This window comes from Taibaiella koreensis, from assembly GCF_003545715.1.
GTDB lineage: Bacteria > Bacteroidota > Bacteroidia > Chitinophagales > Chitinophagaceae > Taibaiella > Taibaiella koreensis.
Genome location: NZ_QVNU01000002.1, coordinates 519043 through 634385, shown reverse-complemented (window position 1 = coordinate 634385; position 115343 = coordinate 519043). Strand labels below are relative to the sequence as shown.

Below are 115343 nucleotides of genomic sequence, written 5' to 3'. Positions count from 1 at the left end.
GGAAAAATATTCCGGTAACGGATCTTGCGATCGCCCCGGGCCGGCCCCGGCGGTCTACAAAGGCTTTTGTCTGCAGCAAAGGCCACAAGCATGCCTATTGTTTCAACCTTAAATTACATTTATGCTTTTGACAAAAAAATACCGCAAATACGGCAGCGTTGCGACAGTGGTGATACTCTTAGGGATCGGCGCCATCCTGAGCCAGACGACCGGAGCGCAATCCAGGCAAAGTACGCCGGCAGACAAGATCTTCGCTTCGGTAGAAGTAATGCCACAGCCTTCAGTAGACATTATGGACTATCTTTCGAAAAACCTGCATTACCCCGATGCTGCGAGGAAGGCCGGCATTGAAGGACGTGTGATCGTGCAATTTGTAGTAAGCGCTACCGGCAAGATAAAAGACCCGGTCATCCAACGGGGTATCGATCCCGGATGTGATGCGGAAGTACTGCGTGTGGTGAATGCCATGCCCGACTTTACACCCGGAAGGCAGGGAGGAGTGGCGATGAATGTATACTATACCTTGCCCGTCAGCTTCAAACTGGCAAAAGACGGAGTTAAAGCCCCGGGCCTGGCAGCCGATGCATCTGTGGCGCCATCCGGCGACAAAATATTTACTTCGGTGGAAGAGATGCCACGACCTTCCGTAGACATTATGGATTATCTCTTAAAAAACCTGAAATACCCGGCAAGGGCAAAAGACGCCGGCATACAAGGACGGGTGATCGCGCAATTTGTGGTGACGAAAACCGGCAAGATCGAAAACATCGTGATCCAGCGGGGCATTGATCCCGACTGCGATGCAGAAGTGCTGCGCGTACTTAATGCCATGCCGGCATTTGAGCCCGGCCGGCAGGCGGGAAAGGCGGTGAACGTATATTACACGCTTCCGGTAAGCTTCCGGTTGGAAGAAGATGCGCCCGCATCCAATCCTGCGACTCCCGGAAAAACCCAGGAAGCCATGTCATCCAATGCAGACCATGAACTGAAGCTGTATCCCAATCCTGTGAGCGATGAATTGAAATTCTATGTACATCCCAATACAGCCGGAGCAGTATTGGTTTTTATCAGGGATATGAATGGCAGGGAGCTTATTCGTAAGGGCTTTGATCTGAAAGTCCCTGCAGCCGAAACGTTGTTGCGCATCAACGTGAAACAATTACCGGCAGGCACTTACATATTGGAGCAGCGTTTCGGAGGCCGGAAGAGTAGCGCGAAATTTGTGATCAGCCGGTAAATACTGGCTGACGGCTTTTGCCAAAAGTGTAATTGGTAAAGAAATATTAATTGTGCGATCGCTGTATACAAATATTTCTAGCTTCATATCCGATTGCTTCACCCCAAAAAACCAACCGATATGAAAAAGCAAAAGCCAACGCTGCACAGGCTCGCGATCAGGAAGACTACTATTGTTCCGCTCAATGATGCGGCACAGCAACAAATCAACGGAGGACAGACCGCTGTGATTTGCGTGATTACTCATCAGATCTCCCGTTGTACCAACAAGTGCATTCCCGCAACGGAGGTAGTGTCTTGCCGGTGTGAATAGTATTGTAAGCGAAAAAGGAGTACAGGCTATCCGGTCAGGGGTAGCCTGTACTCTTTTTGGAGCATCCCGGAGTACCGCCCATATGCAAATAGCCATTAAAGCAGGCTGGCTTAAAAAAGCGTATCTTTGGGTATATGAGAAAAAGGCATCAAAAGGCTGCTGTTAACAGGGAAATACAAGCTTTACCAAGGGAGGCCCGGATCGTGAGAAGATCAAGGACCAGCTATTTAAGCTACATAGAGGAGACGCCTAAGCAGTATGTCCAACTGGAGAAAGTAGCCAGACAGGCTACGAGGAGGGCTGTTGCCGCTGCCCGGAGACAGAAAATAGCCGTCAGCTATCTTGAGGATGGATGGGTTGTAAGAGAAAAACCTGATGGCATGAAGCAAAAACTATTTAAAGTCCAGGTAAATGCACTCATCCCAAAACTGAAGGCCGGTGCAACATTCAAACTTTCTTAAAGGCCGTCGGATGCGTGTCTTTGCCGGGCCTAATGGCTCCGGGAAGAGTACCATTTTCAGGATGATAGAAGAGCATTACGATGTAGGTCATTATATTAATCCCGATGAAATAGAAAAGGAGCTAAGTGCCACTCAGCGATACAATATCGGTCCGTTTGGGTTGACCGATTGCTCCGAAAAAGAGTTTTCTTCCTTCAGTCAAAACCATTCTATCAGGAATAAAGCCAGTAAAGATGGCTATACAATAGATCTTAGGTTTGATCCCCACACCAATTACATTTACAACCTGAACACCGGTGCTAATTCCTATGAAGCATCCCTGCTTTCCGACTTTCTACGCCAGAAGCTGGTAAGAGAAGGCAAGAAGTTATCGTTTGAAACCGTGATGTCCCACTCTTCCAAATTGGAAATACTGGATTTTGCAAAGCGTAATGGCTATAAAGTATACCTCTATTTCATCTGTACCGAATCGCATGAGCTTAACATTGATCGTGTGAAGCAAAGGGTAGAGCAAGGTGGACACGATGTTTCTGAATCCAAAATCAAAGAGCGGTATTACAAAACGCTACAACAGCTAAGGGCTGCAGTTTCCAGGACTTACAGGGCATTCCTATGGGACAATTCCACTACGGAAGCCAAGCTGATCCTTAGCATCGAGCAGGGAACAGAGGTAACCGTGGAACACGACTGGATACCTAACTGGATTGCCGACTATTTGCTATAGCCTATGCTGCCCATAACAATAGCGGCGCCAGGAACCGGCGCCGCTATTGTTATGATTAAATTTGATATCAGCGCAATTCCAACAATGCTACATTTTCGATATGATGGGTATGCGGAAACATGTCCACAGGCTGCAGTCGTACGACTTTGTAAGCTTCGTCGAGCAGTTGCAGGTCGCGGGCCTGGGTAGCCGGGTTGCAGCTTACGTATACCACCCTGGGTGCACGCATCCGCAGTAATTGCCTGATCAGCTTTTCGTGCATCCCTGCGCGGGGCGGGTCGGTGATCACGACATCGGGTCGTCCGTGGGCTTCAAAAAAGGCGTCGGTCGCAATATCCGATACATCGCCGGCATAAAATTGACAATGTTCCAGGCCGTTCCACTCGGCGTTTAGCTTAGCATCTTCGATCGCATCGGGCACGGCTTCGATACCAATGATCTTCCTGGCGCCTTTCGACAGGAAGATGCCGATGCTGCCGGTGCCGCAATACAGGTCATACACCACTTCGTTGCCCGTAAGACCGGCAAATTCGCGGGTAATCTGGTACAGTCGCTCCGCCTGCCGTGTATTGGTCTGGAAAAAAGATTTGGGTGAGATCTTGAAGCGGAAATCTTCAAGGAATTCTTCGATATAGCCTTTGCCTTTATAAGTATGTACCGTAAGATCGTAGATCGTGTCGTTCATTTTAGGATTGATCGTGTAATGCAGCGACGTGATCTCCGGTACTTCCTGTAGCAGGGTATCGAGGATCATCTTCAGCTCTTCACGATCGTATTTCACGATCAGGTTGACCATGACTTCTCCTGTAGTGGCCACACGGATCACCACATTGCGCAGCCAGCCTTCCTGCTGCCGGTGATCATAGAAGGGCAGGTCATGCTGCCGGGCGATCTGCCGCAGCAGATTCTTGATCTTATTGGTCGGCTCGGCTTGCAGATGGCAGGTGTTGATGTCGACGACCTTGTCAAACATACCCGGAGCGTGAAAACCCAATGCGGGCCGCCGTGCGATCGCGTCGTCTCCTGCCGCCGCTATCTCTTCGCGGGTAAGATAACTCAGCTCGCTGAAGGTAAATTCCAGCTTGTTGCGATAATACCTTTGCGCACCGCTACCGGCTATGGGCTCAATAGGCGGAAGGGCGACATGCCCGATACGGCTCAGCTGGTCGGCAACTTGTATCTGCTTGTATTCAAGCTGCTTTTCATAGGGTAGCATCTGCCATTTACAGCCGCCGCAAACGCCGAAGTGCTCACAAAAGGGCGTGACCCTGTCGGCCGAAGGCGTTTCGATGCGCAGGGTTTTGCCTTCGGCATAGCTTTTCTTGTTTTTGAGCACCAGCACTTCGACGATATCGCCGGGTACGGCTCCTTCTACAAACAATGTTTTCCCATCTTCAAGATGGGCTATAGATTTGCCTTCTGCGGCATAACGCTCCAACCTTATCCCGTTTAGAACCGTCTTTTTGTTTTTTCTGGCCAATGTAAATCTTGCATGTTAATCCTTTGCAAAGGTAGCTTGATTTTTCTTGTTACGTTTAATCGTTATTTAGCTTTGAACAAGCCTGCAATGCGCTACGCAGGATAGAAAGACCAGATCCTTTGCCTGAAAAAACCGATGCTATGAAAAAGCTTGCCCCATTTGCTTTATTGTTGTTCAGTTGCTTTGCCGCCGGGGCAAAGGATGGATACAGGATCGAAGTGACCTTCAAACAAGAGCTACCGGACTCGGTGGTCTACCTGGCGCATTATTTCGGGAAGCACCTTCCTACGATATACAGGCAGGACTCTGCAAGGGTTACGGGTAAACATAAAGTAGTATTTGAAAGTCCGAAAGAGCAGCTGGGCGGTATTTTCATGGTACTTTACAGTAACAATAGCAAGGTGGCCGAATTTCTGCTGGACAATGGCGACCGGTTCGGTATTACCATCGACAACAGCGATAAAAAGGAAGGCGCATTACCTGGCCTCTCCTTCTCCGGAAGCCCGGAGAACGACCGCTACCAGGAGTATAACAAAAAGATGGAAGGGCTGGCCCTGCGGCATAAAGCGATTGCCGAAAAAGGGAGCAAGGCCCAAACCCTGGCCGATACCCTGGCCCTGGATAAAGAATATAAGGCCCTTGCAGAAGAGCAGGCCGGCTATCGCAAGGCTTATGTGAAAAAGTATCCCAATACCTTGCTCAGCAATGTCTTCCTGGCATTGAAAACACCAGAGCCGCCTGCACAGCAGCATTATCTTGAAGATGGAAAAACGGTCGACAGCCTTTACGCCTACGAATACATGAAGGCGCATTACTGGGACCAATTCAACTTCCGCGACGATCGCCTGATCCAGACACCGGTTTACGATACGAAGCTGAACGACTACTTCAACAAATGGGTCTACCAGGTACCGGATAGCATCAATGCGGAAGCCGATAAGATACTCACAGCCACCAAAGGAACCAAGGAACTGTTCCACTACACCTTACGCACGCTGTCGAATAATGCGCTGCAGAGCAAGGTAATGGGCATGGACGAAGTTTTTGTTCACCTGGTGGAGCAGTACTATATGAAAGGCGCGGCCTACTGGCTGTCGGATAAAGACCTGGAGTGGTATACCGACCGGGCCCGGAAAATCGCCCCCAACGTGCTGGGCAATACGGCGCCGGACCTCAACATGCAGGATGTATTTACCCTGAAAGACATGCCGCTTCATGAGGTGAAAGCCAAGTATACCGTGCTTATCGTGTGGTCGTACGATTGCGGTCATTGCAAAAAGGAAGTGCCCCTGCTGGATTCTGTATACCGGGCCAGCTTAAAAGGAAAAGGCGTGAAGATTTATTCTGTTGCCAGCGGCGGCGAGCTGTCGGAGATCCAGCAGTTCATCAACAGCAACAAGATCGGCGACTGGATCAATGTAGCCGACATCAACAACAATACGGGCTTCAGGGAAAAATACGATGCTTATACAACCCCCAAAGTATACTTGTTTGATGAGCATATGAAGATTATAGGGAAAGGCCTGGACCACAGGAATATTAATGATGTGATCGAAATGACGTCCAGGAAGGCTAAAGGCTAGGTATGATCCTTTATCTTTGACCCGGCCAGACAAAAACAAAATCTGTAACTATACAACAAGGAATGAAAAAAGTATTATTCAGCGCGGTCTGCGCAGCAATGGGATTGGCTTCCTTTGCTAAGGGCGGATACAAGATCGAAGTAAAATTTAAACAGGATGTGCCGGACTCCTTTGTGTACCTGGCGCATTATTATGCCAAGGCGCTGCCCACCATCTACAAAACAGATTCGGGTCGTGTGATCAACAAGCGTACTGCCGTGATCGAATCGAAGGACAGCGTATTGGGTGGCATCTACCTGCTGCTGTTCGACAACCGCGCCAAGTTTACAGAATTCATCCTTAACAACGGCGATGCGATGACGATCAATGTCGATACCACCGATATGCCGGCCAACATTACGTTTAAAGGCAGCGAAGAGAACACTCGTTACGTTGCCTACGAGAAATTCCTGATGGGGTACGGCAAAAAGCAGCAGGCGCTGATGGATGAGCTGAAGACGGCGAGAGTAGCCGCCGACACGCAGAAGATCCGGGACAAGTCGGGTGTGCTCTCCAAGGAATTGAATGCCTACCGTAAAGAGTATGCCGGCAAATATCCGGGCACCTATATGAGCTCGGTCTTCAGGGCGCTCGCCGTTCCCGAAGTTCCCGAAGGCACGCATTATCTGCCTGGCACAAAGACCGTGGACACCGAGTTTGCCTATCATTACTATAAGCAGCATTACTGGGACCAGTTCGATTTCAAAGATGATCGTCTCATCTACTCGCCGATATATGACGCCAAGCTGGATGAGTATTTTAACCGTATGGTGGTGCCGATACCCGATTCGATGAATGCTGAGGCCGATGCACAGCTCAAGCGTACCCGCCAATCGAAGGAGCTGTTCAAATACACCCTGCACTGGCTGGCCGGCAATGCCGAACGCAGCAAAGTGATGGGTATGGATGAAGCCTTTGTACACCTGGTCGAAAATTACTACATGAAAGGCGATGCCTACTGGCTGGATTCCACCAACCTGTCCAAGTACGAAGACAGAGCCAAGAAGATAGCCCCCAATGTACTGGGCAACACTGCCCCCGATCTGCTGATGCAGGATATATGGAGCCTGCAGGACAAGGCACTGAACCAGCAGGAAGGCAAATATACCTTGCTGGTATTCTGGTCGAGGGAATGTGGGCATTGCATGAAGGAAATACCCCAGCTGGACTCGGTGTACCGCAAGGTGCTCAAAGGAAAAGGTGTAAAGATATATGCCGTATCCACCGAGGGCGACCTGACCGATATCCAGAAAACCGTGGAGCAGATGAAACTGCAGGAATGGACCAATGTTGTGGATGCACGCAACAAGACCGACTACCGCTCCAAATACGATGTGTACAGTACGCCCAAAATGTACCTGCTCGACGATAAGAAGAAGATACTGGGCAAGGGGCTGGACCACAGCAATGTGCTGGAAGTGATTGAGTTTACTGAAAAGAAAAAAGCAAAGAAAGCCTGATCTTCGGGCAATGTCTGTAGAAAACGCTGAAGCTCCCGGCTTCAGCGTTTTTGTTTCTTTTACTACTTTTATGCCAAACCTACAGCAAATATGACCTGCAGATCGATCCTCATAGCACTCATGATCCCGGTGCTGCTTCCCTCCGCATCAAAAGCGCAGCAGGCGCCTGCGCTCACCGAAGCCGTGGCAGCACAGCTGGCCGCATTGCCCTTGCGTTGCATTGATCAGCAATTTCCCAATAAGACTTCGCATACGGCCGACAGTGCGACAGACGCCCGCCTGTTACCCGCCGAACTGCATCCGGCTTTTTACGGCTGTTTCGACTGGCACAGCAGTGTGCATGGTCACTGGATGCTGGTACGGCTGCTGAAGACCTTTCCGGGTCTTGCCAACAGGGCCGAGATCATCAGGGTCCTGGATGGTACTTTTCAAAAAGACAAGATGGCCGCCGAAGCCGCTTATTTTACCCGCTATAAGGTAGCCAATACTTTTGAGCGCACTTACGGATGGGCCTGGCTGCTGAAGCTCGACGAAGAGCTGGCCACCTGGGACGATCCCAATGCCCGGCGCTGGCACGAGACCCTGCAGCCGCTTACCGGCGAAATACTACGCCTGTGGAAAGCCTACCTGCCCAAACAAACCTATCCCAACCGGACAGGTGTGCACCCCAATACGGCTTTTGCTATGGTATTTGCCCTTGATTGGGCCCGCGCCCTCAAGGATACCGCCTTCGAACGCCAGGTGATCGAAAGATCGTTGTCATTTTACAAAGACAGCAAAGCCACTCCTGCTTACCTGGAACCCGACGGCAGCGATTTCTTTTCACCCAGCCTTGAGATCGCCGATCTCATGCGCCGGATATTACCAGCCAAGGCCTTTGTTACCTGGCTCAACGGCTTTTACGAAGAACGCAGCATCGCCCGCATCTGCAGCCTGCCTACCGTGAGCGACCGCAGCGACTACCAGATCGTCCACCTCGACGGACTTTCCTTTAGCCGCGCCTGGTGCATGAAAGGTATTGCCAGGCAGCTGCCGGCAGGTCATAAATGGAAAAAGCGCTTTATGGCAGCCGCCGACACGTTCCTGGCCCGAACCCTGCCGCAGGTTACCGGTGGCTATGGCGGTGAGCACTGGCTGGCCAGCTTTGCCGTTTATGCCCTGGAATAAGCGGTGCAGCCGGTGCATTGGCGCTGGCGCACCCACTGTATATGCAGCCATTGAAGCAAGGCTAAGCAATCATTTCTTTTTTACAAATCCTTTTTCATTGTTTGCTCAAGCTTATACCACCAGTAATCTTCGCTGATCTGTCCCCTGCGTGCTTCGAAATATTTACGGTAATAGGCAAACCATTCTTCGGGCCGGCTTTGGCTACGGTAACAAATGAGCGGCTGGTATAGATCTGTTGCCATACCCGGGCTGGCGTCGGACAATACGATAAAAGAGGGCGCGTCTATATTTTCCAGTGCTTTTATGGAGTAACCATTGGCCATGTAAATACGATGCGCGTCTCTGTAATAATATTGACCAATCTGTTCGAAAGTCCCGGCATCCGCATCTTTTATCTTCATACCTCTGTTGTAGACAAAATCCTGCCCGAGGGCGATATCTGAACTCCAGGTATGGGTGGCTTTTAAATGAGGAAAATTTTCGTCCTGGTAGCTATTGGTATAGTGGATCAATGGCCGAACGTGGTTTTCTTTGATCGTTTTACCGCCTTCGGCAAAATAGCAGCCATTTTTATCTTTACCATAGAGCATACTTATGGGTTCGAATGTGTCCAGGTCAGCGTGCTTAAGCGGTGTGAAAAAATACTTTTCAGTATTCTTCGTCATGGTATAGGTCAGGCCGTAAATGGTATATTTATCTTTAAAAAAACCATAGCCGATGCAGCCAAAAGTATCCACATCTATCGGAAGGGTCCTTTTTTGGCGGTCCAACAGGGGCTCACCATCGATACAAAAATGATCTCCTGTCCTTGATATTTTTTCAATAAGCAAGCGGCGGGCATATATCCCGAACATACCCCTCATTATATTTTCGGGCACATACTTTTCAGGAATTTCCATTGAATTAAAAGATTGATTATGGCATTCATTTTCTCCGGCGCCATGCTTTGCCCATCTTACAAACGATAGTTCATTGGCAACATTAACGGCCCGGATGTTCAAAGTTACGGCGCGCAGAGGGCCTTATCCGGGAAAGCAGCGAAATTTAACCACTGCCGGCAAGGCAACTCTACCGTAAGGCTGCAACAATACCTAAGTAGGTTTCCTCCAGGCAATAAACGGCATTCAATACCCGTCAGGCCGCTTTTTCGTATCTTTGCTTTATGATCAAGCAACAACCGCAGCATCCCGAAGTGTTGAAAGAAGCCGACCGTCTGCAGCATTTTTTTGAAACAACGCCGATACTGATTCCGGAATGGCGGGAAGGCTGCATGCTGGTTAAAAATATCCCTGAATTTATCAGCATGGAGCTGCATGCGGCGCGTACCTTCAATCCCTCACATTACTTTAATCCACCGCTGAGGCGTCTGCAGCAGTTGGAAAAGGCCGTTGCCGGCCAAACCGGAACACCTGCGGCAGGAACGCTATAGCTCCTTCCCCGCTGGCTTACCTGGTTGTTACAGGCAGGGAACGCATATTACTTTTCAATGGCGCCATCGAAGGCTTGATCAACAATCTTGCAGCATATGGGTTACTTTTGAACAATGCGACTACGAACCCTGATCCCTTTATTGCTTTCCGTCCTGCTCTTTTTTGGCCTGCTGTCCTGTGACAAGCCGGCCAGGGAAGGCGAACAATACCAGACCAAAACCGAATGTCTTTCCGCAACAGACGAACGCGGCTACGCCGAGATGACCGAATATTCCGTATTAAAGGATGAAAAAAAGCTGGAAGCGCTCAGGGCTGCAGGGAAGATCATCCGCCTTCCGGCAAGCAAGAGAGTAACGGTATTGAAACGGAAGATCGATATGGCGTTGGTGGAGTACCGTACCCGCCACGGCAAACGCCAGGTATGGGTAGCCGTGAAATATTTGCAATAAATTAATCCCGTAACTTGCATTTTTATTTGCCGATCATGACTGTAAAACAACAACTGACCGATTTGCTGGAGCAACGTATCGTCATTATCGATGGCGCTATGGGCACCATGATACAGCGCTATAAGCTGGAAGAAGCCGACTACCGTGGCGAACGGTTCAACGCCTGGCACTGCGACCTTAAAGGGAACAACGACCTCCTCTCGATCACACAGCCGCAAATCATCAAGGCTATCCACAGGGAGTACCTGGAAGCGGGCGCCGATGTTATAGAAACGAACACCTTCAGCGCGCAGGTGATCTCGATGGCTGACTATGATATGCAGGAGCTGTCCTATGAAATGAATGTAGCGTCGGCAAGGGTGGCCAGGGAGGCGATCACAGAGTACCTGGAAGCTCATCCCGGCGCCGGTCCCCGTTTTGTGGCAGGCGCCATAGGCCCCATGAACAAGACCCTGTCCCTTTCTCCCGATGTGAACAATCCGGGCTATCGCGCGGTGACTTTCGATGAGGTGTCCCAGGCCTATTTCGACCAGGTAAAAGGCCTGGTGGAAGGCGGCGCCGACATCCTGCTGGTAGAGACCATATTTGACACACTGAATGCCAAGGCCGCTTTGTTCGCGATACAGCGGTTCTTTGACGAGACGGGTACCACGCTGCCGGTAATGATCTCTGGTACCATTACCGATGCATCGGGGCGTACACTAAGCGGGCAAACCCTGGAAGCCTTTTATGTATCGGTAGCCCATGCGGCGCCGGTAAGTATCGGCCTCAACTGTGCGCTGGGTGGCGCCCAGATGAAACCGCATGTTGAAGAGCTGGCCCAGATCGCCGCCTGCTATGTAAGTTGTTATCCCAATGCCGGCCTTCCCAATGCGATGGGTGAGTACGACGAAACGCCTGCCGATACGGCTGCGATCATCGCCGGCTTTGCCCGTAATCACTGGATCAATATCGTAGGCGGCTGCTGCGGCACTACCCCCGACCATATAAGGGCTATAGCCGAAGCAGTAAGGGACATTGCACCACGGCTGCTGCCGGTACTGGAGACCGCTCTGTAGCAGATTTTTTTTAAACGAATAAGAATAGAATAGGCTGACCATTTGGTCAGCCTATTCTATTCTTATGGCATACGGTCAACCGCTTAGATATTCGGCCTGCCGCCCTTATTGCGATTCTTATTGTTATTGTTCCGGTTGTTGTTGTTGTTGCTATTATTGCGGTTATTATTATTGTTGTTGCGGTTATTGTTATTTTGATTCCGGTTCTTATTGGCGCTAAGGTTTTTCTTATGGCCGCCATTACCATTGTTGTTGTTCCGGTTGTCAAATTTCACCTTGATCCCGGTAGCCGTATAGTTCAGCTCTCCGTTGGTGATCTCCGAAAGCTCCTCCTTGATCATGTCGTCGTGCACCGGCTCTTTATGCCAGTTGGCGTAGGCCAGTTTCATGTAATAGGCGATCGACTGTGTAAAGCCGCGGCGCTTCTCTTCGTCGGTCTCATGGAGCGCTTTGTCGATTACTGCCGCCAGGTTTTTACCCAGGTGGCGCTGCTTCTTCTGCTGCGACCTTGGATAAGGCAGCGGGTCGGGCTTGCGGAACAGTTTTTCTTTTGTTGGTGTAGGATATGGCGATTCGACATCAAGATCGAAGTCGGCGATGAGATAAAGGTGATCCCAGAGCTTATGACGGAAGTCCTCCACATTTTTCAGGTGAGGATTCAGGATGCCCATCAGTTCGATGATTGCGCGGGCATTTTTCTGGCGTTTTACGGGATCTTCGATGGTACGCATATACTCTACCATCTGCTGTATGTTCCTGCCGTACTCGGGCATGGTCAGCTTATCGCGCGTTGTATTGTATTTCATTTAGAGAAGAAAGTAAACATTATCCTGCAACATAACGGCAGGTGAAAAAGTGAAGTAACCGCGCGGATGCCCCTATCCACGGGGTGATACCTTGCAAATATAGGAGAAAATTGGTAAAATAGACCGCAATGTCCTTATACGTAAAAAAATACACCTTGACAGGAGAGTGGTTCCGCTCCTTTGCTCCGGCCCCGGCTGGTAAATGTTAAGTTTTGGTCTTGCTGCCCCGGCGATAACAGAGCTGGACCGAATTTCTTAATTTGGGGAGCAAAAATTTCTTTTCCCTATTTATGGCTTACCCTTATCAGATACAATCAAAAGAGCAATACGACACTATATACCAGAAGAGTATCGAGGACCCGGAGGGATTCTGGGCCGGAGTGGCGACGCATTTTCAATGGCGCCGGCCCTGGGAGCGGATATTGGACTGGAATTTTGAGGAGCCCCGTATAGAATGGTTCAAAGGCGCCCAGCTCAACATTACGGAAAACTGCCTGGACCGCCACCTGGAGCAACTGGGCGACCAGCCGGCAATCATCTGGGAACCCAACGACCCGGAAGCGCCGGGGCATGCCCTCAGCTACCGCCAGCTGCTGGATAAGGTAATGCAGTTGTGCCATGTGCTACAGCGAAATGGCGTGCGCAAAGGCGACCGCGTCTGCATCTATATGGGCATGGTACCCGAGCTGGCCATCGCTACGCTGGCCTGCGCCCGTATCGGAGCCATTCATTCCATTGTTTTCGGAGGCTTCAGCGCCCATAGTATTATCGACCGTCTCCAGGATGCACAGGCCACCTTTGTGATCACGGCCGACGGCGCTTACCGTGGCAACAAGGATATTCCATTGAAAAGCGTGATGGACGAAGCGCTGGAGCAATGTGATTTTGTGCGGAAGGTGCTGGTGCTGCGCCGTACCGGCATTACAACAACGATGACAGCCGGCCGCGACCTGTACTGGGAGGATGAAATAGAAAAAGTCGCAGCGGATGGGAACCCTTTTTTCCCGGCCGAGCTCATGGATGCCGAAGATCCTTTGTTTATCCTGTATACATCCGGCTCGACCGGGAAGCCCAAAGGCGTGGTGCATACCTGCGGTGGGTATATGGTATACGCCGCTTATTCCTTTGTCAATGTATTCCAATACCAACCCGGCGAGGTGTATTTCTGCACGGCCGATATCGGCTGGATCACCGGGCACAGCTATATCGTTTACGGTCCCTTGCTGGCCGGCGCCACCACGCTCATCTTCGAAGGTATTCCCACCTGGCCCGACGCCGGCCGTTTCTGGGATATCGTCGACAAGCACAAGGTCAATATACTGTATACCGCGCCCACCGCTATCCGTAGCCTGATGAGCTTCGGTACCGAGCCCGTGGAGGGCCATGACCTCAGTTCCCTCAGGGTGCTGGGCTCCGTAGGCGAACCGATCAACGAGGAGGCCTGGCAATGGTTTCATGAGCATATAGGCAAAGGCCGTTGCCCCCTGGTCGACACCTGGTGGCAAACGGAAAACGGGGGCATCCTCATCTCCAACCTGGCCGGCGTTACACCCGGAATACCCACCTTCGCCACAAAGCCCTTGCCGGGCATACAGCCCCTGCTCGTCGACGAAAAGGGCGAGCCGGCATTGCCGGTACTGCAGGAAGATGGCAAGACTATTGTTTCCGGAAACCTGTGCATCCGTTTCCCCTGGCCGGGTATGTTCCGCACGACCTATGGCGACCATGAACGGTTCAAACAAAATTACTTTGCTACCTACCCGGGACTTTATTTCAGTGGCGATGGCTGCTACCGCGACGAGGAGGGCAATTACCGCATCACCGGCCGCGTGGACGACGTGCTCAATGTGAGCGGACACCGGATCGGTACGGCAGAAGTGGAGAACGCCATCAACAGCGATCCCGCCGTGATCGAGAGCGCTATCGTAGGCTATCCGCACGATATCAAGGGCCAGGGCATCTATGCTTTCGTGGTCTGCGACCCCGATCACCAACCGGGCGATGATGCGCGCAAGGCGATCCTGCACACGGTTACCCACCTTATAGGGGCTATTGCCAAGCCCGACAAGATCCAGTTTGTAAGCGGGCTACCCAAGACCCGTAGTGGCAAGATCATGCGCCGTATCCTGCGCAAGATCGCCGAGGGCGCGCTCGACAGCCTGGGCGATACCAGCACCTTGCTCGATCCGGGTGTGGTGGAGGAGATCAAAAAGGGAAAATTGTAGGGACCGTAATGGCCATTCTAAAATAATTGACTACCCGGATAAAGGGAACAAATTTTTGCACGTCTATAAATACCAGCTTGCACGCGTTGCTTTACCCGTCTTTTTGTTGGTATCAATATCTTCCTCTTTTTTATTCGCATCTATGTTTATTGTTTGTTATGGTGCTCATGAGAAAAGTTGCTCCGCCAAAAAAGAGGCAAAAAAGGCGGCAAAAAAACAATGCTCCGCTGTTTTTTTGTGGCCAGCGCACCCGGGCTTAAAAATAGATATGAGCTTTAATGCAACATTGCCAGGCATAGGGTCATGGATCAACGGTTTAATCATTGACCCAAAGGATCATTTCTTTATTGCTCCTATTTTCAGCTGGTTTCCTATATCCGGATAGTCAAACTAAAATAGTATCGATTATCTGCATGGCGGGAATCCACAAGAAATTAGGGCATAAAGCCTGATCCAATAGTGCCGGAGATATCATATTGGCACGAAGTCATTTGGTGTTCCATTGTCCCCTAACGAGACAAGCCACCCTTTAGGGTGGCTTGTCTCGTTAGGGGACTGAACAAAAGCAAGCTACAGCTTCTCGATAGTCACATTGCTGATCTTATAGCTATAATCGTTACCGTCGCCTTCCTCTTTCCTGGGTTTGGGCACCGTGATCATCACATGATCATTGGATTTTTTCTTAGGTCCTTTAGCTGTATACGTTACCGTTCCGGTTATACGTACCTTATCGCTTGTCGTGATTTTTTCACCGTTCTTGTCGTAGATCAATACGTCTTTGGCTTCGAAATGTCGGGCTGTGTCGGGTACATCGATCTTTACACTGTTTTTGCCGGTACCATAGGGCAATACGATATCGGTGATCCGCTCCCGTTTGCTGTTGTCCAGGGCAGCCTGCATTTCCAGGTTCATATCGAGTGTCTGGCCGGTGCCCCAGATCATAAGATCGGTAGCCAGTCTGCCCTCGGCAGTGATGGTCTTACCATCGTGCGTATAGCTGGAGGAAAGTTCCCGGGCCAGATCCATGGATTTGTTGCCGCAAGAGGACAGGAACAAGAGCAGCAGGACCGGAATAAGGCCGGAGCAGTGCAGGATAGAACGGTTCATAAGTAAGATTTTAGCGGAGGAAGAATATGTTTTACAGAACAAATCTAAATGCCGCAGCAACAGGTTTGCCGGTAATTAAATATACGTAGCCCGGGCGTCGGAATCCGTCCTTTGTGCCGCTAAATATGCCACAGGAATTCCTAATTAACATCCTGAAAATATTCCCTTGGGGGAATTAAACATTATGCCGCGTACCTTTGTCTAAGCATCGACTAATCAGCCTTTTGACATGAACAGATATTTCAACCTGATATTAGCCGCGGGAATACTCCTTCCCGCGATGGCAGTGGCACAGAACGAATTGGATGCCCTTCGCTATGGGCAGGTAACCGGCGCCGGTACCGCCCGGGCACTTAGTCTTGGCGGCGCGGGAGGGTCCTATGGCGCCGACTTTTCGTCCCTTAGCATCAACCCTGCAGGTATTGGCCAATACCGTAGCTCCGAAATCATGATTACCCCGGTGCTGCGGCTCAACAACATTAAGGGTACCTACCTGGGCAGCGCCAACAACGACGACCGCACCCGGCTTAACCTCAGCAATTTCGGTGTAGTATTCACCAAGGCGGCAAAAGGCCGCGAATACGAAAGCAGTGGCTGGAAGTCGTTTTCGGTGGGTCTCGGCTTCAACCGTATCGCTGACTTTACCGCCAACGGCTACTATGCCGGCAACAACAGCCTGAGCTCGATTACCGAAGAATTTGCGGCAGATGCCAAATACAACGGCGTATCCGATCAGCTGGCGCCGCCCTTTGGCTTCCTGGGCTACGAAGGCTATGTGCTCGACGCCAATCACGAATCCATTCCGTATAACAATATCATCAGCAAGGGCGGTTCGGTAAACCAATCCAAATCCTGGAACTCGAAAGGCGGCATCAACGAATGGAACCTGAGCCTTGGCGGCAACTATATGGAAAAGCTGCTGCTCGGCGCTTCGGTGGCACTCACTTCCTATAAATATGACCGCAATACCAATTACACCGAAAAGGATGCCACCGGTAATCCCAACAATGATTTCGACTTCCTGAGCTATAACGAACTGCTGACCACTACAGGCATCGGCTTCAATGCCAAGCTGGGCGCTATTTATGTGATCAACGATGTTATACGTGTGGGCGCCGCATTTCACACGCCCACCTGGATCGCCTTTACCGATCTGAGCGATTACGATATCACCACCAATACAGAAGGCTATAAGGCCTCGCTCGGCGGAAGCGATACCGATCCGGTGAGCCGTAAGCAGCCGGCTTCGCAATACCAGTTCGATTATTCGCTGCGCACACCCTGGCGTGCGGTGCTGAGCGCCACCGCGCTTATGGGCAAGTATGGGTTTATTACGGCCGATTATGAATACGCCGCCTACAATGCCATGCGTTACAACTTCAGGGAAAACAGCTTCAACGATTATGAAAATGCCCTGAACCAAACCATCAAAGACACTTATAGGGGTACCCACAATTTCCGCGTGGGTGTTGAGGGCAAGCTGAGCAACTTTATGGGTCGCCTGGGCTTTGCCTATTACAGCAGTCCCTTCCGGCAGTCGGATATTTTCGATGGTCAGCGGATGGACTTTTCTGCCGGCGTAGGCGCCCGCTTTGGTGGCTTTTTTGTCGACCTGGCCTATGTCCGCATTATGCAAAAGCAATCGGAATACGGCTATCCCCTGCTGATGCAGGATAATGCGGATCTGAATATACGGAAGATACCGGTGCCCCTTGCCGATCTTAAGTATGGCAATAACCTGATAGCGCTTACCCTGGGCTTCAAATTCGGATCATAAGCTTATTTTTCTACCCTGACCTCGCCGGCCTCTGGTCGGCGAGGTTTTATTTTTTACCTTTGCAGCATGCAACTATTAGACGGGAAAAAAGTATCGGAGGCGATACTTGCCGGTATTGCCGAAACAGTGAGCCAACGTAAGCAAGAGGGCAAAAAAACACCGCATCTGGCCGCCATCCTTGTCGGTGGCGACCCGGCCAGTCAAACCTATGTCGCATCCAAAGTAAAGACCTGCGAGCAGATCGGCTTTGGATCCACCCTGTTGCGCCTGGGTGAAGAAACCAGCGAACCTGAGCTACTGGCACATATTGCCGCTTTCAATGCCGATCCGGAGATCGACGGCATCCTGGTGCAGCTGCCCCTGCCCCGCCATATCGCGGAAGAGAAGGTGATCAATGCCATCAGCCCGGAAAAAGATGTTGACGGGTTTCATCCCATCAGTCTGGGCCGTATGGTGCTGGGGTTGCCTACTTTTATCTCGGCCACTCCCAACGGCATCATGATGATGCTGGAACACTACAACATAGATACAACAGGCAAGCATTGCGTGGTGATCGGCCGCAGCAATATCGTCGGTACGCCCATGAGCGTGCTGCTGAGCCGGAACAGCAACCCGGGCAATTGTACCGTTACCCTGTGCCATTCAAAGACCCGGGACCTGAAGGCGCTGTGCCTGCAGGCCGATATCATAGTAGCGGCCATAGGCCGCCCCAATTATGTTACCGCCGATATGGTAAAGGAAGGCGCGATCGTGATCGACGTGGGCATTAACCGTATAGAAGACAGCAGTAAAAAAAGCGGCTTCCGCCTGGTGGGCGATGTCGACTTTGACCAGGTGGCCGAAAAATGCAGCTATATCACACCCGTTCCCGGCGGCGTAGGTAAAATGACTATTTGCGCACTGATGAACAATACCCTGCTGGCGGTAAAAGATAAGTGACCACCGGCATAGAGGAAACCGATTGATCCCGGTCCTCGGGCCTGTCGAAAGGGCAACGATATCACGATGCTTCGACGGGCTCAGCAACCGCAAGGAAAGGCAGCATCATTCAATGTTTCCGATATGCGGATGGGTAGTAAAGAAAAATAGAGATTATGATGAAGACAGTAACAGAACCAGTGGTCAGCTATCCCGTAATGGAGCACTTCTATACCCTACAGGGCGAAGGCTGCTATTCGGGCCAGGCAGCCTACTTCATTCGCCTGGGTGGCTGCGACGTAGGCTGTGTATGGTGCGATGTAAAGGAAAGCTGGGACGCTTCGGCACACCCGCTTATGAGCACGGAGACCATGGTGGAGCTGGCCGGGGCACACCCGGGAAAGATCGTGGTGGTCACCGGTGGCGAGCCTTCGATGTACGACCTGGTCCCTATTACCACAATATTGAAGTCGGCGGGTTTACGTAGCCATATCGAAACATCGGGCTCCAGTCCGCTTACCGGTGACTGGGATTGGGTAACACTATCGCCCAAGAAATTCAAGGCCCCGCTACCGGGCAACCTGCCGCTGGCCGATGAGCTGAAAGTAATCGTCTTCAACAAATCGGACTTTAAATGGGGCGAAGAGTTTGCTGCACAGGTAAAGCCCGGCTGCAAGCTGTACCTGCAGCCCGAATGGGATAAACGCGAGGCGATGACGCCGCTGATCATAGAATACATCCAGCGGCATCCGCAATGGCAGCTCTCGCTGCAGACGCATAAATACCTGAATATCCCCTAATCTTTTTATTTTTACGCCCGGTCAGAAATCCCCCGGCCGCTTTTCCTCATGACTTTAATACAAGCCATTATTCTCGCCGTGATCGAAGGCATCACCGAATTTCTTCCCATTTCTTCTACCGGACACATGATCATCGGCAGCTCGGTGATGGGTATACAGAAAGATGAATTTGTAAAGCTCTTTACGGTTGCGATACAGTTCGGCGCTATCCTTTCGGTGCTGGTCCTCTATTTCAAGCGGTTCTTCCGCAGCGTAGGCTTCTATCTTAAGCTGGTAACGGCTTTTATCCCTGCGGCGGTATTCGGCGTGCTGTTCAGCGACAAGATCGACGAGCTGCTGGAAAGCCCGATGACCGTGGGCATTTCGCTGGTCCTGGGTGGTATCGTGCTGCTTTTTGTAGACCGCCTGTTCAACAAGCCCAAGGAAGATAACGCCGACCGGATCGGCTACCCCACAGCCTTTATTATAGGTCTGTTCCAGTGCATCGCCATGATACCCGGCGTATCGCGCTCGGCGGCAACCATCATAGGTGGTATGTCGCAAAAGCTGACGCGTAAAGCCGCAGCTGAGTTCTCCTTTTTCCTGGCCGTGCCCACCATGTTTGCCGCAACCGCCAAGAAGATGTATGATTTTTATAAAACAGAAGGCGCCACCTTTACCGGGGAGCAGATCAAGCTGCTTGCTGTCGGCAACATCATCGCGTTTATTGTGGCCATGATCGCGATCCGGACCTTCATCTCTTTCCTTAGTAAGAACGGGTTCAAGCTATTTGGCATTTACCGCATCATTGTGGGTGGTATCATTATTGCCCTGCTGGCGAGCGGCCATTCCCTATCGGTTATTTAAGCGCTTCAATTTATGCAAAAGGGCCTGCAATATATACTGCAGGCCCTTTTGCATGTTATTTAGGTTGTGTTACGCTTATTGATATTAAAGTCTTTCCGGGAGCATATTTCTGCGACCTTACTCCTGGCCGGTTCATGCCGGCTCATGCTTGACCCCCGTTAATGCTGTCGTTATTGTACCGTAGCGGGCAGAAAAGAAAAAGATAAGATCGGGGAATGAAAAAAGGAGCATTGTAACAATGCTCCTTCGTTTCGGCGTTTGGTTTTGCTTATAATTTGTATCCAGAACAAATGTAGAACAAGCAAAACACATAAACTACAGGTAAAAACCTGTAATTTATTCAGGCCCTTTTTGCGAAATCAGAGAATTGAATAAGGTGCAAATATTTGATTTTAAATGTTTTAAAAACAAAAAAGCTACCTGGAAAGGTAGCTTATAAACCAAACACCAAAACTATGGCACCTATTTGATGGGAACTTTTTGCGGCTTAGAAACCGTTTTCGTTCCTCTTGTATTCTGAATGCAAAGCTAAGGCACGTTTTCAAAATGATCAATAGACATAATGTGTACTTTAGCAACTGAACGTGTAGCTTATCGCAGAAAAAAGTATTCCGGGAAAAAAGGAATGATATGCGGTTAAATTTTAATGCGAAATCGACTGCGTAAAGATAAAGAAAAGGTTTTTACCTGGTGTTTTTTCAGGTAAAAAACTTTAAAATTAACTTTTCAGCATGAACCGGTCATTTCCCTGAGTAGTGCCTTCCCGTTATTCCTGGCTATTTGCGTTGTAGCCCAAACAAAGCCGGAACCTGTTTTTATAAGCTGCCGCAACCAGACAGAGGGACGGGGGATCAGTGAATACGGCGTTTTCCTGGATAAAGGCCGCTCCCGCTTATCGCTGGCGGCCCTGGTGAGCAGCATGTATCTTTTTCATGATCTCCGCTTTCTTTTTTTAGACGATCGGCGGGAAGAAAGGTTACCTGCATTTTGCAGCCACATTCCCCAATAGATCCCTGGACCTGTTTGCAGCATTTTCGCTCCCCAGAACGTTTCCGGTGCAGCGCATTTGCCCCCTGAGCAGCAGTGGCTAACCTCCCGATTTCTTACAGGTTTTTGTCTGTAAAAAGTTAGCCGGAAACAGTCTATTTTTACATTCTCAACCAAGCTAACATATTTTCCAGATGATACAGAAAGAAAACGCCGATGACAGGAAGATCCTGGTGGCCTTCGCCGACGACCATACTACCGTTCGCAAAACCGTGGCAGCATTCCTGACGGGTCTTGGCGGTATAGAAGTAGTGGTTCAGGCAGCTAACGGAAAAGAGCTGATCGATGCGATCGAGACCCTGGAAACCAAGCCCGATGTGGCTGTGCTCGATATCAATATGCCGGTGATGAATGGTTTTGAAACCGTTCAGATGCTTAAAGAGCGCTGGGAGAATATAAAGATACTGGTGCTCACTACCTTTATGGATGAGCTTTACGTGTGCAAAATGATCCGTTACGGCGCCAATGGCTACCTTTCCAAGGATTGCGATCCGGAAGAGATCAAGCGGGCGCTGGTGGCCATAAAGGAACAGGGCATGTACTACAGCGACTTTTTCGTGGAAAAGATGGCCGTAGTAGTCAAAGACAAAAAGAAAGAGCCGCGCATCACCGAACGCGAGTTGCAGTTCATGAAGCATTGCATCAGCGACCTTACCTATTTCCAGATCGCTTCCCTGATGAAAACGACCCAGAAAAGTGTGGAGGGCTATCGCGACAGCCTTTTCCGTAAGCTGGGTGTAAACAGCAGGGTGGGTCTGGCTGTTTTTGCGATCAAATCGGGGCTGGTTACCATCGATACCATGGCGCTGCCGATACGCCATTAGCAGGAATGAACCTATTTTTTAACCGTTTACAATAATAGTCCAATGAAACATTTATCCCTTAAAAGCTTCCTGTTCCTTTTATGTTGTTGTGCTTTTTCCCTCAGGGGACAGGCCCAGGGAGTATCTGCCAATCCTTCTTCTGCTGCCGCTGCCAATGCTGCTGGCGCCGGCGCGCCCGGCGGTGGTGGCTCTAACCCCAACTTCATCTCTATCGACTCTGCCAATAAAATGCTGGGGAGCTACCTGTTCAGCATCAATGCCGATGCCGATAACAATAGCAATGTGCAGTCGTTCATTATGGACGCCGATGCCATCAGGGAATACCTGTCGGACCCGGCGATCAAGAAAGTAAAGATCATGCTGGCGCACAATCTTAAATACATTAATGAAGGCAATTCCGGCGTCAATTGCGGCTACAAATCGGGAGGACTAACCGTTATTATGGCAGGCTACGATGCCCAGAGCAATTATATTTTTGCTCCTGGTAACAAGGTTATGGACAATTCGGTTCCCTGCCCTTCGATATGTCCGTCTAATGGTACCGCTTCCGATATGCTTCTTCATTAAACGGCGAAATGAGTTCTGTCAACGTCCTGTTCAAGATCCTCTTACCGCTATACTTTGGCCTGATATTTTGTCTTGCCGTTTTACTGCCTTTCCGTTTTAAAAGAGTGGATAAGGCATCCCGCTTTATCTGTATCCTGGTATGGACGGGCTTTTTGGCCGAACTGGTGGCGCGATATGCCTCAGTCAGATATCATAACAATATGCCGGTTTATGCCATAAACCGGCTTGTAGAGTTTGGGCTTATCAGCTTGTATTTCAACTACAGTGTCGATGTATTCACCAAGCATCGTGTAGGCTATATTATTGGGGCGATCGTTATTCTTATCGGGGTTGCCAATTCCATTTGGTACCAACCCTTGAATACCCTCAATACGCTGTATATTTTCCTGGAATGCATAGGCGTTGTGTGTATGTCGCTGTATTCCTTTTATCGCTTATTGCTGACCAATACCAGTATAAGACTGCACGAACGGGTACATTTCTGGATCCCCTGCATTTTTGTCTTCAACTGGTGCGGAACGCTTTCCTGCTGGGGCCTGTACGATTATTTCAGGAAAGGAATTACGGAAAAGCTACCGATACTGAATATCAGTCTTGTCCTGATCAATACGCTCACTTATCTCGCCTTCGGTCTCATATTTCTTTTATATCCCAAAATGAAAAGTATCGATGAATGATGACAGCCTGGTGCCCTTTTTCGTCACTGTCACCTTGCTGATGGTGGTGTTTGCGTTCTTCCTGATCATTACGCTCATCGTGCAGAAGAACAAGCAGAACCGGCAGGCCAACGAACTGCTGCAGGCCCAGGTAAAAGAACGGGACCGTACGATGAGCCTTATTTCCGTAGAGATCCACGACAATATCAGCCAGATGCTCAGTCTTACCCGCATGACCCTGAGAATGATAGGCAAACAAGCCGTACCCGAGCAAATGCCGCTGCTGGAGCAGGCCGGCAGCATGCTCGACAACCTTATCGTCGATACCCGCAATATCAGCCATTCGCTCAATACCGATTACCTCAAAAATAAAGGTCTGCTGGAATTTATGAACCGGGAGGTGAAATGGATCAATGCCTCCAAGGGTATCGTTTGCAACCTGGAAGCAACAGGCTATCACGACCAGCTATCGGGCGAGAAGGAGCTGATGGTGATCCGTATAGCGCAGGAAGCCATCCAGAATACCATTAAGCACTCTGAGGCCACGCACCTGCATATCGGCATTACCTGCAGCGAAAAACTGTTCAAGATCATTATTACCGATAACGGCAAAGGTTTTTCCCACACGCCCGGGACCGATGCCTCGAGCGGTTTGGGTCTGCAGAGTATGTATCAGCGTGCCGAGCTCATCAAAGCCAAGCTGAATATCCAGTCGGGCAGCAACGGTACCACGCTTACCCTGGCCGTACCGCAGGAACAAAAGGAAAAGGTGCTGACGGAGCAAAAAAATTCCCCGCTTTTGTAAAAATGCCACTATATTTGCACTCCGAAATTGAACCAGCCTTTAGAACAATAGTGTAACGGTAGCACATCAGACTCTGACTCTGCTAGTCTTGGTTCGAATCCAGGTTGTTCTACAAGTAAGTGAAAACCCGCTCTGAGAGCGGGTTTTGTTGTTTTAGAGCATTTTGATGATTTTTAGATATTGTTGATTTACAGAGTGGTTTGGTTCGAATCCAGTTAGGATTTCTAAAAAGAAAGAGGCAATACACTAAATTATGTTACTCTTTAAAAGAAATTCAAGAGTCTTTGCACTTGTCCACGCGGCATAGGGTTTAGCGTTATCATTTTTATTTGTAGTATTATCCATAACAGATTTTATTATTATTGGTGTGGTTTTACCTTCGTTCAAAAGCTCACAGGCACGTACAACAGCAAAGCTTTCCATTTCTAGTGCCACCGCCTTGCGATCAATTGAAGTAACTTTTTCGCTGAAAAAATCCTGCAAATCGATTACTTGATTTACACAAGCTATAGGACCGAAATGAAGCCGAACTTCAGAAACTCTTGTTTGATCAATACTATTCAAATGAGATTCAATTTGCTTTTTTGCTCTACTAATTTTTTTAATCTCTTTGTTCGTTATATTGGCAACTGATGTCTCTTTCTTAAAGCCAGTATCTGATATTTTGCCTCTATCAATCTCAAATACTTTTGTAGCGACAATTACGTCTCCGACATTAGTATCTTCTGGCTTCCCCCCCAAAACCCCAACCATAATTAAATATCTTGGCTTAAAAGTCAAAATTAATTCTGATGCTAAAATAGAAGCATCAACCATTCCTGTATTATGCTGAGAAGCGTAAACTACCTTTTTCTTGGGATCATCACCCAGCGTTCCTATTTCTATCAAATTTCTAGCTCCCTCAATTTCGGTAATCTTATTTATAAAAGGAAGTATCTTTTCCATCTCCTCTTCTTCAAGGGCAGTTATAATCGCATAGTCAATTTGCTCCATTTCAGAACTACCTTTTTTCTCTTTCATCATAGCTTTTGTGCCAGTAATTAGCCTCTCCTGTTCAGTCCTTTTATCATTCTCTACATCTGTAAGCTTCTTCTTGATTCTCGTCACATCTCTCTTTTCTATCATCGTGATCCGATCTAGGCATTTTATTATTGGCGTGAGATCTACAGATTGTCTTTTAGAAGAAAAATAACCTGCAATAATTGTCTCAAGTAGAAAAACAAAGTGTTTATAGAGCGTCTTGCTCTCTCCGCTTTCTGGGATAGCATTAATCCAACGCTGCAGAAGATTGTTTAGTATCATTAAAAAAGCGTCGATGTGCCGCTCAGGAGAAAAACTGCCAAACTGACTCAATGCTTTATTGAAGAGATTATCAAAATCTATTTCGAGAGTTAATAGTCTAAACTCTTTAGAACTTAGGTATTCTTCGAAATTTAATCTAATAAGTTCTGCCTTTAAAAATTTTAACTCTGCATGTAATTGCATTTTCTATTGTGTTAGTTATGTTTATAAGTTACATAAGTTGAGAGGCTAATGTACTCATAATCCTAATTAATCCTTAACCATTAAATAATTTTTTTGATCATTTTCCTCCATAATACACATGATTTCAATCAAATCGAGAGCAAACTGGTTCGAACATTCATACATTGGTTCTACAAGAAAATGAAAACCCGCTCTAGGAGCGGGTTTTCATTTGTTTAGGGCTATTTGATGATTTTTAGATATTGTTGATTTACAGAGTGGTTTGGTTCGAATCCAAGTTATAGAACAACTTTTTTGACATTACCTCTTTTCAGTAATGCCGGATCAAATTCTAACTCTTCAATACTTTCTTCATGGTCCAAAAACAAGACGCAGGCTTTTTCCCCTTTATTCCTTGCTGAGGGATAAATGATACCATCAATTTTGTTCTCACCATTCTTATATTCAGAAAAGGTATAGCGAAAATATTCCGTAATAATCTGAGTAGGTACATACTCGATATGAACTCTACCGTCACGTTCAATAGGAGCACTTAAATCTCTTACAAAATCGCTTAAAAATATAAGTGGGTAATAATCTTTACGTTTACGTTGTTCAAAAGGACTTGGTATTTTCGGCAACAAAGAAAGATCAATCACTTTTAGGTCACGTTTGGTTGCAAACACTGCTGAGGTATATTTTGGTTGCAGAGTATTAGACAAATCTAATGTTTCTTTGAAGGCAGTTGCCTCATTAAATGCGCCATAAAACATAGAAATTCCAGCAGGACTCATCCTATTAGGGCTTAACACATACTGCTGCGGAGGTGCACATATCTGCTCTACACTTGAGATGATGGTCGCAGTATCATGTTGTCTACATCTATAGAATTTTGTTCCTTTGTCCAAAGGATGTACTAACTTATAGGTTCGACACATTCTACCAATATTCTCCAAAATCTGAAAGGGATTAACGCGATATTCTTCTGATTCCAATTTAGTAGAGCTAGCAAACAAATAACGTGCTCTGTGCTTAACAACTTTTTTGAAATAGTCCCATTCATACATCATAATATCCGCTTTGCTATCATAATACATCGTTTCGTCTGCCCATAACTTTGTATAGTCCAAGCTTCCTTCAATATCACGAAACAATTGGTTATCGTCAATTTCCAACTCTAGATGATCAAATAATACATCATCAATATAGTAAGTAGTACCTTGATAACCTCCCTCACTACCATCATACGCCATAAATTCAACAGGCTCTGTATAAAGAAATTTGACTCCATCCATAATATAGAATAATACGTCTTCAAGCGTTATCACTTTTTTATCTCGTTCGCAATAATCGCAATATCCCAACATTGACTTACGATCTATAAATTTCCTTATAGAGTCATCTTTAATATGCTGAGAACATAGAAACTTATTTGGAATCCTATTAAGTCCCATATTGCTTCTTCGTTCGTATTCCTCCATAATCATGCTCATTGGTGCTTTTTTTAATGTTTATAAAATAGGTTGTAGATTTTCATTCCGTAATTTCTTATTTTTATTTGAAAAAATGAACCCCAAGCACCTACCGCTAAATGCCGCTATCGAATGGCAGGATACCTTGAATTGGCTACGAAATGAGATAGTTAATAATGCAGATATAATTGAGCCAATTGAAATAAATGATATTCTTCTTGCGATTAGAGATAAAGAGAAGACTACTGATTTTTCCTTCCTCATTAGAAAATTTTCATCTACTAGCCCTAAACTTATCTACAATGTTTCCGTACGTCCTTATTCAAGTGGAAGCCTAACAACACATACCGGAGATATGCCGATAGAAGGTTTATCTACTTACTTTAATAATTGGATTAATCTAATTAGAAAGTTCAATTTGGTATCATTTTCTGAAACGAAAGACTTTTCTGAACACTATGCACAGGAAATCTTTTCTGATTTTGAAATTATAGAAGATGAAACTTTTGATACGCAACCGTATAGCGATGACGTTCAGGAAGTATTGCACGAATACTTGCTGGCTATTAGTGAGCGCATACAACAGGAGCCTGATTATGGGTCCAACATGGAGTTGCAAGAAATCTCAAATGTATCAGAAGCATTTGCTGAGAACATTCCCAACATGACTAAGCGACAGATTCTAAATGCCGTAGCAAAGCTTTTGGGAAAAATCAAAACAAAAGGTGTTAAGCTTTTTAAAGAAATAACCAATGAAGTTTGGAAAAATGCGAAATCAAAGATAGCAGGATTTATTGCTGATAAAGGACCCGCATTAATAGGACAAGCACTTGATTGGCTCCATTCTATCAGCCGTAATCCTAGACAACACTAGTAATTTAAATCCTTAAGCTTGTTATTCAATAAAGCACTGAATTTCATCCAAATCTTCCACCAAAAAGTTCGAACATTCATACATTGGTTCTATAAGTATAACAAAACCCGCTCTCAGAGCGGGTTTTGTTGTTTTAGTTCAGTTTGCCGATTTTTTAGATATCGTTGCGTTACAGCGTAATGGGTTTCGTATTTGAAGCCGCAGGCATCCATACAGAGGTATGTTTTTCCAGGCTACTTATGCTGCGTCTTTTGTTTTGAAATTAAATTGAGGATAAATGAAAGCTGCGCGTCATGGCGCCGGGCGATGTCTTTTTGTGTTTCAGGAACAACATAATCCGGTACAATACCTTCGTCCTGCCTTGCGGTTGTAGGCGCCTGCCAGATTATGGGGATATCCATTTCGATTTTCGAATAGGGCAGGTTTAGAAGTAAAAACTTACCGCCGTTCAGGCCTTGTTTTGTTCCGCCGGTCTGCTCCCCGATAATTTTTCCCCTGCGGTTTACCTGAACGATATCTGCGAGTGTAAAGGTTGTGGAACTATTGTTTGAATTGACTATTAAAAACACTTTCCCTTTAAATACACCTGGTTTGGGATCAACAGGTCTGCAGGGTTTCTGTATGGCTTCATTCTTTTCATAAAAACCCTCTGCTGTCTTCGTATATTCCGTTGCCTTTTTAGGTTGCTTCGCTTCTTTTTCCCATGTTCTTAAATAAGGCATTAAAGTGTCTGGTATACTCAGGAACCGATACAGCCTCCTGGTCGGGTTTTCGCAACCAAATGGCTTATCGATTATATAGGACAACAGCTCATCCCGGGCCTCATCGTCGCCTCCTTCATTGCCTCTGATATCTATGACCAGGTTGGGTGTATGGTCGCGCGTGAGTACTTTAAATACACTGTCAAGGTACCCTTTGTAATCCGTTTTCCAGTCCCATGTTTCAAAATCGCCTATCCTGAAATAGGCTGTTTCAGGATTCAGTAATCTGAATGCCCAGTTTTCCTCGTGCATCGGGATCTTCCCAAATCTTGAAACGTAAACTTGCTCCCGCTCCTTCTTCGACAGCGACCTGGCCGTTATGATGCCACGCTTACCTTTGGCCGATCTTATCTCTATACGATAAGAGGCTGCATCAAAATTCTGAGGGAAAAAGAGGGGGAAGAAGATGTCGAACATCGCATAATTGCCCGTGTCAATATCTATAGGGACAATATTCATATTGTCCGACTTCTTTCCCTGCCCATTATTGCCATCGGAACGGCTTACCGTCCACAGGCTATCAAAGATCGCTTGTACGGCAATACCATTAATACTGATCATTTCATCTCCTTCCCGAACCCCGGGATGCTCAGACAGGTTATGCGTAATGATAAATTTCTTATCGACTACCCGGTATAAAAACGGGATGTACGATGTAGAAAAATAATCGTTGATCACGTCCCTTTTTTGATTCCAGGGATTCAGATAGGTATGTCCGCATTTTATTTTCGTCGCCAATTGAGACAGCAAAATAAAGTACGCCTGGTCTGTTATTGCTCCGGATACCTTTTGTTGCAATTCATTAAAGTAATTATCGATTTCTCCGGGTGTATGATAACGGTATAAGCCAGGGTGCAAGCTGACCAATGACTTTTGAAGAAGGATAACTTCCTGCCTGCGTTGATCGGCCGATAGTTTAGATTTAAATTGCTGTCCCCTTACCGTTAGTCCGGCAGCAAGTAAAACAATGATAAAGCCGATTTTTTTCATGGTTATTTTATAGGGCTATAAAAATAGCAACATTATCGGTCATAAGCGATATTGTCTACCAGGGATCATTTAATTTCTCTTACATTTTCTAAACATAAGGTTGATCCTTCCCGCCATCGGCATCATTGATGGGGCAGCCTGGTGCTCCCAAAATCCTTGCAGGTAAGCCTTTCATAAGACGCAACGATCCATGTTCAGGGTCAACGACGCCTGGCATCTTAAAGTCAATTTTAAATGTCATGCTTACTAAGAGGTAAATGGCTTCGAAATGGAAAAAGGCACGTCGTTAACCGCTGAGATCGCCGAGCGACGCAAAGGGCGCAAAGATCTGGCGCCATTGCTTCCTTAGAATCATCTCTCCCGCTAAAGGGACATGCCGGTAGCCAACAACCGACCTTGATCGTCTGCACCTTTCGGATCAGTGTCTTCAATTGTTCAAAGGTATTGAGATGCTTCGGTGGCGCCCGCAGATCCCAGCATGAACTGTGGGATGTTTATGGTTCGGGCTACCATAACTGTCAACTCGCTATTGTCATCCTGAATCGCTTGCGCAGCTTGCGATTGAAGGATCTCTTCCTGTTGAGAAAGGGTATTTGTATAGGTTAAAAGAAGCCTATTCCCTTAGCTCAGGAGATTGCCCTCACGGGACGAAATTTTAAAATGCTATGGATACCTTGTTTCTTAACTAAACGACATTGGATGCACCATTGGTATTTGTTGCAAAACAGTCTGTCAATTCCTTTTCCTGAAAACAGCTTATTATAGTCGGGCGCCGAATAGAGACTCGCTCACCATTTGTATTCATTTGTCATGTATGGCTCATTTATCGCATTAATATAGAACTACCTCTATCAAACTATTGAAGTAACCGAACATAATGTTTTGAAAAGTATATAATTTTAATATCTGTTGTTTTAATAGATGAAAAATGACTTCTTATAAAACCTTTGTAATAAGTTTGTCAGAATAATATGAAATAATATAGAATATATAAATTGAATATAAATGCCTCGCTATTTCAAGACCATTCGCTGGGCATTTAGGTTTCTTTAACAATTATGGGGCCTTTGACTGCTCTAGCTTTGCGGCCGAAAACCAATAAGGTAAACCCAACTTTAATGTATTATGAATCGCAAATTTTTACACGGATTACTTTTTTCCACCGGCATGCTGGCGGGCTCATCAGCAATGGCCCAGGCGCCATACAACACGATCACAGGCTTTGTATGGAAAGAGCAGGGAACGCAGAATAATGTCAAAGACGGATCCGAAACCGGCGTGCGCGGGATCATGGTAACGCTTATCGATGCGATCAGCGGGGCTACCGTCGGTAACGCCTTAAGCGACAGCCTTGGCAATTATACGCTCAACAATTTTCGCGGTACAGGCGACTATGTGCTGCAGTTTGACTATCCCGTTGCGGGCTATGATCTCGTAGACCAGCGTGCGGGCAGCGACAATCTGCTGAACAGCGCGGCTGACCCGGCTACCGCGCAAACCGCGGTTTTCACCATTTCCGATCCTGATGCATTGACGGGCTACAACCTGGGTGTTGCCGCAAAAGCGAATACGATTACCTATGCATCGTCGAAGCCGTTTACCCTCACCGACTGGAACGAGGCGCTGCTATTGCCAAAATCCGATTCTGCTATCGGTGTGCTCACTAAAGCCACTATTTATATCAACAGCACAGAATGGCATCCCTATTTCGGGGTGGAGAACACTTCTGATAATGCGGTAAGCACCAGCCCCAGCGCGGGTATCCAGGTTGCCATTACACCGCCTGTAGGCACGGCGATCAATGTCACCAATTCTATTCTGCATACCAATACCAGCCTGGCGGCTTACGATGGTACTACCGATTACAACGGGAACTCCGGTCATACCTGGAGCAATGAATTCGCTTCGGTTGTTGGTACCCCCCGCACCATTACCCTGGCCTCACAGCTCAATGCCTTCCGCGGTTCCGGTTCGGTAAGCTTTCCCATAAATTCGCAGGGAACGGTCACGCTTACCGGTGGCGGCAACCTGCTGTCGCAGATATCCACACAACTTGGGGTGAGTGTATCTATCGTGTATGAATATGCCGGTGGCATCCTGCCCGTTGATTTCAAGTCTTTCACGGCAACACCACAGCATACCGACGTAAACCTGGACTGGATCACGGCTACAGAGACTAACAATAAGGCGTTTGAGATATTGCGCAGTGTTGACGGCAAGACTTTCGATGTGATCGGCAGCCTACAGTCGCTTGCCGCAAACGGGAACAGCTTCAGTGACCTGAAATACCGCTTTGTCGATAAAAATGTGCCTGAAGGCAACCTCTTTTATCGCATTAAGCAGATCGACAAAGACGGCAGGTATTCTTTCTCTCCCATACGGCAGATCGCCGGCTCCGGAGCTACCAAAACAGTGCTTTATCCCAATCCGGCAACGGGTACGGTAAACATCATCGCCGGCGGCGAAGGCCAGGTCACCATCCGGGATCTTAGCGGCAAGCTGGTACAGCGCTTCGTCATCGGCGCTTCCGGTATGCTGGCCATCGATCTCTCCCATTGCACAAATGGCCTTTACTTTGTAGCGATACAGACTGCAAAAGGAACCGAAACCCAAAAGCTTGAAATCCGTAACTAGACTGATCGGATAAATATAAGAGAGGCCGTTACCCAAAATAAAAGGGGCGGCCTCTCTCCGTTTATGGTCAGTATTATTTGGCGTCTCTTGTCAGCACAAACATTTCGGGGTAATCAACAGCATAGCGCACCCCATACTTTTGTCCTATTAAATACCGGTTATTGGGATTATAGATAGCTTGCGTCACCGTCCCGGTCCTTGTCCGGTATTCAATAATGGCCCACAATTTTGATCCCCCTCTTGTATTCCTGCTTTCTATTGCAGTGATTATCCCTATTGTATTTTCGGTTGGCTCAGTCTTCAATATTTTAGCTACTCTGTAAGCGCTTAGTTCACTTGATACCGTCATTGTACCAATTATGCCATGGCAAAAGCCGAATAGAGCAACAGTTTGATCATTTTGTCTTTTAACCAAAGGCCTTTATGCTTTGCAAATTTTACTTTTTTCCTTGCTATCAATCTTGCACCAAATAGTGCTCCCAAAAACAGTATCCATCCCAGATACACAAGCCCGATTGAGGTATATCCGATCAACGCGTTGTCCTTGTGACCCTGATCATAAAACCATAGCCCGCCTGCAGATAGGCAAACAAAGCCCAATAATGCTACTTTGGTTTTTAAGGACATCGGTCAAAAATAAGCTTGTTTAAAATAACTGTCGCTTTGCGCAGCATCTTATGGCCACTTTAGCTGCTCAGCAAGGTGACGCCACTCAGGTCTGCCTTCCCGTTTTTCAGAAACTCGTATGTCATACGATCTGCCCGGCAGTCAATCAACCGGATCCGCTTCAGGCTCCTGCATTTGAAGAATGTGTTGATCAATGTTGTGTTCCGGAAGGTAACCCTTGTAAAGGTGCATTGCTCAAAAGAACAATCGGCCACTGTGCCTTCAAAAATGATGTCGGCAAACTGCACCGCGTCGAAGGAGGTATGATGCAATATGGCATCCAGCATATTGCTTTTCTCAATGCCGCCAGACTTGACCGTCATGCCGGTAAGATCGGCGCCGGAGAAGTCGCAGCCGCTGGCATAGCTTTCGGAAAATGCGGCTTCCCTCAGGGAGCAATCTTTAAATATATTCTTGGATAAGTAGGAACCCAGAATGCGGCTGCCATTGAAATCGGAGCCAGAGAAATCGCAGCTATCCACATTATTCCGTTTGAGCAGAAGCCCCGACATATCCGATCCCACAAAGCGGCAACGCAGCATATTGGATGAGCTGAACTTTTCATGCAGGTTCTTCAGACCGGAGAAGTCGGCGCCTATCCAATTCCCGCGAGACATATCCCAGCTTAGTTTTTTCTCCTGTATGGCCGGTAGCCCTTCGGCCGCTCCCTTGTCGTGAGCGACGCCGATAGCTGCCGGGTGCAAGGTGTTTGAAAAATAATTGAGGTCAACACCCAGTATCTCCGCAAGCCGGCTAAACGTAATAATGTCGGGGACCGACTCTCCGCGTTCCCATTTGCCCACTGCCTGCGGGCTGATGAACAGCAGTTCGGCAAGCTGCGCCTGAGACATGTTTTTCTCTTTCCGTGCTTGCCCGATTTTGTTACCAATGATCTTAGCTTCCATAATATTGTCTTTTTTTGCGACAGAACGAAGGTATTGTCCTGCCTGCTCCCTGCCTGAAAAAGCACCGCTACCCTTAGTTGTTTGGACGCTACTTCTGGTTGTATGGCAACAACCCACAGTTGTTTTTACTGACCGTCAGTTACTTTGAACATATTGCAATAGAACATGTAACAACGCGGGAATCTTTGGTTTTCGTCAAAGGTCAAACAACGAGCAATGATCCGTGCGTCTGGGGCAACTGCTGATACCCGATTGCAGCAGCGCTTTTAGGCTGGTCAGCTCCCGGATCTTTTCTTCTATCGCTTCTATTCGCTCATGGGCAACCTGCGCCACAGTATCGCATAAGGCCGCCCCGGCATCGATCAGGGCGATCAGTTCTGCCGCTTCATTAAGGCTGAAGCCGTATGCCTTTATTTTCCGGAACAAAAGCAACCGGCGCAGCACCGCTTCGGAATATTCCTTGTAGTTGTTGACGCGGCGCTCCCGCCAACCCACCTTTATATAACCCTGTTTCTCATAAAAGCGTATCGTATCCTTGGTTAAGCCGCTTCGTTTCGACAGTTCCCCGATCAGCATAAGAAAAAAGTTTAGGATCAAAGATACACCATGGACTATACTCCAGGGTTTAGCTTTGAACACAAAAAGAAATGATATATCGAAAATGGATCTCTATGGGTTTCTTTCTGGGTTGCTCCGCCATTGCTTTGGGCCAGAGCGGGAAAAAGGAAACAGCCTGTACCGGAGCCTGCTGCCGGCCGGCAGATAATAGCCAACAGCCGGCAGCAGCAACGAAAATGGCGCCTGAGAAAAGCCATTGGAAAGGGACAATGGCCTGCCGGTTGACAACACCTGAGCTTCAGAAAAGAAAAGCAAGCGTCATTGCCAGTCTGAAGAAGAAGATCACGCAGCGTAAAGAGCTACCTGAGGGCTTTGCCTATTTGTTTGCCGCTACGGACAATACAATCGACGAGCTTACTGCTTTTATCAAAACCGAGCGCCTATGCTGCGACTTTTTCGATTTCAGTCTGTCGTTTGAAGGCGACGCGCTCTGGCTGACCATTACCGGCGGGCCCGGGGTCAAAGCCTTCATTACGGAGGAGATCGGGTTATAAAGTTTAGGATAGAGAGGAAGCGTTCCCAGAATATCAAGCCTGTGACCGGAGCAGCGAGGAAATGCAGACCGGCATGGTAGGGGCCAAAATACCAGCTAGCACGCTTTGCTTATCCGTCTCTTTATTTGGTATCATATCTTCTTCTTTTTTATTCGCATCTATGTTTATTGTTTGTTATGGTGCTCACGAGAAAAGTTGCTCCGCCAAAAAAGAAGCAAAAAAGGCAGCAAAAAAACAATGCTCCGCTGTTTTTTGTGGCCTGCGCACCCCGACTTAAAAACAGAGCTCAACTTTAATGCAGCATTGCCGGTCATGTTATCATAAATCGACATTTTAATCATTAGCCAAAGAAGCACTTTTTCATTGTTTCTATTTTTGAGCTGGTTTCCTTATATGCGGATAGTCATTTAATTTATATCGTCACCACCAGCCGCTTTCCGCCGGGCAGGTCCCGGTCCCATAGCTGCGCGATCTCGCTTAGGGCAATGGTTTCCACGGGTACCTCCAGCTTGCCTTCTGCAGCCAGCCGGAACATTTCCGGCAGGATATCCCCAAAAAGCTGCTCCACCTCTGCCCTGCTCCAGCTGCCCAGTCCCGAGCCTGATAGCTGCAGGTCGGTGCTCCGCAGCCATTCTGATGACAGCGGTAGTATATCGCCCGATAGCGCACCTATGGATACGAAGCGCGTTTGGTGTGTAAACATGCTTTTACCCATAAGAGACGAAAGGATAAGCGCGGCGCTGCTGCCCCACAGGTAATCGAGTACCACGTCGACCGGGTTGGCCTCATGAATGCGCCTGAGCTGCGCCGCCAGCGCAGCTTCGTCCTGCAGCAATGAGATGGCGTCTATGGCGCCCAGGGATAAGAGTCGCTGCAGGGCGCTTTCGTTGCGCCCGGTAACGATGATCTTTCCGGCGCCGTAGTGTCGGGCCACCTGTACGGCGATATGCCCGGTAAATCCGGTGGCGCCGTTGATCAGCACGGTTTCGCCCGGCTGCAGCCGGGCCCGGAAACGAAGTGCCATCGCCGATCCCATTACGCCATTGGGCAAGGCTGCCGCCCTGCTGTCGTCGATACCCGGCGGCAAGGCGACGGTCAGCGCTTTTTCTACCACAGCCAGCTCGGCCATCATGCCTTTGCTGCTCACGCCGTAGATCCTTGTGCCATCTTCCAGTAAGCCCACGCCATCGTTGCCGGCAATGCGGGCTTCTGCTGCACCGGCTGCTATTGAGTAGTGGCTGCCGCTCGCCCTGGAGCGGTCGAGGTGCTTGATCGCGGCTGCTCGCATGCTGAGCAAAAGCTCATTATCCTGCTGCGCTTCCGGGTTGGGAACATCTGCATAATGGATATCGCCGTTGCCGGGGTAGCTTACTGCTGCTTTCATAGGTATTGCTTTTCAAGGCAAAGCTAGATCCCGGCCGGCAGCGATACAATAACATTTGTTACGAAATAATAGTAAGAAGGTGGTGTAGCGCTGCTCAGGGCTTTCTTTCCCTGGCCAGCCGGCCTTTGATGCGGCTGAGGTGCACGGGGCTGATGCCCAGGTAAGAAGCGATATAATGCTGCGGTACTCTTTGTACGATATAGGGCCTGTCCTGTAATAGGTTTTGGTACCGTTGCAGCGGGGTATCCCGGATAAAGGAGCAGAAATGTTCCATATAAAAAAAGGTGCGTTCAAATAGCGCATCCATGAGACGTGTTCTTAATACAGGCACCTCGCTGATCTCCGCGACCATCTTTTCCCACTCCGTCTTATAAAGGTACCGGAGCACGCAGGGCTCTATGGTTTCGATCGCGCCCGGGCTCGGTCTCCCTTTTTTAAAGCTTTCTATAGAGGCTACAGTATCGCCTTCGAAAAAAAACTGGAAGGTGATATCCTTTCCCTCCTGATTGAGCGAAGCGCGCATGCATCCTTTTTCGACCAGGAACATCCTGGTGGGTATTTCCCCTTCCCGCAATACAGCCGTGCGGGCGGGGACTTCCATACGATGAAAGCGATCGGCATAATCGTGCCACCAATGATCGCCGGCTATACCGCTTTCTTGTGGTTGATGGGCCATCGGAATGGGAAATAAAAACTTTTTTGCTATAAAAGAAAACAGGCCGCGCTATTTCAAGCTACGACCTGTATATAACATTCCGGAGGGAAAGGCGCAAGGGGGAAAAATCCCGGCTGTTCCTTTATGATCCGAAGCACTGGTAAACACAGAGGCCGATGATACCCATAAGCACCAGGCCGCTGGCAATACCGACAATGGCCGCCCGGAACCTCCTTTTTAATGCAATAACTTGTATCTCCTGCATCACAATAAACTTTAAAAGGTGAATAAATGGTTTATACTTAAAGATACAAAAACAATGCCAGAAAAAGCGGGTACAGGCCAAGAATAACGTTCTGCTAACCGGGCAACGTGTGCCGAGCATCAAATTGCCCCTGCAAAGCCCCAATAACGGCAAAAAACCGGCCTCAGGGGCCGGTCTCTCTTCTTTTTGTTTATACGGGGCACTTCATTAAAAACTATTTGCTAACAGTCCTGGACTGGTTTTGCGCAGCTCGTACTGGTGAAAGTATTTCCCGATACTGTGCATACCAAACAACGCCAGCAACAAATCGCTGATCTCGGCTACGAGGCCCGGACTGATGCGCGTAAGCAGGAATCGGTTGTCGCCGCGGTAAAAAGAACGTATGCGCTCCGGCAGGCAATCGAATACATTGTATTGCTGTCCCGGGTTGTACACGGTAAAGGAAACGCCCGCGCTCATGATCTGTACAGCGGCAAACAGTGCGCTCTCCTTTCCCGGGCTGTCCGGGGTATACAAGCATAGTGAATCATCCTGCTTTACCAGCACCAGGAGATGCTTTTCGTAAGGCTGCAGGATTTTCATGATCTTTTTTGCGATTCTGTTATAAGTTCTGGCAAGAGGATACAATTCGTTCATTCCGGCAAGTTTACCCTGGTTGGACCGCAGCCAGGCCCGAAAGTTTAAAGAATTGCCAATAAAAAATAAACGAAAACAAAAAAACGACCCTGCTGCTGCTTTGATAACAATTTTAAAGGGAAAGCAGCCGGGCTGCAATCGAAACGCAAGATGCCTTAGCTTTGCCCTCTTTTCCAGAATAATTATGTCCAAAAAGATCATGCTGCTCGGCTCAGGTGAGCTGGGAAAAGAATTTGTCATTGCCGCCCAGCGACTGGGCCAGCACATTATTGCCGTAGATTCCTACAACGACGCGCCTGCACAGCAAGTGGCCGACGAACGGGAAGTGATCAATATGCTGGACGGCGCCGAGCTCGACCGTATTGTTGCCAAACACCGACCCGATATTATTGTACCCGAGATCGAAGCCATCCGTACCGAGCGCTTTTACGACTATGAGCAGCAGGGCATACAAGTGGTGCCCAGCGCAAAGGCCGCCAACTTTACCATGAACCGGAAAGCGATCCGGGACCTGGCTGCCAAAGAGCTGGGTCTGCGCACGGCCGATTATCGCTATGCCGGCAGCGCGGAAGTCTTGCGCGAAGCGGTAAAAGCAGTAGGCATGCCCTGCGTGGTAAAACCGCTCATGTCTTCTTCGGGCAAGGGCCAGTCGGTGATCCGCACCGAAGCCGATATCGATAAGGCCTGGGCCTATGCACAAAGCGGTAAACGCGGCGACCAGGTCGAGGTGATCGTGGAAGCGTTTGTGTCGTTCCATTCAGAGATCACCTTGCTTACCGTCACCCAGCAGGAGGGCCCTACTTTGTTCTGCCTGCCTATCGGGCACCGGCAGGAGCGCGGCGATTACCAGGAAAGCTGGCAGCCGGCATGGACCAGCCTGGCAGATCTTGCCGCCGCGCAGGATATGGCCGCCAGGATCACGCAGGCGCTCGGCGGCGCGGGTATTTGGGGCGTGGAGTTTTTCCTTACAGAAGATGGCGTTTATTTTTCCGAGCTTTCGCCCAGGCCGCATGATACGGGTATGGTCACGCTGGCCGGTACACAGAACCTGACGGAGTTTGAGCTGCATGCCCGCGCTGTGCTGGGCCTGCCTATAGCCGAGATCAGCCATGAGCGCAACGGCGCCAGCGCCGTGATCCTGGCGCAGGAAGAAGGTATCCGGCCCGAGTTTACAGGGGTAGAGGCGGTATTACGACAGCCCAAAGCCGATATTCGTCTTTTCGGTAAGCCGGTTACCCGGCCCTACCGCAGGATGGGTGTAGTGCTCGCCTACGACGGTCCCGGAGCCGATGTGGAGGCCATAAAGCAAAGGGCTATCGACCTTGCTGCACTGGTTACGGTAAAGCCTTCGGCAAAAGAAAACGGCTAGTTCCGGCGGCGCTGCCAGCCTTTGGGATACATAATCACAATAAGCACAACGATCAGCAGGAAGTTGAATTCCGAACCGTTCCTGCCACCACCTACTACAAACCATCCTTCGCGGCCATGGACCATAATGATGCCGGCAATCAGTATGGCGATGGTAATGAAAGCCGCAGGCTTGATCCACTTGCCCCATAGCAGGCAAATAGCACAGGCAACATGCGATAGCTTGATGGCCCAGGCCAGCAACAGTCCCAGGGGCGCAAAGCCCGCCTGGTCCAGGTATCCGCGGCCAAATCCGTAAACGCCGCCATCGATCATACCGGGTATGCTATGGGCCAGGAGAATAATGGCAACCGCCAGGCGAAGAAGGAAAGTGTTCATGTGCTTACAAATTGTATCGGACCAAATATACAGATGCCTTGTATCAAAAGCACTAACGATAAACCTGGATTTTTGAGGGGTATATCCATGCAAGCCGCTGAACCATTAAGGGAGCGGCTTGTTGCTTTATAAAGCCTTTCCTTATGAACGGATACCACCAATACCAGGATTGTATAGAGGCCTGCCTGCGTTGCGCCACGTTGTGCCATCACTGTGCTTCGGCCTGCACCCGTGAGAAAGATATAGCGATGATGGCCGGTTGCATCCAATTGGATATGGAATGCGCGGCTATCTGTACCGCTGCTGCACAGCTCATGAGCCTGGGCAGCAGCCATGCGACCAGGTTATGCATCATTTGTGCCGACATCTGCGATGCCTGTGCGGCGGAATGCGGCAAGCACGATCATGAGCACTGTCGCGAATGTGCTAAAGCCTGCGCCGACTGCGCCGAACAGTGCCGCAAAATGAATAACCGCTAGGCAACCCGGAAATCCTGTCCCCACACATTTTACCGGAATACCGGGATGCATAGCGTCGTTCCGGGAGCGTAATTTTGTGTCCATAAATGAGTGTTACAGATATGGATGCGACAGACCGTGAAACTGATCTCCGGAAAAAGATTGCTGCCGTGCGGCAGTTGAAAAGTGATATTGCCCTCATGAAGCTGATGCATGGTTACGACTGGAACGAGGGCTTCGAGATACCGCTGACGGTAATCACGCATAGGCGATGCGACCTGGGGCTCGCGCTCTTTCTCTTTTGGCGGCGGCATGAAGTACAGCAGTACTACCGGGAAAAGGTACACATCGGCGATGACTATCAACTGGCTTTCTGTAAAACATTGATCAACGGTCTGCTTAAAGGCGCTTACCAGCCCGGCAACAACAAATATGATACCGGTTGCTATGGCGCGCATCTGGCGCCCGAAGGCAGCGCGGTACACGAGCTGCGCGCATTGCGTACGCAAAGAGCGCAGGAGCATTACCCCGATCCCTTCCTCCAGCCGGTTCTGTAATAGCTCACTTTATAACGAATGGTCACCCTGAGCGGAGTCGAAGGGTGAAGCGCAGCCCTCGACATTGATCGGTTTTTCCGCCTCCGAGTTGTTTTTCTAAAAAGGAAGATATTTTTGCCATCAGTGTTTTCACCAAATATCTGTCCTTTTATGCCCAAGCTCATCGATCTGTCCAAGCCCATCCGCTTCAATGTCGAAGACCCCTGGTTTATGCGGGTCAAAGTAAAGCATAAGCCGCACCGCAAGGCGCGCTGGCTCATACGCCTGGTGGGCCTGCCTTTCCGCCTGTTCCCCTCCGGCTTCAGCGGCTGGGCCGACGATACCATCAAAAAAATGGGCGTACATGCCACCACGCATCTCGATGCACCCTGGCATTACAGTCCTACGGTAAAAGGGCAAAAGGCAAAGACCATCGACGAAGTGCCACTGGAATGGTGCTACGGCGATGGCGTGGTACTCGACATGAGGCATAAGGCCGACTTTGACCCCATTACCGCAACCGATGTGCAGCAAGCCTTGCAGCAGATCGATGTAGCCTTACAACCCGGTATGATCGTACTTATACGCACCGGCCGCGACCAGTACAATGGTACCCGGGACTTTCCCAACAAGGGCACCGGCATGAGCAAGGAGGCCACGCAATGGCTCATTGCGCAAGGCATTAAGATGATGGGTATCGATCAATGGGGCTGGGACCTGCCGCTGAAGCACATGATCGCACAAGCCAAAAAGACCGGCAACAAAGAGCTCTTTTGGGAGGCCCACTTGGTAGGGCAGCAGGAAGAGTATTGCCATATGGAGCAATTGGTCAACCTGGGGGCCTTGCCTGCCAAGGGCTTCAAGGTATGTGTATTCCCGCTGAAGATCGTAGGCGCCTCAGCAGCACCGGCAAGAGTGGTGGCGCTGATAGAGGAGTAAGGCACGACCGGGCGTTAATCGAACATTTTACTTGCGGCATGGTCGATATTAAAATGCAGCGGCGTGGTCTCCCCCTCCTTTTCCATGTCCAGGATATCGAGGAAATGCCCGTACTTGTCCTGTCACGAGCCCATAGTGCCCAACGACCCGCCCAGTATATGCGTGATGAATGTTTGTCCGTCGATAGGACTCAGCACAAAGCAGGGTCTGGCTTGTGAGCCATCGCCGCTCCATTTGATACAGCGTATCAGCATCAGCGCCTTTTCCTTATAGCAGGGATCGGGCTTGCCGAGGTTCATGTAGCAAAATCCTTTTTCAAGGACAGCCGTGAAGTCTACAGGATTGGTCTGCAACAGCTCGTCGCAGGCAACGATCGCCTTTTCGTACAGCTTCTGCGCAACAAGGTCCAGTATAGCGCTTTCTTTGTCTATAGTTTTGTACGGCTTATATTCCGGATGGGCGGTAAATCCTATTTGTAAGGCCACAACATCGCGGTCGGTTAAGTTGCTGTCGCAAGTATTGAAGCGTTGAAGCAGGCTGGGATAATAATACGGATCCGATTGGCGCTTGCTCCGTTCGAGCATCTCTTTAAAGTCCCGGTGGTAGTCAAAATCCTGGCCGAAAAGCAGAGCGGCAGGTGCTATTGCCCATACAAAACAGAGCAGCAGGTAAAGGCTGTATTTTTTCATGGTGATGTATTGTCCCTGCAAAATAAGATTAAGCTGCCGAAAAACGGCGGGACCGTTCAGCACGTTATGTGTGTCTGCCCGGAGATACTTGGGTTAATAGTGTGTGGATCCTGTGCACATGATTTCCTCCGACCGTTCCAGGTCGTTGGATATTTCCGTAACGCTATACTTTTTATGAACAGTGCAGGTACAATTTCCTTTTTCAGCACCAGCGTCACGACCCTGGGTCCTGTGGCCATATTGCCGCGACCCCAATCCGTTACCGTAAATCCCCTTTGCTTTAATACCTGTACCAGTAAGAGATGCTCTTTGTCGTCGGAGGGTATTTCTGCTGCTGTGAGCACAGTATCGTAGAGCTGTGGCAGCGCTATCATCTGTTCTTTATTGGCCAGGGCAAAGTCGACGACATGTTCCAGGAATACGCCCGGGTGACGGGCGTATCGGCCGTTTGCGCATGTAGGTAAGGGCTTATGGCAAAGAGGGTGCAGGGGGTGAAAGCTGTTTTCATCAGGAATCGTTTCAGGGAAGGGTGGTTACTATGGCAATTTAGACAAAATTGAGCGTGCTAACGTCCTTTGTCGTTCAGACCGGTAAGCCCCGGCTGTTTTGGCCGGGGCTTGGAACGGTTAGGACTCACGCTTGCCGTTCAGGTCGCTGCGCGTCCCGACGGGGTACCTACGTGTCTGGAACGGTTGGAACCAGCTTTTGCCGTTCAGGCCGCTGCGCGTCCCGACCGGCAACCCGCGTGTTTGGAACGGTTAGGGCTCCCGCTTGCCGTTCAGGTCGCTGCGCGTCCCGACCGGCAGCCCGCGTCCCGGCGGGGTCAGGCGAGGTCCGATACCGGTGCGTCGGGCGCCTGGGCTTTTACCAGGTCGATGCCATGGTCCCTGGACGCTTTGGAACGGTACATCTCGCTCATGCCGGCCATCGTGCCGGCGCTGTTGTTAAGCCGGAAGTAATACTGGCCATCTACCGAATCTTTCCTTTCGTAACGGGAATCGTAGGGTGCATTAGCTTTTACCGCATCGATGGCGGCACGGCAATCGCTTTTGGTGGCATATTGCGTGCCATGCAGGATGATCTCATGATTGCCTGTGGCCCTGAGGTGATAGTAATAAGTGCCTTTGTCGGATTGCAGGATCTCAAATTTTGCCATAATCTATTTTTTTTAAGGGTTTACACACCGGTTGTTCTGTATGGGAGCCGGTTGCTCCCCGTTGCCTGTGCCGGAACGGACGCCGGTGGACCAGCCGTGCCGCTATATTCCGTATTGCTATGCCCGGGGCCGGCAACAAGCGGCCCCGGTAGCAGGCTATGGTCTGCGATTCATTTTTATATGCTTGTGCCGGGCCTGTCGAAGCACCGTTTGTCCAAAAGACAGGCGCAACAACCGGCTTAACCTTGCTGTGCAGATGTCAGCATTACTGTTCCCTGCACAATACATTTTACTGCGACCGGAAACTATCGCATAGGATAGCCGGGTGTGCGACATCCGTAAGGCAGCTTACGAAGTGAAGGACCCAGGGACTGACTTCATATCTTTCTTTGTTTCGCCAGCCGCCAGTAGTGCGCGCCCAGCGGCGTAAGCCTGCAGCTTTTGCTGTTCATCGCCGCCCAGTATAGATGGTTTTCGCCCACGGGCTCCACCAGTCCTACGCTTTGCATAGCCTTGAGCTCCTGAAATATGGAGACAAGGTCTTCCTGTGCAAATGGTGTAAGGAGCATATGCTTGTAAGCGGGGTCGTTGCTATACTCGTATGAGGGGTAGAGCTGCTTCTCCTGGTCGGGGGCATCGAAATAGCGCGCGATATTGCGCAGCACTGCAGGATCGATCGGGCGTCTGACCTGCCGAAGAGAAGTAAAGCGGCTTACATTGTTCTTGAACACCGGCCGCTGGTCCCAGGGACCCAGCACCTGGTCGATATAAGCATAAATGCTGGCGGGCGTAATGTAACCGTTAAGATCGGCCGCTCCGCCCTGCAGCGCTTCCAGCAGCAAGCCGGTAAAAATGCCTTTGCCCCCGGCTTCCATGGCCAGCTCTTCCTGTTTGCTGGCCGTCAGTATCGTAATGCCTTCGTTGATGTGGCCGGAGATAGCGCTGTTGAGTTGCGGTACGGTAATGGCCCCGCTATGGCAGCAGTCCAGGATAATGATCTTGTTCTTTGTTGCCGAATCGTTGGCCAGCGTCAGCACTTCGTTCATGGGAATACCTTCGTCGTCCTTGCGGTAGTCGGATGGGACCAGGTAGCCACCCCTTTCGTTGAAGACGCCGTGACCCGAGTAATACAGCAGGGCCGTATCATGGCTGCCGGAAAACAATTCCCGTATCATGCGTCGCATATTGCTTTTGCGGGGCACATTGGTTTCCAGGCGTACATCAAAATTGGGACTGCCGTCGCCGTGACTGCGTAATAGGTTGGCTACTGCTGTGGCGTCGTTCACGCAACCCTTAAGGGGAGCGAAGTCGTATTTGTCGATGCCTATGGCAAGTGCGAGTCTCATAGCATATCGTGTTTTAGTTACAGCTGCAAAGGTTTCTCAAAACCGCAGCCATGGCTATACCTAGGCCTAGGTATTTCGGCAGGGCATACCGGGGGTGGCTTCAAATACCTAGCGTTAGGTATAGGAGCCGGCGCCGGGCCGGTATACTTTTGCCCTATCATTCACCCCATAAAAAAACAATGTTATGACACAAGAAAACAACCACAACGAACAGAACGGCGCTGCTACAGCCACCAAGACCGCATTTGAGTACCTGAAGGAATTGCCGCGCAATCTGGACCGCCCGGCTATCGCCAGCTTTATCAGGGGCCGGGAATCCGATATCCTCGATTATGAGATTGCCGAAGCCTTTACCGATACCTTCCGCAATGCGGCGACGACCAGCGATCCCTTCTTCATCCCCGTATCCTGGACCATGACCAAAACCGCCTTGCTGAACCTGCTGGGCGTAGAAAGCTATAAAGGCTTTGAAGACGTGAACGGCGTACGCTTCTATGCCGGCGTGAATGCCGATCAGCAGCTGACGCTGGTAGCGGTATCCACCAAGGCCGGTCTGGGCTGTAACGACGACCTGACCATCAACGATGCCTATCCTTACTACGACTATGCCGATCCCTGCCCCAGCAACTGTTCCAACAGCGGCAACCTGAAAGTGAAAGGCGGCCTGGCGGCGACGCTAAAAGTAGCGGCCTTGTTGTAATTCAACGGGAATATGCGTATTTTATCGGCCTAAAACCTTACCCATCGTGACACCATTAAGACTCCTGTACACAAGAGTTTCGCAGGCTAGTATACTACTACCAGTTATTGCGGGCTTTGTCAACTATTCAAGGCTAACGTTGCCTTTCCGGATCTTGCTTTATTTTTTCGTCCTGTGTATTGGCTTTGAGATACAAGCCACCTTGTTCACCGGACCGCCATTAAAGAACAATATGCCAGGATTGCGTTTATACGTAATAATGGAATTTATTGCCTTTTCAATAGTCTTTCTTCTACGTTTTCCAAAGAAAAGCCGTGTAAGGATCTTAATTGGTGTTAACATGGGTGTAGCTGCTATTATTACTATTATCGATGTTTTGAAAAATGGCATCTGGAGCACACCTGATCTAAGTCGTACCTATACTTCATTTTTCCTTTTACTTTATGCCCTGCACTATTATTATGATTTATTTCGGCAAGAAAGTACCAGTTTAGGATGGGAACACCCCATGTATTGGGTCAGCACCGGCGCATTAATTTCCTTTGGGGGACTTCTTTTCTACTTTTTGTTTAGTAATTATCTGCTGACGAAGGAAGCACATCTTGAAACACTCAGTCTGTTTATTTTTCAGGGTGCGAACGTTATTGCTAATTGTTTATATGCCCAGGCTTTCAGATGTTTTGGGAAAAAAGCAATCATATGATGGTCTTTTACTTGACTGGCGCAATTATTATGCTACTGCTAATTGCAGCTATCATTGTATATGCTTTCCTACACCAAAAAAAAGTTGTTCAACTCCGATCTGCCTTGCAGGATGAAGAGCTGCGTGGCCAGCAAGCCGTCTTTAACGCCCTGCAGGAAGGCCAGGAAAGGGAGCGCTCGCGCCTGGCCGAGGAGCTGCACGATGGCGTGGGTGCACGGCTATCCGGTCTTAAGATGACCACTGAGCACCTGAAATTGGTAGCCACCGAAAATGTAGAACTGATCGGTAAGGTCTATACCGGTATCTCTGAGACCCTGGAAGAAGTGCGCGAAATCTCGCATAACCTGCTGCCTTATTTTGTCAACGGCAAGGATATGGAGCAATTGCTGTCTGACCGGATACAGGGATTAAATGCAACGGGTCAATGCAATTACTCTCTTCTGATCAATGGTCAGCTGAGCAGCCTGGACAAAACCATACAGCTGCACGTGTTCCGCATGATCAGCGAGTTGCTGACCAATGTGCAAAGGCATGCGCAGGCCAGCCTGGCCTCGGTGCAGATCAACAGGGACGACGATATGCTCGGCATCGTGGTAGAGGACAATGGCGTGGGTATGCCGGCACAGCGCTCCGGCAAAGAAGGTATCGGATTGACCACCGTCAGCAGCCGTGTAAGTGTGTGCAAGGGTACGATCACGACCGACTCCTCCCCCAAAGGCACTTGTGTGATCATTGAAATTCCCGTAAATCCCCTTGTATGAAAGATGTGATAACCTTATATATTGCCGACGACCACCAGATCGTTGTTGACGGCTTGAAGCTATTGATCGGAAATGATGATTGCATCAGGATAGTAGGCTATGCTTACGACGGGGCTACGGCCAGGGCCGATATTATCGAACGCAGGCCTGACCTGGCCCTTATTGATCGCCGGATGCCCGGTCTGGATGGTATCGCGCTGCTGCATACCCTGCGGAAGCTGGTGCCTGAAACCCGCTTTGTGATGTTGTCGATGGACACGGAGCAGCATTATATCAGGGATGCGCAGAGCGCCGGCGCCTCGGGTTACCTGCAGAAAAACGTAGGCAAGGAGGAGCTACGCAAATGTCTGAAGACCGTAGCAGGGGGTGGGCAGTACTTCCCCGACCTACGCAGCGCAAAGCCTGAAGCCGCGGTCACGATGTTTACCCCGCGCGAACTCGAAATACTGAAATTGGTACTGGAAGAGCAGACCTCTTTTGCTATCGCCGAAAAGCTATCGCTGAGCCGCTTTACCGTAGAGACCCACAGGAAGAATATAGGCCGTAAAACCGAGACCAACACGCTGATCGGACTCATCAATTTTCTCCGTGAGCATAAGATAGAATTGTAATCCCAGAACCCAACCACTCCTGCTGTCCTCCCGGGGACAAGCCATTGACGAAGACTCTTCGTCGAAAGGGAGCGCTATTGCCTATCCATTTTACCAAAACATCGTGTGCGGGCAACATGCCAGGCAACGATCATACCCCAACACCATGAGCAGGAATCCTCAAAAATATGATGTCGCTCTATCCTTTGCGGAAGAAGACCGGGACTTCGTGGATAAGGTCGCCAGAATACTACAGGCCAAAGGCATCAAATGTTTCTACGATGATTTTGAACGGATCGGCACCTGGGGCGAGAAGCTGGCCGAGTTCATGGACAGCGTCTACCGGGAAGAAGCCTTCTTTTGTGTCGTTTTCCTTTCGGAGCATTATAAGCGGAAATACTGGACCTTGTACGAGCTTGATAAGGCGCAGCTACGGTCGCTCTTTGAAAAGCGATCGGCCTACCTGTTGCCCTTCCGGCTTGATGGCAGTGTACTGGAAGGTGTGACCGATACGCGGGCTTGTCTCTTCTATCCGAAATACGATGAGCAGGGCCTGGCCGATGCCATTTACGAAAAGGTAGAGCATAACCGCTCGCCCTGGGTGCTGGCTTACCGGCGCGGCCTGCGCTTTATGTGGAAGCACCGTTTCCGTTTGGCCGGTCTTGTGGTGCTAAGCACCTTGTTCGGACTATGGATGGGCGGAAAGTTCACACCGAAGGATGAGCTTGCCCGGCAATTATTTGAGAATAGCCGGCGAAAGGTGAGATGCGCCGTGTGTAAAGATGGCGATACAAGCCAAGCCTCTGGCCGGGGCGCTTGCTCTCACCATGGTGGTGTGGAACATTACTTCTTCAGAGATGTATATAGCAAAACGCCAGAGGAATCGCTTGAAGAAGCGGAACAGATTTCCTGGATACCCTCCCCTGCCGATACTGCACCACCCAAAGACACCCTTATCGCCGAATAAATCATTCCTTATCCAAACGAAAACTTATGGCTTCTCTCTTATCCCGGTTGGCGCCTGCGCTAATCTTCATATGCCTGCTTTGTGGCTGCAACAGCGAACCCGGTAGCCACCATCGCGGGCGCAAGGCCAAAACTAAGCTAACAAAGACAAATACGACACCAGCCAGCACCTATACCGTATTCCTGGAAACCACCGGGAGCCTGGATGGTTATCTTAACCCTAGCGGTGATAGCAACTTTGCTGCTAACGTTGGCTACTTCATCAGCTTACTCGATAATGCGCCCGGAAAGCGTTGCTTGAACCTGTATGATATTAACACCCAGTCTATCCCTGCTGCATTAGATGCTAAGGCAGATGAGATTGGCGTATATCTTAGTCACCTGAATCCTCAGTCGATTAACTCAAGGGCGATACAACACCACGCAAACCGCTCGCAAAGCAATATTACAAAAATGCTGAAAACCCTAGTAGATACCTTGGATGGGGACGAGGTACGGGTGTTGATTACCGACGCTATACCCTCTCCTGGAAAGGGCAAAGATGCTAAGCGCTACCTCGATGATCAAAGAAATATCGTTCAACCACTTGTTTCAGAAAGGTTGCGATCAAAGTCCTTCTCTTTTCTGGTGTTACAGTTCTATGCGTCTTTTATCGGCAGCTATTATAACCAGGACGATAAAGGAAAATCCGCTTCTTATAAGGACAGACCGTACTATATGATCTGTGTAGGTGAAGAAGAGTCTTTGCGTAACGCATTGAATGAAGTACAACATGGCAGTCGCTTTAAAGGCTTCCGGAATTTTCTCTTCCTTACGGATAAAGCGCAGTACAACATGGCCGCCCGCATCCGTCCCGCCAGCCGGTCGTATACCTACAGCGCCCGCCACCCGATGATGGTGAGCGATATGAAAAAAGGCGCGAAGGACAACCGCTTTCATATTCATCTGCTGGCCGATCTGTCGAAGCTTCCCGTAGATGAGGCTTACCTGCTCGATCCTGCGCATTACCAGCTTACTCCCGGCGATTTCATTGTCGAATCGGTCAAGGCTTCGGATGATGGCTTGTATAGCCATGAGATCCTGTTATCGGCTACGGGCTTCCGGCCGGGCGAGCTGAAGCTGGAACTACAGCGGCAGCTACCGGCCTGGATCGCAGCAAGCTCCCTGGACGAAGACAGGAAAGCGACGCCGCAAGACCTGGAAGGCAAGACCCTGGGTATCCGCCACCTGCTGGAAGGCATGTTCCAGGCCTATGCCGGCTATACCCGGCAAAGCACTTATGGCACGATATCGCTTACCATTAAAGACTAAGTGGCAGCTATAAAAATGCTTCGACAGGCTCAGCAACCGTGCTTCGACAGACCCAGCAACCAGCGATGGCGTCAAAATGACCAATGTTTACTATAAAGATTAATCAAACACACTTACTATGGAATTCCTTTACCGATTGTTCCACATGGGCTATGGCGGCGATCTTCACGATCAGCTCCAGGGGCTGGACACCAATTGCGAAGACTATACCGGCAGCCATATCTACCAGATCGTAGGCATCGTGCAGCTGATCGTCAGCTTGCTGGTCATGCTCAATTTTTACTACGGTCTGTTCAACCATCCGCGTTTTACCTACCGTAGGGTATGGCTGGTGAATGTGCTCACGGCCTGCTTTATAACCGGCGGCTTTGCCTACTGGAGCGCCGTTCGTTACCTGCCGGCGGAAAAGCACTGCGCCGACCTGCATTTTACGGCGCTGGACTGCCTGGGCTTTGCCTTTACAGCGATGCTGTATACGGCCCTGTTCTGTTTCATCGCTTCCCTGCTCCTGAAATGGAAGAGCATCACCAACAAAAAAATCCCATTCTAAAAACCAGAGACTATGGCGCTATACATTTTCGGCATCGGCGGTACAGGCGCGAGAGTCATCAAGGCTTTCACCTTCCTGATGGCCTCGGGCGTGAAGCTGGCTCATACCCATACCGTCGTTCCCATATTGATCGATCCCGACAACGAGAACGGCGATCTCAATCGTACCCTAAAGCTATTGCGAGGATACCGTAGCCTGAGAGAACATACCGAACGGGATACCAACCAGTTTTTTTACCACGATATCCGTTCGTTAATGAACGTGGAAGATAGCCCCACGGCCAGCGAGTTCCATTTCTCGCTGAACCGTACCGAGTCCCACAGCTTCGGGGACCTGCTGGACATGGGCAATATGAGCGATGCAACAAAGGCCATGACCCGGCTGCTGTTCTCGGAGCAGAATCTTAAAGAAGATATGCACATCGGCTTCAAAGGCAATCCCAATATCGGCAGCGTGGCCCTGAACCAGTTCAAGGATTCACCGGTGTTCAAGGCCTTTGCCAATGCCTTTAATACAGACGACCGTATTATGGTGATCGGCTCGATCTTCGGTGGTACCGGGGCGGCAGGATTGCCCCTGCTGATCAAGAACCTGAGGGATGCCGATACGGATATTCCCAAGCATATGCTGCTGCGCAATGCACCCATAGCAGCTATCAGCGTGCTGCCTTACTTTGACGTGCAGGGCGAGACCAGCATCGACAGCGATACCTTTGTTTCCAAAACCAAGGCCGCCCTGAGCTATTATGCGGCCAACCTGTGCCGCAATCGCTCGGTGAATGCCTTATACTATCTCGGCGACGCCGTATCCAATACACACAAAGGGGCCGACGGTGGCGTGCAACAGGAGAACGGCGCCCACTTCGTAGAGCTCGCAGCAGCTATGGCTATCGTCGACTTTATGGAGCTCGACAACAATGCGCTGCAGGTGGAAGGTGGGAAGGCGGTATCGCCTATGTATTTCGAGTATGGCCTTAAGGAAGAGACGAATGAGATCAGGCTGCAGCACCTGGGCCGGCGCTCCTTTGATACGGCCGGTAAGCGCCTGGCCGCTTATTTCCTGTTCCAGAAATTCCTCCGGGATAGCTATGCTACCACAACGGCCGGCACGGCCTGGATGAGCAACGGCAGCCATAAGCTGGGCCCCGACGACCTGGACAAAAGAATGATGGATGACCTGGACCGGTTCAACTACGCCTTTAACCAATGGCTGGAAGAAATGGAGCGGAGCATCACGGCTTTCAAGCCGTTCCAAAGGGATGCCGGGGAGAAGGATATCCTGAATGCGGTTTCCGGCTTTAGTGAGCAAACCTCTTTCATGGGTCCCAAAGGGCTGGACCGCTTTAGCAAGACGCTGAGCGAAAAGGAAGCGAAGCTGCCGCCCCTCGGCAACAGCGAACGCAAGCTGTTTGCCCTCTTCTCTGTGGCTACACAGGAACTGATCACCCAACGTATAAAACTATAGTATTTGTATGAGCAAGATATACCGGCTGCACAGCGGCGAGGTAGACGACATAAGGGACTGGACCCGTATAACAGGCTACCTGGATACCACGCAGATCAACAACATCAAAGACGGCGCCGGCGCCAATGCCCGCAAGCCGATTACCTCGATACCCAGCCCCTTCGCCCTTATCGACCTGGTGAAAACGGCTTTTAAGCAAGTAGTCGCATCCGGAGCGCCGGAAGGGATCAGCATTTACCACAAGCTGGTTTCCGATACCCTGGATGTAGGTCAGGTCTTCTTCAATAGTCCGCATCTGAAGCAGCAGATACGGGTACATTCCTGGAACCCGGGCCTGCGCTGGGCCGGTGCCGAGCCCTTGATGGATGAGCAGGGCGAGCTCTGGCGACTGATACACCAGGGATCCGGTGGCAACCGGCTGTACGGCGAAACGCTGAAAATGTTCCTATCGCAGGATGCCGCCGAATATAATTTCGACAAGCTGCGCCAGTTTCACCTGCTGGATTACAGTGCCGGGCAGGACCACTTTAATATTATCGGCGGTACCTCTCCGGCTACCTTATTTTTTCCATCGGCCAACAAGCTGGACTATGTGGATATGAAGATCAACGGCCGCCGGCTTTTTCACAGCATTTGTCCCCTTTACGAGCGCAGCGAGGATTACGTGCTCTTTCTTTATGCCCTGAGAGAGGCAATGCCCGGTTTCCGCACGGCTTTCCGGGTAATGGACAATTACCTCGATCTCTGCCTGAAAAAGCTTTCGCCCGATGTTCGCAGCAAAGCGATCGCGCTAAGCAGTGACAGCTATGAACAGCAATACGATAGCATCGTGCTTTCGGCTGCGGGCAACTATCCCGAGATCAATGGCTTTGAGCTGCGCTGTGTGCGGGTCGACGACAGGGGTATAGCGGAGAAAAGCGATTTCGTGATCGCTGCCAGTCATCCCAAATCAGGATTATTGCCGCTGGTGCTGCCCGCTTATGCTTTCAATACCCGGATGAACTATATAGACAATCCCTGGCCCACGGAGCTGAAGGCGCCTTATGCCGATAACCAACCTATCGATAAGCGTACACTACCCGGACAGCAACGGCAATATCCTTATCTTACCGTCAGTGATCTGCTGGAACCCTACCTGGTGCAGCTGCCTTTTGAGCCTGACGAGGACCGGTTCTTCTGCGGCCATCTCCCCAAGGGCTTCAACGATGGCTACCTGCTGCCGCTGACGCCAGTGTTTTTCGAGTATTTCAGCCCAGCCGATCTGCAGCAAACCCTGCCGGATGGGAAGCAGATGTTTCAGCTGGAACGGCTGGCGCATGGCGCCATCAAGGCTACTTTAAGAGTGCCCGTTACGAATGGCCGTTATATCGAAATGATACGGACGTACACGGCTGATGCCGGCCAGGGCGAACCGGATATACGCCAGAACCAGGGCTTCATCCGTGAGCTGCAGTTCAGCATGGCCATTTATCCTTTCGTGCAGCAAACCGACGATGTTTCCTATACGATCATGTTTTTGGCCCGTGGCGCTACGGACAAGGCTTCGCGACCCTATTCCCTGAAGTATTACCGGAGCAAGGAAGTGCTGGAAGAGGTGAGGCCCAAGGTCCAAAGACAGAAAAGCAATGTAAAGGATGATCTTATCGATACGTTCTATGATATGCTCTCGTCCGGCTTCGACTTTATTACCGTTGCCAGCGGCAAGGTAAGAGGCTGTCTGGCGCCCCTGTTGGAGGCTCCCCGTAGCAGCGGCCGGAAATTTTCCTTCGCCATCGACTTCGGTACCACCAATACCCATATCGAGTACAATGTTGATGGCGGCCCGCTGCAGCCCTTCGACATTACGAGGGAAGATCCGCAGCTGGGCACCTTACACCGTTGGAACGACGCTACCTATGGCCATTTGTCGGGGCCCCGCTTCGGTGTGGGCGCCACCCTTATGCTTGAAAAAGTACCGAAAGAAATGATGCCCGACTATATCGGGGGCACGGCACGGCATCGCTTCCCGCTGCGCACGGCGGTGACCGAACCGTTGCAGGTTGATATGAACCGTGAGACTTATCCATTGGTCGACTTCTCTGTATACTGGCAGCAGGATAATACGATCAACCGGGCTATCCGTACGGAGACCAACCTGAAATGGGGTAGCCTTTCGGAGCCGCTCACAGAGCGGCGTGTAGCCGGCTACCTGGCCAACCTCGTCCTGCTGCTGCGGAACAAGGTGCTGATCAATGGCGGGGACCTGGCACAAACAAAAATAGTCTGGTTCTACCCTACCAGCATGTCCAAGGCCCGGCGTAGCAGCCTGGAAAGCACCTGGGACAAGCTTATCGCGCAATACCTGGGAGCCGGGATCGAGGTTACGGGCATCCCGGAGTCTGTTGCACCGTTTTATTTCTTCAGCAAAAGAGGTACCCGGGGTGGCTCTGTGCCGGTGATCAATATAGATATCGGCGGTGGCACCACCGATGTGGTGATCTATAAGAACGATGAGATCACCGCATATACTTCGTTCAAATACGCGGGCAATGCCTTGTTCGGCGATGGCTATGGCGCACCGCCGGATCGTAACGGCTTTGTTCAGTTCTTTGAAAAGCAGCACCGGCAGCACCTGGAGCAAACTCCGCTTAACAAGTATCTACCTGCGAAAGGACAGGTGCAGCGTTCCGATGATTTTATTACCACCCTGTTTGGCCTGCAGGATCATCCCGATCGTAAAGAAACCTATTTCTCGCTTACCGAGCAGCTGCGGGCCACCAGCGAGCTGAAGATCGTTCCCCTATTGTTTATCAGCAGCATCTTTTATCATGTTGCCCGCTATCAGAAAACGATGGGCGATAAGGCGCCGCCCCGCTATATCACCTTCAGCGGTACCGCATCCAAAATGATCCACATTCTCGATGTCGGCAAAAAGCTGCCGGGCATCACCAATCTGGCCAATCATATCTTCAATGAAGTATTCGATACCCGGGAGAGCCAGATTGAGCTGGTGATGGAGGCCGGGCCCAAAGAAGTAACTGCCAAGGGCGGCCTGTGCAATCCTGTTGTACCAAAGGTTTCTAAAACCATACTGTTTGGTACGGAAGAGGGTATGCCGGGTAAGCAGCTAACCTACGCCGACGCCTTCAGGGAGGATACGCAGGAGATCGTGCTCAAAGAAGTTAACGCTTTTATCGACCGCTTTTTCAGCTGGAATGTGCAGATGGGCTTTGCCGATGAATTCGGATTAAATACGAAGCGGTTTGCCGAATTCAAGAAAACATTGAAGAAAGACCTGCATATCTCCCTGTCTGTAGGTATTGACGAGCTGAAGAAAGAAGTAGGCCAGTTTGAAGATGACGGGCTAAAGGAGACCTTGTTCTTTATGCCCTTACGCGGTGCGCTCCACCAGCTTGCTTTCACTATTATCGACACACCTTAGCCACTATGCGCCATACACTTCTTATCCTACTCGTATGCCTTGCTGTATCCTGCACCAGTGATGCTGCGCCTGCCGGAAGCGACGATGTAGCTGAACCCGTCTGGACTTCGGCTGCTGCTTTGATCGCTTACGGCCTGGTGGCCGGTCTTGCTGCAGGATGGTTCGCCGCAGGATTCGGAAGCAAACGCCTGAAGCCACAGCGGGAGCGGCCTTCCAAGACGCCCTACGATGCAGGCGCTACAGCAGACGCAGGACTGGAACAAAAATACTATACTCTTGTAGAGCGGGAAAAGAAACTACAGGAAGCCCACCGCAAGCAGGAGCGCCTTTTTGCCGAATACCGGCGCTTGTATGGTCCAAAGGACAAGCCACAGAAGGAGCCGGCACATGCGGTCGGCGAGCAGCCCGATGCCTTGCCGGAAGAAAACCAGCAAGTCCGGGAGCCGGCCAGGCTTTACTTCCTGCAGCCCTCCGGGGATGGCCGCTTTATTGAAGCCAACAGTGTGGCCGATGCCGGGAATGCCTTATACGAACTCTGTTGCAGCAACGATCAGCCAGAAGAGGCCAGCCTTCGCTATATCGGATCACCGCGCTACACCAGCTTTGCAATAGAGCATGAAGCAACCTGGATCCTGGTTGCTTGCGAACGTAGCAACCTGCCCAGCCCGCAAACACAGGCGGTGCGTACCGATACGCCGGGTAAAGCGATTTACCAGGATGGGATCTGGCAGATCGTGGAAAAAATAAAGATCACCTATGTATGACCTTATACGCTTTCGATAAAAGGCCGCTGTAAACCCTATTTTTTAATCCTTAAAACACAAAGATCATGGGTAGAAGAATCACCTGTATCACCAAGTCCACCGACTATTTTGAAAACCCCCTGACAGCGATACAAAAGCTTGGATGGATCAACGACGCTGATGGCCTCCCGGGCAGCAGCACGCGCAAGCAAATGTACGATTGGGTAAAGGCGGGCGGCGATGCTTATGTCAAAGACAGCAAGGGCAATAAGGCACGGCTGACAACGGCTGTGAGCCCAAACGGGACGGAATATGTAAAGACGGAACCCGACAACGTTACCTCCGATAATTTGCTCAGCTTGCCGAATTGCTAAAGCGCTTGTCATCGTTCCTGGTATAGCCAACAAGGAGCCGGCCCCGGCTCACCGGCTCCCGGGCTGTCCGTTATCCGGGCAGCCTGTTTCTTTTTCGTTGCCGGCATCACCACAATAGCTGTTATTAGTAATTGATCGTTAATACCAGCTGATGCATGCAGCGAATACCTTTGTTGTACCAAATACTATCAATCATGAACAAGAAAATTTGCTTGCTTGTCGCCCTGATGTCCCTGTCCTTGCCGGGCATAGCACAATCCTGGAGCGAGCTGGGTAGCGGGACCAATGCCCTTAGTCCGAATGATGTAATCAGCGACGTGGTCGCTGATTATAATGGCAATGTGTACACGGCCGGCTATTTCACCAACGCATCAAACAAGTATTATGTGGCCCGGTGGGATGGCAGCACCTGGAGCGCGCTGGGTAACCTGAATGCGAATGATCTTATCCTTACACTGGCTACCGATGCTGCCGGTAACGTATACGCTGCCGGCATGTTTGCCAACAGCAGCGACCATACTTATGTGGCCCGGTGGAATGGTAGCAGCTGGAGCGAGATGGGCAGCGGCGCCAACGCGCTCGATGCCAACGGTACCATCAGTACCCTGGCTACCGATGCTGCCGGTAATGTCTATGCCGCCGGTAGCTTTACCAACAGTGCGGGTAAATGGTATGTCGCCAAATGGAACGGGACTACATGGACAGAGCTGGGCGCCGGCAGCCAGGCCCTGAATGCAGACAATGGGATCCAAAGCGTGGTTACCGATGCCAGCGGGAATGTCTATGCAGCCGGTAATTTCAGCGACGCCAATGGCAAAAAATATGTGGCAAAATGGAACGGCAGCACCTGGTCGGAACTGGGCACCGGCGCCAATGCGCTGAATGTGGAAGATGGCATCAACGCCCTTGCTACTGATGCAACAGGCAATGTATATGCAGCGGGCTTTTTTAAGAACGGCTCCGGCGAACATTATGTGGCACGTTGGAACGGCACTTCATGGAGCGAGACCGGCGCGGGTGCCAATGTATTACATGCTAATGACTGGATCAATACCCTTGCCACCGATGCGGCCGGAAATCTTTATGCAGCAGGTATCTTCACACAGGCCGGGGCCAAATATGTTGCGCGCTGGAATGGTACCAGCTGGTCGGCGCTGGGTGGCAATACCCTGAATGCTGCGGGCTGGATCCAGAGCCTGGCTACTGACCCCACCGGTAGTGTGTATGCCGGCGGCGGCTTTACCAACAGCAACGGTAAATGGTATGTGGCCCGCTATGGCCTGCCGCTGATCGATAGTATGGACGTGCGCACCGTCAGTAATGCGCCGGCCGTTATACAAACTTACCAGGGCACATTGCAGGTAACGGTCTTTATTTTTCCGGGCGCGGTAAGCCAGGATGTACATTGGAGCATCGTACCTGTTACAGGAACGGCCACAATCAACAGTTTGGGTCTGGTGAAAGCGCAAAGCAACGGGACCGTTTGGGCCAAAGCCGTTTCGGTCGCCTATCCCTCCAAATCGGATTCCCTGCTGATCACATTAAGCAATCAAAAACCTAATAGTATTGCGGACCAAGGCACGCAGGCTACCGGCATTGCGTTGTATCCCAATCCTACTACGGATATTGCCGTGTTGCATTGCAGCCGGCAGCATCCTCCATTACGCCTGCAGGTTTGTGACGCACTGGGCAAGGTATTGCTCGAAAGAGCATACGAGGCTAATGCCTTATTATCCTCCGTCACGTTATCACTTACCGGCCTTCCCGCAGGAAATTATTTCCTCCATATGATAGGGAAAGATATCGACTGGACAACAAAGCTGGTAAAGCAATAGCACGCCTCATCTCAGGCCAGAAAAGGTTGCTGAGCCCGTCGAAGCATCATCTTTGTCCTTTACCTTCGGTGAGAAAAGTTCGACAAGCTCAAGGACCGGCTTCGTTTCCTTTCTCAGGATAGTCACTTATCATTATATAAAAACGCCCGGCATGCTTATCGCTGCCGGGCGTTTGAAATTTGTATCGATGGTTGTTTAAGCGACGGCTGCAAGCTTAGCTTACTTCTACCTTATACAGTATATCTGCCGTTTGCAGGTATTCGATCAGGTCGTCGTTCACCAGCAGCTTACCATTACTGGAGCGCAGGCCGGTCTTGCGTTCCTGCACCTCATCGGTGACGAGGATGTTTACCTCGCAATTGCCCGGATATTGCTGGATATTCCTTTGCAGAAATTGAACAAAGTCCATATCGAGCTTTTGCAGTGACAGTGACATAGACAAGCGCTTGGTATATTTCGACTTCACATCGCCAAGCAGCATCACACCGGCAATCTTGAACTCCATTTGTCCGGGCCGGAAGCGGCTTTCCTCGTAGGTGCCGGTAATCATCAGCTTCTGCGACTCCTGCAGGTAATCGCCGTAGTGCACATAGTTCTCCTTCCAGAAATTCATCTCGAGGCTGCCGCTGTAATCGTTCAGGATCATGCGGCCATATTTATCGCCTTTCTTGGAAATGCCATGGTAGGGGTTGGACACAAAGCCGGCGATGCGGACCTGGCGGCCTTTGAAATTTTCGAGCTCATTGATGGGGATGATGTTGTAGTGCTGCATCTCGAAGCGAAAGCCATCGAGCGGGTGGCCGCTAAGGTAGATACCAATGGTTTCTTTCTCTTTTTCCAGCAGATCGTGCAGGGTCCAGGCTTCGCATTTGGGTAGCTCGGGCGGCTTTACATCGGGCATTTCCGCATCGCCGAAAAGACTGTTTACGGCCATGGAGGTAGCAGCCTGCACCTGGCTGCCGAAGCGGATAATACGCTCCAGGCCGCTTACCGGATCCAGCGCCGGCGCATGAAAATACTGCGCCCTGTGGTGCTCAGGAAAACAATCGAAGGCGCCCGCATTCACCAGGCTTTCCAGCGATTTTTTGTTGACGGTGCGTTGGTTCACGCGGGTGATCATCTCGAAAATAGACTTGTACACACCGTCCTGCTCCCGTTCGGCGATGATATCTTCAACGGCAGCTTCCCCCACGCCTTTAATGGCGCCCAATCCGAAGCGTACAATCCCTTCTTTGTTTACCGAGAAGCCTTTCAGCGATTCGTTGATGTCGGGGCCCAGTACCTTAAGCCCCATCCGCTGGCACTCTTCCATAAAGAAGGTGATCTTCTCAATACTGTTGGCATTGTTCATTACTGCCGCCATATACTCCGGCGGATAATGCGCCTTGAGATAGGCTGTCTGGTAGGCAACAAAGGCGTAGCAGGTCGAGTGCGACTTGTTGAACGCATACTGGGCAAAGGCTTCCCAGTCGGTCCATATCTTTTCCAGCTTATCGGCAGGGTGGCCCTTGGCCTGCGCCCCTTCCATAAACTGTACCTTCATCTTGTTCAGTACGGCGATCTGCTTTTTACCCATGGCCTTACGCAGTACGTCGGCGTCTCCCTTGGAGAAACCAGCCAGCTTCTGCGACAGCAGCATCACCTGTTCCTGGTATACGGTGATCCCGTAGGTATCGGCCAGGTATTCTTCCATTTCGGGCAAATCGTAAGCGATCTCTTCGCGGCCATGCTTACGGGCAATGAAGTTGGGGATATAGGCCAGCGGCCCGGGACGATACAAGGCGTTCATGGCGATGAGGTCCGCAAACTTATCGGGCTTCAGGTCGCGCAGGTGCTTTTGCATGCCCGGACTTTCAAACTGGAACGTGGCGTTGGTATCGCCGCGCTGGTATAGCTCGTAGGTCTCCGGGTCTTCCAGTGGCACATCGTCGATCTCGATCTCGATGCCATGGTTACGTTTGATGAGGTCGAGCGCATCCTTGATAATAGAAAGGGTCTTCAACCCCAGAAAGTCCATTTTAATAACGCCTGCGTTCTCGATCACATTGCCCTCAAACTGTGTGATCAGCAGATTCACGTCTTTAACGGCGCTTACCGGGATCAGCTCCGAAAGGTCTTTGGGTGCGATGATGATGCCTGCGGCATGGATACCCGTATTGCGCACCGAGCCTTCCAGCTTTTCCGCATCGCGGATCACATTGCCCTGGATGCCCATATCCTGCAGCACATCCCGCAGTTGGCGTACGTTCACGAGGTCTTCTTCCATCAGGCCTTCTTTGTCTTTCAGGCTTTTTTCGTCGGAAGTAGAAGCATCGATAGGCGCTCTTAAGATACGCTTGAGCGAGATACCCGGCTTATCGGGGACCAATTTGGCCAGGGCATTGGCATCGGGCAAGGGCAGGTCCAGCACGCGCGCCACGTCCTTGATGCTGGACTTGGCGGCCATAGTACCGTAAGTAACGATATGCGCCACCTGCTTCTTGCCATATTTGTCCACCACATAGTCGATCACCTTCTGGCGGCCTACGTCGTCGAAGTCGGTATCGATATCGGGCATCGACTTACGGTCGGGGTTAAGGAACCTTTCGAACAGCAGGTTGTACTTGATGGGATCGATATTGGTAATGCCGATGCAATAGGCAACGGCCGATCCTGCGGCCGATCCGCGACCTGGCCCTATGAATACGCCCAGGTCGCGGCCGGCCTGGATGAAATCGGATACGATAAGGAAGTAACCGGCAAAACCCATGGTACGTATGGTGAACAGCTCAAAGTTCAGCCGCTCTTCAATATCCGGCGAGAGCTCCACATAACGTTTGCGGGCGCCTTCCCAGGTCAGGTGCTCGAGATAGGCGTCCTGGTTGTCGTTGAACTCGGGCGGCACCTTAAAGTGGGGCAGCAGGATCTCCCGCTCCAGCTTCAGAGGCTTGATCTTGTCCACGATCATCTGCGTGTTGTCGATCGACTGCGGCAGATCGTGGAACAGCCGGCTCATCTCGTCTGTGGTCTTAAAATAGAACTGGTCGTTGTAGAAGGCAAAGCGGGTGTTCTTCTTGTTCCCTTCTTCCTCGTCAAAATCTTTCGCTTTCTCTGTGCTCTGTTTTTCACCGGTGTTAATGCATAGCAGGATATCGTGGGCATTGGCGTCTTCCTGGTCCACATAATGTGAATCGTTGGACGCGATCACCGGTACATTGTATTTCTTGGCAAACTTCAGCAGCACCTCGTTTACCTTGATCTGCTCGGGGATCTCGTGGCGCTGCAGCTCAACATAATAATCTTCGCCGAAGAGATCGAGCCACCATTTGAATTCCTGCTCGGCTTCTTCTTCCGATTTACGCAGGATCGCCTGTGGCACCGAAGCGCCGATACAACAAGTAGTAGCGATCAGCCCTTCGTGATATTGCAGCACCAGCTCTTTGTCGATACGGGGATATTTGCCATACAAGCCTTCCATAAAGCCCAGCGAGCAGAGCTTGACCAGGTTGCGATAGCCGGTTTCATTCTTGGCCAGGAACAGTTGGTGGTAGCGTTTGTCCCTGCCTTCTTCACGGGTAAACTGTCGTTTATGGCGGTTTTCCACGAGGTATACTTCGCAACCCACAATGGGCTTTACCACGGGCTCTTTGATCTCCTTGCCTTCGGGCGTGGTGCCTACTACTTTCGTGTTCTTCCAGGCCTGTGCCACGAACTCGAAAGCGCCGAACATATTACCGTGATCGGTAATGGCCACGGCGGGCATATTGTCTTTCTCTGCTTTCTTGAACAAGCGGCCTATCGATGAGGCGCCGTCCAGCAGCGAAAACTGGGTATGGTTATGTAAATGGGAAAATTGCATGCTTTTGTAGGAGATTGCCCGGAAAAAATATGGCTCTTCCCGGCTGGTCATTCAAACTACAAAGTAACGAAAAAAGACGGGCCTGCCGGGGGGGATTTTTCCACAGGAAATGCCGGTACGGGATGTAACCTATCCTGCTGAAAGCTTTGCCAATAAGACCAGGCGGCCCTAAAGCCGCCTGGTCTTATTTCATTTTAATATATGCGCTTAACCCGTCGGAGCAGCGTTATGCATTGGATTTGATGATCCAGCTTGCGGGTACCTGTATCCCTTTATCACCACGGGTTTCGATGCCATTCGCTAATGAGCTCAAATAACCGATCAAATACGTAAGGTAATGGGGAGAGTTGTTAAGGTAATTTCCTTGGACAATGCGCGTAGTGGCATCTCCTTTTACCTGCGTATTGTAAAGACTAAGATCCATCATAGAGGCTCCATTATAAGCCAGGTAGACGGCAGACCGTCCGGATGAGACGTTCAGCTCGCAGCTTACAAAAGTAGCCTTATTCTGCCCCGTGGCTGACCATAGGAACCCGTCTTCTCCGTTCCCCTTGGTATCCGGGGTTTTATTGACCACGATATTATCGAAATGAATGCTGCTGTCCGACATCTGGAGCGCTCCTGTGGCAAAGTTTATGGTTGGCTTCGCCGCGCTCGTAACCAAAAGTTTGGCATTGTACAGGGAAAAATCGATGTCCAGGTCATAAGTGGCATTGTCGAGGATATAGATCGTTACCGCTGCAACGTTGACGGCCGGAGGGAAAGCGCTATCGCCGAAATTATACTGTGCTGCAGTCGCTCTCAGCAAGGCGGCTTCCAGCGTCTTTACCGGATACGTTTCCATAAAGCCATGATAGCTGTCGCTGCCTGTGCTGGACAGGTATACGGTGTGCTTGGGTACACGGTGAATCAGATTTCTATGGTTGGCATAGGCCGCAACAGTACCCGGTACGGATACCTCGGTATAATAACGGGAGATATGATTAAAGAAAGCGGGTGTACTGTCCTGCCGCACACCATTAAAATACATTTTAGTGTTCGCGCCTGCCCGCAATGTCGCGCCATTATTTGAGCCGACCACTTCATTAAACACGGCGTCGCAGGTATAGCTGACGATGGCTTCGCCACAGCCTTCCGCATAGAGACATTCGCAGGTATACTCGGAATTGCAGATGGCTGCGCCAATATCCCAGTGCTGTACAATAAGCGATTGCGAAACAGAGCCGTAGTTATACAGTCCTATATAACCAAATGTACTGTTGGCATAATCGGGAAGGTCCGTTCCCGTGAAGAAAATATTCAGACTGCCAAAGAAAGCCTGGGTCTCCGGCAGGGGAGCGGTTGTTCCGCCAATACGGTCGTAGTAGCCGTTGACGCTGACATTGTTATTTTCATATAATGCGAGCACACCGGCTTTATAGGTTTCGGAACGGGAGTTGATCTTCGTATCACCAGCGCATCCGCAGCACAGGTAACCGATATCTGTTCCTTGTACATAGCAATCACTGATGCGGGCATATAACGCCACAGCCATGCGTATCCCTCCGAACAAGCGCTTGCCGCTTTTTACGATAATGTTCAGCTTGCTTATTTCAACGCCATTGTTGGCGCTTACTTTTCCCTTGTCAAAAAGAGTCGCTGTTGTGATGGCATCAGGTGCGATGGGGTTTCCTGTATCATCAAAATTATCCGTATCGATCACCCAAGCCAGGTTTGTACTGAAGTCGGCAACCAGCGTAGATTGGGCGACTTTATTGCTACCGCTAAAAAAATAACCGCCACCTGTTTCTCCAAGCAAAGAACAGTAAGGCGGAACTTTCAGGGTATTCATAATCCTGTAGCCATTCTTAGTAGCGGGGAAAAATACACTGAAACCGGCAACTCTATATGTCGTAGCATCAACGGTCCCCTTATAACCTAGTACACCGGCAAAGCCAATAGCCGCCTGTATCGCAGCGGTATCGTCGGCGATACCGTCTCCTTTGGCGCCGAACCATTGCACATTAAGTGGTGTGGTGTATAGTCGTTTCCAGCGGCCGGTAGCAGAAGCCGTTGTCTCAAAAATGGTGCCGCTATCCTCGTCCTCTGTGGAAAGCGCGTCCCAGTAGAAGGTACCGCCGCCGCCATCGCCGGGGGTGTAGTAACCCAATACGGTTGCTGTGCAGCAACACCAAGGTGGTGTTGTCTTTAATTGACTGATGTTTGTAATTGTCATAATGATAGTGTTTATTTACGGTAAAGGTAGACGGCGCCACAGCCAGTACACGGCGGAGGGGATAATAGCAAAGCGGCTGTCTCAAAATGAGGCAGCCGCTTTGCTATATAGGGTATACCGGTCTTTACTTATTCATTGTCGCCAGAAATTCCTCATTGCTCTTGGTTCCCCTCATTTGCTGGGAGAGGAAGTTCATCGCCTCGTCGGTGTTCATGCCGCCGATGTGATTGCGCAGGATCCACATTTTATTGAGGGTCTCTTTATCCAGCAGCAGGTCGTCGCGGCGGGTGGAAGAAGAGGTAATGTCAATGGCAGGGAAGATACGCTTATTGGCCAGCTTACGGTCGAGCTGTAGCTCCATATTGCCGGTACCCTTAAATTCTTCAAAGATCACCTCGTCCATACGGGAGCCGGTGTCGATAAGGGCTGTGGCCAGGATGGTAAGCGAGCCGCCGTTCTCGATCTTACGGGCAGCGCCAAAGAATTGCTTGGGTTTCTGCATCGCATTGGCTTCCACACCACCGCTCAATACCTTGCCGCTGGCGGGCGCTACAGTATTGTGGGCGCGGGCAAGACGGGTGATGGAATCCAGCAGGATCACCACATCGTGTCCTACTTCCACCAGGCGCTTGGCCTTTTGCAGCGCGATCTGCGATACTTTTACGTGCTTATCGGCAGGCTCGTCGAAGGTAGAGGCAATCACCTCGGCGTTAACGCTGCGCTGCATATCGGTCACCTCTTCTGGACGTTCGTCGATCAGCACGATCATCAGGTAACATTCGGGGTGGTTGGCCGCGATGGCGTTGGCCACTTCTTTCAGCAGCATGGTCTTACCCGTTTTGGGCTGGGCCACGATCAATCCGCGCTGACCCTTGCCTATAGGCGTAAACAGGTCCATAATGCGCGTGCTGTAATTGCTGGCTGTGGTATTGAGATTGAGCTTTTCGTTGGGGAAAAGCGGCGTCAGGTAGTCGAATGGAACACGGTCCCTGATCTCTTCGGGCAGGCGTCCGTTAATGGTCTCAACCTTCAGCAGGGCAAAATATTTTTCCCCTTCCTTGGGGGGGCGCACATTACCGGTAACGGTATCGCCGGTCTTGAGGCCGAATAATTTGATCTGCGAGGGAGAAACGTAAATGTCGTCGGGGGAGCTGAGGTAGTTATAGTCGCTGCTGCGGAGGAACCCATAGCCGTCGGGCATCATTTCCAGCACGCCTTCACCCGGTATAATGCCATCGAACTCTATATTGAAGTGGGATTCGTTCTGGGCCTTCTGATAGCGGTTCTGTTGCTGTTGCTGGCGGTTCTGTTGCTGTTCGCGGAGAAATTCGACAGGAGGCTCTTTTTTCTCTTCTCCTGCTACTTCAGGTTGCTTTGGCTGTTCCTCTGTAACGGTTGCCGGCTGCTCTTCATGGAGCTGAGGCTGCGGTATTTGCTCTGTCTCTTCCTGTTCATCAAAGTAGGTAGCGTCTTCAGATTGCTTCTTTTCTTCTTTTGGCATCGGTGTTGCCTGCATCGGGCCGCCTCTTTCCTGGCGATGGGTAACCGGCTTGCGTTCCCGTTTGGCCTTTATGGGCTTTTCTTCTTTGGGTAGTGCCTGTAGTGTTGCTTCTTCCGGGGCGGCGGGCGGTGGAGCAGTCTCCGCTACAGGTTTCGCTTCCGGATCTTTGGGTTTGCGTCCTCTTTTCTTTTTCGGTTCTTCGCCGGGAGCCTCTTCCGAAGCCTTCAAGGCTTGCTTGTCGAGGATACGATATACCAAATCCTGCTTTCCGATCTTCTTTGCATCAGCGACGCCCAGCGTTTCGGCAATATCCAGTAACTCAGGAACGAGCATGTCGTTCAATTGCAAAATGTCGTAAGCCATTCAAATTGGGGATTTACTAATCTTAGTGTAGGTTGGAATCTAGGGTTCCAAAATATGTGTGAATTGATTTAATAACAATAGAAATTTGAAATAAATCTGCAGCTTAGCCTATTCTTTTGTGGGGAAACAGTAAGCGGGAACTCTGTGCTACCAGCTAAAGGGTGGAGTATTAGTGGTTTTGCCCTGCAAGTTTACAACATGTTTTCCAATTCCGGAAAACTTTTTTGATTCCTTTCGTTAATTTCCGCTTAAAGTCACCCTATTATGGTAGTCGCTGTTAGCGGGGCCGGTATACCATCTGAACAGCAGGTTCCTTATTTTTGCATCCTTTCTCTTTACAAATGATGAACCTTATTTATTGCTACGATGCTTATTGCGGCTGGTGTTACGGCTTTAGCCCGGTAATCAAAGCGATCGAAGCGCAGTTTGGCGCCCGGTTGCCCGTAACCGTGCTGAGCGGCGGTATGATACTGCCCGAAACCCCGCAGCCGATAAGCCTTACTGCTCCCTATATTCAAGAGGCTTATAAGACGGTTGAGGAGTATACCGGGATCCGGTTTGGCGAAGATTATCTCTGGCATATCTTCAACCCCGAGCGAAGCGACTGGTTCCCCAACTCCGAAAAGCCGGCCATTGCCTTGAGCATTATCAAGGAATACCAGCCTGCCAGGGCCGTTTCCTTCGCATCGGATATCCAGTACGCCCTTCATTTCGAAGGCCGCGATCTTACCGACGATGAAGCGTACCGCCACCTGCTGCCGCAATACGATATCGAGGCCGAAACCTTTTACCGCGACCTGCACAGCGAGACTTTCCGGGAACGCGCGTACTATGATTTTGCGCTGGTGAAGCAATTACAGGTCAGCAGCTTTCCACAACTGCTGCTCCAGGTTTCCGACACCAAATTTTACCTGGTCGCCAAGGGCTATACGGATCTCGAAACGGTTTCCGGACGGCTCAATAATATATTAAGCGAGCTGAAGGCAGCCAATTAGATGCATGACTAACCGATCTTTTCCCATGAACAAACTTCTGCCTGTAATCATGATCAGTCTGCTCTTCGCTGCCTGCGGGTCAAAGCCTGCGCACCGGAAAGCAAAGGGCGCTGTGAAAAGCGTGCTCATTCTAGGCAACAGCATTACGAAGCATGGCCCTGCGCCGGACATCGGCTGGCAGGGCAACTGGGGCATGGCCGCTTCAACGGCCGACAGCGACTTCGTGCACCAGCTTGCCTCGGAGATCCATAAGCATGACGGCTCGGTAATTGTGAAAGGCGCTAACCTCGTGGGGCTGGAGTGGCAATTGGGCGACTATAACTTCGGCAAGCTCGACTCCTTTAAAGCACCGGATATGCTCATCATGCGGTTTGGCGAGAATGTGAATGATACGACAGTGGCCGACGGCGGCTTCATTGGCAATTACGATCGCGCCATACAGCATATTGATCCCGAAGACCAGGCCATAAAAGTAGTGGTCGGCAGCTTCTGGGCCCGTCCCAATACCAACAAGCTGCTGAAGGAATATGCCGATAAGAAAGGATATCTTTTTGTGCGCAACGACGACCTGCTCGACGATGCATCCAATACCGCCCGCGGATTGTTTCCCGATAAAGGTGTGGGCGAACACCCTTCCGATAGAGGTATGCGAATGATCAAGGAGCGGATATGGGAGAAGATTGCGCCGTTCTTTTAGGTAAGTCCTAGCGCTCTTTGCCCCATTTGGTAAGCTGCTTGATCGATACACTCATATCTTTAGGCAATGGCGCAACGATAGTCTGCTTTTCGCCCTGCATACCGGTGAAGATGAGCTCGGAGGCATGCAGCGCCAGCCGGCTGATGAGAGGCCGCTCTTCCTCGGCGTTTTCGGCCAGCCTGAATTTCTTTTTTACCGAAGACAGTAATAAGGGCGCACCGTCGCCGTAAAAGGGATCGCCCACAATGGGTGTGCCCAGGTGCTGCATGTGCACCCGTATCTGGTGCGTACGGCCGGTATGGATGCGGAGCTTCAGCAAAGAATAGCCGTTCCAGCTTTCCTGCAATTCGTAATCCGTATGTGCAAAACGTCCTTTTTTCTGTATGCTCATCCGTCCCTTGTGCGTTGGATGCTCGGCTATGGGGGCAAGAATGCTGCCCGAAGGCTTCATGGGTCTGCCGTTGACAATAGCTAAATAGTATTTTTTTACCTCACGCCCTTCGAATAGCTGCGACATATAGCGATGGCTATCCTCTGTCTTGGCAAATACAATAAGGCCGCTGGTATCTTTATCCAGGCGGTGTACGACAAACAGCTGCTCATATTTTTGGGCCACTTCGTGGTACAGGCAGGGAATGCTCTGGTTGTAGCGGTCGGGAATACTCAATAGCCCGCTGGGCTTGTTCAGGGCAACGATATTATCGTCTTCGTATACAATTTCAAACTTCATTGATCGGTCAGGTATTTTTGCAGGCATTGGTCCTCCATTTCAGTCATCAATGCCTTGTCTTCTTTCTTTTTATCCTTAAAGCCGCATAGGTGCAGGGCGCCATGAAAAATGACCCGGTGCAGCTCAGCAAGATAGGTATGGCCAAATTTCGCGGCGTTTTCCCGCACACGGTCTATGCTGATGTAGATCTCACCGTCCAGAACCGATTTCCGCTCCGACAAGTCGAACGTAATGATGTCGGTGAGGGTATCGTGATTGAGAAAGTGGCGGTTTTTCTCCAGCAGGGACGCGTCGCTGCAAAAGATATAGTTGAGATTGATCTGCTTTACGGCCAGGTGCGCCTTTACCAGGCTGCTGATAAAAGCCGATAAACGCCGTTTGTCTTTTAGTTCGGAGCGCACCTCCTGCTCGTAATAGTGGATCGCCATAGCTATTAGTATTTGCCTTGTATCATTCGTGCGCCGCGGTAAATGCGGAATGCGCCATATGCAAACATGAGTCCCAGCAATATATAGGCCAGTATGGCATTGTTGCCAATGAAGCTGATGGTATCCTCTCTTTTATAAATTGCAAAAAAGAGCGCAAGGCAGCAATACAGCAGTCCCATAAACAGGCCGGTATAGCCCCTGGTCTTATGAAAAGTCGGTCGGTCGTTTCTTCCGGGTTCAGGACGCATAATGTACGTTTGTATTTAGGGAAATGATGAATAAGCTGCAAAATTGCATAAAAATTTGCGCAGCACCTTCTTTCCCGGTTGGGGATACAAAAAATCCCGCTATAAAACAGCGGGATCTTTGTTATCAGTTTGTCTGCAATTAACCGATGGCTGCGCGGCGGAAAGTAGTTACCGTGAGTCCGGCTTCCACGCCTTTCAGGTAGTCGGCAACAGAGATAGCGTTGTCTTTTACGAAAGGCTGGGCCAGCAGCGTGTTGTCTTTAAAGAATTTGTTCAGCTTACCGGCAGCGATTTTCTCGGCCATATCGGCAGGCTTGCCTTCGGCAACGATCTGCTCGATAGCGATCGCTTTTTCACGCTCGATCACTTCAGGCGCTACGCTATCGGCGTCAACACCCAGGGGATTCATAGCGGCGATCTGCATCGCTACGTCGCGACCGGCAGCGATCACTTTTTCGCTTTCGGGCTTGTTAAGGCCTACCAGCACACCAATGCGGTAGTTACCGTGGATATAAGGTACAACTGCGTCGGCGTTTACCTGCTCGTAACGTACGATGTCGATCTTTTCACCGATCTTGGCTACCATTTCCAGCAGTTTATCGTTGATGGTAGCGCCACCCAGAGACAATGCTTTCAGGGCATCGATATCGTTAGGCATATTGTGCAGGGCGGCTTCGGCGATATCGTTTGCGAAATCAACAAACTCCTGGTTTTTGGATACGAAGTCGGTTTCGGCAGAAAGCTGAACGATGATACCATAGTTACCATCGGGATTAGCCTTGGCAATAGCCACACCTTCCTTGGCATCACGGTCGCTGCGGTTAGCAGCTACTTTCTGGCCTTTAAGACGCAGGTAGTCGATCGCTTTTTCAAAATCGCCGTCGCTTTCAGCCAAAGCTTTACGACAGTCCATCATACCGGCGCCGGTAATTTGGCGCAGTTTGTTTACATCTGCAGCAGATATAGTAACGCTCATCTTTATAAAATTTATGGAGTTATTTACTGAATTTTGGTTCCCGGAGGACGCAAAAATGAGCGCAAAGGTAAGCAATTGATAAGAAATTGCCTAATGTTTGCTTTCGGACCGTTTTAGGAAAATATTATTTTTCGGTAGGTATACTATCATCTTTCGCGATACGCTCCCAGGCCTTCCGGGTAAGAATCAGCAGTTTATCGGTTTTGCAATCCCATATACTGACATAATCCGCGGAAATGACATAGTGCTGTCCCCAGCGTTCGGCTTTCTGGTATTCTAAAATGGTGCAGATATCGGTTGGCGTGATAAACTTGCTGGTTTCCCCGGTGTGGCTATGCATACTTATCGTCGCCGAATCGCCTTCTTTGCTTTGGATCGGGATAAGATTACGGTGTATTTTTTTCGTGGCAACGAGCTCGTTGTCCCTTCCGAAAGTAAGCAGATAGTCGTTACCCAATAATACAATATTGCCTTCGGTAGGTCCTGTAATAATGTACACTTTTTTCTGTCCTTTATAGATCAAGGGAATGATATTGGGATTGCTTCCTTTGTAGAATTCAAAGATTGTATCTCTGGTCATTTCTTCCCGCGCCTTTTTACCCATTGCATATAAATCCAGTTCCAGACTGTTGAATGGACGCTCATCCGTAGATACCGTAGCGGACGCCACATCCTGGGTAGCGTCAAAGGAGATGGTCAGCAGCACACGGCTTGGTTCTTCTTTATTGTAAAAGACACAGACTGAGCCCCCTTCTTTCAAGTAAGAGAAGTATCCGCCTATGCGTTGGCGTAATGAGTTGTACCGGCTCATCAGGATGTCCGTCCCCTTCCAGGAAGCTATGTCTGTTCTATAGAGTGTATTCCCTTCTGCGAAAATCTCGGAAGCTATAGCTTGAAGATCGCTTTGCGCCTGCAAGGACAAGGTGCAAAGGCAATAAAGTATCGTCGCTAAAACTTTATTCATGTTATTATGGATTTTATCAACGTAACCTGTCCTTTTCCGCAATCGCTTTGATCATCCGGTTACGTTTTTCCAGCAGGCGCATCATATAGCCTTTCAGGTAAAGCCAGTCGAACAGCTGCCCCAGGGGGCCTGCCGGTAAGGTATAATCAAAAATGTCGGTCATAATGGTGCCATCTCCTTCTTCCCGGAAATGGTGCTCGTGCCGCATGCTGCGGAAAGCGCCCTTTACCATAACATCTTCAAAAAAATGGGGCCGGTCAAAGCGGGAGATCCGCGTTTCCAGTTGCTGCCGTATACCCAGGTGCACGGCCTCCCAGGTTACGGTATCGCCGGCCTCAAACAGGCCGCGGCTGCGCCCGGCCACCACACGCTCGTGGGTATGCCTGGTCGACAGCAAATGTACCTCCGTATCGCGCGAAAGGTCGAAACATTGTTCCGGCGTGGCATGAATAAGGGTATACATGAGGATACAGGCCATAGCCTGCACAAAATAAAAAACCCTTTCCTAAAATAAAAGGAAAGGGTTGCATAAAAACGATATTCACTATTGCAGGCGCTGGAATTCGAAGCTCGGATTTCCCTTTTTACCATCGCCATCATAAAAGCCTGTAAAATGCAGCTTCCACAGCGCCTCATGCTGATCTTTGACTATGTACATCTGCTTGGTTCGCACGGTATAGCGGCCGGTATTGATATCGACATCCTTCCAATTGTAGCCGATCTTATCCCGATCCGGAGCCAGGGTGAACGATTGCGCGTTTTCGAGGCTGAAATTATAGAAATCATAGGTTTTGGTCGTGTCGCCGCCGCTTTGCGTCTGGTAAGGATTGGTGAGCACGCCATTCACGATGTAGGGAAAATCGCTGCCATCGGGATTGAACTTATAGTAAATATGGCGGTAGCGGGTGAACAGTACATCCCAGGTCGCCTTGGGTGGCTCGGGCTTTACTATGCCTGTGGCAAAGGAAAAGAAAATGTAATTGTAATCGGTGTTCTTGTCCAGGGTATATTCGACGCCCTGCGCATTGGTGAGGAGGCCGGCCTTAATTTTGTATTGTGTAGCAGAAATGTCCAGAACCTGGAGCTTATAGTAATTTTTCTGGCCATCGTCGACGATCAGTACCTCATTCAGGTGATTGCTGCTGCTGAAGATCCCCAGCCCGCTTTTGCCGCTAAGGCCCGAGGGGTTGTCGTACTTCCAGCCCTGTGCCGGTACTGTACCCAATGCCGTTACCGAAGCGTAGTTGCTGTTTCCGGTAGGATAGATCAGCACCTGCTTGCCGCCGTTCATCCACAACTCAGCATTATCGGCCCCGGTGGTGAAGCTGATATCCCAGCTTTTGAAATCGGAAGTGGAGACCACACCAGTCTCAAAGTTGAAATACACCTGGGTCTCATAATCTTCGCCAATGCGCACCTGCTTTTGCTCAATAGGAAATTTGCCGCCATCGGGGGCTTTGGGTATAGCATAGGGTTTTTCGTCCTTCATACAGGACGAAAACGTAAATGCAGCAAGCGCGGCGATAAGCGTCAGGGATAGTATTCGCTTCATAGTTTGCAAAATTCGGACAGGGCATGCAGACAATTGTCATGAAATTGTAAGGAAAACCCGGCATGCGACGTGTTCCTACCCACCTTTTAAATCGGAAAGACCGTCTGATATTTAATAAAAGACTGTGGATAAAAAACAGTAACTTTAGCAAGAGATTGTCAAAAACCGAGTCAGAACCAACCAGGAAAAACGGATGGGAAAATCTTTACTTTTTTCTTTCTTACTGATTGTTGCCGGGGGTACAGCGCCGCTGTTTGCCCAGGGCCTGCATTTTTCCCAGTTTTACAATGCGCCGCTGCTCATCAGTCCGGCCAATACGGCGCTTATGCCGGAGAATGATTTCAGGGTAGGGGCCAATTATCGCAACCAGTGGGGCAATGTACCTGCGCCGTTCCGTACGATCTCAGCATTTGGTGATGCTCAGTTGTTCCGCAATGCCAGCAGTACGAGCTGGCTTGGGGTTGGTGGCGCTTTTTTCAGCGATGTAGCCGGTAATGGCAATCTGGCATTGACCAAGTTCCAGGTATCGGCGGCCTATCATATCCAGTTGGGCGATTACAACATGATCTCGGTGGGTTTGGGTGCGGCTTATGTGCAGCGAAGCGTGGATTTTGGAAAGCTTACCTTTGATACCCAGTGGGATGGATTTACCTTTAATCCCCGGTCGGCTAATGGAGAGACCAATTCTTTTCAGAAAACATCATATGCCGATATTTGCGCCGGCGTCAACTATGCCTTTTTCCCCAATGAAAATGTCTATATAAAGTTGGGCGCCGGATTGTTACATATTAACAATCCGCAGGAGAGCTTTTACAAAATGGACAATAAGCTGGGTATGCGTCCCACCGGCAACCTCGATATGCTGTTCCGGGTGAGCGAGTCCGTGATCGCCGATATTTCTGGATATTATACCTACCAGCGTGGCGCCTCCGAATCTGTATTCGGTGCGCAGTTCAGCTACAATGTCACACCTAAGGAAAACCGCCCCAGCATTTTTATCGTGGGCCTTTATCACCGCCTCAACGACGCGATCATACCGCTGGTAGGCTTTGAATGGAACAAGATCAGGATGACCGCCTCTGTAGATATCACCACTTCGGGTATGAGCTCGGCTACCGGAGGCTATGGCGCCTTCGAAATTTCGCTGGTTTACCAGGGCCTGTACAACGCCGGTTCGCGCAACCGGAATGCCTACAACTGTCCCCGTTTTTAACAAAACATTCAATGCCATATTTCCTCTCGTTTGTTGTAGGTATTTAAATTTGAGCACTTTAATAAAAATTTATGGAAGCTGAAAAAGCAAAAATTTTACTGGTAGAGGATGATACCAATCTGGGCCAGGTGTTAAAAAACTACCTGGAGCTGCACGATTACATCGTTGAGCTGTGTCGTGATGGTATCCTTGGCCTGGCGGCTTTCCGCAGAGAAAAATTCGATCTTTGTCTACTGGATGTCATGATGCCCAATATGGACGGCTTTACGCTGGCCGAAGAGATCAGGAATGCAGATCCCGATGTTCCGTTGTTCTTCCTGTCGGCCCGCAGTATGAAGGAAGATGTGATCAATGGTTATAAATTGGGCGCCGACGATTATATTTCCAAGCCTTTCGACAGTGAAGTGCTGTTGCTGAAAATAAAGGCTATACTGAAGCGGAACCAGGAGATCCAGGAAAAGAACCCCTCACAGATCGAGTTCGAATTTGGCAAATTCAAGTTCAACAGCAAATTGCGCATCCTTTCCATCGACGATAAGCAATATACCTTATCTCCCAAAGAAAATGCCCTGCTGCAAATGCTCTGCGAGTTCAAAAACGATCTGTTGCCGCGCGACCAGGCCCTGAAACGCATCTGGGGTAGCGACACCTATTTCAACGGACGCAGCATGGACGTATATATCGCCAAGCTTCGTAAGTACCTGAGCGACGACGAAACCGTGAGCATTGTGAACATACACGGCAATGGCTTCCGCCTCCTGGTGCAGGGAGAATCCTGATCCCATACCTCATTTTATAGCAACAGCCGGCATGTCGCAACATGCCGGCTGTTTACGTTGTGACCGGTAGCGCCCCGTAGGGGCGCCATGTTTGTAGTCACATAAGTGGAAAGCCATCAGCGCCCCATAGGGGTGCAATGTTTGTAGTGTAAAAGGAAAGCCATCAGCGCCCCATAGGGGTGCAATGTTTGTAGTGTAAAAGGAAAGCCATCAGCGCCCCATAGGGGTGCAATGTTTGTAGTGTAAGAGGAAAGCCATCAGCGCCCCGTAGGGGTGCAATGTTTGTAGTGTAAAAAGAAAGCCATCAGCGTCCTGTAGGGGCGCCATGTCTGTAAAGCATACCAATTATGTAGCATAGCGGCTATATGTGGGCGTATCTATATGGCTTCGCTGACCACAAATCCGCATGCCCATGAGTCAAATTACGTCTTTTTACGTATTGGCCTGCCTCCGCATTCATTGTACTTTGCAGTAGCAAATCAGCACTTAAACCTTTAAAAGAAACGCCATGAGCGAAGAACTGCAACAACAAGCCGCGGGAGAACAAGCACCGGTACAGGAACGCCAAGCGATCAAGAACCCCCTCGAGTTCCTCAAAACCGGTGTGGACAAGCTCGCCCGGTTTGGCGGCTTCGACCTGATAGAGTCCTCTATAGACGGGGCACAGAACCTAAACCCCGACCGTAAGGCCCGCCGTAATATCTTCCTCACCGAGTCGCAGAAGAAAGGAGAAAGGGAAGCCCTGCAGAAGGCACTTTCCGTATGGGCCCAGGTGCTGGAATCGGGCAAGGAGATCTCAGAAATGGTGGATCTGAGTGAGCAAAGAGCCGAGCAGAGCCAGAAAGTGCTGGAAAAGAACCTGTCCCGCGCTGTCGAAGAATCGCGCGACCTGGAACGCTCTTATCGTAATGTGGCGCTGTTCTTTAAAAACACCGAAGGCGACAAGCTAAAGAATGTATCCTTTATCAATTGTGAAGCCGATCAGCTGAAAGATCTGGACAATACCCGCTTTATCGATCATATAGGCGAAGAGCTGAAAAAGAATTACGACCGGCTTGACCTGCGCAACAACTACAGCATTATGATCGTGCCGGGTTACCTGGGCAGCAATAAGGTAGTGGAAAAATGGGCCAAAATGGCGCACGAAAATAAAGTAATGCTGGTAACCGACTTTGAGCACCTCGATGCTCCCGACGATGTGATGGAAATGTTTGAGCTGGCCAATCTTACCGGTGGCGACAAGTATCGCTCCAACGTGATGATGAGCTGCAACTGGCTGGTAGGCCGCGGCAAATTTGACGAGCTGGGCGAGGAGGAAGACCTGTATGTGCCGCCCTCCGGCGCGCTGGCAGGTAAGATCTACCGCACCCTCATGAGCCAGGTAACAGCCGGTAAAAAATTTGGTAGCATGAATGAAGTCGACGGCGTGAAATTTGACCTGAAGAAAAGCGAGATCGCCAACCTGGAAAAAATGGGTCTGGTACCTATGGTCAAAGAGTACGGCAAAGTAATGGCCTTCTCGGCCAAGACCCTGTTCAATGGCGACAACCTGGGTTTGCAAACCTATTCTGTTGTGCGTGTATTCGATTACGTGACCAAGGTATTAATGGATTTTCTTAACCGCCGCGCTTTTGAGAACTTCAATGCCAACACGCGCAAAGACCTGATGAGCCAGATCGTGAAGTTTCTCGATAGCATTACGGGACCCGATAAGCTGATCGAAGACTTCACCATACGTCGTTTTGAGCAGGATCCTCATCAAAAGGACCGCATTCATCTTGATATTCATATGAAACCTTATTTCCCGGCCAAGAACTTTATGATCAAGATGGATGGGCAAAAAGGCGACGATGGCAATGCATGGGATACCAGCTACGACCAGCAATAAAAAAAACGACCATGAAAGCGAAGCCGTTCTCCAGGAGCGGCTTCTTTTTTTATGTGGCAGATGACGCCAGGCCCATATTTTCCAGTCGCCGTTTCAATAATATATAGCTTGCTTTGTCAAAAAAGTAAAAGGCCGTTCTAAGAACGGCCTTTATGTTGAATACAAAAACAACCAAAACAAAAACACTCGGATTAACTATAAAACAACGTCACTATGATCACTAACAATTAGCCTTGATTGAACCGGACAGTAGTTTGCATTTTGATGTTCAGACCGAACAACCGCAGGTTTCCTTTTACAATGGTGTACACACCGTAAACTGAAGGGACCTTGGTCGCCGTCAGTGCGAGCTTGGGCAAATGGAACAGTTTCATGGGATCCTTTTTTGATTTCTATTCAAAGATATCATCCCCCAATGCAAAATTCCCGTACCACTTTATAAGTGGTATTGTTTTCTTGACTAGTGGTTTTTAACCCCGCCATTTGGGGGATTTTACCCGGAAAGTCAGGCTGTTTTGCGCAAGAAACCACAAATGTGGTCGTTTTGAGATCGTTCTTAAGGGAAAAAATAAGATGGATATTCCTCAGGAGATCAGAATTGCTTTCAACGGCGCTTCGGGAACCCAGGTACGACCGACCCCATTTTCATACTGCGTTTCGATCCAGGTTTCTTTTTCAAAAAAACAAACCCGCCGTTGAAACTTTTCTATTGAAGCAAAGAAGTGATCGATCAATTGAAGCAATGCTTCCTGTTCATGAGCCTCGGTTACATGGTAAATGGCGATCTCCAGCGGGCTGCTGATGTTTCCCTGTCTGAGAAAAAGCGCTGGTTCACCAGGGCGGATGTACTCCGAGGTGGCAAAAGTAAAGTGCCCGGTCAGATATGTTTCAAGCCGGCCCAGGGTATCTGTGTCACGATGATCGAGTGTTTGCTCATAGGGGATAAAAGGTAGCGGCTGTCCGAGCCGGCGGGCATTACGGATCCGGAGCTCATCGAAGCAATGTCCGCAAAAATAATGTTCACCGATCGCTTTGCAGTACGTCTCGTATAGTCCACTGAGGTCCTCGAGCTTTTGTTCCATACCGGGATCGTCGTGTTCCAGGCATTCCCCGACAAGGTCGTAAAAATTATGCTCCGGGAAATGCTGTTTTTCGTAGGCAGTATAGCAAGCAACGCACAGACGTAAAGTGCCCTTAAAATGCACTTCAAGGGCTTCGGGCACCGCTTCCTCTTTATAGCTGTTATAGAGATGCTGACATACATGCAGATAGCGGATCACAGTACCATGCGCTTTACAGACCAATGCAGCAGACATAGGCGGAATTATTGGCTTTAATGCCCGTTGCAAGTTAAGGAAACCTGGAAATGCCGGCTTATCTGCAGGTTACTGCTTTACACGACTCTTTTCGCTTTCGGCGCCGCTCTCTTTGGGCTGGTGTTGGCCTGCAATCGCTTTGCCAAAGCGGTAGCTGAATGACAGGGTGCATTGACGTGAATCGTAGCGATTGTAATAAGTAGCATCTGTTGCCGCAAGGTTGTTGATCGTTCCCTTATTGACGGCAGTGTGAAATATATCATTGATGTTGGCTTTCAGCACGATTTTATCTCCGAAGCTTTTTTGCAGTCCGCCATATAGCTGCCCATTGGCCCCGGTAACGAACTGGGCATTGGTAACGGCAGTAATATAACGGCCACCCAGGTAAGCCACCCAATCCTTACCCAGGCGAGCGCGCACATTGGACTGCAGGAACCAGTAAGTGCCCCTGGTATCCAGCTTGCCTGTGTAGAAGTCGCTGCGGGAGTGGATTTGGGCGATCTCGGTATAACCATGATACTCCAGCCATGGAAAGAGTTCTTGCGTTGCATCCACGGATAGCGTGACCACTGTATTGCGCCCGATATTCCCGGGCCGGCTGTAGTAAATGCCGTCGTTGATCTCGATGGTCTCATTTACATCGTCTCGGGTATCGCTATAGCTCAACGTCGATACAATCCGGTTACGGAAGGTATAGGCAAGCTCGATGCTATTGGTAAAAGAGGGCTTTAGAAAAGGGTTGCCCACGTAGTAAGTGAACTTGTCGAGTGGCGATATAAAGGGATTCAGGTCCTGGTAATAGGGCCTGTTGATGCGGCGGCCATAGTTAAGGCTAAGCAGATGATTTCCGGCGCTGTCGCATTTATAAGCGGCATAAAAGGTGGGAAAAAGATTGGTATAAGTTCTGCTGAATGCGGAGTCGGGCTTGACGATATTGCCCAACTGGTGTCCGTCCGATTGTGTATGTTCGAGTCTCAGTCCTGCCTGCAACGACAATCGTTTGAATTCTTTGGCCAGGTTAAGGTAAGCGGCAGCAATGCCTTCCTTATAGATAAAGTGATTGCTCTTGTCATAATCAGGCGCCTCAATGCCATCGTTGCTGTAACGGTAATCGGCCAGGTTGTCTGTACGGGTATAGCTTCCCTTTGCTCCCGTCGAAAGCACATAGCTGTGTGGCAAAGGTTGCGTATAATCGGTCTTAACGGAAGCAATGCCAATATCGGCAGGCAGGCTGCCGAGCAGCAATTCCCGGCTACGAGGATTACCATCGGAGGAGAGGATATGGTTGTCGAAGCTCTGCTCGCTACGGTCGCTGTAAGTGATGTAATCGAGATCGGTCGTAAGCTGACGGCCTTCCTGCCGGAACTTGTGCCGGTAATTCAGGTTGATCCCCCCATTGCGGAAGGCGCCGTCTTCCTTGTTGAGCGCTTTGATGAGGGAATCGGGCTGGCGATAAGCATTGAGCAAGTCACTGTTATTTTCGTTGCTTTGCCGGCTATCCACAATCGAGCCGGTGAACAATATACCCAGCGTATTCTGCTTATCCAGGTCGAGATCGGCCCCGATCCTGGCATTGCCCGAATAGTTGCGGCTGCGGATATAGGTATTCTGCACAAAATAAGAACGGGTGCTTTCGTCACTATTCTTATAGCGCCGGTAGATATCAAGATCGTTGTATCCTTGCTTTATGCCGTAGCTCAGGTTGGCAAAAAGGTTCAGCTTACCCTCACGGTAATTAAGGACAAGGCTGTTGTTCGTTTGGGCAAAACGGCTTTGGGTATAGGCCAGATTAAGGTTGCCGTTAAAGCCCCGGCTCTTGTTTTTCTTTGTTTTGATGTTAAGCACGCCGGCGCTGCCGGCTGCATCGTACCGGGCGGGTGGATTGGTCATGATCTCGATCTGGTCCAGGGCCGAAGCGGGGAGCGACTGCAGGTATTGCTGCAGCGCTTGTCCCGATAAGTAAGTAGGCCGGTCGTCGATATAAACGATCACACCTTCTTTTCCCCTGAGGCTGATGCCGCCGTTCTGATCGACACGGATACCCGGCGATTTTTCCAGTACATCGAGCGCAGTGCTGCCAGCGCTACCGGGAAGTGCATCCACATTGACTACCGTACGGTCTGTTTTTCGTTCTATAAAGGCTTTATTGCCCGTGATGCTTACTTCCTGCAGCTGCTGTGCCGAAGGCTCCAGCACAACAGGAGGAAGGCTGAGCGGGCCCAGGCTGTCTATCGACAGTTTATTGCTCCGGTAAGGTTGCAGACCGGTCATGGATATCCATAAAAGATAAAGACCGTTTGTCGGCCTCTCGAAGCTATACCGGCCCTGCTCATCGGCGAGGATCATTTGCACCACCGAAGAATCGCTTGCCTTGAGCAAGGCTACGGAAGCGGCGTCCGCCGGTTTTTGTCCGCCGGTGAGCACTTGCCCGCTCAGCTGTGGTAAGGGCTGGGCAAAGGCCGGTTGTATGCTCGCAGCTACTAAAGCCGCGGGCAGCAGACTATATATCATTAAACGCATGTAGATAAGCAATAAGCATAAGCAGGACCACTCCCGCTTATAGAGAACAATAAGGGAACTATGAAATGATTGATCCGGAGCCTGCTGTTTTAGTCTTTGCTGTACTGATACTGTACCGTCCAGGAGCCGCCGGCCGACTTTCCGTTGGCTTTAACGTAAGCGTCGCGATACTTCTGGAATACAGGCTGGGATTGTTTTACACCATTGACCACAAATTTGCTATCGGATAGCTTGAACGACGTCTTCCGGTCATTCTTGCTAATGATGCCGTCCCGGACCAGCCCGTTCAGAATTACACTCGATGTCGATTCGCTTTTGCGGCGGTCCTCATCGGCCTTCCTGCGATTTTCATCGGCCTGGCGATAGGCCTCGTTGGCTTGCTGGCGGGCGGCATCTTCCGCCTGGCGGCGGGATGCTTCGGCGTGACGGCGGGCTTCGTCTGCAGTACGCCGGGCCACCTCTTCAGCTTTATTACGGGCTATATCGGCGCGGCTACGGGCTTCGTCTGCCTGGCGGCGTGCTTCATCGGCCCGGGCTCTGGCCTGGTCAGCCTGGCGGCTTGCTTCCCGCGCTTTTTGTTGTGCAAGCTCCGCTTTCCTGCGCTCTTCATCCTGCTGCTGGTCCTGGACCGTGCTAGCATTGTACACCTTTGCATTTGCGGCAACCGCCGGCTCGGAAGCGCTATTTTCAGGAGCAGCAAGCGCGGGCGCTGCCGGTTCGGGGCTGGCGGCAATCGCAACATTGAGGGGAATGGACACTTGTACCGGGACTGCAACATTCAGTGTCCTACCCGTAGCCTGTGATGGCGCTCCGGTCGTTACGGCATTCCGGACCGGTAGGCTGTTGCCGGCATGACTGGTCGTGCTAGTTACAGATTCGGACTGCGTTCTCCTGGTTATGGTCGCTGCGGGGGGCGTCTTTGCCGGCGGTGCGGCAGTATCTTTTTTGTGATGGGTGGAAAAGGCCACCATCAATAAACCGCTTCCAAGCAGGCAAATGGTAAGTAATGATTTCTCCACCAGGTTCAGAGAAGGATTTTTGTGACTGACAATACGCTTTACCCGGTGCAGCAGGTTGTTTTTGCCGCCATTCAGAGCAACGGCGCAGGCGGGCATTTGCAGCACATATTCCTGGCAGGAAACAAGGGCATTGATATAATGTTTTTTGCTGCCTACCTGTGTTAAAGTAATATCGTCGCAGCAATGCTCTCTCTCTGTACGCATCAATGAGGAAAGCCACCATACGGCCGGGTTGAAAAAGAAAAGGGTTTCGGTAAAGCATTGGAGCAGGTTGACCAGGTAATCCCTGCGGCGTATATGGGCCAGCTCGTGCAGCAATATGGCTTCGATCTCGGCCAGGGGCAGGGCTGTGAGCAGTCCTACCGGCAAAAGGATCAGCGGTTTGAGATGCCCCATAACCATAGGCACCTTTATGGCCGCCGACTCGGCAAGGCGTACAACCTGCCGTACGCCCGCACGGGCGGCCAGGTCATGTACCACACTAGCCCATACCGGCTCCGCGCGGAAGTCGGCGCTATAACGCAGGCGACGCAAGCTACGTATGCCGGCAACAAGACTAAGGCTGCGGAGACCGACTACCGCCAACCAAAGCAGGACGATATTTCCGGCATTCCGGTTGCAAAAACCAATGAGGTTCTGTACCCAACTCGTTTCTCCGGAAACGGTAACCGGCATGGCAGCCAGGTTAACCCTCCCGTAAGTAAATGCGACGGCAGTTCCATTTCCCGCCTCCTCCGGCGGCCAGGATCCTATAAACGTAAGCACAGACCCGGCAACAAACAGCAGCAAAGCCGCTGTGAGCAGGTTGTAGCGACGGACGGCCGGCGCGCGCCGGGTACTCAGGATAATGAAGCCGGTAACGGCGGCCAGCAACAGGCCCTGCCATAGTGAATGGGCCAGGGTAAGGTAAAGCGCCTGAACGAGTGGGTTGGGGAAAATAGGACTATTCATAGTCGCCTGTTATTATAGGTTAGGTTAATCTTCAAGTTGTTTCAGCAGGTCCTTGATCTCCTGTAGCTCCTTTTTGGTCGTTTTCTTATGTCCCAGCAGCTGCATCACCAATTTGCTGGCAGAACCTCGGTATACCGTATCCACAAATTTTTCCAGCAAGTGGGCCTTGGTCTCCTGCTCTTCCTCGGCCAGGCTGTAGGTATGCTTCATATGGCGTTCGTCGCGTTTCAGAATACCCTTGTCCACCATGATCTGCATCAGCTTAAGGGTAGTGGTATAATTGACTTCCCGTTGCTCGTTAAGCTTGTCGTTGACAAAACGGACAGTTGAGGTACCGCATTCCCAGATCACCTTCAGGATCTCCAGCTCGGACTTGGTCGGTTCTGTGCGTTTATCGTTGCTCCCTGTATTCATAATCCGAAGGTAGGAAATTTTTCGTACGAAAAAAATATTAGGACATTTTTTTTAAAAAAAGCCCCACCTGGCACATGAAGAGCGATATCTACTTTTTCGGGGCAATAAAAAAGCACAGTCGTATAAACAACTGCGCTTTTTGCTGTATCCCTCGTACCGGATGAAGCTGTATTACAGGCCGCCCAGGGCAGCCTGTATATCGTCGATCGAATGCGTTGCGGGCGTAACCGAAACATTCAATCCCTGGGTAACCGTTACATTTTTTTGAACATCCATGAAATAGCTGCCGTTCCTGGCGCCCAGGGTCACAATGTGTATGGTGGCGCCTACGGGTAGCATATAGTTGTCATGACTCAGGCTGAAAACATGGTTGGCGGGATCATAAATATCCATTGAACTTACCGAATTGATAGCAGGGAACACGATGTATACCTGGGTATTGAAAGCATCATAGCTATTGTCGGGCAGCGTCACCTTCACCTGCGTCTTTGGGTCGGGGGCAGAATAGAAATAGTCGCAGTTGATCCAGTTGAAGGCTGTACAGGTATCGAACAAGTAAAAGGTATTGGTGGAGATTTTGGTGGTCTCCATTACCTGTTGCCCGGTATTGTCGCCCCATACCACACGGGTACCGGCAGAATCGACCTGTTCTACGCCATAAAACAGGGCCATGGGCTTATCGGAGTAAGCCGGCTGCTGGAAACCAATACTATAGCCACTGGTAAAAACCTCGTTGCCGTTCATGCTGGCGACGACCTTTACCGATCCGCCGCTTTGCAGCCGCCGTTGTCCTACCGTAGTCGTCGCTACACGGTTGGCGATCATGTCGCCGGGCTTGTACATCTCCGTGAGCTCTATATTAATGGTACCACTGCTGATCAGGTTGCCCTGCGCATCTTTGAACGACTGCGGGCCGAACTTCAGCAGCGTACCTTTATTGCCTGTGACCGTTTGATCGATGCCCGCGGTTACGGTAAAGCTCTGCGGCGTGGTTTGCAGGTGCAGGAACAGGTAGCGTAGCTGATTGCCGTTATTCAGGATAATGTCTTCTTTTTTGCAGGCAGATAAGAGTACCATCAAGGTTCCAAACAGCAGGGAGAGCGTCGCTAAATTTCTTTTCAACATACGGTTTCAGCAATTTATTGAATTATTGGCGGCCTTGAGCGCGCAGGCGGCTTTGGCCACGTTGATAGACGCAAAAAAACAAGATCGCATTGGTTATTCCTTGGGATACAAATCCTAAAATACTGTTAGCGTAAAATAAGGATGACGACCATATGCTGCATTATTCCTGTCCCGGGGAAGGGCATCATTGCTGCCAACCTACCTGCAAAGCTTAAAAAAGCACTATTTTCGTTAGATAAAAAATTATTGCTTATGGTCCCCACTATCATCGTCGCTGCGCTTATTGCGCTTATTGTATTCTGGCTCATAGGGCTATACAATAAGCTCGTCCGGTTTCGCAACAACCGCGAAAACGCATTTGCCGATATCGACGTGCAGCTACGCCAGCGTAACGATCTTATTCCGCAGCTCGTGAGTACGGTCAAGGGCTATGCCGCCCACGAAAAAGATCTGCTGGAGCGCATTACGCAGGCGCGCTCTGCTGTGATGGGCGCCGGTAATATTAACGATAAAATACAGGCCGATACCCAGCTTACCCAGGCATTGCAGGGGCTGCGGGTGAGCGTAGAGGCTTATCCCGACCTGAAAGCCAATACCAATTTCCTGCAGCTGCAGGGCGAGATTGCTGATATTGAAAACAAGCTTGCCGCTGCCCGCCGTTATTTCAATGGCGCTACACGCGAGCTGAACAATGCCGTTGAATCGTTTCCCGGCAATATAATGGCCCGCAATTTCGGCTTTAGCCGGCAGCCTATGTATGAGCTGAGCGCCGAGCAGCGTACAACAATGGAAACGCCACCCCAGATCAATTTTTAAGCTCATCTTTCCCAATAAGCCGGCAGGCCCTCCTGCCGGTTTTCCTTTAATCCTATGGCCTACGTAGGCATACAGACGCAGATCAGTCGCAACAACCGCAATACCTTCCTGTTGCTGGCAGCATTTCCCCTGCTGCTCCTGGGCATGGTTTATGTTTTTCTCTTTTTTTTCAACAGGGATAAAAGCGCGGTGAATGTAGCCTTTATCCGCGTCTTGCCCTTTGTGTTGGGTGGCACCGCCATATGGTTTGCGATCGCCTATTTCGCCCATAATGCTATGATCAGGGCGGCGACAGGAGCGCATCCCCTGGAGCGCCGGGACAATACCCGGGTGTACAATCTGGTTGAAAACCTTTGCATCTCCCAGGGTATGAAGATGCCTGCGGTCTATGTGATCGAAGATGACTCGCTCAACGCCTATGCCAGCGGCATCAACGAAAGCACCTATGCCGTTACCCTGTCGCGTGGTATTATCGCGAAGCTCAACGATGCGGAGCTGGAAGGCGTTATTGCCCATGAGCTCACGCATATCCGTAACCGCGATGTACGGCTGCTCATCATTTCTATTGTATTCGTCGGCATTTTCGCCTTCCTGAGCCAGATCGCCATGCGCAGCTTCTTCTTCTCCGGCGGCAGGCGTAGCCGGGATAAGGATAACAGCGGTGTGATCGTGCTGGTCGCCATTGCGGTCACTGCTATTGCCTATTTTATATCGATGCTGCTGCGTTTCGGCATCAGCCGCGGCCGGGAATATATGGCCGACGCCGGTGCAGCGGAGATGACACGGAATCCTGAGGCGCTGGCGAGTGCCTTGCGCAAGATCGCCGAGGACCCCTATATTGAAGCGGTAGAAAACCAGGATGTGGCGCAGTTGTTTATCGATCATCCCTCACCGGAACGCAAAAGCTCTTTTTCCCTGCATCAGCTGTTTGCTACCCATCCGCCTATCGAAAAGCGTATACAGGCGCTCGAGGCCTTCTAAAGAGGGCATCTGCAGCTCTTTTGAAGAAAGCGTTATCCTGAAAATGAACGTCATCACCTACCTTTGCGCTTAAATATCCACGATAAACATGGCGCAATCCCTACTGATCAAAAATGCTACCCTCATCAACGAAGGCAAACAATGGCAAGCCGACCTCCTGGTCCGTAACGGAAGAATAGAAAAGATCGCTGCGCAGATCGACCCTGGCGGCGCCGTACAGGAGATAGACGCTACCGGAAAATGGCTGATGCCCGGTGTGATCGACGACCAGGTGCATTTTCGCGAGCCCGGCCTTACCCATAAAGCAACCATAGGCTCCGAAGCCCGCGCAGCCGTGGCAGGCGGTACCACCTCCTTCATGGAGATGCCCAATACCAATCCCCCGGCGACTACGCAAGAGCTGCTCGAACAGAAGTACGACCGCGCGGCCGCTACCTCCCTGGCCAACTACTCCTTCTTTATGGGTGTGGCCAACGACAATGTGGAAGAGGTGCTGAAGACCAATGCCAAAAAGCGCGATGTGTGCGGCATTAAGATCTTTATGGGCTCCAGCACCGGCAATATGCTGGTGGATAACTATGTTACCCTCAACAAGATATTTGGCGATACCGAGTTGCTGATCGCCACGCATTGCGAAGATGAGCGTATCATCAAAGCCAATAAGGAAAAATATGCCGATGCCGATAATGCCTCCTTCCATCCCCTGATCCGCAACGAGGAAGCCTGCTTTGAATCTTCTTTCTCTGCTGTACAGCTGGCCAAGCAGCACGGTACCCGCCTGCATATCCTGCATATTTCTACCGAAAGGGAGCTGCAGCTGTTCACCAATATGTTTCCGATAAAGGATAAACGCATCACGAACGAGGTGTGCGTGCATCACCTGCATTTCACGGCCGACGACTATGCAAGGTTGGGAACGCTCATCCAATGCAACCCTGCTATTAAAGCGCCGCATCATAAAGAAGCCTTGTGGAAGGCCCTGCTCGACGATCGTCTCGATATTATTGCTACCGACCATGCGCCGCATACCTGGGAAGAAAAGCAGCAGCCTTATGGTAAAGCGCCCTCGGGTCTGCCCCTGGTGCAACACTCGTTGCAAATGATGCTGCATTACGTACAGGAAGGTCGCATCAGCCTGGAAAAGGTAGTGGAAAAAATGTGCCATGCGCCGGCCGAATGTTTCCGTATCGAAGAGCGCGGTTACCTGCGCGAAGGCTATTGGGCCGACCTGGTGCTGGTCGATCCCCATACCAGCTATACTGTTGATAAAAGCAATATCCTGTACCAATGCGGTTGGTCGCCGCTGGAGGGCAATACGTTCCCGGCAACGGTAACTCATACGATCGTCAGCGGCAATGTGGTATTTGAGCAGGGCAAGCTAAACGATTCGGTAAAAGGCATGCGCCTGCAGTTCCAGGCCTGATCTTTTCTATAAGCAGATCGTGGCAAGAGCTCCGGAAAGGGAGGGAAGCATGGCTCAGTTGCAAGGTTGAATTATAATTAAAATATTTGTATATTTGAGTATTGTTCACCAAACCACCGATAGCATGAAAAAAGCCAAACTTTCCCTGACTGCTTTGACCTTAAAGAAGCAAACCATTACGAGCCTTGATGCAGAAACCGTTAAAGGCGGCGCACCGTTTACGCTGCAAAGCTGTATCCAGACCGGCGCCTGTACACCTACCTGCACTTTAGATGGCACGATAGCCTCAAGATATGTGAGCAATTGCTGCGCAACCCTGCATTGCCAGGTAGGATAGGAGCAGGATTTGTAACCTAAAATATGCCGAAAGCCGCCATTATGGCGGCTTTCTTGTGCTGTGGCGATAGGGTATTACTGTCCGGTTAACTTTTAAGGCTGACCAGCTTTTTAAGGCCGGATTTATTGTTGCCGTTTTTTTCGCTCTTCAGCAAATCGTTGAGCTGGTCGAAAGTGATCCTGGTCTTCGCCTGAAGCAATACCAGCTCTTTATCGTCGTCGACCATAATGAACATATGCCGGATCTTCTGTGCGTCCTGGTTGATATAGATATTCACCCGGCTGTCATCGTCTGTTACTTGCAACAGACTTTCGAAATTGTCTTGTGCCAGGGCTTGCTGCAGCTCGCCCAGGACGGCCTGCCGGTCTTTCAATGCTTCCATCTGGAATATCCTTACAGATTTCAGGCAACGGAGCAGCCGGCGTGTGTCGCGGTCTTTGGGAATGAGCGCCAGAAGCATCCGCGGTAGCTTTATGGATTCCACATTGTCATCGGTCCGGTGGCGGGCATAGAAGCGTTGCAGGTTGTCGCCGGCATAGCTTGCGCTGCAAAAGGTGATCAGCAGGAGGCTGAGAATAACAATTATCTTTTTCATGGTGGTTATTTTTTTAGTTTTTTGATTTTGTCCATGCCGGTAATATTCATGTCGTCCGATATTTGGGTGAGCTCATTCAGCTTAAAATCGCCCTTGATGAATATAATGGCCTGGTCGTCGCCGGAGATCGTCATAATGAGCTCCTGGATATGGTTGTTGCGTTGCATCACACGGAACACGATATGGTTATCGCTTTCCCTGATCGACATCAGCTCTTCGAACTGGCTCAACGGCGCGCTGCTCAGCAGACGGTTGAACTCGGCCTTGGCCGGCGCTTTTTTGGGGTCGTCGCTGTCTATGAGCACGATCTTGAAATCCTGCAGCTTTGCAGCAAAACGTACGATATCCTGGTACTCGGGATCGGAGGAGCTGATCTTCGACAAGAGCTTAAACATAGCGCTGGTAATGCTTACGGTAGTGATACCGCTCCTACCTTCAAAGGAATGCAGCCATTTCTGCGCCGGGCTTTCCTGCGCCGAAGCCAGCACCGGGAGCAGCAAGAGGATAAGCAGAATGATCTTTATCTGTTTCATGATTTTTCCTTGGTTTGAATTTTTGAAATGGATTGTTCCAGCTTACTGAAGCGACCGATGCCATTGACGCCTTTGTTCAGCTTGCTGCTTACGTAGGCCAAAGCTTTGCGCGCCTGTTCCAGCGCCTGTTGCTCATCCTGTATTTCGCCCGAGAGCTCAGGCCTCACCAGGATCGCGGCGCTTATCGTTTGCTGCGCCGGTGGTACGGCTGCGGGCCGGGTGGCTTGTGGAGAAGGATCTGCCTGGCGCAGCATGAACCAAAGCGCCATACCTGCGGCCAGCGCCGGCCCGCCTATGGCCAGGTACCGGAGTGGCCTGAAGCGGCGTCTGGCATGGCGTGCCGGATTTCTTCCGGACTGCGCGGCGTCGATGGCCTGGAACAGCTGCGCATCGGGGCCGGCCTCACCGGGGTGCTGTGCAAAGTGATTTTGTATCCGGCGTTCTTCCTCAAGGGACGTCTCCCCGTTGTAATACTTCTCCAGCAAAGCTTTGATGTCCTTCATGATCTTTGATTGTACAGTTCTCTTAATTGTTTCCGGGCACGGGACAATTGTGCCCTTACCGCCTCGTTGCTGATACCCATAAGCCCTTCGATCTCGCTCAGCTCGTAACCTTCTATATCGCGCAGGTAGAACACGGTCCGTTGCTTTTCGCTCAGTAATTGCAACAACTGCTGCAACTGCTTCACCTGGTCCTTATCGATGATCTGCTGCCACACATCCGGCGCTTGTACTTTGCTTTCCCAGTAGCCTTCGTCCAGCTGTTCGGGCCGGCGCCTCCGCAGCCGATCGAGACAAGCATTACGTACTGCCTGCATCATATAGGCCTCGAGGTTCCGGACACTGCTTTCCCTGTTCTGTTCCCACAGGCGGATGTAGCAATCCTGCACCGCGTCTTCGGCGTCCTGCTCATTGCCCAGGATACTTGTGGCAAACCGGATATACTTGGGCCTCGAGTTCAGGAGCGCTTTCAAGGAATAGGCTGTGTTTATAAAAGGAAGACGGATGAAAAGGCTATTTGTGACAAGAACGTGAAATTTTTTTTCAGGGGTCTGTTATATGAGATCATGGAAGGTTGAACGCAAATAATAGGGGTACAGGGAAATCAGGTATAAGTGGTATACCCCCGTGGCGGTCCCATAGAGAATCATTGCCGTGCATCGTTGCTGTAACAGCGATCTGAGGGAAAAGCATTACGGGGAAGCATTCTTTAGGGGGGTGGTATGGGCGTTGTGCCGCTGCCGGAAACCGGGCGGAGAGCGCCTTTGTCGCTGCCGGCGCAAAACTTAACATTGGAAGTGCCGGCGTAATATTATTTTTGTGTTAACTTTTAAAAAGCCAACATGAGCAAAAACGCCAAAAAAGTATTAAAAGAAGAAGTCACTTTCCAGCTGGAACAAGCTTTGGGTAAGCTGAAAGATTTTTTAGGAGAAAGAAAATTCAATTCCAGGGTAAAGAAAGCGGTTAAGCTTCTTACTGCCGGTATTGACAATAGCGATAAGCCTGCCCGCAAAGAGGAACCGGCTGTGCCACCGCAACCAAAGAAAGCAAGTCCCCGGAAAACAGGTGGTGTTCCGGTTAAGAAGCGTGCTGCTGCCAAAAAGAAAGCGGCGATCAAGAAGCCGGCCGTAGCTGCCGAAGAAGCGAAATAGCGCGCGGAAAAGGATCTTATCTACTGAACGATTAAGAAGCGATTTTTCTTGCCGGTATAAAAGCGAGGAACCCGCCCTATGGTAACCTGCCCATAAAGGCTCACGCTTTATGGGCAGGGGTCCGTTCCCAAACAGCCGGGTACGTTTAATTCTGAACCAACACGCATTTGACGGCATGGCCGGATATCCAGCCACCGGATCCTCCATTGCCGCCACCGCCACCTGGCGCCTGACAGCATGGTGCGTTTACTGCCGTTTCAATAGGGCAAAGACATTGAGAAAGGCAGGAACCGGCGCAAAGAGTGACATCCAATGTCCAAAAACCTCCGGCCACACTTTCCTGCTGACTATTGTCAAGCTTTGCAATGACTACTCTATTAAGGCTCAGCTTCTTCTGATTTTTCTTTTTCATGAACGTTTTGTTGTTTAGTGAACAACAAAATTGCCGGACACTTCATCGCGAAACAATCGATGGAAACATTGAAATTCCTACCCACTGTTTTCATGGAAGCCTTGTCTATGGCCCTTCCTGCCAGTAGCGTTCTATTGGGTTACGATACTTTAAGTGTGCCATTAGGTCAATTACAGGGCCAGGGCTTGATAAACCAATGCTATTCTTTCTTCGCTTATCATTTCAGGCCCGGAAGGAAAAAGCGCCTGTTGCCAGCTGCTACGCCGTATGTTGGCGTACCGGCTCCCCACCTTTGTAAAAAGGAGCTGCCGATGCAGTAACAGAAAGTAAAAAAGCCGAAAAATGACACCCCGCCATCAAGCGGGGTGTTTTGGCCGGATAAGATCGTTGTGTCGATCCTGTCAACGCATTTCCACGATCTGGATATTATTGCCACAGGTATCGTCGAATACGGCGATCTTAACCGTGCCCATTTCGGTGGGCTTAACACTGAAAGCAACGCCCATTGCTTCCAGCCGCTCATATTCCTGCTGAACATTGTCCACGTTGAATTGCGTATAAGGGATGCCTGCATCGAAAAGGGCTTCCTGGTATACCCGGGCGGGCTCAAAATGATTGGGCGCCGGCTCTAGCAAGAGCTCTGGCCCATCCTGCTCTTCCCTGCTCACAACAGTGAGCCACCTGTCTTCGCCTACGGGCGCATCTGTTTTCTTTACAAAGCCGAGCTTGCCGGTGTAGAATGCCAGGGCTTTTGTCTGGTCGCGGACCGGGATGCTTATGATCTTTATCTTCATTGGAATTTAGATTTGATGTTGCAAAGCTTCGCCTTTATGGTTAAAGCGATATTGTGAAAATTGCTCTTTTTGAAAGGTGGTCGGGCTGCATCCTGTTTTTTTCCTGAATAAGGTGCTGAACGAGCAAGGGCTTTCCCAGCCGATAGCATAGCAAGTCTCTGCTACGCTCATTCCTTTTTCCAGACATAGCTTTGACTGTTCGATGCGTTTATCCCTGAGGTATTGTTTGGGTGTTTGCCCGTAGTATTTTTTGAACAGGCGCAGGAGGTGGTATTTTGATATGAACCCGGCATGCGACAGTGCATCCAGGCTTAGTCCGGTATCGAAATGATCATTGATATGCCTCCTGATACCAATCACCGTATCCAGCTGTCCCCGGTTGGCATAGACCGTAGCCCTGATGCGGTTGATCTCACGTTCGTAAAAGGTCATTTGCTTAAATTTATGCCGCAATCTGATATTCCAGGCGTATCAATCGTTGTACCAGATTGATGCATGACGGGTCTGGACAGGAAATCTAACGACTTTTTCGGAAAAATGGATAAGTCATAGCGATAAAGCGGAAGTCCCTAGTATGGCACAGGCTCTCGCTTTATCCGGAAAAACAAGCTCATTTATTTTGCGCGATTTTCTTAAGGCGCGAAAGGATGTCTTCCCTGTATTTTTTGCTCCAGGGTATTTCTTTCGTACCCACGATCAGCAGATCCTTTTTGATCTGGTCAACCTTATGGATATTGACATAGTGAAACCGGCTTACCCTGATCAGGGGCGGGTAGTCCAGTTCAATAGCGAGATTGTTTGAGCTGATCGAAACTTTGTAGTTCTTTCCGTGCTCGCAATACATGATGGTTGACATACCAAGCGTTTCAAGGCAGAGAATATCGGAGAAAATTACTTTACTATAGCCATCGCCGGCAAAAACAAAAATACCGTCTGTTACACGATCCCCGATCTCGGCCGGAACATGGGCTCCGGGAGAAGTGGGTGGTGCGGCCTCCGCCATTTGCACGGCGCGTAATAGCGCAGCATCCGTATAGGGCTTGGTCAGGTAATTGTTCGGCTGGGTAAGTTTCGCCTGCTGAAAAATCGGGTCGGCATCTTGTTCTGTTATGAAAATAATGGGTTGAGCCAACTGCCGGCGTATGATGCCTGCCGTGGAAATACCATCTATTTTTCCATCCAGTCCTATATCCATCAAAATAATATCGGGGTTGAATTGAGACAGTAATGCTATGGCTTCTTCTCCGGTACTTACCGCCCGGCATTCGTAGCCGTTATGCGTTAATGTGATCGTCATGTCTGAGCTGAGGATGACCTCGTTCTCTACGATAAGTACTCTTTTTCTATTTTCCATGATAAACTATGCTTTACTAAAAGTAATACTTTGCTTATTCTTATCTTCACTTCGTTCGTAATGCACGGTCCCTTTTAGTTGCCGGGCAAGCATGTCGATCAGCATGAGTCCAAGGCCTTTTTTCTTCGCCCGTGCTTCATGGATATCCCAGGCCATCCCATTGTCGGTTATCTGAAGGCAATATTGATCATCAGTTTGCCTGAAGCTGATGGTTATGTTGCTTATCGTTCCCGGGTTATACTTGAAAGTGTTGGTAAGCGTTTCGTTGATCATAAGCCCCAGGGGGATGGCCAGGTCTGCTTTCAGGTGCACATCATCAATAAGAAGGCCGGGCCGGAAGCGCTCGTCGCCGGCCCAGAAAGCCTGTTTCAGATTAGACACGATCTTCGCAATAAAGCCGGGCATCGCCACTGTCCCGGTATAATCTTTTTGATAAAGCATGCGATGAACAACAGCCATAGCCTGTACGCGATTTCTCCCCGACTGTATTATGCCGATCTCTTTCTCGTCGGTGGTGGTCAGCGTCTGCAGGTTTAGAATACCCGATATAATCTGCATATTATTGGTTACTCTGTGATTCAATTCCGACATCAGTATCTCCGTGTGCTCCCGCGCCCTTTGCCGCTGCTTATTGGAAACGTAAAGCAGGTAGACAATCACTATCAACAAGACAACAATGCCAGACAGAAGCAAGAGAAAATAACGCTGAAGCCGTACCTGCTGTGCCTGCATCGTTACCCGCTGCTCTGTAAGCAGTAGTTTTTGCTGTTTACTGTTCATATCAAGCAATACATTCATCCTGGATATATCCGCTGAAAGCTCCATGTTGAATAAGCTATCCTTCAGCGCTATTGCTTTTGTGTTAAAAGCGTTGGCTGCCTTATAATTGCCGGTCTTCCCGCTGATGGTTGCCAAAAGCAATGCATTCTCCATTTGCTGCTTTCTGTAATCGTGGCTGTCTGACATACGGGCAATCAGGGAGGCTATTGCTCCCGCTTCTTTGTAACGCCCTCTGGCTACATATATATTTGCAAGACGGGAAGCGGAGGTCATCCAGCCGTCCTTATCGGTCAGCGAATCCCGTTGTGACAACACCTGCAATTCAAAGCGCTCAGCCTCATCGTACCGCTGTAGCCCCAGGTATGTTTCCGCAATATTATCGCGTGTCGTGATCGCCGACTTACGCAGGCCCAGCCTGCTTTTTAGCTCCAGGGCTTTTAGGTAATAGTTTAATGCATTGCTATAGCTTCCAGTGCTTTTATATACGTTTCCCAGGTTATTGAGGGAGCCCGCTATTCCTGAGCTGTCACCCAGAGCCGTGCGTATGGCGAGTGCCTGCCGGTGGTATTCCAGTGCTTCGGAGGGGCGGTGGAGCTCTTTCAGGGTATTGGCCAGCGTCGTCAGCGCGGTAGCTTTTTCTTCGGGCATATTAAGGTGACTCATGGCGGCGATAGCATCCGAAGTCGTGCGGAATGCCTGGGCGTACATCGCAATATTCTTATAAGCAATTCCGGTGCTGACCATACCTTCTATCACTCTCACCGTATCCTTAACTTCCTTCAACAGACGTCCGGCTTTCTCATAGTAAACGATTGCGCTGTCATACGCCGATCTTTCGCTCAGGAGCAGGCCTGTATTGTGCAGCGCCACACCTTCACTCTCCTTATCTCCCAGCTGGTGTGCCAGCACAGCAAGGTCTCTGAAGAGCGCCATAGCCTGTAGCAGGCTATCCATGTTCCAATAAGCCACACCTATTGCGCGCATGCTGTTTACCTGCGCCGGTAAATTATGTTGCGCAATGGAAATATCATAAGCCATTCGTGCCGCTTTGAGACGTTCGGTAGCCGGCAAGCTTTTATTATTTGCGCGTTCAGATAGTGTCGAAAGGGAGATAGCCTGTGCTGCCGTTTCGGTGTTCCTTTTGCAGCCGGCCAATATGGCCGGCAGGCATAAGAGAAGCAGAATAAGGGTACGCATGGTGTTTGGTATTGGTATGCCCGGAAAAAATAAAATGTGACTATCCGGATATAGGAAACAGGATACAATTTGCTTCTAAATAACGGTTGCTGAGCCTGTCGAAGCACCATCTTTGTCCTTTCGACAAGCTCAAGGACCGGCTTTGTTTCCTATATCCGGATAGTCGGAAAATAAAAAATATCCGGGAATATCCCGGATATTTATGATGTTACTGTTAACTAATGATACTATTGTTGGAGCGTGATCATTTGGACCGTGGAAGAGTCCGTGAGTGTGATCATGGTATCCAGCCGCTGATAGCCTTCTTTGAAGAATTGCTCCTTATAATCGCCATACCATGAAAGGTGGAAGAAGCATTGACCATACTCGTCGGTAAACTCCTGGTAGGTCTCGCCACCGTTGCTCATGCTTACCTGCACACGCGCCAGGGGCTTCCCGAAGGCATCGGCTACGATGTGCATGATGAGTGGACCATCGTCGTCTTCACGACCTTTAAGGTGTTTCAGGCCGGTACAGGTATCGGCTTGTGATGGCTTGGGGGATACGAATGCTGTTTTTCCGCATGAAGCAAACAGCAGGGTTGCTATAATAGCAATAATGATTCCTAAGTATTTCATTGTCTGAAAATTTTGGGCCGGGACATAGGAAGGGCTGATCAGATTTTTTTTCATCTGATAATCAATTCTTTATAATCCTGACTGTGTTATGAACGTCATTGCAAAAAGGGCTTGCTGACGCCGGGATGATCATCCGGGCTAAGGGGCCAAAAGGCCGGTCAGGTAGTGTATGCTGTGTATACTGCAGCGTCAGAAGCCTGTGTGAGCATAGCAGAAAGGGGCGCCCTCCTTAATCAAACTTTTTATATACATTTAACCGGTAAAAGTCGATCAGGTGCTTTCTGTATCTCAGTGTCAAAATAAAGGCGGGAAACGTTCAGCATTGGTGGTTTGGCAAAGTGTGGTAAAGCATGGAAAAGCGTGGTAAATTTTCCAGGCTTAAATACCTGATAATGAATATCTATGCTTAGTATCTCTATTTTGAAATTTGAAAAAATCAAGTTGATTTACGAGAAACGTAAACGTAAAAAAGCATCGATGGCGAAGCTTAAGGAAGAGCTTAAGGAATTTGCATCGAAACCATTATTCATTTTACTACGCAGGCCTGATATCCGGGAAAAAATAAAGCTGGGGATATTAAGCCAGACAGAAAAGGATGTCACGCGCTATGCGCAATACATGTCCAAGCTTCTGCCTGGTTCTTTTAACAGGGCTTTTAAAGGGCCCGGTATAACGCCTCAGGAGAATCTGTTGCTTGCGGAGATTGTAGATTTTTATATAGAAGAGTATTGCGGGCTGCTTCCGCTCGATATAGATAGAGCAGCGCCGCAGCCAGAAAAAGCGGCCTGTTTTTTTTCCGAACAAACATCATTGACCCTGTTTAAACGAGCCGGCAGTTTATGCTCGGCCCCCGGTTGTTTGCGGCTTACTGCAGGCCCTGTGCTTGCGGCGCCGGATAGGGCAATTGAGTTGGGCAGAGCCTGCGCTATACGGGGCCTTAGAAAGGGCGATCCCCGCTACGATCCTGCTGTGGCTGTGGTACAGGATAGCGTGGAAAATGGCATCTGGTTATGTGCCAACGATGCGACCCTGGTCGAGGCAAGTCCGGAAGACTATCCGGCAGCACTGCTACAGGCCTGGAAGGATAGCCATGAGCTGCTGATCAAAGCCTGCCTGGATGGGAAAAAGAAGATTACCCTGATGATGAATCAAGGAGACCGCCAGGGCAATATTGCGATCGCTATGCTTAGCTTTTTTGCGCAGCAGGAAGTATTGTGCAGTACACATGCCGCTTATGAGGAAGAAGATATGATAGCCCAGGTAAGGCATATAGGAGACTTTCTCATGGAACATAGTCTTGATTTTGGTTTTGGGTCGAAGCTGGAACAGCAGATGTACGCTGTAGATGCGCTCTGCGATGCTTTCCTGGACCGGATACCGCGTGTGGGAATAAGCACTGCCGGTTTTTTTTCCATATTCCGGAAATTGCTTGGCATGCTCCTGCTGGAAACAGCCAGGCATTACCAGCTATCGATACCGCATACTATTGTAAAGATCATCCCGGGCAGCCCGGATGTAAACACCTAATCGCATACCAATTGAATTATGAAAAAAAGTTACGGCAGCACGGTCTGGAAGCTGCTCCGGGAATACGCCATATGGCAGCCCGGCGCGCCCACGGAGCTCGGCGATTTCGGCCTGATCAAAGATGGCTGTTTTGAGCGCATCGGTAATATAAGAGATTATATAGGCGATGTCGTTATCAAATCAAAGGCAAATACGCTCGACCAGATGTCGCTGAGATCGGATAGTACCTGGTCCCGGGAAGGGAAGCCCGAAAAGAAAGTCGCGGTTACACTTGAGTTTAAAAAGAATAATGGGGTCCTGCTTTCGGCCAAGGGCATCGAGGTGAGTAGCTTCCTGGAAATGCAGAAAGCCGGCGCGCTTATTGCGCAATCGCCGGACTGGGACCGGTCCTGGTTTGTGGTAACCTCGGTACGACATGCCGACCGGTTTGTATTGGTAATCTCGAAAGACCTGAAGGCGGCTATAGAAGGGCCGGAAGATACGATTGACGGCCTGATGCAAGGCGACCCGGGCGATATGTCGCAGGTGCAGCTGATGGGAGCGATACAGCTGAAGCTGATCGGCAATGCAGGACCACTAAGCGTTCGCCTACACCAGATGAAGAGCAGAGGCCCTTCTTTCCGGCATCTTGAAGGCAGTGATGAAGACGTTGATGAATTGGTACTGACGCCTTACCTGGCGGGCGTAAAAGAATGACGATCTATGGAAGCAACAGCCCATATCGGCATCCGGGAGGCCATAAGCATGATACAGGAAAATGCGTATGCGGCAATGGATATGACCTTGTACGACGTAACGCAATATTATGCCGGCGAGCGCCGGCGTATCGCAGATATGATGGCTGCGGCGCCCGACTACCTGTTGTCCCGGAGTGATATACTCGCGGCTGACCCCTCCCTTGACTATATAGCACTTGACCTGCCCGGCCGGTTCGACCAAACGATCGAAGGATTGCCGTATCAAAATCCCTATCTCTACTCCTGGTTGCTGGATTGCCTTCGCTATTGTGATGAGAAGCTGTGGGGCCAGGGCGCGCAAAGGTTGCCTTTTATTGTGGCTACAGCGCCTACAGGCCGTTTTGATGCCATAGCGCTGCGGGGATCGCCGGATAATGGTATTCTGATTGAAGATGGCCTGCTGAATGTGGCCACGCAATTTTCCAATACGCTGGCCCTGATCCTTTATGATAAAGGAGTGGGAAGTACCTATATTGAACGGTCTGATGAGGCAATGCTATCGGCGATGGACGAAGACGACCGCCTGGTCGGTCACCTGGCCCGGACCATTTGGGAATATGTTGTCGATGGCTATAGTTTTCTTCCGGGTGTGATGAGCAAGAGTGCTTACGACGATGAAGATCACGCGATCCGGCATGTGCTGTCGCTAGGGTTTCTCTTTTTCGTTTTTGAGCACGAACGTTATCACCTGGACTGGTGGCAGCAGGGAAACGACGGAAGCGTATTTGAGGCCAGCGGCCGCGACATGTGGGAACGCTGTAAAGACCATATCGCCGATGTGCTTCCAACCATGACTGCGGAAGCCTTTTGCCGGCTGCATGCTACGCACGGTGAGGAATTGTTAGCAGACTTTCATGCTTTCAACGCTGTAACGGTATTGGGACAAAAGGAGGGAACCTATGCAGCATCCATTACCGGCGCCCTTATGTTTTTTATGATCGCCGACATGGTACAGTACGTCTGCTTCCGTTTGCAGGAACCTGAATTTATCGGGAGGCTTTATACTCTGGATGGCCAACTGTTGTCGCTGGTTGCGATCCTTACTGCCGAGAGCCATCCGTATGCCTTTCTCCGGAAATGCAGTATTGCCAGCGAGATTGGCCGCTTGCTGCCCGCGCATCTCGATACCTTGTTGTCGGTAGATCGTAAGCTTGACCTGGTTGCGCAAAGCGTAAAGGTTGCGCTGGATAACATGGTTGCAGCAGCGCCGGCGCCACCCGTTCCGCACGCCAAATGGGCCTTCGGCAAATCACTGACGGGTTTTTGAGCCGGAGCTCAGCGCTTCAGGACATATAAAACACCATAGCATCCCTGATGGCCACACAAAGCGGGTCGCCGGCATCGACCGGATAAACGGCGCTTAGCGCTTCCGCGCGTTCAAGTGGATGAGGGTGTTGTGTATAGCCTACCGGCTCCTGTGTACGTCTTTCCTGCATCCGGTCGAGACGATCGAACAATTGGAACAACAGTAAAGGCGCAAACATCAATTTATATTTGCAATAGGCATAGTATACCGAGTCGTCGACCGTGTTGCATAAGGCGCTGAACAGTCTGTAGCCATAGCTGTCGGCCTCGAATTCACGGGCGATGCTGCGGCTGTCCACTTCTACGGTATCCGTATGACCATTGGCCGAGAGGATCTTTTTTACCCCGCCTGTTGTGTGCTTCAATACGTGATGCCCGATCTCATGGGCGAGGATAAATGCTTTGAAGGCATGGAACAGGTAGTTGGCCAGTTCGGCCAGCTCATAGTCCCGCTTTAAAATAGTATTGTGTATGTTATCAACGGTAAAGTCAAAACGTTGCCTTTGGAAATAATTGGTATCGATGATTTCCTGTACAAATGTCTTCACGGTCTCCCTTTCCCCTTTATCAATCACACCCATAGCATCAAATACCATGATGTTGGAGAGAATGTACAGTAGCTGGAAGAACACATCGTCGACCAGTACGATGTAGCCGTCTGTTGCACTGAGCGCACAGGCGCTGTATTCTTCGAGGCTGACCTGGCAAAAATGAATATTCAGCGCGCTCCCATCCATTCGCTCCGCTACTTTGACCAATTCATAGAAGAACCCATTTTCATGAATAGCGTGCTCTTTGGCGATTTCAGAGATGTCCGGCGGCCTTTCTCCCGATTTTTCCCATTCCTGCCATAGCTCTCGGGTGAGGGCGATCGAATCTTCATCGGGCATCATAACCTTAAAAACCCGTCTGAGATCGGCAAGGGCTTCTTCGCAGCTTAATTTGTCTAACATCCTTTCGTGTTTTGATCTTGTTGAAGTACTACCTGTATTGAACGATTACACGCGCGGCATTGCATGCGCTTTCATGAATGCTGTGGCCACTGTAAGAGAGACTGCTCCCATGAAATAGTAAGACACGCCGGAAGCAGAAAAGGTACAATGATTTCGGAAGGTAATTCTCCTTTTTGGGCAGGTGCAATCCCCTCGTTTAACACCGTTTATGGAATATTGTAACAGGATATAAACACTATCTCCTGCTGGCAGGGACGCGGTGTTCATTCATATTGACGCCTGGATTTTGCATTAAAAATTCGCGTGGTTTCACGTATGTAAAAGGCGTGGCAATACGCATATAAACGGTAGGTCCCGGTTCTAATTTCGCAGTAGTAATTATTCCGATAAAGTATCTAATTAATTAAAACGACAAGAAATGAATCTTCAACAATTCCTCAATTTTTATGAAATAAAGCCGGACTCTCTGGAGGCAATAAAGAAAAGAGCTTTTATCGTCGGAAGATTTAATACATCCGAAGCGGAAACTTCGGCTTATTTATTTTCGAAAAGCCGGCGAAAGGATCCGCGGTATAAAGACTGCCGGGACCTGAGCTATGCCAGCTTTATTGATGTGATTAAACCTACGCTGACAGAAAGCTATGAGAGCGGCGAGGAAATCGCTACCGGGCAGCACCTGCCTTATTTTGAACTGTCGCCACAGACCACAGACAGGAGCAAAGGCGATGCTTCTTATGTGATTGACCCCTATAATTATTTTTTCCAAAGGGCGATCAGCACTTCGGAGCATGAGCACTATAAGCAAAACACGGAAAACCTTTCGAGCAAGCTACCGGAGAACACGGCAGGAGAAACGATATACAAAGAAATAAGGCTGAATCTTAAAAAGTTCTGCTCCTTCCAGTCGAAGAATTATGAATTGATCCGGGCCTTTTCGCAACTGCTGCACAGCAACAGGGGAAAAGGGGGCATACCGGGGGCCTTCGCCGATGGGGAAGTATTGCCCGTAAAATTTTTGCCGGTCTTTATCGACTTCCTGTACAGGGAAGGCACCGATCCTTTCGTAGCAGACAGCGTCGACTTTGAATCCCAGCAGATATGGAAGCCAACCATGACCGGTCCCAAGAAGGAAATGTTCCTGACTAATTTCTCAAAGCTGGTATCTGTCTTTAAAAACTATCTTATCGATCCCAAGGGTCTGGCGCGGGAGCGCATTGAGAACATCGATCTGCGCCCGCTGGCCACCATCGTTAACCAGGACCTGCAAAAGGCCTTTGTTGCCTCCAGGGATTCCTATAATATGTTGCGGCAGATTATCCGGAGCAAAGTATTGCTGAGCATGGTGCTTCAATGGGCCACGAACTCATTTCATCAGCTGGAATCGGTAAAACATGAGGTGACCGCTTCAAGAAAGAATATTGCTATCGAGAAGGCCATCAAGGACGGTACCGACGGTTTGGCGAAGCCTGCCCGGAATTTATCGAATGGGAAGCCGGTAGCAGAAATGATCGCCGACTTCCGGGAAAACTTCCCAAAAATTATTGAGTATGTCAATAATCCCGAAGATGCTGCCGTGAAGGAAGTCTTTTCGAAGCTGTCTGATTTCTTACAGAATATCGCTAACCGTATTTTGGAGAATGAAGACAAGACAAGCAATATAAGGTTGGTGATGACGATGCATCCGGATCAGAAGCGGGCTACGTTACAGGCGCTTGAGAACTATTTCGTAGATGTGCTGATCCCCAGGATGTTTAAGGAGCCGGGACTTACCCTTGATGAGCTGAAAAGGAAATTCAACAGCTACGAGGCCATTCTCTTGCAGCAATCCAGCCTTATGGACGTTGCCAATACTGATAGCCTGGACAGTCTCGATGCCAAAGAGAACGAATCCTACGATGAAACTTTCGCGCGGGTAATGAACGCCATGGTGGAAGTCCTGGTCGATGATAATGTGGTAGCCTCTATTATCCGTACCGCTCAGACGGCCGAGAACCAGGTGCTTCAACGAACCTTACTGCCGGCAAGCAACGGAATAGGACAAATGGTGCCGCTCTTATCGCCTGTTGAAAATGCTTCAACTGCCGCTTTCGGTCAAAGTATCGAGGAGCCGGTGGGTGATGAGATCATTGCCGTGATGGAGCTGGAACGGCCAGAGACAATAAAACGGCTCAGGGAGGCATTTCCCGAGTCATCTGCTGCAGCGCAAGGTGGTAGCGGAATGCTGTCGTCGGGAACAGCCGGGCGCCTGCTGGTCTCCGGTGAGGAAACGGAAGAAACACAGCTGCCTGCGAACATTCAGGAACAGGAACGATTCCTGGAATTAAAGAACAGCGCCCTGGCCCGCCTGGCACAGAGCGGGAACGTGAACCTGGGCCTGGCCTTACAGCAATATGCCCATGCCGGTGATGCAGGCAGCAAGGCGCTGGCCCTGCAGGAAGTAAGGACGATCATTCACCAGGATGTGAAGATCTATCATTACAACCTCAGCAGGATATATGATAAATACGTGGCGCCAACCGCACTCACCAATTTTAAGAATACAGTAGAAGCCATGACCTTATCGCAGCTGCTGCTGGTACATCAAAACGAGCTGCACCTGGACAAGGCAGGAACGAATCTTTTCGACCTGCTGCTGGATATGATCGAATATATCGACAACCCGGAAAGGCCGGACCTGAAAAAATTCTTTTCTGAGCACAGCCTCACCAAATATGTATCGGAAAAGCATTTTAATCATAACGGCCGCGGCTTTGCCGCCCTGGAGGCCGGCCTTAAGAACCAGACCGAGAAAAGTCTGAACAATGTAAAGCAGTATGTTTCGGAGCTGCAGGGCGTTAAATACCTGCTGGATGTTCTGGAGAAGAGCCAGGCCGATTGCGAGGTAGTCGTGATCAATGCCCACTGGTATGAATTCCTGAATTGGGTAAAGGCTAATATAGATGATGTGGAAAAGAGCATCTTGAATCCCGCGGGCCTTACAAAGCACAATTCATCCAACCCCCAATTCCCTGTTATTGCTTATATGACGGAGCTCTCCTTCAATAACGAAGGATATGATAATACCATCTCGCAGAAGATGAATTTTCTCAATGAGCTGGGCAATGGGTTCAACAATGCCGGCAATGGCGCCGGGAGCAGCAATGTAGCAATCATGCCGCCTATATGTATCTCTACATCGGTAGCCGGCGGAAAAGAATGGGTGGATAGTGGCATCAGCTTGAGTGAATTGTGCCGGAATGTAGCCTCTCCGGTGCTGATACTAGGCCCTTCTGTACCGCTGAACAGTAAAGCAGACATGGGTTTCGAAACCACGCTGGCCTCGGGATACCTGTTGTGTACGCATTTGCTGAACGATGGTAAAACACAGTATATCGATCTGAAGCATGTGAATGCTCTGTCATCCGACCGGTTCAGGGTTATCGGCTATGGGGCTTTTGGCATCAGCAATTCGATCAAGAACCTGATAGAGGCCCCCGATGCTTTTGATTACTCTTTCGCAGCCGACTTTTATTTATACATAGTTGCATTGCTGGCTGCGGCAGCCGGATATTCTGGAAAGGCTGCGGATTATAAGCAGCTGGATATATCGGGCCTGGACTTCTGGCAGGCTTTCTACAACTGCTTTAACTACAATGCTATTTTTCAGCCGAAGCATGCTGAATCAAAAGTTTTGGACAAGATCTCTTTATATAAAAAGGTTACCGACTGGTCGCTGGAGAATGACATCAGCGGCGGCGCCGATCTGCAGAGCGTTCAGCTGTTCCTCAACGAGCGTAAGGACAAATTCCAGGTCTTCAACAATATCGGCTGGTTCAACAACCTGGTCAATTCTTTGAAAATTAATAAACAAGCCCCTGTAAGCAATTAATGCGCATCACCCTAAAAAAATAAAACAAACAAAACTATGTCAGTACATGCCAATTTTGATAGCCAGGATTATAAGGATATAACGGGTTATAAAATTTCTGCCTGCCTGCAGGTCAACAACAGGATCCAGGATTCCTTCTTTGTCTATATCGAGCAGGTGATCGCACCCCAATTCGATTTTGCACCTTTGAATATGGATGTTCCCGATGCCACCGAGGGCAATAAGAGAGGGACGCTCATCATCAGCGACGATAATAACTACCGGAACTATAAGTTCGATAATATTGACCTGGTAGATTACCAGATCCATTTTTCCCACTTCAGGAAAGTAAGGCTGCTGACGTTCCGGTATAGCCCTGAGATCACCAACAATGGAAGCTTCTGTACCCTTACCAATAACCAGAGCAGCAAAGACAGCAAAAGTTTCCGGAACAAGTTTGCACAAACCTATATGTACAGCATCCAGGGCCAGGGCTCCTCGGAGTCCTTGTTATCCATTTCCTCAAAATTCACAAGGAATAGTAATGAATATATCCGGTTCGGTACCCAAAGGACCAAGGACAATTCATTTATGGACCTGGCAATAAAGCTCGACGAAGAAATACCAACAGGCGGTATCCAGTCCAAGACGATTACCTATAAAGGATTGTCGGCGACCATCGACAAGGATAATTTCGTCGCTATTATCGTAGACGAAACGTATGGCTCCTTCCTGCCCTACAGTCTGCCGCCACTGGATGAGGTTTCGGTAAGCAGCAGCTATACCGACTTGCTTAAGATCAAGTACGATCCCTTGAGCCCCTTCGAATACCTGAAGCATGCTGTGGCGCCGCCGGCAGGTGGCAGCATCATCGACAACAGCTTTTCCTCCAGTATTGAAACGGCAGTGCTTATTCTTGAAAATGGAACCTTCCTCGATCATTCCAAATCGATGGTTTAAGCAAACACTGCTCCCTATTAAAGGCTAATCCAGAATGGACTTGAAAATAGAAATATCCGGTATCGATTTTGTGTTTGACGGCCACTCCTTCTATCACAAAAGAAGATTTGGGCACAGTGTCGAGTTTGGCGCCTTACTAAAGCTCAATCAGGAAACGCAGGAATGGATAACGGCCATATCGGAGCAGCTCCGGGAAGAACGTACAGATATGACTGTTACCTGGAAGGGAGAGCAGCTAGCCGCAGCAAGTGCGCTTTTCCAATGTAGCTATGTGCTTCATGAAACGGAACCACGGTTATTGCTGACTTGCCGGCGAAATGAATTTGAAGCATACAAACCCGGCCCCTTTGTACCCAGGAAGAGAGTGCTGAAGGGCAAAAATATGCTGGAACTGTTCCGGAAGTATTTTCTTCAGCTTGTGGCCATCGAAGATCATATAGAGGCGGCGCTGCAGAAAGTGAAATTCCCCGATAATGAAAAAACGAACCTCATCCAGTTTGGCTATACCGATTACGAAATGATGCAGAAAGTACTGAACTGGTACAATACCCAGGTCGCATTGCAGGATACGCTTACGGTATCGGGCAGCGCAGAGACACTCCGTTTTGACCTGGTATGGGCGCAGCCCGGAAAGTACATCAGTCTGGGCTATAACGAAAGCCGGAAGCTGGACGATCATATTGCGTCATCGTATAAGGAGGACATTCGTATAGGCTATGGCGACAGAACCTTACCGATCATTTACAAATCGGGTATCGTTCCGCAGAATGCCCAATATATACTCAACCGGGGCGGTTATACCCGGGAGGAATGGCAGCCCTGGAGCACCATAAATGTACCTGCCTTTTATAAAGGGCGCTTTGTCTACGAAGTCATTGATACGTTTAAGGATGCCCGGGTAGGCAACCTGGGATGGGAGACACGGATCACTACCCTGGCCAGGCAGGAAGAGCTGGATGTACCGGCGCAGGAGTTCGGGGCGTGGTCGGGTATGGGTACGGTGAAGAAGCGCTCGGCGACAGATTGCTGGATGGAAGTGGAGCTGGCCGATTTTGAGAATGGCGCCAACCTGCTTGATGTCCGGGTAACGACGGCCTATAGCGGCCACCATGGTAACGCAGGCTTTCACCTCGTGCCCGAAATGAATACGGAGGTGCTGGTGCATAAAAGCTGCAACTGGAAGGAACCGGTACTGCTGTTGTCTAATGTAAGGTCTGAAGCCGCAGCGGGTAAGGCGCCGTTCTGGAAGCTTGAAGATGCTTCACAATGGGAATTCACCAGCCTGTCGGTAAGCCTGAATGATGTGACGACTACCGCCTCCAAAAACATAGTTATGCAGACCAAGGAAATTAAGGCCACTGCTGAAGATAGCATTGCCATGCAATCGAAAGAGATCACTACTACAGCGGAGGAAAGTATAACGATGAAGACAAAAGCAGTAACGGCCAAAATGAATAATTCGGAGATGGATATTTCCTAAACCCAGACCCATGGAAAATAAACTGTTTGCTATATACGATGAGGCCGGATTCACGGCAACTGATAGCTACTTCCTGGACAACCTGGGGCAGGGCACTAAGGAACGGGGCGAGAACCTGCAATTGTATATGAGTGTAGCGGCCGGTGTATATGGTGATTTTCCGGTATTGACTTTTGCAACCGATGAAAGCCGCCTTGTCTTTTTCAGAAAGATATTGGCAAGCGGTTCTGTCTATACCTTTTCTACGATGCCCCGGCATTTGCTGGAGCGATTTGATAATGTACCCATTCTGTATGCCGGGTTTCGTATCAGATGCTTCCTGGCAGGCGATAAAGAGGGACAAACGGTAACAGCAGGCCGCTGGATCCGCTTTGCTAAGGATGTAGATAACAGCGTAAGCGCTAATACGCAATCGACAACCCGCTTACTGGATGAAGAATCGGCCGCTAAAGATGGCCTATATAAAGCATACTTTAACGCTATTGAAATTACTATTCCGGAAGATAAGCTGAACGAATTTTATACCAACCTGTTTGAGGGAAGGACCCGTTTGCCCATCTGTTTACCACCATCCATAGGGACAGCAGACAGATCTTATTGGGGCAGGTATACTCTTGATAATAAAACAGAAGTTTCCCTCCCTGCCCTTCGTAAAGCGTTTTGGAAGCAGGTGCTTTCTTCCGATGAATGTGATAAGAGCTGTCTCTTTGTCCGCTTGCTGGAAATGATGGATCAGCCGGTGTTTACAGAATATATAAAAGATGGCGCCTTTTTCTCTTTAGGCGCTTATAGCCGGGAGAGCGGGAGAAAGGAAGTAATGGACGCAGGCGGTACGCCGGCTATTGCCTTCCTATACCCCGGCGCAGCGGTGAGCAGCAAGGATTTTCTGCGGGAATGGCGGCTGTCTTTACTGCGGGTCGACGACCCGGAAGATAGCACAATAGAGAAGATCAGGACAGCCGTCAGAGACGACCTGCAATCTCAGATCCCGGGGAGCAATACGGCACTGGAGCCTGCCGGCCATACACTTCCCACATCCTGGGATAGTATTGATACCGGTTCGTTCAACAACAGGAAAGCAAGAGGTGTGGATGGCTTTTGGACAACGATAGGGCAATTTAGAGACGAATACAGCAATACGGATGTTGCCGCATTTATCGATCAGTTTATTCTAGGCCCTTCCGCGGCGCAAGGATCTACGGCGCATGATCACGACCTGGCTTTGCTGTTACTCACCCGTTATTTATGCAAGTTTCCTTTTGCGCACCTGCCCACTTATAATGATGCCGGTGGCCTGAAGGAATTGGCAGACCTTGAGATCGTATGGCAGCACTTTGCACTGGATTTTATTGCTGCGGGGGGAAAGCTGCAATCCGATCCCATGATGGTGAAGGGCAATGGAAAGTATACTTACGATAAACCGGTGACCACACAGCAAATTTTCCGGCAAAGACTGCTGCTGCCGCCTTCCGTATCGGTTGAAAGCACCTTTACCGCCATCCTGGACTATCCCAATGCCCTCGATTTTAATTTCATCTTATAACTATGAAACAGCCTATATTCTTTCCCGGGAAAAGACTTTGTGCCGCCGACCTGATCCGTCTCGAGGAATACGCTTTTTCGCGGACCAATATTATCGACCGCGATCATGGCGTTGTCCATTTGTATAACCAGGGGGCGAGGCCGCAACAAAGCCCGGAAAGGGGACGCAATTTTTTCCTGCTGAAAGAAGTTTCGGGCATTACCCCTTCGGGCAGACCCGTAAGCTTTAAAAGCGGCAGCAACAGGGATACATTGAAGCTGGAATATTCTTCAAGAGGGGTATTGATATGGGATATTTATGTGGTAGACAGGCATCCCACAGATAATGAGAGCGGGACAGACGAAAAATACCGGCTGCTTCATGAACCGGTTGACGACCCCGAGACCCGCAAGCCGGAATTGTTTCCCGACAGGCTTTATATAGGTCGCTATAAATTGACGGGCGATGAGGCGCCTGAGATCATTGCACCGCCTTATATCTATAATCTTGCATCCTTTAATTTCCCCTCGGGTTGGTGGCAGGACTGGACCTACCCTATACGGGAAGCCCTGAGAACGATTTCCCGGAAAAACCAGGATGCGCATATTGAAAGCTACATCAGGCATATCTTATACAATTATCCCTTCTGGCCTTTGTCGCAATTGTTGCGGGCAAGTAACGAGCTGGCCTGGCTCTGCGCGGGAAATGATATAGAGAATCTGCTGGATGAAGGCGCCATAGCCGATTTGCAGCAAGAGCAGATAGCCGATCTGCTTACGGATGCTTTCGGCGATATCGCACCCATAAAAATCCCCGAAAAGATAGGCGAGATACTTGGAAGCACCGGGGTGAAGCGCTGGTCATTTATTCCGCCATCACAGTACGATATCAGCGGCCAGCGCCTGCTGGAGCTTAAGAACCGGTTCAACGGCCGGCACGAGATCAAGTTCCGGTTCCGGCACGATATAGATATTGCCCCCAACGAGTTGTTGAAAGTGGATCACCTGTATGAGTTTGTTGCGCCCCGTTTTGAAGAGCCGGACAATTTCAACGCATTATGTCCCTGCTATACGATCGAATATCCGGGTGTAATGGAAAATGAGACGTTCCGCCTTACCTGTCCCGACTCCTGGAAAAAAGAAGATTTCTCCATTTATTTCCGAACCCTCACTGAAGATAAATAGAGGCGCCATGCAAAATATCCTGAATATAGATATCGGCACGAAAGCGTTCCTGCCAACTTTTACCACTTATTTCGACCGGTTGCTACGGCCCGTTGATCAGTGGATACTCACTGAAATCATGGACGATTGGCGGGAAAAGTTTAAAGACCCGCTTGCCGAAAGTGACTACAGGCTGTTTATGCAGGCGGCCAGGGATTATCTGCTTCAAAAAAGAAAGCAGCGAAACATTGACATTACCTGGCTGGAAGCAATACTTTTCATCTCCCTGCAACGGTTTTCAAAAGCAGTAGATAAGCCGGTCATATGGACGACAGAGTTTGTGGCTTATCAGGGAAACAAGGCTATTGATGCTAACGAAGAAGTATTGAAGAAGGTCCTCGAGTTGTACAATAGCTGGTGCGATAACCCGGGCAACAACGACAATGGCTTTGCTCAGCCTTATGCATTCTATCTTGTATTCAATACCGTCGTGGAAGACGATGTGCTCAGGAAGTATATTTCTATGCGCAGCGATAATGATCCCCTCAAGATATACCTTACCATAGGAGAGCAGGGTGCATCTAAGCTGGATAACCGCATTGTCAATTTTGCGATAGACTATTACCGCAACGGGAAACGGCTGATCGCGCCTACAGATACGCAGCAGGATATTTATGCCACCGCGCACTTCCGGCTGCTTAATTTGAAAAGTGTCAATATTGATCACATCATTGATCAGCCGGTAACTTCGGCCCGCATCAAGATTACGGCTATGGGCATTATGGCCAGCGGCAAATCTACCATCTTTAAAAGAATGCGGGAAGTGCTGACAAGCCCTTCCGGAGGGGGTAGCTACGACAGCAATTTTGCCATTACACAGCTTAGTGTTATCCGGAATTCCGAAGGTGAAGGCGAGGTCAATAATTTCTTTGGCTCCATCTCCCGGCGTACCGCAGCGTCCCGCCTGGATACAACAGAGCTTACGGGGCAGATCGCGATCAACAACCAGCAATACGATATCTCCGTAAACGACACAAGAGGCGGGATCATGCTGGCGTCACCACCCAAATACGACAGGACCCTGTCGCTGCTTCAGGATCAGAACTATCCCTTAGAGCGCCTTTTGCTGGAAACAGATCTGCTGTTGCTCGTTATGGACCCGGAGACCATATTTTATCAGGATGCAGAAGATGTGTTCACTTTCGGCAACCTGCTGGACCTGATAGAAAGCCGTCTCGATTATTTATTTCATCACAGCAAACATGCCATGATCGCCGTTGTATTCACCAAGTTTGATGAGTACGGGTCGGTGATCAAAGGACCGAGAAACCTGATCCATAGCGAAGAGCAGGCTGCTTATCTGAAGCAGTTCCTGGAAACAGGCGATGAGAGCATTTTGAATAGGCTGATCTCCGCTATCGGCGATACCTATGTCAAACGGAATAAAGAAGACACGCTGCTGCGGCAAACGATCATGCTCTTGCTTAACCGTCTTAAATTCCTGCTCAGGCGTATCGTTCATTCCCGCCGGCACCCGGTTATCAATTTTTACATAGCGAGCACCGCCTCAATGAAGGACAACGAAAGGTCACATTGGACGGGCATCACGGATGTTTTTAATGATTTCTCAGATTATCTCGGCTGGCTCATCAAAAAAAAGCAGGAGCTACGCATCCTTCCACCTTCGGGTGTAACGGTAACGAATAGCAATGCCTATCCCGAGCTATCTTTCGAAAACAGGAATGAAAAGGACATGTCCTATGTTGTAGAGCGAAAGATAAATGACGGCAGCTTTAACGTTTGTGAGAGCGGGAGAGTAATCAATGCCAAAAACGGCAGTGTATTTACCGATAAGGATGCGGAGTTTGGCAAGCTATATACCTATCGCCTGTACTTTGTTGATTTTTCCAGTGAGAAAAATGCCAGCAAATACTCTGAGGAGGTGGCCATCAATCTTCCTTTGCTCCCTATTTTACCGCCGGTCGAAATCAGCGCCGGTCTTTCGGAGGGTAGTGTGTTGATCGAATGGCGCAACGCCAACAGGGTCGCAGTAAAGAATCTGCTGGAAAGGAAGCAGCCGGGGGAAGAGTTTCGGACCCTGGTGAACCTGAAGGAGCAGAACGGCAGCATTGCCCGGTATGTGGACAAAGATATAGACCATGGGAAAAACTACATCTACAGATTAAGGGCGCACGAAGCAGCCAATACAGATAACTTCAGCGCTTTTTCAGACGAAATAAAGGTCGTCGTTCCCCGAAGGAAGCTGATACCCCCTGCCCTGCTGCAAGCAGCCTTGCTGAACGATCGTATTAAGCTGAGCTGGAAAAATGAGAATGGCTTTTCAATCGGCTTTACCATAGAACGTAAGCTGACCGGCAATGCCGAATGGCGAAAATTATCCGAGGCGCAAAAGCAAGATGCCCATTCCGGCTTTTATCTTGATAACGATGCAGAGTTGGGTAAGGAATATATATACAGGATACGCTTTGCCACGCTGGACAATGAGCCGGTCTACAGCGACCCCGTTGAAACAAATCCGGTGAAGACACCACCCATGGGTATAGAGAACCTTGACTGGGAGCTGAAACCGGGTAAGGATCAGGTAGAATATGTGGAGCTGAAATGGAAAGAGCCCGAAAACCTCTATGCGGTGTTTTATAAACTCAGCAGGAAGACGAAAAACCGAGAGGGAGGCTTTTCCGCGCCCATAGACCTGAAAACAAATTTCAAGGGAAGCCAGCATAGAGATACCATTATCAAGAAAGGCTGCAGCTATCAATACGAGATCCAGGTATTCGATGCATCGGGAGGCACCTTGCCTATGCCGGCAACCGAGACAGAAATTATTGCCATACCCACTTCCAACAGTGCATTGGCGATCCTACTGATCGTGATCATCGTTCTGATTATCGTTTTTTTATTAATAAAAATTTCCGGATTGGTTTAAAACCTCATTATAAATGGAATTCCGTCATTTTGTTTATGGAAAATTCAGCTCAAGGTTTCCTGAATTCGGAACCATGGTCGCCGGTCCGGCACATGGCCCTGAAGTCGGGAACGGTGACTATAAGGCAGTACAGGAATTTATCATTAATAAGCTGGATGCGTTGCTGTACGGACATATTCCTTTCTCGTTCTCTGTACTTCCGGAAGTCCTTTGGGCCTTTAAAGAATATACCCTTTATATCCGGTTTTTCCCCCCCTTGCCCGATCAGAGAGGAACGCTGGTGGCGCCGCTATTTCATTGCTTTTTATTGGATGAAGCCGACCTGAAAGCCATTGACTATAGTCCCTGGAAGCTACGGTCTTTTTTTGTGAAGCAATATGAGGAACTTTCTATTATTGGTCACGACGGATCGGTATGGCTCTCTCAGGAGGAGGCTAATCGCGGGGGGCAAAAAACAATCGGAATTGAAATGACAGCGGCATCTTTCCCGGCCAGCAACGGGCAGCTTGTCAAACCGGGGCGGTACCAGGATTATTACAATGTCGTTGCCAGGGACGCGATTGCTACCTTGGCGTCGCTCGAACCGGAACAAAAAATGTCGCTGTTTGCTTCGGGTATTCTTTTAAATGGGAATGCCGAATTATTGCAAAGATTCAGTAACAAATCCATACACTTTGTTTTTACAGACCTCCGGGAAGACCAGGGAACAGCGACCGCTTATAACCAGGTAAGCGGTACACAGCTGGGGATGATTGCCCCTGATGAACCTGCCGCGGAAAAAGAACCAGTGGTGATGCCAGCTGTCTCTCAAGCGGCGATGGATAGGCCAAAGATCAGTGAAGCACAATATCCTGAGCATCCTGTGGTCGGTCCCGGCATAAACAATCATAATAAGGAGCGGGAGCATGTCGACGATCTTAAAATTGTTGAGAGCCGGTTCTCCGAAGAAAACAAGCTTCGTCTATCGGAATATGAACCTGTCCCGACGGGAAAGCTACCTGAGGACGGCGGCACCAAAGTGGAACGTATCGAATCGGGAAATGCAAGCGACATACAGTTCCGGATAGGGAACGAAAATATATTCACGGCTACCATTATCATATCTAAATCGGCGGTCGATATACAAGATGCCCTTTGCGACAGCTTCCAGATAAAAGGCCGCTCGGAAAGGGAATTTACCGACACAAAAGTCGAAGAGGGGAAAAGCTATATATACCAGGTAAAATCGATGGTCAACGATACCGAGACCATACAGACATTCCTGGTTACCATGCCTCCGCGCCCCATAAGCCAGCTGAACCACACCCGAAGTCATCCGGGAGCCGCTATCAGCCTGGAATGGACAGCATCATTAAATGATTTTCCTGTTATCTATCGCCTGGTAAGGACGACGACCGATCATACAGGAAAGGTGGAGCAGTATACGGAAATGGTTCCGGCGAACAGCTATACCGACAACTATATACCCGAAAATGCAGCAAGCATCAAATACCGTATCAACGCCGAGAATGAGACAACCGGCCAGGCCGGTCAGGGCGTGGAGACCAGCGCAATTGAGATGCCCAACAGGCGACGCGCGTCCGAGGATCATCTTTCACCGGCAGATACGTCCGGGAAGTTTCTCTCTTTTATTAAGAGGAAGAGGAACACCCTTATCATCGCCGGCTTGCTGCTAATCGTGGCGGCACTGGTATGCTATATCCTCAGCATAAAGGCCGGGACGGGGAAGGAAATCCGGAGAGAGAAAGGTGGTACGCAAACAATTGTACATCCAAAGCAGGATATACCTGCCGGTGATAACGATGTAGAAAAGCAAAAAGGGGAGCAGCCTGCTCCTGTTACAGAGGGCGATGCAACTACCGTAGAAGATGATGAGACGACCAGTAGCACTGAGGCTGAGAAGGGCGTATTGGAGGCGGCTAAATTAAAAGCAGAGAGTAAACCAAAGCCGGCGGGTCCAAAAGCACCGCCCCGCGGAGCCGGACAGGCGAAACAGCACGACGGGCAGAAAACGGATCCTTCTACAGGAAATGGAACCGCCTCAGGGAGGGCACAGCAAGCGGTATCACGGATTTCAGCCGCGGATCCGACACTTATATCAACGGGAGATGCAAAGACATTAATCCCGTCGGTTACGAATAAGCCTTCGGCAGAGACAAAGATGGATAAAACAGCCCAGGATGCGCCGGCCGAAACGGCAAAAGAAAAGGGAGAAGAACAAGGAGCGGGAAAGGAAGCAAATAAAGATGCCGGAAAGTCCGCTGCAACGAAGAAGGGTAACAGAAATAACAGGCCCAAAAAGAAATAGCATATGCTTCGTCCCATCAACTATATCCTGGCCGGCTTTTTGCTGCTGCTGTCGGTCTCTTGTTTAGGCAGGAACAACGTTATTGTTCTGGTAGACCGGCAATTGCTTGAATTTGATTCCAGCGCGATCGCCTACATCGATAATGCGGCGGAGCTACGCCGCGAACTGCTTGGTGATATGTATTCAAGACTCAACAGCACGCTTCGTGGTTACGGAGCGGATAACGACTACTATATTTATCTCGGGTGGGAAAATGAGAGTGGGTTCTTTTTTTCGGCAGGAGGATACGCTGCCGGCGCCCATTCTTTGGCCGACGTCAGGGACCTGTACGATAGCCCCGATGCGAAGACCAACAATCATATTTTTGACCTGCTACATACCAATAATGCACAGATCGACAGGCAGTTTCCCGGCGTAATATATGATACTACGCTGCTGCTGATCTTCAGTAAGAAATCCTTTGCCGGTCTTTTCAATGGCATCCCGCAAAATACCTCGCTGATGTTTTCGGAAAAAGATGAATTCCGTTACAACAGCAGGGATCTGCACAACTATGCTTATGCTGTCATTGGAAAAGGCGTACTGGGAGAGGATTCGATCGTGACGCGGTCGGAAGTGATCCCGCTTAATGAAGTCTGCTACCAGCTTGCCCCTAAGGCCTCCAATATTTTTAATAGCTATAATATTGGCAATACGCCCTCCTTGTTCCTCGCTATGAACCGGAGGACCATGCCCAATAGCACGGGCGTCGAGCTGTATCCGGTAGACGGATCGGGTGATATACGCACGACCCTCGTAGGCCAGACGCAGGCTGGCATCGAATGGTGCCGTTTGTTATTTGTGGAAGGCGGGGATAGCCGGCGTAATCTCAACATAGCCACCCCTCTTTTCAATGCGTCCAAAGGGAACTGGCCCGCGATGCTGGAGCAGCCGCTATCTGCTGTCAATGCTTCTTTCCCCTTGTATAGCCTGTTGAAGAATACCCTCGTGCTGGATAGTATTATGCCGGCAGATACGCTCTATACGGGGCGTGTGGCTGTTAAATACCGGATGCTGGATCCCCATTATAATCATGCTGCATTTATCGACACCATCTATTTCCGTCTCCGTGTGGAGCCGCCGATGATGCTGGAAGAAGGGCTCTTTAAGAAAACGCTGATCGACAATGGTGTGCTGGTACGGTATGGTTTTAAGCTGGGGCCCGGCAGAAGCTGGACGCAGACAGAGATCATAAGCCGGTATGGTAAAAATGTTAAGATTGTGCTGGCTGCCATACTGTTACTGGCATTCTTTTCTATAATCCTTATCAGAACCTTCCTTATCAGGAAAAGAAAGTTTACGCTCAAAAACCTAATTACATTTTACAGGAAATAATCATGAGTAATTATTACGAAATAATGGAGGTTGGCAGGAGCGCATCGGCCGATGAGATCAAGAAGGCCTTCAAGCGGCTTGCCAAAAAGTATCATCCTGACGCTCATCCCAACG

The 115343-nt window shown here is 49.8% G+C and carries 107 protein-coding genes and 1 tRNA gene (1 of these 108 running past the window's edge); 63 read left to right on the top strand and 45 right to left on the bottom strand.

The annotated features are described in order from the left end of the window. Positions 1-121 precede the first annotated feature (121 nt). From DZK30_RS09865 to DZK30_RS09855, 4 genes are all read left to right on the top strand, one after another. Positions 122-1237 (top strand): TonB family protein, encoded by a 1116-nt coding sequence (locus DZK30_RS09865; protein WP_118973959.1) that lies wholly within the window; start codon positions 122-124, stop codon positions 1235-1237. A gap of 120 nt (positions 1238-1357) precedes the next feature. Further along, positions 1358-1549: a class I lanthipeptide gene (locus DZK30_RS26575; protein ID WP_205529403.1), complete on the top strand. Its 192-nt coding sequence runs from the start codon at positions 1358-1360 to the stop codon at positions 1547-1549. A gap of 134 nt (positions 1550-1683) precedes the next feature. After that, complete coding sequence (locus DZK30_RS09860; protein ID WP_118973958.1) at positions 1684-2010, top strand: hypothetical protein; 327 nt, start codon at positions 1684-1686, stop codon at positions 2008-2010. A gap of 10 nt (positions 2011-2020) precedes the next feature. Further along, on the top strand, positions 2021-2734 hold the full coding sequence (locus DZK30_RS09855; RefSeq protein WP_118973957.1) for a zeta toxin family protein: 714 nt from the start codon (positions 2021-2023) through the stop codon (positions 2732-2734). Positions 2735-2801: 67 nt separating this feature from the next. Here the strand turns inward: DZK30_RS09855 and rlmD are convergent, their stop codons facing one another. Next, a complete protein-coding gene (rlmD, locus tag DZK30_RS09850) occupies positions 2802-4172 on the bottom strand; it encodes a 23S rRNA (uracil(1939)-C(5))-methyltransferase RlmD (RefSeq protein WP_240432895.1) in 1371 nt (456 codons plus the stop codon). A gap of 182 nt (positions 4173-4354) precedes the next feature. Between rlmD and DZK30_RS09845 the strand changes: the two genes are divergently transcribed. The 3 genes from DZK30_RS09845 to DZK30_RS09835 all read left to right on the top strand — a co-directional run bounded on the left by DZK30_RS09845 (position 4355) and on the right by DZK30_RS09835 (position 8463). Beyond that, positions 4355-5797: a TlpA family protein disulfide reductase gene (locus DZK30_RS09845; RefSeq protein ID WP_118973955.1), complete on the top strand. Its 1443-nt coding sequence runs from the start codon at positions 4355-4357 to the stop codon at positions 5795-5797. 62 nt (positions 5798-5859) lie between these two features. Continuing rightward, entirely contained in the window at positions 5860-7296 is a 1437-nt protein-coding gene (locus DZK30_RS09840) for a TlpA family protein disulfide reductase (RefSeq protein WP_118973954.1), read from the top strand. Positions 7297-7386: 90 nt separating this feature from the next. Then, on the top strand, positions 7387-8463 hold the full coding sequence (locus DZK30_RS09835) for a DUF2891 domain-containing protein (RefSeq protein ID WP_205529402.1): 1077 nt from the start codon (positions 7387-7389) through the stop codon (positions 8461-8463). An 80-nt stretch (positions 8464-8543) separates the two neighbouring features. Here DZK30_RS09835 and DZK30_RS09830 read toward each other — a convergent pair whose 3' ends face one another. Further along, positions 8544-9317 (bottom strand): DKNYY domain-containing protein, encoded by a 774-nt coding sequence (locus DZK30_RS09830; protein ID WP_205529401.1) that lies wholly within the window; start codon positions 9315-9317, stop codon positions 8544-8546. Between the two features lie 308 nt (positions 9318-9625). Between DZK30_RS09830 and DZK30_RS09825 the strand changes: the two genes are divergently transcribed. The 3 genes from DZK30_RS09825 to DZK30_RS09815 all read left to right on the top strand — a co-directional run bounded on the left by DZK30_RS09825 (position 9626) and on the right by DZK30_RS09815 (position 11400). Beyond that, the gene (locus tag DZK30_RS09825) at positions 9626-9892 is read left to right on the top strand and encodes a DUF6965 family protein (RefSeq protein WP_118973952.1); all 267 of its coding nucleotides are present in this window, start codon (positions 9626-9628) and stop codon (positions 9890-9892) included. A 114-nt stretch (positions 9893-10006) separates the two neighbouring features. Then, a complete protein-coding gene (locus tag DZK30_RS09820; protein ID WP_162902996.1) occupies positions 10007-10342 on the top strand; it encodes a hypothetical protein in 336 nt (111 codons plus the stop codon). A gap of 35 nt (positions 10343-10377) precedes the next feature. Continuing rightward, positions 10378-11400 (top strand): homocysteine S-methyltransferase family protein, encoded by a 1023-nt coding sequence (locus DZK30_RS09815; RefSeq protein WP_118973950.1) that lies wholly within the window; start codon positions 10378-10380, stop codon positions 11398-11400. Positions 11401-11483: 83 nt separating this feature from the next. Here DZK30_RS09815 and DZK30_RS09810 read toward each other — a convergent pair whose 3' ends face one another. After that, complete coding sequence (locus DZK30_RS09810; RefSeq protein ID WP_118973949.1) at positions 11484-12206, bottom strand: DUF4290 domain-containing protein; 723 nt, start codon at positions 12204-12206, stop codon at positions 11484-11486. A gap of 290 nt (positions 12207-12496) precedes the next feature. Between DZK30_RS09810 and acs the strand changes: the two genes are divergently transcribed. Then, complete coding sequence (gene acs / locus DZK30_RS09805; protein ID WP_118973948.1) at positions 12497-14431, top strand: acetate--CoA ligase; 1935 nt, start codon at positions 12497-12499, stop codon at positions 14429-14431. 55 nt (positions 14432-14486) lie between these two features. After that, complete coding sequence (locus DZK30_RS26225; protein ID WP_205529400.1) at positions 14487-14816, top strand: hypothetical protein; 330 nt, start codon at positions 14487-14489, stop codon at positions 14814-14816. 185 nt (positions 14817-15001) lie between these two features. Here the strand turns inward: DZK30_RS26225 and DZK30_RS09795 are convergent, their stop codons facing one another. Then, positions 15002-15538 carry a hypothetical protein gene (locus tag DZK30_RS09795; protein ID WP_118973946.1) on the bottom strand — a complete coding sequence of 179 codons (537 nt, stop codon included), beginning with the start codon at positions 15536-15538 and terminating at the stop codon, positions 15002-15004. A 229-nt stretch (positions 15539-15767) separates the two neighbouring features. Here DZK30_RS09795 and DZK30_RS09790 point away from each other — a divergent pair, with 229 nt between their 5' ends. The 9 genes from DZK30_RS09790 (at position 15768) to DZK30_RS09750 (ending at position 23890) form a co-directional block, all read left to right on the top strand. Then, complete coding sequence (locus DZK30_RS09790) at positions 15768-17315, top strand: OmpP1/FadL family transporter (RefSeq protein WP_118973945.1); 1548 nt, start codon at positions 15768-15770, stop codon at positions 17313-17315. A gap of 66 nt (positions 17316-17381) precedes the next feature. Beyond that, positions 17382-18254 (top strand): bifunctional methylenetetrahydrofolate dehydrogenase/methenyltetrahydrofolate cyclohydrolase FolD, encoded by an 873-nt coding sequence (folD, locus tag DZK30_RS09785; RefSeq protein WP_118973944.1) that lies wholly within the window; start codon positions 17382-17384, stop codon positions 18252-18254. A gap of 155 nt (positions 18255-18409) precedes the next feature. Beyond that, on the top strand, positions 18410-19033 hold the full coding sequence (locus tag DZK30_RS09780; protein ID WP_240432894.1) for a 7-carboxy-7-deazaguanine synthase QueE: 624 nt from the start codon (positions 18410-18412) through the stop codon (positions 19031-19033). A gap of 48 nt (positions 19034-19081) precedes the next feature. Further along, positions 19082-19879 (top strand): undecaprenyl-diphosphate phosphatase, encoded by a 798-nt coding sequence (locus DZK30_RS09775; RefSeq protein WP_118973943.1) that lies wholly within the window; start codon positions 19082-19084, stop codon positions 19877-19879. Between the two features lie 1181 nt (positions 19880-21060). After that, a complete protein-coding gene (locus DZK30_RS09770) occupies positions 21061-21750 on the top strand; it encodes a response regulator transcription factor (RefSeq protein ID WP_118973942.1) in 690 nt (229 codons plus the stop codon). Between the two features lie 42 nt (positions 21751-21792). Further along, positions 21793-22317: a hypothetical protein gene (locus DZK30_RS09765; protein ID WP_118973941.1), complete on the top strand. Its 525-nt coding sequence runs from the start codon at positions 21793-21795 to the stop codon at positions 22315-22317. 8 nt (positions 22318-22325) lie between these two features. Continuing rightward, the gene (locus DZK30_RS09760) at positions 22326-22994 is read left to right on the top strand and encodes a hypothetical protein (protein WP_118973940.1); all 669 of its coding nucleotides are present in this window, start codon (positions 22326-22328) and stop codon (positions 22992-22994) included. Continuing rightward, on the top strand, positions 22987-23778 hold the full coding sequence (locus DZK30_RS09755; protein WP_118973939.1) for a sensor histidine kinase: 792 nt from the start codon (positions 22987-22989) through the stop codon (positions 23776-23778). The genes DZK30_RS09760 and DZK30_RS09755 overlap by 8 nt, the downstream gene beginning before the upstream one ends. 41 nt (positions 23779-23819) lie before the next feature. Next, positions 23820-23890 (top strand) — tRNA-Gln (locus DZK30_RS09750). 134 nt (positions 23891-24024) lie between these two features. Here DZK30_RS09750 and DZK30_RS09745 read toward each other — a convergent pair. Together DZK30_RS09745 and DZK30_RS09740 are read right to left on the bottom strand one after the other, a co-directional pair. Beyond that, complete coding sequence (locus DZK30_RS09745) at positions 24025-25263, bottom strand: 5'-methylthioadenosine/S-adenosylhomocysteine nucleosidase family protein (RefSeq protein WP_118973938.1); 1239 nt, start codon at positions 25261-25263, stop codon at positions 24025-24027. A 278-nt stretch (positions 25264-25541) separates the two neighbouring features. Continuing rightward, complete coding sequence (locus tag DZK30_RS09740) at positions 25542-26735, bottom strand: HEPN-associated N-terminal domain-containing protein (protein WP_118973937.1); 1194 nt, start codon at positions 26733-26735, stop codon at positions 25542-25544. Here DZK30_RS09740 and DZK30_RS09735 point away from each other — a divergent pair. Beyond that, positions 26728-27588: a hypothetical protein gene (locus tag DZK30_RS09735; protein ID WP_118973936.1), complete on the top strand. Its 861-nt coding sequence runs from the start codon at positions 26728-26730 to the stop codon at positions 27586-27588. The genes DZK30_RS09740 and DZK30_RS09735 overlap by 8 nt on opposite strands. Positions 27589-27821: 233 nt before the next feature. Here DZK30_RS09735 and DZK30_RS09730 read toward each other — a convergent pair whose 3' ends face one another. Further along, positions 27822-29339 (bottom strand): S41 family peptidase, encoded by a 1518-nt coding sequence (locus tag DZK30_RS09730; protein ID WP_118973935.1) that lies wholly within the window; start codon positions 29337-29339, stop codon positions 27822-27824. Positions 29340-30464: 1125 nt separating this feature from the next. Between DZK30_RS09730 and DZK30_RS09725 the strand changes: the two genes are divergently transcribed. Next, positions 30465-31973: a choice-of-anchor E domain-containing protein gene (locus DZK30_RS09725; protein WP_118973934.1), complete on the top strand. Its 1509-nt coding sequence runs from the start codon at positions 30465-30467 to the stop codon at positions 31971-31973. Between the two features lie 357 nt (positions 31974-32330). Here the strand turns inward: DZK30_RS09725 and DZK30_RS09715 are convergent, their stop codons facing one another. The 3 genes from DZK30_RS09715 to DZK30_RS09705 all read right to left on the bottom strand — a co-directional run bounded on the left by DZK30_RS09715 (position 32331) and on the right by DZK30_RS09705 (position 34120). Beyond that, positions 32331-32600 (bottom strand): hypothetical protein, encoded by a 270-nt coding sequence (locus DZK30_RS09715; RefSeq protein WP_118973932.1) that lies wholly within the window; start codon positions 32598-32600, stop codon positions 32331-32333. A gap of 59 nt (positions 32601-32659) precedes the next feature. After that, the gene (locus DZK30_RS09710; RefSeq protein ID WP_118973931.1) at positions 32660-33544 is read right to left on the bottom strand and encodes a helix-turn-helix domain-containing protein; all 885 of its coding nucleotides are present in this window, start codon (positions 33542-33544) and stop codon (positions 32660-32662) included. Between the two features lie 195 nt (positions 33545-33739). Further along, positions 33740-34120 carry a MerR family transcriptional regulator gene (locus DZK30_RS09705; protein WP_118973930.1) on the bottom strand — a complete coding sequence of 127 codons (381 nt, stop codon included), beginning with the start codon at positions 34118-34120 and terminating at the stop codon, positions 33740-33742. A gap of 95 nt (positions 34121-34215) precedes the next feature. On the opposite strand from DZK30_RS09705, the gene DZK30_RS09700 reads away from it, so the two are divergent. After that, positions 34216-34656 carry a hypothetical protein gene (locus DZK30_RS09700; RefSeq protein ID WP_162902995.1) on the top strand — a complete coding sequence of 147 codons (441 nt, stop codon included), beginning with the start codon at positions 34216-34218 and terminating at the stop codon, positions 34654-34656. A 412-nt stretch (positions 34657-35068) separates the two neighbouring features. Here DZK30_RS09700 and DZK30_RS09695 read toward each other — a convergent pair whose 3' ends face one another. The 3 genes from DZK30_RS09695 to DZK30_RS25795 all read right to left on the bottom strand — a co-directional run bounded on the left by DZK30_RS09695 (position 35069) and on the right by DZK30_RS25795 (position 37542). Next, the gene (locus DZK30_RS09695) at positions 35069-36040 is read right to left on the bottom strand and encodes a quinone oxidoreductase family protein (protein ID WP_118973928.1); all 972 of its coding nucleotides are present in this window, start codon (positions 36038-36040) and stop codon (positions 35069-35071) included. 94 nt (positions 36041-36134) lie between these two features. Continuing rightward, positions 36135-36716, bottom strand: coding sequence for a Crp/Fnr family transcriptional regulator (locus DZK30_RS09690; RefSeq protein ID WP_118973927.1), 582 nt, complete (start codon positions 36714-36716; stop codon positions 36135-36137). A 451-nt stretch (positions 36717-37167) separates the two neighbouring features. Then, positions 37168-37542: a hypothetical protein gene (locus DZK30_RS25795; protein ID WP_162902994.1), complete on the bottom strand. Its 375-nt coding sequence runs from the start codon at positions 37540-37542 to the stop codon at positions 37168-37170. Between the two features lie 238 nt (positions 37543-37780). Here DZK30_RS25795 and purT point away from each other — a divergent pair, with 238 nt between their 5' ends. After that, complete coding sequence (gene purT, locus DZK30_RS09675) at positions 37781-38965, top strand: formate-dependent phosphoribosylglycinamide formyltransferase (RefSeq protein ID WP_118973924.1); 1185 nt, start codon at positions 37781-37783, stop codon at positions 38963-38965. Here purT and DZK30_RS09670 read toward each other — a convergent pair. Continuing rightward, positions 38962-39342: a DoxX family protein gene (locus DZK30_RS09670; RefSeq protein WP_118973923.1), complete on the bottom strand. Its 381-nt coding sequence runs from the start codon at positions 39340-39342 to the stop codon at positions 38962-38964. The genes purT and DZK30_RS09670 overlap by 4 nt on opposite strands. Positions 39343-39485: 143 nt before the next feature. On the opposite strand from DZK30_RS09670, the gene DZK30_RS09665 reads away from it, so the two are divergent. The 3 genes from DZK30_RS09665 to DZK30_RS09655 all read left to right on the top strand — a co-directional run bounded on the left by DZK30_RS09665 (position 39486) and on the right by DZK30_RS09655 (position 41275). Next, positions 39486-39821: a four-helix bundle copper-binding protein gene (locus DZK30_RS09665; protein WP_118973922.1), complete on the top strand. Its 336-nt coding sequence runs from the start codon at positions 39486-39488 to the stop codon at positions 39819-39821. Between the two features lie 86 nt (positions 39822-39907). Beyond that, a complete protein-coding gene (locus tag DZK30_RS09660) occupies positions 39908-40357 on the top strand; it encodes a DUF4274 domain-containing protein (RefSeq protein WP_118973921.1) in 450 nt (149 codons plus the stop codon). A gap of 150 nt (positions 40358-40507) precedes the next feature. Continuing rightward, the gene (locus tag DZK30_RS09655) at positions 40508-41275 is read left to right on the top strand and encodes a cyclase family protein (protein ID WP_118973920.1); all 768 of its coding nucleotides are present in this window, start codon (positions 40508-40510) and stop codon (positions 41273-41275) included. 122 nt (positions 41276-41397) lie between these two features. On the opposite strand, the gene DZK30_RS09650 is transcribed toward DZK30_RS09655, so the two are convergent. The 4 genes from DZK30_RS09650 to DZK30_RS09635 form a co-directional block, all read right to left on the bottom strand. Beyond that, positions 41398-41964: a DUF4919 domain-containing protein gene (locus DZK30_RS09650; RefSeq protein ID WP_118973919.1), complete on the bottom strand. Its 567-nt coding sequence runs from the start codon at positions 41962-41964 to the stop codon at positions 41398-41400. Between the two features lie 56 nt (positions 41965-42020). After that, a complete protein-coding gene (locus DZK30_RS09645; RefSeq protein WP_118973918.1) occupies positions 42021-42338 on the bottom strand; it encodes a hypothetical protein in 318 nt (105 codons plus the stop codon). Between the two features lie 449 nt (positions 42339-42787). Next, positions 42788-43120 (bottom strand): YegP family protein, encoded by a 333-nt coding sequence (locus tag DZK30_RS09640; protein ID WP_118973917.1) that lies wholly within the window; start codon positions 43118-43120, stop codon positions 42788-42790. A gap of 377 nt (positions 43121-43497) precedes the next feature. Continuing rightward, positions 43498-44466, bottom strand: a complete 969-nt coding sequence (locus DZK30_RS09635) for a caspase family protein (RefSeq protein ID WP_118973916.1) — start codon at positions 44464-44466, stop codon at positions 43498-43500. 184 nt (positions 44467-44650) lie between these two features. On the opposite strand from DZK30_RS09635, the gene DZK30_RS09630 reads away from it, so the two are divergent. The 12 genes from DZK30_RS09630 (at position 44651) to DZK30_RS09575 (ending at position 57884) form a co-directional block, all read left to right on the top strand. Further along, positions 44651-45166 carry a hypothetical protein gene (locus tag DZK30_RS09630; RefSeq protein WP_118973915.1) on the top strand — a complete coding sequence of 172 codons (516 nt, stop codon included), beginning with the start codon at positions 44651-44653 and terminating at the stop codon, positions 45164-45166. A 46-nt stretch (positions 45167-45212) separates the two neighbouring features. Then, positions 45213-45869 (top strand): hypothetical protein, encoded by a 657-nt coding sequence (locus DZK30_RS09625; RefSeq protein WP_162902993.1) that lies wholly within the window; start codon positions 45213-45215, stop codon positions 45867-45869. Between the two features lie 104 nt (positions 45870-45973). Next, entirely contained in the window at positions 45974-46630 is a 657-nt protein-coding gene (locus DZK30_RS09620; RefSeq protein WP_162902992.1) for a sensor histidine kinase, read from the top strand. Continuing rightward, positions 46627-47241 carry a response regulator gene (locus DZK30_RS09615; RefSeq protein ID WP_118973912.1) on the top strand — a complete coding sequence of 205 codons (615 nt, stop codon included), beginning with the start codon at positions 46627-46629 and terminating at the stop codon, positions 47239-47241. Before DZK30_RS09620 ends, DZK30_RS09615 begins: the two co-directional genes overlap by 4 nt. 145 nt (positions 47242-47386) lie before the next feature. After that, positions 47387-48187 carry a TIR domain-containing protein gene (locus DZK30_RS09610; RefSeq protein WP_118973911.1) on the top strand — a complete coding sequence of 267 codons (801 nt, stop codon included), beginning with the start codon at positions 47387-47389 and terminating at the stop codon, positions 48185-48187. A gap of 26 nt (positions 48188-48213) precedes the next feature. Beyond that, the gene (locus DZK30_RS09605) at positions 48214-49497 is read left to right on the top strand and encodes a hypothetical protein (RefSeq protein WP_162902991.1); all 1284 of its coding nucleotides are present in this window, start codon (positions 48214-48216) and stop codon (positions 49495-49497) included. Positions 49498-49615: 118 nt separating this feature from the next. Then, a complete protein-coding gene (locus tag DZK30_RS09600) occupies positions 49616-50047 on the top strand; it encodes a hypothetical protein (protein ID WP_162902990.1) in 432 nt (143 codons plus the stop codon). 12 nt (positions 50048-50059) lie between these two features. Beyond that, positions 50060-51511, top strand: a complete 1452-nt coding sequence (locus DZK30_RS09595; RefSeq protein ID WP_118973908.1) for a hypothetical protein — start codon at positions 50060-50062, stop codon at positions 51509-51511. Positions 51512-51518: 7 nt separating this feature from the next. Next, entirely contained in the window at positions 51519-54932 is a 3414-nt protein-coding gene (locus tag DZK30_RS09590) for a cell division protein FtsA (RefSeq protein WP_118973907.1), read from the top strand. A 5-nt stretch (positions 54933-54937) separates the two neighbouring features. Continuing rightward, complete coding sequence (locus DZK30_RS09585) at positions 54938-55696, top strand: hypothetical protein (protein ID WP_118973906.1); 759 nt, start codon at positions 54938-54940, stop codon at positions 55694-55696. Positions 55697-55761: 65 nt separating this feature from the next. Continuing rightward, complete coding sequence (locus DZK30_RS09580) at positions 55762-56049, top strand: DUF3892 domain-containing protein (RefSeq protein WP_118973905.1); 288 nt, start codon at positions 55762-55764, stop codon at positions 56047-56049. Between the two features lie 194 nt (positions 56050-56243). Further along, positions 56244-57884 carry a T9SS type A sorting domain-containing protein gene (locus tag DZK30_RS09575; protein WP_162902989.1) on the top strand — a complete coding sequence of 547 codons (1641 nt, stop codon included), beginning with the start codon at positions 56244-56246 and terminating at the stop codon, positions 57882-57884. A 214-nt stretch (positions 57885-58098) separates the two neighbouring features. Here DZK30_RS09575 and dnaE read toward each other — a convergent pair whose 3' ends face one another. From dnaE to rho, 3 genes are all read right to left on the bottom strand, one after another. Beyond that, complete coding sequence (gene dnaE / locus DZK30_RS09570) at positions 58099-61722, bottom strand: DNA polymerase III subunit alpha (protein WP_118974026.1); 3624 nt, start codon at positions 61720-61722, stop codon at positions 58099-58101. 226 nt (positions 61723-61948) lie between these two features. Then, on the bottom strand, positions 61949-63937 hold the full coding sequence (locus tag DZK30_RS09565; protein WP_118973903.1) for a glycosyl hydrolase family 28-related protein: 1989 nt from the start codon (positions 63935-63937) through the stop codon (positions 61949-61951). 124 nt (positions 63938-64061) lie between these two features. Continuing rightward, positions 64062-65801: a transcription termination factor Rho gene (rho, locus tag DZK30_RS09560; RefSeq protein WP_118973902.1), complete on the bottom strand. Its 1740-nt coding sequence runs from the start codon at positions 65799-65801 to the stop codon at positions 64062-64064. A 341-nt stretch (positions 65802-66142) separates the two neighbouring features. Here rho and DZK30_RS09555 point away from each other — a divergent pair, with 341 nt between their 5' ends. After that, a complete protein-coding gene (locus DZK30_RS09555; RefSeq protein WP_240432893.1) occupies positions 66143-66796 on the top strand; it encodes a DsbA family protein in 654 nt (217 codons plus the stop codon). Positions 66797-66821: 25 nt separating this feature from the next. Continuing rightward, on the top strand, positions 66822-67493 hold the full coding sequence (locus tag DZK30_RS09550) for an SGNH/GDSL hydrolase family protein (RefSeq protein WP_118973901.1): 672 nt from the start codon (positions 66822-66824) through the stop codon (positions 67491-67493). 7 nt (positions 67494-67500) lie between these two features. Here DZK30_RS09550 and DZK30_RS09545 read toward each other — a convergent pair whose 3' ends face one another. From DZK30_RS09545 to DZK30_RS09515, 7 genes are all read right to left on the bottom strand, one after another. After that, the gene (locus DZK30_RS09545) at positions 67501-68223 is read right to left on the bottom strand and encodes an RluA family pseudouridine synthase (RefSeq protein ID WP_240432892.1); all 723 of its coding nucleotides are present in this window, start codon (positions 68221-68223) and stop codon (positions 67501-67503) included. Beyond that, positions 68220-68651, bottom strand: coding sequence for an rRNA maturation RNase YbeY (gene ybeY, locus DZK30_RS09540; protein ID WP_118973899.1), 432 nt, complete (start codon positions 68649-68651; stop codon positions 68220-68222). Before ybeY ends, DZK30_RS09545 begins: the two co-directional genes overlap by 4 nt. Positions 68652-68656: 5 nt before the next feature. Then, positions 68657-68899, bottom strand: a complete 243-nt coding sequence (locus DZK30_RS09535; RefSeq protein WP_118973898.1) for a hypothetical protein — start codon at positions 68897-68899, stop codon at positions 68657-68659. 139 nt (positions 68900-69038) lie between these two features. Continuing rightward, a complete protein-coding gene (gene tsf / locus DZK30_RS09530) occupies positions 69039-69875 on the bottom strand; it encodes a translation elongation factor Ts (RefSeq protein ID WP_118973897.1) in 837 nt (278 codons plus the stop codon). Positions 69876-69999: 124 nt separating this feature from the next. Next, the gene (locus DZK30_RS09525; RefSeq protein ID WP_162902988.1) at positions 70000-70839 is read right to left on the bottom strand and encodes a hypothetical protein; all 840 of its coding nucleotides are present in this window, start codon (positions 70837-70839) and stop codon (positions 70000-70002) included. Between the two features lie 16 nt (positions 70840-70855). Then, the gene (locus tag DZK30_RS09520) at positions 70856-71317 is read right to left on the bottom strand and encodes an SRPBCC family protein (RefSeq protein WP_118973895.1); all 462 of its coding nucleotides are present in this window, start codon (positions 71315-71317) and stop codon (positions 70856-70858) included. Between the two features lie 66 nt (positions 71318-71383). Further along, positions 71384-72391 (bottom strand): HmuY family protein, encoded by a 1008-nt coding sequence (locus tag DZK30_RS09515; protein WP_118973894.1) that lies wholly within the window; start codon positions 72389-72391, stop codon positions 71384-71386. 193 nt (positions 72392-72584) lie between these two features. On the opposite strand from DZK30_RS09515, the gene DZK30_RS09510 reads away from it, so the two are divergent. The 3 genes from DZK30_RS09510 to DZK30_RS09500 all read left to right on the top strand — a co-directional run bounded on the left by DZK30_RS09510 (position 72585) and on the right by DZK30_RS09500 (position 76271). Next, a complete protein-coding gene (locus DZK30_RS09510) occupies positions 72585-73604 on the top strand; it encodes a PorP/SprF family type IX secretion system membrane protein (RefSeq protein ID WP_118973893.1) in 1020 nt (339 codons plus the stop codon). 71 nt (positions 73605-73675) lie between these two features. After that, positions 73676-74383, top strand: a complete 708-nt coding sequence (locus DZK30_RS09505) for a response regulator transcription factor (protein ID WP_118973892.1) — start codon at positions 73676-73678, stop codon at positions 74381-74383. Positions 74384-74891: 508 nt separating this feature from the next. Then, positions 74892-76271: a DUF5458 family protein gene (locus tag DZK30_RS09500; protein WP_118973891.1), complete on the top strand. Its 1380-nt coding sequence runs from the start codon at positions 74892-74894 to the stop codon at positions 76269-76271. A gap of 227 nt (positions 76272-76498) precedes the next feature. Here DZK30_RS09500 and DZK30_RS25790 read toward each other — a convergent pair whose 3' ends face one another. The 6 genes from DZK30_RS25790 to DZK30_RS09475 all read right to left on the bottom strand — a co-directional run bounded on the left by DZK30_RS25790 (position 76499) and on the right by DZK30_RS09475 (position 83616). Then, positions 76499-76645, bottom strand: coding sequence for a hypothetical protein (locus DZK30_RS25790; RefSeq protein ID WP_162902987.1), 147 nt, complete (start codon positions 76643-76645; stop codon positions 76499-76501). 210 nt (positions 76646-76855) lie between these two features. Further along, positions 76856-77587, bottom strand: coding sequence for a hypothetical protein (locus DZK30_RS09495; protein ID WP_118973890.1), 732 nt, complete (start codon positions 77585-77587; stop codon positions 76856-76858). 69 nt (positions 77588-77656) lie between these two features. Beyond that, on the bottom strand, positions 77657-80107 hold the full coding sequence (locus tag DZK30_RS09490) for an outer membrane beta-barrel family protein (protein ID WP_118973889.1): 2451 nt from the start codon (positions 80105-80107) through the stop codon (positions 77657-77659). 89 nt (positions 80108-80196) lie between these two features. After that, complete coding sequence (locus DZK30_RS09485; RefSeq protein ID WP_118973888.1) at positions 80197-82077, bottom strand: M56 family metallopeptidase; 1881 nt, start codon at positions 82075-82077, stop codon at positions 80197-80199. A 24-nt stretch (positions 82078-82101) separates the two neighbouring features. Further along, on the bottom strand, positions 82102-82491 hold the full coding sequence (locus tag DZK30_RS09480) for a BlaI/MecI/CopY family transcriptional regulator (protein ID WP_118973887.1): 390 nt from the start codon (positions 82489-82491) through the stop codon (positions 82102-82104). 171 nt (positions 82492-82662) lie between these two features. Further along, entirely contained in the window at positions 82663-83616 is a 954-nt protein-coding gene (locus tag DZK30_RS09475) for a hypothetical protein (protein WP_118973886.1), read from the bottom strand. A gap of 252 nt (positions 83617-83868) precedes the next feature. Here DZK30_RS09475 and DZK30_RS09470 point away from each other — a divergent pair, with 252 nt between their 5' ends. The 4 genes from DZK30_RS09470 to DZK30_RS09455 all read left to right on the top strand — a co-directional run bounded on the left by DZK30_RS09470 (position 83869) and on the right by DZK30_RS09455 (position 87173). Next, positions 83869-84432 (top strand): LemA family protein, encoded by a 564-nt coding sequence (locus DZK30_RS09470; protein ID WP_118973885.1) that lies wholly within the window; start codon positions 83869-83871, stop codon positions 84430-84432. 54 nt (positions 84433-84486) lie between these two features. Continuing rightward, a complete protein-coding gene (locus DZK30_RS09465) occupies positions 84487-85413 on the top strand; it encodes a M48 family metallopeptidase (RefSeq protein WP_118973884.1) in 927 nt (308 codons plus the stop codon). An 88-nt stretch (positions 85414-85501) separates the two neighbouring features. Next, the gene (locus DZK30_RS09460; RefSeq protein WP_118973883.1) at positions 85502-86836 is read left to right on the top strand and encodes a dihydroorotase; all 1335 of its coding nucleotides are present in this window, start codon (positions 85502-85504) and stop codon (positions 86834-86836) included. A 124-nt stretch (positions 86837-86960) separates the two neighbouring features. Next, entirely contained in the window at positions 86961-87173 is a 213-nt protein-coding gene (locus tag DZK30_RS09455; protein WP_118973882.1) for a hypothetical protein, read from the top strand. A gap of 85 nt (positions 87174-87258) precedes the next feature. Here the strand turns inward: DZK30_RS09455 and DZK30_RS09450 are convergent, their stop codons facing one another. From DZK30_RS09450 to DZK30_RS09435, 4 genes are read right to left on the bottom strand one after another with little or no spacing between them, the layout of a single operon-like run. Then, complete coding sequence (locus DZK30_RS09450; protein WP_118973881.1) at positions 87259-87768, bottom strand: DUF4252 domain-containing protein; 510 nt, start codon at positions 87766-87768, stop codon at positions 87259-87261. Between the two features lie 5 nt (positions 87769-87773). Continuing rightward, the gene (locus DZK30_RS09445) at positions 87774-88301 is read right to left on the bottom strand and encodes a DUF4252 domain-containing protein (RefSeq protein WP_118973880.1); all 528 of its coding nucleotides are present in this window, start codon (positions 88299-88301) and stop codon (positions 87774-87776) included. After that, entirely contained in the window at positions 88298-88804 is a 507-nt protein-coding gene (locus tag DZK30_RS09440; RefSeq protein ID WP_118973879.1) for a hypothetical protein, read from the bottom strand. Before DZK30_RS09440 ends, DZK30_RS09445 begins: the two co-directional genes overlap by 4 nt. After that, complete coding sequence (locus DZK30_RS09435) at positions 88801-89274, bottom strand: RNA polymerase sigma factor (protein ID WP_162902986.1); 474 nt, start codon at positions 89272-89274, stop codon at positions 88801-88803. The genes DZK30_RS09440 and DZK30_RS09435 overlap by 4 nt, the downstream gene beginning before the upstream one ends. Before the next feature lie 369 nt (positions 89275-89643). Here DZK30_RS09435 and DZK30_RS09430 point away from each other — a divergent pair, with 369 nt between their 5' ends. Beyond that, on the top strand, positions 89644-89952 hold the full coding sequence (locus DZK30_RS09430) for a hypothetical protein (protein ID WP_118973877.1): 309 nt from the start codon (positions 89644-89646) through the stop codon (positions 89950-89952). Between the two features lie 145 nt (positions 89953-90097). Here the strand turns inward: DZK30_RS09430 and DZK30_RS09425 are convergent, their stop codons facing one another. Then, positions 90098-90364, bottom strand: coding sequence for a class I lanthipeptide (locus DZK30_RS09425; RefSeq protein ID WP_118973876.1), 267 nt, complete (start codon positions 90362-90364; stop codon positions 90098-90100). Positions 90365-90423: 59 nt separating this feature from the next. Here DZK30_RS09425 and DZK30_RS09420 point away from each other — a divergent pair, with 59 nt between their 5' ends. Continuing rightward, positions 90424-90684, top strand: a complete 261-nt coding sequence (locus DZK30_RS09420; protein WP_162902985.1) for a hypothetical protein — start codon at positions 90424-90426, stop codon at positions 90682-90684. A gap of 81 nt (positions 90685-90765) precedes the next feature. On the opposite strand, the gene DZK30_RS09415 is transcribed toward DZK30_RS09420, so the two are convergent. The 5 genes from DZK30_RS09415 to DZK30_RS09395 all read right to left on the bottom strand — a co-directional run bounded on the left by DZK30_RS09415 (position 90766) and on the right by DZK30_RS09395 (position 95106). Next, complete coding sequence (locus DZK30_RS09415) at positions 90766-91158, bottom strand: VOC family protein (protein ID WP_118973874.1); 393 nt, start codon at positions 91156-91158, stop codon at positions 90766-90768. Positions 91159-91164: 6 nt separating this feature from the next. Further along, positions 91165-91590, bottom strand: a complete 426-nt coding sequence (locus tag DZK30_RS09410) for a helix-turn-helix domain-containing protein (protein WP_118973873.1) — start codon at positions 91588-91590, stop codon at positions 91165-91167. A 178-nt stretch (positions 91591-91768) separates the two neighbouring features. After that, the gene (locus tag DZK30_RS09405; RefSeq protein WP_118973872.1) at positions 91769-92512 is read right to left on the bottom strand and encodes a response regulator; all 744 of its coding nucleotides are present in this window, start codon (positions 92510-92512) and stop codon (positions 91769-91771) included. Positions 92513-92518: 6 nt separating this feature from the next. Next, entirely contained in the window at positions 92519-94489 is a 1971-nt protein-coding gene (locus DZK30_RS09400) for a tetratricopeptide repeat protein (protein ID WP_118973871.1), read from the bottom strand. A 227-nt stretch (positions 94490-94716) separates the two neighbouring features. After that, complete coding sequence (locus DZK30_RS09395; RefSeq protein WP_162902984.1) at positions 94717-95106, bottom strand: peptidase associated/transthyretin-like domain-containing protein; 390 nt, start codon at positions 95104-95106, stop codon at positions 94717-94719. Between the two features lie 477 nt (positions 95107-95583). Between DZK30_RS09395 and DZK30_RS09390 the strand changes: the two genes are divergently transcribed. Genes DZK30_RS09390 through DZK30_RS09380 form a run of 3 tightly spaced genes read left to right on the top strand, consistent with a single transcriptional unit; the run spans position 95584 to position 98637 of the window. Continuing rightward, positions 95584-96633 carry a hypothetical protein gene (locus DZK30_RS09390; RefSeq protein ID WP_162902983.1) on the top strand — a complete coding sequence of 350 codons (1050 nt, stop codon included), beginning with the start codon at positions 95584-95586 and terminating at the stop codon, positions 96631-96633. 18 nt (positions 96634-96651) lie between these two features. Then, positions 96652-97329, top strand: a complete 678-nt coding sequence (locus tag DZK30_RS09385) for a hypothetical protein (protein ID WP_118973868.1) — start codon at positions 96652-96654, stop codon at positions 97327-97329. A gap of 6 nt (positions 97330-97335) precedes the next feature. Then, positions 97336-98637, top strand: a complete 1302-nt coding sequence (locus DZK30_RS09380; RefSeq protein WP_118973867.1) for a hypothetical protein — start codon at positions 97336-97338, stop codon at positions 98635-98637. Between the two features lie 16 nt (positions 98638-98653). Here DZK30_RS09380 and DZK30_RS09375 read toward each other — a convergent pair whose 3' ends face one another. Beyond that, positions 98654-99628 (bottom strand): M48 family metalloprotease, encoded by a 975-nt coding sequence (locus tag DZK30_RS09375; protein ID WP_162902982.1) that lies wholly within the window; start codon positions 99626-99628, stop codon positions 98654-98656. Between the two features lie 418 nt (positions 99629-100046). On the opposite strand from DZK30_RS09375, the gene DZK30_RS09370 reads away from it, so the two are divergent. The 9 genes in view from DZK30_RS09370 to DZK30_RS09330 are tightly spaced (at most 36 nt apart) and all read left to right on the top strand, a layout consistent with a single transcriptional unit that may run on beyond the window. Next, positions 100047-103496, top strand: coding sequence for a hypothetical protein (locus DZK30_RS09370; protein ID WP_118973865.1), 3450 nt, complete (start codon positions 100047-100049; stop codon positions 103494-103496). A 36-nt stretch (positions 103497-103532) separates the two neighbouring features. Further along, positions 103533-104435 carry a hypothetical protein gene (locus DZK30_RS09365; RefSeq protein ID WP_118973864.1) on the top strand — a complete coding sequence of 301 codons (903 nt, stop codon included), beginning with the start codon at positions 103533-103535 and terminating at the stop codon, positions 104433-104435. A 34-nt stretch (positions 104436-104469) separates the two neighbouring features. Further along, positions 104470-105915, top strand: coding sequence for a hypothetical protein (locus DZK30_RS09360; RefSeq protein WP_118973863.1), 1446 nt, complete (start codon positions 104470-104472; stop codon positions 105913-105915). 10 nt (positions 105916-105925) lie between these two features. After that, positions 105926-107458 carry a hypothetical protein gene (locus tag DZK30_RS09355; RefSeq protein WP_118973862.1) on the top strand — a complete coding sequence of 511 codons (1533 nt, stop codon included), beginning with the start codon at positions 105926-105928 and terminating at the stop codon, positions 107456-107458. 2 nt (positions 107459-107460) lie between these two features. Next, positions 107461-108621 carry a hypothetical protein gene (locus DZK30_RS09350; protein ID WP_118973861.1) on the top strand — a complete coding sequence of 387 codons (1161 nt, stop codon included), beginning with the start codon at positions 107461-107463 and terminating at the stop codon, positions 108619-108621. Positions 108622-108628: 7 nt separating this feature from the next. After that, complete coding sequence (locus DZK30_RS09345) at positions 108629-111547, top strand: fibronectin type III domain-containing protein (RefSeq protein WP_118973860.1); 2919 nt, start codon at positions 108629-108631, stop codon at positions 111545-111547. A 13-nt stretch (positions 111548-111560) separates the two neighbouring features. Continuing rightward, positions 111561-113855 carry a hypothetical protein gene (locus tag DZK30_RS09340; protein WP_118973859.1) on the top strand — a complete coding sequence of 765 codons (2295 nt, stop codon included), beginning with the start codon at positions 111561-111563 and terminating at the stop codon, positions 113853-113855. 3 nt (positions 113856-113858) lie between these two features. After that, positions 113859-115229, top strand: coding sequence for a hypothetical protein (locus DZK30_RS09335; RefSeq protein WP_118973858.1), 1371 nt, complete (start codon positions 113859-113861; stop codon positions 115227-115229). 2 nt (positions 115230-115231) lie between these two features. After that, positions 115232-115343, top strand: the 5' end (the start) of a protein-coding gene (locus tag DZK30_RS09330; RefSeq protein ID WP_118973857.1) for a DnaJ domain-containing protein. The gene runs 191 nt beyond the window's last position; the window shows 112 of its 303 coding nt (coding positions 1-112); the start codon lies at positions 115232-115234; the stop codon falls past the right edge of the window.

Coding starts and splice junctions, on each gene's coding strand:
- DZK30_RS09380 (WP_118973867.1), top strand. CDS start 97,336: ATGGAAGCAACAGCCCATATCGGCATCCGGGAGGCCATAAGCATGATA.
- DZK30_RS09605 (WP_162902991.1), top strand. CDS start 48,214: ATGGCTTCTCTCTTATCCCGGTTGGCGCCTGCGCTAATCTTCATATGC.
- DZK30_RS09535 (WP_118973898.1), bottom strand. CDS start 68,899: ATGCGTCCTGAACCCGGAAGAAACGACCGACCGACTTTTCATAAGACC.
- DZK30_RS09780 (WP_240432894.1), top strand. CDS start 18,410: ATGATGAAGACAGTAACAGAACCAGTGGTCAGCTATCCCGTAATGGAG.
- DZK30_RS09630 (WP_118973915.1), top strand. CDS start 44,651: ATGACACAAGAAAACAACCACAACGAACAGAACGGCGCTGCTACAGCC.
- DZK30_RS09580 (WP_118973905.1), top strand. CDS start 55,762: ATGGGTAGAAGAATCACCTGTATCACCAAGTCCACCGACTATTTTGAA.
- DZK30_RS09710 (WP_118973931.1), bottom strand. CDS start 33,544: ATGGAAGCTAAGATCATTGGTAACAAAATCGGGCAAGCACGGAAAGAG.
- DZK30_RS09355 (WP_118973862.1), top strand. CDS start 105,926: ATGGAAAATAAACTGTTTGCTATATACGATGAGGCCGGATTCACGGCA.
- DZK30_RS09425 (WP_118973876.1), bottom strand. CDS start 90,364: ATGAAAAAGAAAAATCAGAAGAAGCTGAGCCTTAATAGAGTAGTCATT.
- DZK30_RS09370 (WP_118973865.1), top strand. CDS start 100,047: ATGAATCTTCAACAATTCCTCAATTTTTATGAAATAAAGCCGGACTCT.
- DZK30_RS09825 (WP_118973952.1), top strand. CDS start 9,626: ATGATCAAGCAACAACCGCAGCATCCCGAAGTGTTGAAAGAAGCCGAC.
- DZK30_RS09635 (WP_118973916.1), bottom strand. CDS start 44,466: ATGAGACTCGCACTTGCCATAGGCATCGACAAATACGACTTCGCTCCC.
- DZK30_RS25790 (WP_162902987.1), bottom strand. CDS start 76,645: ATGAAACTGTTCCATTTGCCCAAGCTCGCACTGACGGCGACCAAGGTC.
- DZK30_RS09760 (WP_118973940.1), top strand. CDS start 22,326: ATGAGTTCTGTCAACGTCCTGTTCAAGATCCTCTTACCGCTATACTTT.
- DZK30_RS09810 (WP_118973949.1), bottom strand. CDS start 12,206: ATGAAATACAATACAACGCGCGATAAGCTGACCATGCCCGAGTACGGC.
- DZK30_RS09655 (WP_118973920.1), top strand. CDS start 40,508: ATGCCCAAGCTCATCGATCTGTCCAAGCCCATCCGCTTCAATGTCGAA.
- DZK30_RS09345 (WP_118973860.1), top strand. CDS start 108,629: ATGCAAAATATCCTGAATATAGATATCGGCACGAAAGCGTTCCTGCCA.
- purT (WP_118973924.1), top strand. CDS start 37,781: ATGTCCAAAAAGATCATGCTGCTCGGCTCAGGTGAGCTGGGAAAAGAA.
- DZK30_RS09490 (WP_118973889.1), bottom strand. CDS start 80,107: ATGCGTTTAATGATATATAGTCTGCTGCCCGCGGCTTTAGTAGCTGCG.
- DZK30_RS09365 (WP_118973864.1), top strand. CDS start 103,533: ATGTCAGTACATGCCAATTTTGATAGCCAGGATTATAAGGATATAACG.
- DZK30_RS09755 (WP_118973939.1), top strand. CDS start 22,987: ATGAATGATGACAGCCTGGTGCCCTTTTTCGTCACTGTCACCTTGCTG.
- DZK30_RS09505 (WP_118973892.1), top strand. CDS start 73,676: ATGGAAGCTGAAAAAGCAAAAATTTTACTGGTAGAGGATGATACCAAT.
- dnaE (WP_118974026.1), bottom strand. CDS start 61,722: ATGCAATTTTCCCATTTACATAACCATACCCAGTTTTCGCTGCTGGAC.
- DZK30_RS09660 (WP_118973921.1), top strand. CDS start 39,908: ATGAGTGTTACAGATATGGATGCGACAGACCGTGAAACTGATCTCCGG.
- DZK30_RS09390 (WP_162902983.1), top strand. CDS start 95,584: ATGGCGAAGCTTAAGGAAGAGCTTAAGGAATTTGCATCGAAACCATTA.
- DZK30_RS09385 (WP_118973868.1), top strand. CDS start 96,652: ATGAAAAAAAGTTACGGCAGCACGGTCTGGAAGCTGCTCCGGGAATAC.
- DZK30_RS09705 (WP_118973930.1), bottom strand. CDS start 34,120: ATGCTGATCGGGGAACTGTCGAAACGAAGCGGCTTAACCAAGGATACG.
- DZK30_RS09420 (WP_162902985.1), top strand. CDS start 90,424: ATGGAAACATTGAAATTCCTACCCACTGTTTTCATGGAAGCCTTGTCT.
- DZK30_RS09715 (WP_118973932.1), bottom strand. CDS start 32,600: ATGTCCTTAAAAACCAAAGTAGCATTATTGGGCTTTGTTTGCCTATCT.
- DZK30_RS09590 (WP_118973907.1), top strand. CDS start 51,519: ATGAGCAAGATATACCGGCTGCACAGCGGCGAGGTAGACGACATAAGG.
- DZK30_RS09770 (WP_118973942.1), top strand. CDS start 21,061: ATGATACAGAAAGAAAACGCCGATGACAGGAAGATCCTGGTGGCCTTC.
- DZK30_RS09565 (WP_118973903.1), bottom strand. CDS start 63,937: ATGACAATTACAAACATCAGTCAATTAAAGACAACACCACCTTGGTGT.
- DZK30_RS09820 (WP_162902996.1), top strand. CDS start 10,007: ATGCGACTACGAACCCTGATCCCTTTATTGCTTTCCGTCCTGCTCTTT.
- DZK30_RS09650 (WP_118973919.1), bottom strand. CDS start 41,964: ATGAAAAAATACAGCCTTTACCTGCTGCTCTGTTTTGTATGGGCAATA.
- DZK30_RS09515 (WP_118973894.1), bottom strand. CDS start 72,391: ATGAAGCGAATACTATCCCTGACGCTTATCGCCGCGCTTGCTGCATTT.
- DZK30_RS09640 (WP_118973917.1), bottom strand. CDS start 43,120: ATGGCAAAATTTGAGATCCTGCAATCCGACAAAGGCACTTATTACTAT.
- DZK30_RS09520 (WP_118973895.1), bottom strand. CDS start 71,317: ATGGCCTGTATCCTCATGTATACCCTTATTCATGCCACGCCGGAACAA.
- DZK30_RS09445 (WP_118973880.1), bottom strand. CDS start 88,301: ATGAAACAGATAAAGATCATTCTGCTTATCCTCTTGCTGCTCCCGGTG.
- DZK30_RS09440 (WP_118973879.1), bottom strand. CDS start 88,804: ATGAAGGACATCAAAGCTTTGCTGGAGAAGTATTACAACGGGGAGACG.
- DZK30_RS09610 (WP_118973911.1), top strand. CDS start 47,387: ATGAGCAGGAATCCTCAAAAATATGATGTCGCTCTATCCTTTGCGGAA.
- DZK30_RS09495 (WP_118973890.1), bottom strand. CDS start 77,587: ATGTCTGCTGCATTGGTCTGTAAAGCGCATGGTACTGTGATCCGCTAT.
- DZK30_RS09460 (WP_118973883.1), top strand. CDS start 85,502: ATGGCGCAATCCCTACTGATCAAAAATGCTACCCTCATCAACGAAGGC.
- DZK30_RS09730 (WP_118973935.1), bottom strand. CDS start 29,339: ATGAAAAAAATCGGCTTTATCATTGTTTTACTTGCTGCCGGACTAACG.
- DZK30_RS09550 (WP_118973901.1), top strand. CDS start 66,822: ATGAACAAACTTCTGCCTGTAATCATGATCAGTCTGCTCTTCGCTGCC.
- DZK30_RS09795 (WP_118973946.1), bottom strand. CDS start 15,538: ATGAACCGTTCTATCCTGCACTGCTCCGGCCTTATTCCGGTCCTGCTG.
- DZK30_RS25795 (WP_162902994.1), bottom strand. CDS start 37,542: ATGAAAATCCTGCAGCCTTACGAAAAGCATCTCCTGGTGCTGGTAAAG.
- DZK30_RS09855 (WP_118973957.1), top strand. CDS start 2,021: ATGCGTGTCTTTGCCGGGCCTAATGGCTCCGGGAAGAGTACCATTTTC.
- DZK30_RS09695 (WP_118973928.1), bottom strand. CDS start 36,040: ATGAAAGCAGCAGTAAGCTACCCCGGCAACGGCGATATCCATTATGCA.
- DZK30_RS09725 (WP_118973934.1), top strand. CDS start 30,465: ATGAATCGCAAATTTTTACACGGATTACTTTTTTCCACCGGCATGCTG.
- DZK30_RS09765 (WP_118973941.1), top strand. CDS start 21,793: ATGAAACATTTATCCCTTAAAAGCTTCCTGTTCCTTTTATGTTGTTGT.
- DZK30_RS09500 (WP_118973891.1), top strand. CDS start 74,892: ATGAGCGAAGAACTGCAACAACAAGCCGCGGGAGAACAAGCACCGGTA.
- DZK30_RS09865 (WP_118973959.1), top strand. CDS start 122: ATGCTTTTGACAAAAAAATACCGCAAATACGGCAGCGTTGCGACAGTG.
- DZK30_RS09575 (WP_162902989.1), top strand. CDS start 56,244: ATGAACAAGAAAATTTGCTTGCTTGTCGCCCTGATGTCCCTGTCCTTG.
- DZK30_RS09350 (WP_118973861.1), top strand. CDS start 107,461: ATGAAACAGCCTATATTCTTTCCCGGGAAAAGACTTTGTGCCGCCGAC.
- DZK30_RS09600 (WP_162902990.1), top strand. CDS start 49,616: ATGGAATTCCTTTACCGATTGTTCCACATGGGCTATGGCGGCGATCTT.
- DZK30_RS09415 (WP_118973874.1), bottom strand. CDS start 91,158: ATGAAGATAAAGATCATAAGCATCCCGGTCCGCGACCAGACAAAAGCC.
- DZK30_RS09430 (WP_118973877.1), top strand. CDS start 89,644: ATGAGCAAAAACGCCAAAAAAGTATTAAAAGAAGAAGTCACTTTCCAG.
- tsf (WP_118973897.1), bottom strand. CDS start 69,875: ATGAGCGTTACTATATCTGCTGCAGATGTAAACAAACTGCGCCAAATT.
- rho (WP_118973902.1), bottom strand. CDS start 65,801: ATGGCTTACGACATTTTGCAATTGAACGACATGCTCGTTCCTGAGTTA.
- DZK30_RS09405 (WP_118973872.1), bottom strand. CDS start 92,512: ATGGAAAATAGAAAAAGAGTACTTATCGTAGAGAACGAGGTCATCCTC.
- DZK30_RS09475 (WP_118973886.1), bottom strand. CDS start 83,616: ATGTTGAAAAGAAATTTAGCGACGCTCTCCCTGCTGTTTGGAACCTTG.
- DZK30_RS09745 (WP_118973938.1), bottom strand. CDS start 25,263: ATGCAATTACATGCAGAGTTAAAATTTTTAAAGGCAGAACTTATTAGA.
- DZK30_RS09740 (WP_118973937.1), bottom strand. CDS start 26,735: ATGAGCATGATTATGGAGGAATACGAACGAAGAAGCAATATGGGACTT.
- DZK30_RS09615 (WP_118973912.1), top strand. CDS start 46,627: ATGAAAGATGTGATAACCTTATATATTGCCGACGACCACCAGATCGTT.
- DZK30_RS09830 (WP_205529401.1), bottom strand. CDS start 9,317: ATGTTCGGGATATATGCCCGCCGCTTGCTTATTGAAAAAATATCAAGG.
- DZK30_RS09585 (WP_118973906.1), top strand. CDS start 54,938: ATGCGCCATACACTTCTTATCCTACTCGTATGCCTTGCTGTATCCTGC.
- DZK30_RS09555 (WP_240432893.1), top strand. CDS start 66,143: ATGATGAACCTTATTTATTGCTACGATGCTTATTGCGGCTGGTGTTAC.
- acs (WP_118973948.1), top strand. CDS start 12,497: ATGGCTTACCCTTATCAGATACAATCAAAAGAGCAATACGACACTATA.
- ybeY (WP_118973899.1), bottom strand. CDS start 68,651: ATGGCGATCCACTATTACGAGCAGGAGGTGCGCTCCGAACTAAAAGAC.
- DZK30_RS09545 (WP_240432892.1), bottom strand. CDS start 68,223: ATGAAGTTTGAAATTGTATACGAAGACGATAATATCGTTGCCCTGAAC.
- DZK30_RS09480 (WP_118973887.1), bottom strand. CDS start 82,491: ATGAATACAGGGAGCAACGATAAACGCACAGAACCGACCAAGTCCGAG.
- DZK30_RS09360 (WP_118973863.1), top strand. CDS start 104,470: ATGGACTTGAAAATAGAAATATCCGGTATCGATTTTGTGTTTGACGGC.
- DZK30_RS09840 (WP_118973954.1), top strand. CDS start 5,860: ATGAAAAAAGTATTATTCAGCGCGGTCTGCGCAGCAATGGGATTGGCT.
- DZK30_RS09775 (WP_118973943.1), top strand. CDS start 19,082: ATGACTTTAATACAAGCCATTATTCTCGCCGTGATCGAAGGCATCACC.
- DZK30_RS09340 (WP_118973859.1), top strand. CDS start 111,561: ATGGAATTCCGTCATTTTGTTTATGGAAAATTCAGCTCAAGGTTTCCT.
- DZK30_RS09455 (WP_118973882.1), top strand. CDS start 86,961: ATGAAAAAAGCCAAACTTTCCCTGACTGCTTTGACCTTAAAGAAGCAA.
- DZK30_RS09485 (WP_118973888.1), bottom strand. CDS start 82,077: ATGAATAGTCCTATTTTCCCCAACCCACTCGTTCAGGCGCTTTACCTT.
- DZK30_RS09735 (WP_118973936.1), top strand. CDS start 26,728: ATGCTCATTGGTGCTTTTTTTAATGTTTATAAAATAGGTTGTAGATTT.
- DZK30_RS09645 (WP_118973918.1), bottom strand. CDS start 42,338: ATGATAGCGCTGCCACAGCTCTACGATACTGTGCTCACAGCAGCAGAA.
- DZK30_RS09395 (WP_162902984.1), bottom strand. CDS start 95,106: ATGAAATACTTAGGAATCATTATTGCTATTATAGCAACCCTGCTGTTT.
- DZK30_RS09465 (WP_118973884.1), top strand. CDS start 84,487: ATGGCCTACGTAGGCATACAGACGCAGATCAGTCGCAACAACCGCAAT.
- DZK30_RS09375 (WP_162902982.1), bottom strand. CDS start 99,628: ATGTTAGACAAATTAAGCTGCGAAGAAGCCCTTGCCGATCTCAGACGG.
- DZK30_RS09595 (WP_118973908.1), top strand. CDS start 50,060: ATGGCGCTATACATTTTCGGCATCGGCGGTACAGGCGCGAGAGTCATC.
- DZK30_RS09815 (WP_118973950.1), top strand. CDS start 10,378: ATGACTGTAAAACAACAACTGACCGATTTGCTGGAGCAACGTATCGTC.
- DZK30_RS09845 (WP_118973955.1), top strand. CDS start 4,355: ATGAAAAAGCTTGCCCCATTTGCTTTATTGTTGTTCAGTTGCTTTGCC.
- DZK30_RS09410 (WP_118973873.1), bottom strand. CDS start 91,590: ATGACCTTTTACGAACGTGAGATCAACCGCATCAGGGCTACGGTCTAT.
- DZK30_RS09835 (WP_205529402.1), top strand. CDS start 7,387: ATGACCTGCAGATCGATCCTCATAGCACTCATGATCCCGGTGCTGCTT.
- folD (WP_118973944.1), top strand. CDS start 17,382: ATGCAACTATTAGACGGGAAAAAAGTATCGGAGGCGATACTTGCCGGT.
- DZK30_RS09790 (WP_118973945.1), top strand. CDS start 15,768: ATGAACAGATATTTCAACCTGATATTAGCCGCGGGAATACTCCTTCCC.
- DZK30_RS09690 (WP_118973927.1), bottom strand. CDS start 36,716: ATGGCCCATCAACCACAAGAAAGCGGTATAGCCGGCGATCATTGGTGG.
- DZK30_RS09525 (WP_162902988.1), bottom strand. CDS start 70,839: ATGAATAAAGTTTTAGCGACGATACTTTATTGCCTTTGCACCTTGTCC.
- DZK30_RS09470 (WP_118973885.1), top strand. CDS start 83,869: ATGGTCCCCACTATCATCGTCGCTGCGCTTATTGCGCTTATTGTATTC.
- DZK30_RS09670 (WP_118973923.1), bottom strand. CDS start 39,342: ATGAACACTTTCCTTCTTCGCCTGGCGGTTGCCATTATTCTCCTGGCC.
- DZK30_RS09400 (WP_118973871.1), bottom strand. CDS start 94,489: ATGCGTACCCTTATTCTGCTTCTCTTATGCCTGCCGGCCATATTGGCC.
- DZK30_RS26575 (WP_205529403.1), top strand. CDS start 1,358: ATGAAAAAGCAAAAGCCAACGCTGCACAGGCTCGCGATCAGGAAGACT.
- DZK30_RS09450 (WP_118973881.1), bottom strand. CDS start 87,768: ATGAAAAAGATAATTGTTATTCTCAGCCTCCTGCTGATCACCTTTTGC.
- DZK30_RS09510 (WP_118973893.1), top strand. CDS start 72,585: ATGGGAAAATCTTTACTTTTTTCTTTCTTACTGATTGTTGCCGGGGGT.
- DZK30_RS09700 (WP_162902995.1), top strand. CDS start 34,216: ATGGGTTTCTTTCTGGGTTGCTCCGCCATTGCTTTGGGCCAGAGCGGG.
- DZK30_RS09860 (WP_118973958.1), top strand. CDS start 1,684: ATGAGAAAAAGGCATCAAAAGGCTGCTGTTAACAGGGAAATACAAGCT.
- DZK30_RS09335 (WP_118973858.1), top strand. CDS start 113,859: ATGCTTCGTCCCATCAACTATATCCTGGCCGGCTTTTTGCTGCTGCTG.
- DZK30_RS09665 (WP_118973922.1), top strand. CDS start 39,486: ATGAACGGATACCACCAATACCAGGATTGTATAGAGGCCTGCCTGCGT.